This window comes from Oceanicaulis sp. (assembly GCF_965249665.1).
GTDB lineage: Bacteria > Pseudomonadota > Alphaproteobacteria > Caulobacterales > Maricaulaceae > Oceanicaulis.
This window is the reverse complement of record NZ_OZ252247.1, coordinates 349,330-462,931: the sequence shown is the minus strand read 5'-3', so window position 1 is coordinate 462,931 and position 113,602 is coordinate 349,330. Positions and strand designations below refer to the sequence as shown.

105 protein-coding genes, 1 tRNA gene and 1 other RNA gene (2 of these 107 running past the window's edge) are annotated in these 113,602 nt (G+C 62.7%); 56 read left to right on the top strand and 51 right to left on the bottom strand.

Going from position 1 to position 113,602, the window contains the following annotated elements:
- Positions 1–65, bottom strand: the start of a protein-coding gene (locus tag ACP154_RS02310) for a nucleotide-binding domain-containing protein (protein WP_421857235.1). It extends 1,459 nt beyond the left edge of the window; the window shows 65 of its 1,524 coding nt (coding positions 1–65); the start codon lies at positions 63–65; the stop codon falls past the left edge of the window.
- 182 nt (positions 66–247) lie between these two features.
- On the opposite strand from ACP154_RS02310, the gene ACP154_RS02305 reads away from it, so the two are divergent.
- The 5 genes from ACP154_RS02305 to ACP154_RS02285 are packed head-to-tail and all read left to right on the top strand — an operon-like array spanning position 248 to position 7,283.
- Positions 248–775, top strand: coding sequence for a hypothetical protein (locus ACP154_RS02305; RefSeq protein WP_421857237.1), 528 nt, complete (start codon positions 248–250; stop codon positions 773–775).
- 2 nt (positions 776–777) lie between these two features.
- Positions 778–2,313: an N-6 DNA methylase gene (locus tag ACP154_RS02300; protein WP_421857239.1), complete on the top strand. Its 1,536-nt coding sequence runs from the start codon at positions 778–780 to the stop codon at positions 2,311–2,313.
- The gene (locus ACP154_RS02295) at positions 2,303–3,583 is read left to right on the top strand and encodes a restriction endonuclease subunit S (RefSeq protein ID WP_421857241.1); all 1,281 of its coding nucleotides are present in this window, start codon (positions 2,303–2,305) and stop codon (positions 3,581–3,583) included. Before ACP154_RS02300 ends, ACP154_RS02295 begins: the two co-directional genes overlap by 11 nt.
- On the top strand, positions 3,580–6,552 hold the full coding sequence (locus ACP154_RS02290) for a type I restriction endonuclease subunit R (RefSeq protein ID WP_421857243.1): 2,973 nt from the start codon (positions 3,580–3,582) through the stop codon (positions 6,550–6,552). The genes ACP154_RS02295 and ACP154_RS02290 overlap by 4 nt, the downstream gene beginning before the upstream one ends.
- Positions 6,549–7,283, top strand: a complete 735-nt coding sequence (locus ACP154_RS02285) for a M48 family metallopeptidase (RefSeq protein WP_421857245.1) — start codon at positions 6,549–6,551, stop codon at positions 7,281–7,283. Before ACP154_RS02290 ends, ACP154_RS02285 begins: the two co-directional genes overlap by 4 nt.
- A gap of 53 nt (positions 7,284–7,336) precedes the next feature.
- On the opposite strand, the gene ACP154_RS02280 is transcribed toward ACP154_RS02285, so the two are convergent.
- A complete protein-coding gene (locus ACP154_RS02280) occupies positions 7,337–8,560 on the bottom strand; it encodes a tyrosine-type recombinase/integrase (RefSeq protein ID WP_421857247.1) in 1,224 nt (407 codons plus the stop codon).
- A gap of 124 nt (positions 8,561–8,684) precedes the next feature.
- On the opposite strand from ACP154_RS02280, the gene ACP154_RS02275 reads away from it, so the two are divergent.
- From ACP154_RS02275 to ACP154_RS02245, 7 genes are all read left to right on the top strand, one after another.
- A tRNA-Arg gene (locus tag ACP154_RS02275) sits at positions 8,685–8,755 on the top strand.
- Between the two features lie 295 nt (positions 8,756–9,050).
- Positions 9,051–9,737, top strand: coding sequence for a hypothetical protein (locus tag ACP154_RS02270; RefSeq protein WP_421857249.1), 687 nt, complete (start codon positions 9,051–9,053; stop codon positions 9,735–9,737).
- Positions 9,734–10,657 (top strand): M23 family metallopeptidase, encoded by a 924-nt coding sequence (locus tag ACP154_RS02265; protein ID WP_421857251.1) that lies wholly within the window; start codon positions 9,734–9,736, stop codon positions 10,655–10,657. Before ACP154_RS02270 ends, ACP154_RS02265 begins: the two co-directional genes overlap by 4 nt.
- 77 nt (positions 10,658–10,734) lie before the next feature.
- Positions 10,735–11,004, top strand: a complete 270-nt coding sequence (locus ACP154_RS02260) for a hypothetical protein (RefSeq protein ID WP_421857253.1) — start codon at positions 10,735–10,737, stop codon at positions 11,002–11,004.
- 387 nt (positions 11,005–11,391) lie between these two features.
- A complete protein-coding gene (locus ACP154_RS02255; protein WP_421857255.1) occupies positions 11,392–11,922 on the top strand; it encodes a hypothetical protein in 531 nt (176 codons plus the stop codon).
- A 95-nt stretch (positions 11,923–12,017) separates the two neighbouring features.
- Positions 12,018–12,941: an SDR family NAD(P)-dependent oxidoreductase gene (locus ACP154_RS02250; RefSeq protein WP_421857256.1), complete on the top strand. Its 924-nt coding sequence runs from the start codon at positions 12,018–12,020 to the stop codon at positions 12,939–12,941.
- Between the two features lie 35 nt (positions 12,942–12,976).
- On the top strand, positions 12,977–14,179 hold the full coding sequence (locus ACP154_RS02245) for an acetyl-CoA C-acyltransferase (protein ID WP_421857258.1): 1,203 nt from the start codon (positions 12,977–12,979) through the stop codon (positions 14,177–14,179).
- A gap of 109 nt (positions 14,180–14,288) precedes the next feature.
- Here ACP154_RS02245 and phoB read toward each other — a convergent pair whose 3' ends face one another.
- The 6 genes from phoB to ACP154_RS02215 all read right to left on the bottom strand — a co-directional run bounded on the left by phoB (position 14,289) and on the right by ACP154_RS02215 (position 21,563).
- On the bottom strand, positions 14,289–14,975 hold the full coding sequence (gene phoB / locus ACP154_RS02240; RefSeq protein ID WP_107711477.1) for a phosphate regulon transcriptional regulator PhoB: 687 nt from the start codon (positions 14,973–14,975) through the stop codon (positions 14,289–14,291).
- Positions 14,976–14,989: 14 nt separating this feature from the next.
- Complete coding sequence (gene phoU / locus ACP154_RS02235; RefSeq protein WP_107711476.1) at positions 14,990–15,697, bottom strand: phosphate signaling complex protein PhoU; 708 nt, start codon at positions 15,695–15,697, stop codon at positions 14,990–14,992.
- A 37-nt stretch (positions 15,698–15,734) separates the two neighbouring features.
- Positions 15,735–16,553 (bottom strand): phosphate ABC transporter ATP-binding protein PstB, encoded by an 819-nt coding sequence (pstB, locus tag ACP154_RS02230; protein WP_107711475.1) that lies wholly within the window; start codon positions 16,551–16,553, stop codon positions 15,735–15,737.
- A 13-nt stretch (positions 16,554–16,566) separates the two neighbouring features.
- A complete protein-coding gene (gene pstA, locus ACP154_RS02225) occupies positions 16,567–18,312 on the bottom strand; it encodes a phosphate ABC transporter permease PstA (RefSeq protein WP_421857261.1) in 1,746 nt (581 codons plus the stop codon).
- Positions 18,305–19,996 (bottom strand): phosphate ABC transporter permease subunit PstC, encoded by a 1,692-nt coding sequence (gene pstC, locus ACP154_RS02220; protein WP_107711473.1) that lies wholly within the window; start codon positions 19,994–19,996, stop codon positions 18,305–18,307. The genes pstA and pstC overlap by 8 nt, the downstream gene beginning before the upstream one ends.
- Before the next feature lie 136 nt (positions 19,997–20,132).
- Positions 20,133–21,563 carry a sensor histidine kinase gene (locus tag ACP154_RS02215; RefSeq protein ID WP_421857263.1) on the bottom strand — a complete coding sequence of 477 codons (1,431 nt, stop codon included), beginning with the start codon at positions 21,561–21,563 and terminating at the stop codon, positions 20,133–20,135.
- A 202-nt stretch (positions 21,564–21,765) separates the two neighbouring features.
- Between ACP154_RS02215 and ACP154_RS02210 the strand changes: the two genes are divergently transcribed.
- Genes ACP154_RS02210 through ACP154_RS02200 form a run of 3 tightly spaced genes read left to right on the top strand, consistent with a single transcriptional unit; the run spans position 21,766 to position 27,716 of the window.
- Positions 21,766–23,148, top strand: coding sequence for an efflux transporter outer membrane subunit (locus tag ACP154_RS02210; RefSeq protein WP_421857265.1), 1,383 nt, complete (start codon positions 21,766–21,768; stop codon positions 23,146–23,148).
- 47 nt (positions 23,149–23,195) lie between these two features.
- Positions 23,196–24,473 carry an efflux RND transporter periplasmic adaptor subunit gene (locus tag ACP154_RS02205; RefSeq protein WP_421857267.1) on the top strand — a complete coding sequence of 426 codons (1,278 nt, stop codon included), beginning with the start codon at positions 23,196–23,198 and terminating at the stop codon, positions 24,471–24,473.
- A 21-nt stretch (positions 24,474–24,494) separates the two neighbouring features.
- Positions 24,495–27,716, top strand: a complete 3,222-nt coding sequence (locus ACP154_RS02200) for an efflux RND transporter permease subunit (RefSeq protein WP_421857269.1) — start codon at positions 24,495–24,497, stop codon at positions 27,714–27,716.
- 29 nt (positions 27,717–27,745) lie between these two features.
- On the opposite strand, the gene ACP154_RS02195 is transcribed toward ACP154_RS02200, so the two are convergent.
- A complete protein-coding gene (locus ACP154_RS02195; RefSeq protein ID WP_421857271.1) occupies positions 27,746–27,934 on the bottom strand; it encodes a hypothetical protein in 189 nt (62 codons plus the stop codon).
- A gap of 97 nt (positions 27,935–28,031) precedes the next feature.
- Between ACP154_RS02195 and ACP154_RS02190 the strand changes: the two genes are divergently transcribed.
- On the top strand, positions 28,032–30,116 hold the full coding sequence (locus tag ACP154_RS02190) for a M13 family metallopeptidase (RefSeq protein ID WP_107711470.1): 2,085 nt from the start codon (positions 28,032–28,034) through the stop codon (positions 30,114–30,116).
- 117 nt (positions 30,117–30,233) lie between these two features.
- Positions 30,234–31,913, top strand: coding sequence for a serine hydrolase domain-containing protein (locus ACP154_RS02185; RefSeq protein WP_421857273.1), 1,680 nt, complete (start codon positions 30,234–30,236; stop codon positions 31,911–31,913).
- Between the two features lie 71 nt (positions 31,914–31,984).
- Here ACP154_RS02185 and ACP154_RS02180 read toward each other — a convergent pair whose 3' ends face one another.
- Positions 31,985–32,767, bottom strand: coding sequence for a metallophosphoesterase family protein (locus ACP154_RS02180; protein WP_421857275.1), 783 nt, complete (start codon positions 32,765–32,767; stop codon positions 31,985–31,987).
- On the bottom strand, positions 32,764–33,657 hold the full coding sequence (locus ACP154_RS02175; RefSeq protein WP_421857277.1) for a diacylglycerol/lipid kinase family protein: 894 nt from the start codon (positions 33,655–33,657) through the stop codon (positions 32,764–32,766). The genes ACP154_RS02180 and ACP154_RS02175 overlap by 4 nt, the downstream gene beginning before the upstream one ends.
- A gap of 121 nt (positions 33,658–33,778) precedes the next feature.
- Between ACP154_RS02175 and ACP154_RS02170 the strand changes: the two genes are divergently transcribed.
- Entirely contained in the window at positions 33,779–35,386 is a 1,608-nt protein-coding gene (locus ACP154_RS02170) for an alkaline phosphatase (RefSeq protein WP_421857279.1), read from the top strand.
- A 106-nt stretch (positions 35,387–35,492) separates the two neighbouring features.
- On the opposite strand, the gene ACP154_RS02165 is transcribed toward ACP154_RS02170, so the two are convergent.
- Together ACP154_RS02165 and ACP154_RS02160 are read right to left on the bottom strand one after the other, a co-directional pair.
- A complete protein-coding gene (locus ACP154_RS02165; RefSeq protein WP_421857281.1) occupies positions 35,493–37,511 on the bottom strand; it encodes a TonB-dependent receptor domain-containing protein in 2,019 nt (672 codons plus the stop codon).
- A 36-nt stretch (positions 37,512–37,547) separates the two neighbouring features.
- Positions 37,548–37,682, bottom strand: a complete 135-nt coding sequence (locus ACP154_RS02160; RefSeq protein WP_421857283.1) for a hypothetical protein — start codon at positions 37,680–37,682, stop codon at positions 37,548–37,550.
- A gap of 117 nt (positions 37,683–37,799) precedes the next feature.
- On the opposite strand from ACP154_RS02160, the gene ACP154_RS02155 reads away from it, so the two are divergent.
- Entirely contained in the window at positions 37,800–38,219 is a 420-nt protein-coding gene (locus ACP154_RS02155; RefSeq protein WP_421857285.1) for a MerR family transcriptional regulator, read from the top strand.
- Between the two features lie 227 nt (positions 38,220–38,446).
- On the opposite strand, the gene ACP154_RS02150 is transcribed toward ACP154_RS02155, so the two are convergent.
- A complete protein-coding gene (locus ACP154_RS02150; RefSeq protein WP_421857287.1) occupies positions 38,447–41,041 on the bottom strand; it encodes a bifunctional aspartate kinase/diaminopimelate decarboxylase in 2,595 nt (864 codons plus the stop codon).
- Between the two features lie 146 nt (positions 41,042–41,187).
- Here ACP154_RS02150 and ACP154_RS02145 point away from each other — a divergent pair, with 146 nt between their 5' ends.
- From ACP154_RS02145 to ACP154_RS02120, 6 genes are all read left to right on the top strand, one after another.
- Positions 41,188–42,489 (top strand): ectonucleotide pyrophosphatase/phosphodiesterase, encoded by a 1,302-nt coding sequence (locus ACP154_RS02145; RefSeq protein ID WP_421857289.1) that lies wholly within the window; start codon positions 41,188–41,190, stop codon positions 42,487–42,489.
- Positions 42,490–42,591: 102 nt separating this feature from the next.
- Complete coding sequence (locus ACP154_RS02140; protein ID WP_107711462.1) at positions 42,592–42,807, top strand: AMP nucleosidase; 216 nt, start codon at positions 42,592–42,594, stop codon at positions 42,805–42,807.
- A gap of 3 nt (positions 42,808–42,810) precedes the next feature.
- Positions 42,811–44,313, top strand: coding sequence for an AMP nucleosidase (locus ACP154_RS02135; RefSeq protein WP_421857291.1), 1,503 nt, complete (start codon positions 42,811–42,813; stop codon positions 44,311–44,313).
- Positions 44,314–44,520: 207 nt separating this feature from the next.
- Complete coding sequence (locus ACP154_RS02130) at positions 44,521–45,294, top strand: tyrosine-protein phosphatase (protein ID WP_421857293.1); 774 nt, start codon at positions 44,521–44,523, stop codon at positions 45,292–45,294.
- Complete coding sequence (gene pabB, locus ACP154_RS02125) at positions 45,291–46,619, top strand: aminodeoxychorismate synthase component I (RefSeq protein ID WP_421857295.1); 1,329 nt, start codon at positions 45,291–45,293, stop codon at positions 46,617–46,619. Before ACP154_RS02130 ends, pabB begins: the two co-directional genes overlap by 4 nt.
- On the top strand, positions 46,616–47,440 hold the full coding sequence (locus ACP154_RS02120; protein ID WP_421857297.1) for an aminotransferase class IV: 825 nt from the start codon (positions 46,616–46,618) through the stop codon (positions 47,438–47,440). Before pabB ends, ACP154_RS02120 begins: the two co-directional genes overlap by 4 nt.
- Here ACP154_RS02120 and ACP154_RS02115 read toward each other — a convergent pair.
- From ACP154_RS02115 to ACP154_RS02105, 3 genes are all read right to left on the bottom strand, one after another.
- Complete coding sequence (locus ACP154_RS02115; protein ID WP_421857299.1) at positions 47,437–47,973, bottom strand: TadE/TadG family type IV pilus assembly protein; 537 nt, start codon at positions 47,971–47,973, stop codon at positions 47,437–47,439. The two genes, ACP154_RS02120 and ACP154_RS02115, sit on opposite strands and share 4 nt — an antisense overlap.
- A 4-nt stretch (positions 47,974–47,977) precedes the next feature.
- Complete coding sequence (locus ACP154_RS02110) at positions 47,978–48,484, bottom strand: TadE/TadG family type IV pilus assembly protein (RefSeq protein ID WP_421857301.1); 507 nt, start codon at positions 48,482–48,484, stop codon at positions 47,978–47,980.
- A 97-nt stretch (positions 48,485–48,581) separates the two neighbouring features.
- Positions 48,582–49,028 (bottom strand): pilus assembly protein N-terminal domain-containing protein, encoded by a 447-nt coding sequence (locus tag ACP154_RS02105; protein WP_158267809.1) that lies wholly within the window; start codon positions 49,026–49,028, stop codon positions 48,582–48,584.
- A 341-nt stretch (positions 49,029–49,369) separates the two neighbouring features.
- Here ACP154_RS02105 and ACP154_RS02100 point away from each other — a divergent pair, with 341 nt between their 5' ends.
- The 10 genes from ACP154_RS02100 to ACP154_RS02055 all read left to right on the top strand — a co-directional run bounded on the left by ACP154_RS02100 (position 49,370) and on the right by ACP154_RS02055 (position 59,130).
- The gene (locus ACP154_RS02100; protein WP_107711455.1) at positions 49,370–49,576 is read left to right on the top strand and encodes a Flp family type IVb pilin; all 207 of its coding nucleotides are present in this window, start codon (positions 49,370–49,372) and stop codon (positions 49,574–49,576) included.
- 151 nt (positions 49,577–49,727) lie between these two features.
- Positions 49,728–50,231, top strand: a complete 504-nt coding sequence (locus ACP154_RS02095) for a prepilin peptidase (protein WP_107711454.1) — start codon at positions 49,728–49,730, stop codon at positions 50,229–50,231.
- A gap of 96 nt (positions 50,232–50,327) precedes the next feature.
- Entirely contained in the window at positions 50,328–51,131 is an 804-nt protein-coding gene (cpaB, locus tag ACP154_RS02090) for a Flp pilus assembly protein CpaB (RefSeq protein ID WP_107711453.1), read from the top strand.
- Positions 51,128–52,720: a type II and III secretion system protein family protein gene (locus ACP154_RS02085; protein ID WP_421857304.1), complete on the top strand. Its 1,593-nt coding sequence runs from the start codon at positions 51,128–51,130 to the stop codon at positions 52,718–52,720. Before cpaB ends, ACP154_RS02085 begins: the two co-directional genes overlap by 4 nt.
- A 4-nt stretch (positions 52,721–52,724) precedes the next feature.
- On the top strand, positions 52,725–53,381 hold the full coding sequence (locus tag ACP154_RS02080; protein WP_421857306.1) for a CpaD family pilus assembly protein: 657 nt from the start codon (positions 52,725–52,727) through the stop codon (positions 53,379–53,381).
- 13 nt (positions 53,382–53,394) lie between these two features.
- A complete protein-coding gene (locus ACP154_RS02075) occupies positions 53,395–55,029 on the top strand; it encodes an AAA family ATPase (protein ID WP_421857308.1) in 1,635 nt (544 codons plus the stop codon).
- A 9-nt stretch (positions 55,030–55,038) separates the two neighbouring features.
- A complete protein-coding gene (locus tag ACP154_RS02070) occupies positions 55,039–56,574 on the top strand; it encodes a CpaF family protein (protein WP_421857310.1) in 1,536 nt (511 codons plus the stop codon).
- 3 nt (positions 56,575–56,577) lie between these two features.
- On the top strand, positions 56,578–57,573 hold the full coding sequence (locus ACP154_RS02065) for a type II secretion system F family protein (RefSeq protein WP_421857312.1): 996 nt from the start codon (positions 56,578–56,580) through the stop codon (positions 57,571–57,573).
- Positions 57,574–57,582: 9 nt separating this feature from the next.
- Positions 57,583–58,563: a type II secretion system F family protein gene (locus ACP154_RS02060; RefSeq protein WP_421857314.1), complete on the top strand. Its 981-nt coding sequence runs from the start codon at positions 57,583–57,585 to the stop codon at positions 58,561–58,563.
- A 69-nt stretch (positions 58,564–58,632) separates the two neighbouring features.
- On the top strand, positions 58,633–59,130 hold the full coding sequence (locus tag ACP154_RS02055; protein ID WP_107711447.1) for a hypothetical protein: 498 nt from the start codon (positions 58,633–58,635) through the stop codon (positions 59,128–59,130).
- A 21-nt stretch (positions 59,131–59,151) separates the two neighbouring features.
- Here ACP154_RS02055 and ACP154_RS02050 read toward each other — a convergent pair whose 3' ends face one another.
- Complete coding sequence (locus ACP154_RS02050; RefSeq protein WP_421857316.1) at positions 59,152–59,985, bottom strand: tetratricopeptide repeat protein; 834 nt, start codon at positions 59,983–59,985, stop codon at positions 59,152–59,154.
- A gap of 148 nt (positions 59,986–60,133) precedes the next feature.
- Between ACP154_RS02050 and ACP154_RS02045 the strand changes: the two genes are divergently transcribed.
- From ACP154_RS02045 to ACP154_RS02035, 3 genes are all read left to right on the top strand, one after another.
- On the top strand, positions 60,134–61,504 hold the full coding sequence (locus ACP154_RS02045; RefSeq protein WP_421857318.1) for a leucyl aminopeptidase family protein: 1,371 nt from the start codon (positions 60,134–60,136) through the stop codon (positions 61,502–61,504).
- A 3-nt stretch (positions 61,505–61,507) separates the two neighbouring features.
- Positions 61,508–62,290 (top strand): C40 family peptidase, encoded by a 783-nt coding sequence (locus ACP154_RS02040; protein WP_421857320.1) that lies wholly within the window; start codon positions 61,508–61,510, stop codon positions 62,288–62,290.
- A gap of 94 nt (positions 62,291–62,384) precedes the next feature.
- Positions 62,385–63,398: a sensor domain-containing diguanylate cyclase gene (locus ACP154_RS02035; RefSeq protein ID WP_421857322.1), complete on the top strand. Its 1,014-nt coding sequence runs from the start codon at positions 62,385–62,387 to the stop codon at positions 63,396–63,398.
- Here ACP154_RS02035 and ACP154_RS02030 read toward each other — a convergent pair whose 3' ends face one another.
- The 5 genes from ACP154_RS02030 to ffs all read right to left on the bottom strand — a co-directional run bounded on the left by ACP154_RS02030 (position 63,399) and on the right by ffs (position 67,844).
- Positions 63,399–64,403, bottom strand: coding sequence for an alpha/beta hydrolase (locus ACP154_RS02030; protein WP_421857324.1), 1,005 nt, complete (start codon positions 64,401–64,403; stop codon positions 63,399–63,401). It abuts the gene before it with no gap.
- Between the two features lie 293 nt (positions 64,404–64,696).
- Entirely contained in the window at positions 64,697–65,293 is a 597-nt protein-coding gene (gene recR / locus ACP154_RS02025; RefSeq protein ID WP_421857326.1) for a recombination mediator RecR, read from the bottom strand.
- Between the two features lie 263 nt (positions 65,294–65,556).
- Positions 65,557–65,901 carry a YbaB/EbfC family nucleoid-associated protein gene (locus ACP154_RS02020; RefSeq protein ID WP_421857328.1) on the bottom strand — a complete coding sequence of 115 codons (345 nt, stop codon included), beginning with the start codon at positions 65,899–65,901 and terminating at the stop codon, positions 65,557–65,559.
- Positions 65,898–67,670, bottom strand: a complete 1,773-nt coding sequence (locus ACP154_RS02015; RefSeq protein WP_421857330.1) for a DNA polymerase III subunit gamma/tau — start codon at positions 67,668–67,670, stop codon at positions 65,898–65,900. The genes ACP154_RS02020 and ACP154_RS02015 overlap by 4 nt, the downstream gene beginning before the upstream one ends.
- Positions 67,671–67,747: 77 nt before the next feature.
- An RNA gene (gene ffs, locus ACP154_RS02010) (signal recognition particle sRNA small type) lies at positions 67,748–67,844 on the bottom strand.
- Positions 67,845–68,066: 222 nt separating this feature from the next.
- On the opposite strand from ffs, the gene ACP154_RS02005 reads away from it, so the two are divergent.
- Together ACP154_RS02005 and ACP154_RS02000 are read left to right on the top strand one after the other, a co-directional pair.
- Complete coding sequence (locus ACP154_RS02005) at positions 68,067–68,792, top strand: helix-turn-helix transcriptional regulator (RefSeq protein WP_421857332.1); 726 nt, start codon at positions 68,067–68,069, stop codon at positions 68,790–68,792.
- 214 nt (positions 68,793–69,006) lie between these two features.
- A complete protein-coding gene (locus tag ACP154_RS02000; protein WP_421857334.1) occupies positions 69,007–69,285 on the top strand; it encodes a hypothetical protein in 279 nt (92 codons plus the stop codon).
- On the opposite strand, the gene ACP154_RS01995 is transcribed toward ACP154_RS02000, so the two are convergent.
- Positions 69,282–69,491 (bottom strand): hypothetical protein, encoded by a 210-nt coding sequence (locus ACP154_RS01995; RefSeq protein WP_421857336.1) that lies wholly within the window; start codon positions 69,489–69,491, stop codon positions 69,282–69,284. The genes ACP154_RS02000 and ACP154_RS01995 overlap by 4 nt on opposite strands.
- A gap of 92 nt (positions 69,492–69,583) precedes the next feature.
- Complete coding sequence (locus tag ACP154_RS01990) at positions 69,584–70,129, bottom strand: winged helix-turn-helix domain-containing protein (protein ID WP_421857338.1); 546 nt, start codon at positions 70,127–70,129, stop codon at positions 69,584–69,586.
- An 80-nt stretch (positions 70,130–70,209) separates the two neighbouring features.
- Here ACP154_RS01990 and ACP154_RS01985 point away from each other — a divergent pair, with 80 nt between their 5' ends.
- Positions 70,210–71,304 (top strand): serine hydrolase domain-containing protein, encoded by a 1,095-nt coding sequence (locus ACP154_RS01985; protein WP_421857340.1) that lies wholly within the window; start codon positions 70,210–70,212, stop codon positions 71,302–71,304.
- Between the two features lie 64 nt (positions 71,305–71,368).
- Here the strand turns inward: ACP154_RS01985 and ACP154_RS01980 are convergent, their stop codons facing one another.
- Both ACP154_RS01980 and ACP154_RS01975 read right to left on the bottom strand, forming a co-directional pair.
- Positions 71,369–71,887, bottom strand: coding sequence for a porin family protein (locus tag ACP154_RS01980; RefSeq protein WP_158267807.1), 519 nt, complete (start codon positions 71,885–71,887; stop codon positions 71,369–71,371).
- Positions 71,888–72,123: 236 nt separating this feature from the next.
- Positions 72,124–72,684 (bottom strand): carboxymuconolactone decarboxylase family protein, encoded by a 561-nt coding sequence (locus tag ACP154_RS01975; protein WP_421857342.1) that lies wholly within the window; start codon positions 72,682–72,684, stop codon positions 72,124–72,126.
- Positions 72,685–72,869: 185 nt separating this feature from the next.
- On the opposite strand from ACP154_RS01975, the gene nudC reads away from it, so the two are divergent.
- Together nudC and ACP154_RS01965 are read left to right on the top strand one after the other, a co-directional pair.
- The gene (gene nudC, locus ACP154_RS01970) at positions 72,870–73,742 is read left to right on the top strand and encodes an NAD(+) diphosphatase (protein ID WP_107711434.1); all 873 of its coding nucleotides are present in this window, start codon (positions 72,870–72,872) and stop codon (positions 73,740–73,742) included.
- 142 nt (positions 73,743–73,884) lie between these two features.
- Complete coding sequence (locus ACP154_RS01965; protein WP_421857344.1) at positions 73,885–74,607, top strand: c-type cytochrome; 723 nt, start codon at positions 73,885–73,887, stop codon at positions 74,605–74,607.
- 185 nt (positions 74,608–74,792) lie between these two features.
- Here ACP154_RS01965 and ACP154_RS01960 read toward each other — a convergent pair whose 3' ends face one another.
- The 13 genes from ACP154_RS01960 to ACP154_RS01900 form a co-directional block, all read right to left on the bottom strand.
- On the bottom strand, positions 74,793–75,119 hold the full coding sequence (locus ACP154_RS01960; RefSeq protein ID WP_107711432.1) for a hypothetical protein: 327 nt from the start codon (positions 75,117–75,119) through the stop codon (positions 74,793–74,795).
- A 69-nt stretch (positions 75,120–75,188) separates the two neighbouring features.
- Complete coding sequence (locus ACP154_RS01955) at positions 75,189–75,992, bottom strand: AAA family ATPase (RefSeq protein ID WP_421857346.1); 804 nt, start codon at positions 75,990–75,992, stop codon at positions 75,189–75,191.
- A complete protein-coding gene (locus ACP154_RS01950) occupies positions 75,989–76,972 on the bottom strand; it encodes a flagellar biosynthesis-like protein (FlhF) (RefSeq protein WP_107711430.1) in 984 nt (327 codons plus the stop codon). Before ACP154_RS01950 ends, ACP154_RS01955 begins: the two co-directional genes overlap by 4 nt.
- A 26-nt stretch (positions 76,973–76,998) precedes the next feature.
- Positions 76,999–79,107, bottom strand: coding sequence for a flagellar biosynthesis protein FlhA (gene flhA / locus ACP154_RS01945; protein ID WP_107711429.1), 2,109 nt, complete (start codon positions 79,105–79,107; stop codon positions 76,999–77,001).
- Positions 79,108–79,250: 143 nt separating this feature from the next.
- Positions 79,251–80,615 carry a sigma-54-dependent transcriptional regulator gene (locus tag ACP154_RS01940; RefSeq protein WP_107711428.1) on the bottom strand — a complete coding sequence of 455 codons (1,365 nt, stop codon included), beginning with the start codon at positions 80,613–80,615 and terminating at the stop codon, positions 79,251–79,253.
- A 31-nt stretch (positions 80,616–80,646) separates the two neighbouring features.
- Entirely contained in the window at positions 80,647–80,952 is a 306-nt protein-coding gene (gene fliN / locus ACP154_RS01935; protein WP_421861410.1) for a flagellar motor switch protein FliN, read from the bottom strand.
- A gap of 84 nt (positions 80,953–81,036) precedes the next feature.
- Positions 81,037–81,705, bottom strand: coding sequence for a FliH/SctL family protein (locus tag ACP154_RS01930; RefSeq protein WP_107711426.1), 669 nt, complete (start codon positions 81,703–81,705; stop codon positions 81,037–81,039).
- Between the two features lie 15 nt (positions 81,706–81,720).
- A complete protein-coding gene (gene fliG, locus ACP154_RS01925; RefSeq protein ID WP_107711425.1) occupies positions 81,721–82,758 on the bottom strand; it encodes a flagellar motor switch protein FliG in 1,038 nt (345 codons plus the stop codon).
- Between the two features lies 1 nt (position 82,759).
- Complete coding sequence (gene fliF, locus ACP154_RS01920; protein ID WP_107711424.1) at positions 82,760–84,409, bottom strand: flagellar basal-body MS-ring/collar protein FliF; 1,650 nt, start codon at positions 84,407–84,409, stop codon at positions 82,760–82,762.
- Between the two features lie 184 nt (positions 84,410–84,593).
- Positions 84,594–84,866: a DUF1153 domain-containing protein gene (locus ACP154_RS01915; protein WP_022701524.1), complete on the bottom strand. Its 273-nt coding sequence runs from the start codon at positions 84,864–84,866 to the stop codon at positions 84,594–84,596.
- Positions 84,867–85,048: 182 nt separating this feature from the next.
- A complete protein-coding gene (locus tag ACP154_RS01910; protein WP_107711423.1) occupies positions 85,049–86,449 on the bottom strand; it encodes a flagellar hook-basal body complex protein in 1,401 nt (466 codons plus the stop codon).
- A gap of 102 nt (positions 86,450–86,551) precedes the next feature.
- Positions 86,552–87,286, bottom strand: coding sequence for a flagellar hook assembly protein FlgD (locus tag ACP154_RS01905; RefSeq protein ID WP_421857351.1), 735 nt, complete (start codon positions 87,284–87,286; stop codon positions 86,552–86,554).
- Between the two features lie 16 nt (positions 87,287–87,302).
- Positions 87,303–89,237 carry a flagellar hook-length control protein FliK gene (locus ACP154_RS01900; protein ID WP_421857353.1) on the bottom strand — a complete coding sequence of 645 codons (1,935 nt, stop codon included), beginning with the start codon at positions 89,235–89,237 and terminating at the stop codon, positions 87,303–87,305.
- A 446-nt stretch (positions 89,238–89,683) separates the two neighbouring features.
- Here ACP154_RS01900 and flgK point away from each other — a divergent pair, with 446 nt between their 5' ends.
- Both flgK and ACP154_RS01890 read left to right on the top strand, forming a co-directional pair.
- On the top strand, positions 89,684–91,810 hold the full coding sequence (gene flgK, locus ACP154_RS01895; RefSeq protein WP_421857355.1) for a flagellar hook-associated protein FlgK: 2,127 nt from the start codon (positions 89,684–89,686) through the stop codon (positions 91,808–91,810).
- Positions 91,811–91,829: 19 nt separating this feature from the next.
- Positions 91,830–92,741 (top strand): flagellin, encoded by a 912-nt coding sequence (locus ACP154_RS01890; RefSeq protein WP_421857357.1) that lies wholly within the window; start codon positions 91,830–91,832, stop codon positions 92,739–92,741.
- 130 nt (positions 92,742–92,871) lie between these two features.
- Here ACP154_RS01890 and proC read toward each other — a convergent pair whose 3' ends face one another.
- From proC to ACP154_RS01875, 3 genes are all read right to left on the bottom strand, one after another.
- Entirely contained in the window at positions 92,872–93,720 is an 849-nt protein-coding gene (proC, locus tag ACP154_RS01885) for a pyrroline-5-carboxylate reductase (RefSeq protein WP_421857359.1), read from the bottom strand.
- Positions 93,721–93,738: 18 nt separating this feature from the next.
- Positions 93,739–94,236, bottom strand: a complete 498-nt coding sequence (locus tag ACP154_RS01880; protein ID WP_107711418.1) for a YbjN domain-containing protein — start codon at positions 94,234–94,236, stop codon at positions 93,739–93,741.
- 115 nt (positions 94,237–94,351) lie between these two features.
- On the bottom strand, positions 94,352–94,657 hold the full coding sequence (locus ACP154_RS01875) for an accessory factor UbiK family protein (RefSeq protein WP_421857361.1): 306 nt from the start codon (positions 94,655–94,657) through the stop codon (positions 94,352–94,354).
- 128 nt (positions 94,658–94,785) lie between these two features.
- Here ACP154_RS01875 and lgt point away from each other — a divergent pair, with 128 nt between their 5' ends.
- Together lgt and ACP154_RS01865 are read left to right on the top strand one after the other, a co-directional pair.
- Entirely contained in the window at positions 94,786–95,667 is an 882-nt protein-coding gene (gene lgt, locus ACP154_RS01870) for a prolipoprotein diacylglyceryl transferase (RefSeq protein ID WP_133723863.1), read from the top strand.
- 22 nt (positions 95,668–95,689) lie between these two features.
- Positions 95,690–96,820, top strand: a complete 1,131-nt coding sequence (locus ACP154_RS01865) for a class I SAM-dependent methyltransferase (RefSeq protein WP_421857363.1) — start codon at positions 95,690–95,692, stop codon at positions 96,818–96,820.
- Here the strand turns inward: ACP154_RS01865 and ACP154_RS01860 are convergent.
- The gene (locus tag ACP154_RS01860; RefSeq protein ID WP_421857365.1) at positions 96,817–97,203 is read right to left on the bottom strand and encodes a response regulator; all 387 of its coding nucleotides are present in this window, start codon (positions 97,201–97,203) and stop codon (positions 96,817–96,819) included. The genes ACP154_RS01865 and ACP154_RS01860 overlap by 4 nt on opposite strands.
- Complete coding sequence (locus ACP154_RS01855; protein WP_421857367.1) at positions 97,184–98,356, bottom strand: sensor histidine kinase; 1,173 nt, start codon at positions 98,354–98,356, stop codon at positions 97,184–97,186. Before ACP154_RS01855 ends, ACP154_RS01860 begins: the two co-directional genes overlap by 20 nt.
- A 215-nt stretch (positions 98,357–98,571) precedes the next feature.
- Here ACP154_RS01855 and ACP154_RS01850 point away from each other — a divergent pair, with 215 nt between their 5' ends.
- The 4 genes from ACP154_RS01850 (at position 98,572) to ACP154_RS01835 (ending at position 101,425) form a co-directional block, all read left to right on the top strand.
- Positions 98,572–99,504 carry a ribose-phosphate pyrophosphokinase gene (locus tag ACP154_RS01850; RefSeq protein ID WP_107711412.1) on the top strand — a complete coding sequence of 311 codons (933 nt, stop codon included), beginning with the start codon at positions 98,572–98,574 and terminating at the stop codon, positions 99,502–99,504.
- 173 nt (positions 99,505–99,677) lie between these two features.
- Positions 99,678–100,313: a 50S ribosomal protein L25/general stress protein Ctc gene (locus tag ACP154_RS01845; protein WP_421857369.1), complete on the top strand. Its 636-nt coding sequence runs from the start codon at positions 99,678–99,680 to the stop codon at positions 100,311–100,313.
- An 84-nt stretch (positions 100,314–100,397) separates the two neighbouring features.
- On the top strand, positions 100,398–100,982 hold the full coding sequence (pth, locus tag ACP154_RS01840) for an aminoacyl-tRNA hydrolase (protein ID WP_421857371.1): 585 nt from the start codon (positions 100,398–100,400) through the stop codon (positions 100,980–100,982).
- A 182-nt stretch (positions 100,983–101,164) separates the two neighbouring features.
- On the top strand, positions 101,165–101,425 hold the full coding sequence (locus ACP154_RS01835) for a hypothetical protein (RefSeq protein ID WP_107711409.1): 261 nt from the start codon (positions 101,165–101,167) through the stop codon (positions 101,423–101,425).
- Between the two features lie 287 nt (positions 101,426–101,712).
- Here the strand turns inward: ACP154_RS01835 and ACP154_RS01830 are convergent, their stop codons facing one another.
- A complete protein-coding gene (locus tag ACP154_RS01830) occupies positions 101,713–102,717 on the bottom strand; it encodes a calcium/sodium antiporter (protein ID WP_421857373.1) in 1,005 nt (334 codons plus the stop codon).
- Positions 102,718–103,007: 290 nt separating this feature from the next.
- Here ACP154_RS01830 and ACP154_RS01825 point away from each other — a divergent pair, with 290 nt between their 5' ends.
- The 5 genes from ACP154_RS01825 (at position 103,008) to ACP154_RS01805 (ending at position 109,336) form a co-directional block, all read left to right on the top strand.
- Positions 103,008–106,355, top strand: a complete 3,348-nt coding sequence (locus ACP154_RS01825) for a PAS domain-containing protein (RefSeq protein WP_421857375.1) — start codon at positions 103,008–103,010, stop codon at positions 106,353–106,355.
- A 60-nt stretch (positions 106,356–106,415) separates the two neighbouring features.
- The gene (locus ACP154_RS01820; protein ID WP_421857377.1) at positions 106,416–106,547 is read left to right on the top strand and encodes a hypothetical protein; all 132 of its coding nucleotides are present in this window, start codon (positions 106,416–106,418) and stop codon (positions 106,545–106,547) included.
- A gap of 395 nt (positions 106,548–106,942) precedes the next feature.
- On the top strand, positions 106,943–107,245 hold the full coding sequence (locus ACP154_RS01815) for a hypothetical protein (protein WP_107711406.1): 303 nt from the start codon (positions 106,943–106,945) through the stop codon (positions 107,243–107,245).
- A 62-nt stretch (positions 107,246–107,307) separates the two neighbouring features.
- Positions 107,308–108,018 carry a response regulator gene (locus ACP154_RS01810; RefSeq protein WP_421857379.1) on the top strand — a complete coding sequence of 237 codons (711 nt, stop codon included), beginning with the start codon at positions 107,308–107,310 and terminating at the stop codon, positions 108,016–108,018.
- Positions 107,999–109,336, top strand: a complete 1,338-nt coding sequence (locus ACP154_RS01805) for an ATP-binding protein (protein WP_421857381.1) — start codon at positions 107,999–108,001, stop codon at positions 109,334–109,336. The genes ACP154_RS01810 and ACP154_RS01805 overlap by 20 nt, the downstream gene beginning before the upstream one ends.
- Positions 109,337–109,541: 205 nt before the next feature.
- On the opposite strand, the gene ACP154_RS01800 is transcribed toward ACP154_RS01805, so the two are convergent.
- The 5 genes in view from ACP154_RS01800 to rfbC are tightly spaced (at most 56 nt apart) and all read right to left on the bottom strand, a layout consistent with a single transcriptional unit that may run on beyond the window.
- On the bottom strand, positions 109,542–110,303 hold the full coding sequence (locus ACP154_RS01800) for a cephalosporin hydroxylase family protein (protein WP_421857383.1): 762 nt from the start codon (positions 110,301–110,303) through the stop codon (positions 109,542–109,544).
- Complete coding sequence (locus tag ACP154_RS01795; protein ID WP_421857385.1) at positions 110,290–111,300, bottom strand: class I SAM-dependent methyltransferase; 1,011 nt, start codon at positions 111,298–111,300, stop codon at positions 110,290–110,292. Before ACP154_RS01795 ends, ACP154_RS01800 begins: the two co-directional genes overlap by 14 nt.
- Positions 111,301–111,356: 56 nt before the next feature.
- The gene (locus ACP154_RS01790) at positions 111,357–112,202 is read right to left on the bottom strand and encodes an NAD-dependent epimerase/dehydratase family protein (protein WP_421857387.1); all 846 of its coding nucleotides are present in this window, start codon (positions 112,200–112,202) and stop codon (positions 111,357–111,359) included.
- 3 nt (positions 112,203–112,205) lie between these two features.
- Positions 112,206–113,426 (bottom strand): class I SAM-dependent methyltransferase, encoded by a 1,221-nt coding sequence (locus tag ACP154_RS01785; RefSeq protein WP_421857389.1) that lies wholly within the window; start codon positions 113,424–113,426, stop codon positions 112,206–112,208.
- A protein-coding gene (gene rfbC, locus ACP154_RS01780; protein ID WP_421857391.1) for a dTDP-4-dehydrorhamnose 3,5-epimerase crosses the window boundary here: on the bottom strand, positions 113,423–113,602 show its 3' portion. 369 nt of this gene lie beyond the right edge of the window; the window shows 180 of its 549 coding nt (coding positions 370–549); its start codon lies beyond the right edge, outside the window; the stop codon is at positions 113,423–113,425. Before rfbC ends, ACP154_RS01785 begins: the two co-directional genes overlap by 4 nt.

Below are 113,602 nucleotides of genomic sequence, written 5' to 3'. Positions count from 1 at the left end.
CGCGGCACCTGAATCTGCTCCACCAAGGCCTGAAGGAAGGCCTCTGGGTCGTACGAATGGGTCATGTGCCTTCTTTTCACGTGTGTCGATGCTACCGGGCATCGCAGCCAACGTGGGAGGCGGACCGCCTACCGTCAAGTAGGCGCCAACGAAAAACTTGTAGAGCGCTACGATGTGTATTGACTTGTTCGGGGCGTGCCGCGTAGGGTCCCGCCCATGATAAGGCGATTTGACGATCGGAGCGGCCATGCGGCTCGATGAAATAGCAATCATCCATTCGGGGCGCGCCTCGAAGGGGGGCGAGGCTGTCCTGGGAGCCGGCAATCTCTCCGACGGTCGGCTAGTAGACCTGCCGCCCATGGAGGCTGCGAGCGAACACGCGCCTGAGCTTGGCGACATCCTAATTGCGGCCAAGGGCGTGGCTCCGCGCGTGGCATGGGTTCGCGAACGCGTCCGTACAGGCGTCGGACCCAACCTCATTATCGTGCGGACGAAGCCGGAGCTTTCGGGGCCTCTGTACGCGATCCTGTCATCGCGCCGATACCTCGACTTCCTTGTAGGTCTGTCACGCGGCAGAGCGACCGTTTTCTCGCTCAGCGCCAAAGACCTAGCACAGCTGGAAATACCGGACCTATTGAACACCGCCACATACGCGCAGCTCGTGGAGCTGGCCGAAGCGGGTTACGACGCGGCGCTGGAAAGCGCCCACGTACGACGAAACCTGGCGCTCGACCTCGTTCGCCAAGACCTCCTCTCCGACATGAAAGGGCGCTGACCATGCCTGAGCTGACCCGTGAACAATTGAACGCCCACCTCTGGTCCGCCGCGGACATCCTGCGCGGCTCGATCGATAGCGCCGACTATAAGGGCTACATCTTTGGATTCTTATTCCTTAAGCGCCTGTCCGACCGCTTCGAGGAAGAAGCGCTGGAGCTGATCGCGGATGGCCTTGATGAAGACATCGCCTGGAGCGATCCGGATGAGCACCAGTTCTTCGTGCCCGAGCGCGCGCGCTGGTCTGAGCTGTTGAAGCAAGGCTCTGACATCGGTGAAGCGCTGAACAAGGCCTGCGCTGCGCTGGAGGACGCCAATCCGTCGATCGAAGGCGTGCTGGTGAACATCGACTTCAACAGCGAGTCCCGGCTCGGCGATCAGAAGAATCGCGACAACGTCCTTGCCCAGCTGATCCGCCACTTCTCGCGGCTCTCGCTGAAGAACGCGGACCTCTTAGAGCCTGACATTCTGGGTCGCGCCTACGAATACCTGATCGACAAATTCGCCGATGACGCCGGCAAGAAGGGTGGGGAGTTCTACACACCGCACACCGTGGTCCGGCTCCTGGTTGAACTGCTGGAGCCTGAGGAAGGTATGCGCATCTGCGACCCGACCTGCGGCTCCGGCGGCATGCTGGTCCAGACGGCCGAATACATTCTGGAACAGCGCGGCCTCAGACTCGGCGAGCAGGGCGTTCTGAACCTGACGCTGCACGGTCAGGAAAAGAACCTCGGCACGTGGGCGATTGCCAAAATGAACTTGTTGCTCCACAGCCTGCCGGATGTGCGGGTTGAGAAGGGCGACACGATCCGAAACCCGCAGCTCCTGGACTCCGATGGGTCGCTGATGCTCTACGACCGCGTCATCGCGAACCCACCGTTCAGTCTCGACAAGTGGGGCGCGGACGACATTCCGGGTAAGAACGGGTCCCAGGACAAGTGGCGTCGCTTCCCCTACGGCCTTCCGCCGAAAAATGCAGGGGACCTGGCTTTCGTCCAGCACATGCTGGCCACCCTCAAGTCTGATGGCCGCGCCGCCATCGTCATGCCCCACGGCGTGCTTTTCCGCGGCTCCGGTGACGGGCGCATCCGCCAAGGTCTATTGGAACATGACCTGATAGAAGGGGTGATCGGGCTTCCCGAAAACCTGTTCGCCGGGACCGGCATCCCGGCGGCGATCCTATTGCTCAATCGCGACAAGCCGGCTGAGCGAAAGGAGAAGGTCCTGTTCGTTCATGCGGCCAATGAGTACGAAGCGCGCCCCAAGAAAAACATCCTGACGCGCGACAACATTGACCGGATCGTCGCGGCGTGGACCAGCTGGTGCGACCAGGATCGGTTCTCACGAGTGGTTAAACTCGAAGAAATTAAAGAGAACGACTTCAATCTGAACATCGCTCGATATGTTGACACGCTCGAGCCTGAAGAGCCGGTCGACCTTAACGCTTCCATGGCCGCTCTGAGGCAGGCGGAGAAGGCTCGTGACTTGGCAGCCTCCAGAATGGACAGCCTTCTGAAGGAGCTTGGCTATGGAGGTTAACGGGTGGAAGCTCCGAAGCATTGGCGACTTTCTCACTGAAAGCCGGATTCCGGGGCGAGCTGGGGACGAGGCCCGCAAATTGACAGTTCGGTTATATGGAAAAGGAGTAATCGCAAAGCGTGAAACTTGGGGGAGCGCCGCGACGAAATACTACCGGCGCCGAAGCGGTCAGTTCATCTACAGCAAGCTGGATGCACTGAATGGAGCGTTCGGTATCGTCCCGGAAAGCCTGGACGGGTTCGAGTCGACGCTTGATCTGCCCGCCTTCGATTTTCGGGGCGAAGTCGATCCGGACTGGCTCCTGCAAAGCGTTTCTAGGCCAGCGTTCTATGGCCGCTTCAAATTCTCAGCGATTGGATCACGCAAGGCGAACCGGGTGCCGGTCGATGAGTTTCTTGCGTCAAAGCTGCTTGCTCCACCGGTTACTGAACAACGCGCCATTGCGCAGGCGATCAGAACCGGGATTGACGCACTTCAGGCTGCCCAGAACTCGATTACATTACTGGAACGCGCCAAGCGCGATGCGATGCGACGCCTCCTGACGCTCGGAATGAAGGGGGACGCGGCAGAGCTGACGCCGCTGAAAGAGAATTGGGTCCTGGGCCGGATCGCCGAAGGTGTGGAGGCGATCCCAAAGGACTGGCGGCTCGTCCAGTTGACCAAGTACGCGAAACTGGAAAGCGGCCACACGCCGAGCCGGAACCATCCGGAGTATTGGGAGGGAGACATTCCGTGGGTCTCGCTGGCGGACACCGATCGGTTCGACGCGCCGCGACTCCTCGATACGACTGAGACCATTGGCGACCTCGGCCTGAAACACTCGTCTGCAAGGCTGTTGCCCGAAGGCACGGTCGTGTTCTCGCGCACCGCGACAGTTGGGAAGGCCGCAATTCTTGGACGCCCAATGGCGACGAGCCAAGACTTCGCTGATTGGGTCTGCGGTTCGAAAGTGTCGCCACGCTACCTGCTTCAGGTGTTCCGTCATATGAGTCGCGAATGGAAGCGGCTCCAGGCCGGCAGCACACACCAGACGATCTACATGCCGACCTTCAAGAAGCTGCAAATCCTGCTTCCGCCCTTCGACGAGCAGGAGGCGATCGCCGATGTCGGGGAAGCGTTCGATCAGCGCATCGCCGCTGAACGCACCGCGCTGGACGACCTGCGGGCCTCAAAGGATGCGCTTGCTCAAGAGCTGCTTTCCGGTCGTGTGCGCCTCCCCGGGGCGACGATCCGGCGGCTCGCATCAACGGACCATGCAGAGGCGTCATGACCGATCCCCGCCGGAGCGAAGAGCTGAATGAAGTCGAGCTGCCAGCCGCAGCTCTGCTTGAGGACATGCTCGGCTACACGCCGCTCGACCGGGCGGCCCTCAATGGGTTGCGCGACAGCGAGGCCGAGCCAGTTCTGACTGAACGGCTGCGCGAAGCGGTGCGTCGGCTGAACCCGTGGCTCGACAGCTCCGGCGAAGCGAAAGTGATCAACGCGGTGACCCGGCTCGCCGGTGTCGACCTGACTGAACGCAACCAAGCGGCCCACGTCGCGGTCGCGTTCGGGGTAACCGCGCCGCACACCGATGAGAATGGCCGACGAAAAGACCGTACGGCTCGCCTCATCGACTTCGACAATCTGGAAAACAATACGTTCGAGTTCGCGCGGCAGGTCCGGGTCAAGGGCGCGCGCGAGACGATCATCCCGGACCTGGTCGTATACGTGAACGGCCTGCCGCTGGCCGTGATCGAGTGCAAAGCCCCGAGCTTGGCCGATCCGATTGAAGAGGCGATCACACAGTTTCGCCGCTATCAGGGTGAGGCCGAGTTCTCCAGTCTCGGTGCGCCGCGTCTCTTCGAGAACGCCCACATCCACGTGGCGCTGAGCGGCACGGCGGCGAAATACGGAACGACGAATACACCGCCGCAATACTGGGCCGAATGGAACGAACCCTATCCGCTATCGCTCGACGCGCTGAAAACCGAACTGGGCAAACTGCCCCGTCCGCAGGAATTGCTGCTGGCCAGCATGTTCCGGAAGGAGAGCCTTCTTGAGCTGATGCGGACCTTCGTTGTTTACGAGATCGATCGCGGCGTGCGGATCAAGAAGATCGCGCGCTATCAGCAGTTCATCGCAGTCGAGCGGGCCGTGAAGCGTATCCTTGGCGCTGAAAGGCCCGACCTGCGCGGTGGCGTGATCTTCCATACCCAAGGCTCGGGCAAATCGCTGACGATGGTCTTTCTGGCGAGCCGGCTGCGTCGCCTGAAAGCGGCGGAAAACCCGACGATCGTGATCGTCACAGACCGTAGCGACCTGGACGACCAGATCAGCGGCACGTTCGATCACTGCCAGTATCCGGACCCGATCCAGGCGGAAAGCGGTGAACATCTCAGGGAAGTGCTCGCCACGGGCGGCGGACCCACCGTGATGACCACGATCCACAAATTTCACACCGCGGTTCCGGACACCAAGAAGCCGATCACGACCGCTGAGAACGTCTTCGTGCTCGCTGACGAAGCGCACCGGACGCAGTACAGCAGCTTGGCGGCTCGCATGCGCGCTGGTTTGCCGAAGGCCTGCATGATCGCCTTCACCGGAACCCCGATCGACAAACGCGATCGGAGCACGCGGCAGGTCTTCGGCGACGAAATCCACCGCTATACGATCGACCAAGCTGTGAGGGACGGCGCGACCGTTCCGATCCACTACGAAATGCGCGATGCGCGATTGCGGATCGAGGGCCGCGACCTGGAGCGTGAGCTGCGAGCCGCCTTCCCGGAGCTGGACGAGGAGCAACTTCGCGAGCTGAAGAAGCAGACACCTGTTGCTGAGCTGGTAGCCGGGCTTCCGAGCCGGATTGATGACATCGCAGCTGACCTGCTGGACCACTTCGCGACCACGGTCGATCCGAACGGGTTCAAGGCTCAGCTGGTCGCCATCAGTCGCGAGGCCGCCGTGACCTACCACGAAGCGATCCAGCGACTAGGCGGACCGGAGAGCGCCGTTATCATGTCCGGGAGCCAGAATGATACCGCCAAGCTGAAGGCCCATCACACGAAGCCGCGCGAGCGCGATCAGCTTATTACGAGGTTCAAGGACCCCGCTGACCCGCTGAAGATCATCGTTGTGTGCGATATGCTGCTTACAGGCTTTGACGCGCCGATCGAGCAGGTTATGTACTTGGATGCCCCGCTGCGAGAGCATACGCTTCTCCAAGCGATCGCCCGTGTGAACCGGACTGCGACAGGTCCCTCAGGGTCGAAGACCCACGGCCTTGTCGTAGACTATTGGGGCGACAACACACGGATCGCTGAAGCCCTCGACATGTTCTCCGAGGAGGATGTCGCAGGAGTGCTGAGCACATTGGCGGATCGCATTTCGCTGATGCACAACCGACATCGGACGGCGATGCGCTATTTCGACGGCGTCGATCGCACTGATGCGGAAGCATGCATAGCCGTGCTCGCTTCCGAGGATGTGCGGGCCGCATTCGACATGGCCTTCAGACGCTTCGCAGAAGCGGTGGATATGGTGTTGCCCGACCCCGCCGCACTGGAAGAGCCATACCATTCTGACCTGGCCTGGCTCGCGGGCATTCGAGCGCAGGCGCGCGCACGGTACCGCGACGAACGGCTCAAGTACGCGCACTATGGCGCGAAGGTTCGGGAACTGGTCGAGGCCAGCCTGAAATCGGATGGGGTTGAGAAAATTCTCGCGCCCGTCTCGATTTTGTCGCCAGATTTTCAGCGCAATCTCGCGAGTCTGTCCTCGGATGAAGCGCGAGCGAGTGAAATGGAGCATGCGATCCGGCATGAAATCCATGTTCATCGCGACGAGAACCCGGCCGTCTTCTCCTCACTGTGGGAACGCCTTGAGCAGATGATCAACGACCGCCGCACCGGACGCGTAAGCGCGGCAGCGGCCCTTGATGAGCTTTCGGGCATCGCTGAAGGAGTGCGGGGTGCCGTTACGGGGTCAGGGGTTGGCTGCACGCGTCTGTCCGGTACGCCTGGCGCAATCCTCGGATTGTTCGGCGATGATGTTGAAAGCGATCAGGAGCGCTTGGCGACTGCTGTCACGAGCGAACTGGAAAAGCTTGCGGTGATCGATTGGAACGCCAAGGAAGACGTGAAGCGGCAGATGCGCCGAACGGTGAAAGGTCAGCTTCGCGAAGCCGGACTTGCCGCCCCGGCGATCGAGAAGCTGACGGCGCAGATCATGGATGTCGCCAGAGCGCGAATGACGAAATGAGCGCGTCCGAACGCATCATCGTTGGAGGTCAGGAGATCGTCCTTTCTGTTCGGCGTACAAGCCGTCGAAAGACGATCGCGCTTTCATTCGGCGCAGATGGCCTCAAGGTTCTAGCGCCAGCAGAGCTGAGTGATCGTGAGGTCCGGGCCTTCATCGATCGCAAGCGCGAATGGGTTCTCAAGAAACATGCGGGCTTTGAAGAAGTAGGCGGACTTCACCCGCCGCGAGAGTTCGTCAGCGGCGAGGCCTTCAGCTATCTCGGGCGGACATATCGCCTTCGCATCTATTCAGCGGAAGATGCATCGCAGAGAGGAGCCGCCCTGCGGGGCGGTATCTTCGAGGTTCCGGTGCGTTCGGATGAACGAGGCGCTGGTGAAGCTCTCGCGGTACGGCGTCGCCTACGGGCCTGGTACGAAAAGCGCGCGAGGGTGAAGCTCATAGAGCGAATGGGCCTATACTGTGATCGCCTCGGGCTGAAGATGCCGGCCGTACGTCTAGCGAACCAGCAGAAGCGGTGGGGCAGCTGCGACAAGGAGGGGACGCTTCGCTTCAACTGGCGGATCGTGATGGCGCCTATTGCGCTCGTGGACTACGTCGTAGCGCACGAGCTGTGCCATATCATCGAGCACAATCACTCAAGCCGTTTCTGGCGTCTGCTGGAAACGACCTATCCTGACATGAACGCCGCCCGGGAGAGGCTGCGGCGTGAAGGGCACAGGTATTATTTCTGATATTTGAGATGGTGGATGTTACTTCGAGCTATGCTGTAAAATTTAAATGTTTGTTAGCGAGCCGTGTCCACAGCGCCGCTGACCTTGCTAGCGACATCCCTGACCGTGTCCTCAGTCAGGTGAGCATAGCGCTGCGTCGTCCGGAGCTCTTTATGACCAAGGGCTGCACCTACGGCGTAGAGAGGCGCGCCTGCATTCACAGCAAAGGATGCGAAGGAATGGCGCAAGTCGTGAATCCGGACATCCTCCAGTCCGGCCCGCTTACGAATACGGTTCCAGGCTGACTTGATACATGAGGTCGGTTGAGTGGGTGTCTTCTGGCTGGGAAACACCCATCTCAATGATGGTGTGTCGCAATCTTCCAACCATTTAACGATTACAGCCTCGGCCTCAGGTGACAGCTGTCGACGCAAGGCTGTGCGCTGCTGACGTTCGCCTTTTTGATGGCCAGCCGGGACAGTCCACACGGCCTGTCCCGTTCCGAGGCCTTCGAGATCAGAGCGTCGCATCTCCAGGACCTCTCCTTTGCGCGCGCCGGTCAGCAACAAAAACTCCAGGATCGTCGCAGCGCAGCGATTGTCGTCTTCTTTGAGGGCGCGGAGCAGGCGTGATGTCTCGTCATGGGTGAGATACCGCTCCACCGCGTTCTCCGGGTATTTCTTGACGGGCTTGCAGGGATTGCCTGCACGCCACTCATTCTCAATCGCCAGATTGAACATTTTGGACAAAAGGGAGAAGGAGCGGTTTGCCGCGCCGGGCGTCTCTTTCATTTTGGCCATCATGTCGCGCACTTGCGCCACTGATACGGACGCGACCATCTCCCGAGCAAAGCGTGGCTCTAGATGGAGCCGCCATAGACGCCGGTTTTCCTCAACTGTGCGGGGTTTGTTCTTCGTGGTCGCATGTTGATCGAGATAGACATCCCAGAGGTCCATCATCCGGGGTGCGTGAATGCGATCTGACCGCTCTCGAGACGGGTCGCCTCCATCATCGACTCTTACGCGTAAGCTGCGCGCTTTTCTTCGCGCCTCCTCGACCTTCATCATCGACGCCTTGCCCAAGGCTTTGGATCGCTGGTCGCCATTCTCGTTACGATACCAGAATGCGAATGATTTCGAGCCTGCAGGCGTGACGCGGACGTATAATCCGGGGCACTCGCTATCCCAGACCTTGTAGTCCTTCCTGGTGGTGGCGAGCTTTGCGACGCTCGTATTGGTCAGCCTCTGTTTGTTCTTCATCGTCATTGATCCCAAGTCGTTCTCAAACCCTGCTTCCATGGAAGCACCGTGGAAGCAGAGCGGGTGGGGCAAACCAGCCCCTTGATGGGGTGAAGAAGAACACGCCGCCTTTCTAAAGCCAATATGGAACAATGACTTGTGGGGCGGTCCGGGGTTTGTTGGGGCGATCAGGTGGAAGTCTGACACAGACTACGAATCTGGGGGTCGGGGGTTCGAATCCTCCCCGGCGCGCCACCTTTTCTTCTTCTTCGCGTCCGCTCAACTGATCTCCGCTCATGCTTGGGGCGGACGGTCGCGTATGCGAACCCTGCGGGTTCGACGTTGGCCCGCTCAGGCGCTGTCTTCCTCGTAAAACACTTAGATGCGCTAAACTTGAGCCAATGGCTCGTTTGTTTGCTGAGCTGGGCCTGGCTCGCGCCGGTCTCTTGCGTCACCCACAAAGTGTTGAAACACACCGAAGGCGGGCTGGGTCAGAAAAAGCCGCACCACACTCAGGGTAAATCTGATATTCTGGTGTTGGGAGGCGCGTATGTCTGACGGGCGCAGTCGAGGTCTGGGAGCTGTGATGGCGGGGCTTGGTCTCGCCATTTGCGCTGTATTTGCGGCGCAGGCCCAGAGCGCTCAGCCGGCTCAATCCGCCCGTCTCGCCCAGCCCCAACAACAGGCGCCGCGGCCTGATCAGCCGGTCTCGACCGAGGTGGATTGGGAGGCTGTGCGCGCTGATGTCGCCCAAAGACGAAGCGTCGGGAGACTGACCGCGGCGCGGGCTGTCAGCGCTCCGGTGCTGCCGCGCAATTACGAGACGAGCCAGGCGGACGACACCCGAGTGCCGATTTTGACGCCAAATACGGCGGCGCTTGGGTTTGAGCGTCAGGCTGAAGTCTTACTGTTTGCGCGCGGTGATTTTTATACGCTCACCATTCAGGGCGAGGGCCTGATCATCGAGGTGTTCGGCACCCGGCTGGCCCATGCGCAGGTCGAGGATGCGAGAACCGCGCGCTTTCTGCGCGGGGTGGGGCCTGAGGGCTATCGCACGACACGCACCCGGTCAGGGCGGGAGCTGACCTTCAACCGCTATAATGTAGCCTATTCCATCACGCTCGAGTGCGACGCGCCCGAGCAGGACGCCCGCTGTGTCGAGCCGGAATATGGCGAGGGTCTGATGCAATCGCTGCAAATCATGCCCGGGACCCGGGGATGGGAGGGGGCGGGATGAACCGACGTGCGGTCGACTATGCGCTCGCCCTGCTTGTCGCGATCTGCGGCGGTGCGGTGCTGGTGTTTTGGCCGCACGCTTCAGACGCGCCAGTCCCTGACACGCCGCCTGCGCAGGATGCGCCAGCAGAACCTGCAGACGCATCAGAGGATGAGCCAGCGGTGGAGGACCCGCCGCCCGCAGAAGAGGCCGAGCCGCCAGAAGAAGAGGCTGAACCGCCCGCCGAGCCACCGGAAGAGCCTGAACCTGAGCCGGAAGGGCCGCTCGTTGATGCGGCCGGGGCCCCATTTTCTTTCATGCCGCCGGGCGTTCTGACGCCGGGCAGCGGGACGGGACAGACCGAGCAGATCAATTATGTCCCGGGCATGCGCTTTCCCATGGAGGCCGGACAGGCCTACGCCAACTCTCAAGTCTATGGGCATGGCGGTTATCTGGGCCCCGGCGGCGGCCAGTGTGCGTCAGAGAACTATTCCTATGCCTGGCGCGATAATTTCTGCGAAACACGATCATACTCAGCGCCGCTCTGTCCGTCCGGCACGGGGCATCAAGGCCAGGATATCCGCCCTGCAACCTGTCAGGATGCGGTGCACTGGGCGGTGGCCGCTGATGACGGCGTGATCACGTCTGTCGGCAGTTATTCCGTCAGGCTGATGAGCCCGGACGGCGTTCGCTACACTTATCTTCATCTGCAACGCCACAGCTTGCAGGTGGCGACCGGAGACAGCGTGAGCAAAGGCGAGCGATTGGGGTTTGTGTCGAATGAATTTGGCGGCACGCCCACTACCATTCACGTACACTTTGAGATCAAGATGGCGATCCAGACGCCCCAAGGCCTGCAGAATGTGAATGTTCCGCCCTATCTTGCGCTAGTGGACAGCTATCAGCGACTCTTGTCTGAAACAGCGGGCGATCACGGGTAAGCGCCTGACGCGTATGCTTGCTGCATCCACACGTGGAATGAGGGTCCGCACCAAGCCTCTGTGATCCGGAGGTAAACATGGCGGCGGCGCTCTCAAGTCAGGCTGAGACGGATCCGAACCCGATCGAGGGTGCGGCGTCACAGGCCGAGCCTTGGCGCGCCGTGTCTTGCAGCCCGATGGGCAACGCTTTAGACGCGCGCTCGCATGATCGGCGAAGCCCATGGGCGCATCAGCAGATGTCAGACGGGCTCATCACCGGCTATGGAGCCGGGCTGATGAAGGCGATCTCGGAGATCTTGCGGGCGCACCGTTTATGCCGCAGCGCGCGGCAGGCGAAAGCACGCTGAATGTAATCAGTGAACAGGTCAGAGAGCCGGGCCGTCGCATGACGTCTGTGACCCGCGAGATCAGTTGGGTTGCCGCCGCTTTCAGTTAAAGTGCCAGGGAAATCAATAACCTGCCGGATTCTCTGTTCGGATGGGTCAGGGGGCGGATTGCAAGTCCGAATCTAGCGCCTGCACGTAAAGGTAAAATATTTTTCTCGCTCTGGGGGCTCAATTGTCTAGGGCTTTCTCATGAAAATCAACAAGTTGGACGCAGCTCTGGGTGTAATTTTCATATGCTTCAGGAATTCTGGAAATGGTTCATTAAGAGAATTCGACGAATCTATTTATTAGATGAACTCAATATATGCATTCAGTATTGGGCATCACTTGGATAAATAGGGGGCAGACATGCCAGCTTTCGCCGAACGGACGGATTTCACCCTGCGTGACCCTGGTGCTCTGGGGGCTTTGCTCGTTTACGATTGGCGATTGCGAAAACTGCTCACGGATGACGAGGTGATCACCGAAGCGGTGGATCGTCCCGTGTCGACCGGAGTGCTGCGGCATCTGCAACGCTTGGGCTATATCAAGGCGGTGCACGGCGTCAGACCTCATGGCGGACGTATGCGGCTCTGGCCGATTGAGGAAGTGCTCAAATTGCAGATTGTTCTGGATGTGCGCCACACAACCGGCGCGCGGTTGTCCGCCTGTGTGGATGCGATCAATCTGGACCCGACCGCGATTGATTTGGCGATCGAGGACTGGGAGCGTCATGTAGGCTCCAAAGGTGATGCGCGGAGCGCTGTCAACCGAGAGTCCAAGGGCGGACATCCGCTGGCTGACCAGGCGTTTATCGCGGCTCTGGCTGCAGCTTCGGTTCAGGCCTTCATCAGCCGCAGCGGTTTTGACACCGTGTCGGAACCGGCATTTCTTTTATAGCTTAACTAGCTTGCGCGGCGCCGCAGCAATTGCTTTCCTGATCAAAACCGGTTCGCATGAGCGAAAAGACCGATTGATCAGGGAGGCATATTGCCATGAGCGATATTCGTTTTGACGGACGCGTAGCGATCGTCACGGGCGCGGGCGCGGGTCTGGGCCGTTCTCACGCTCTGGAGCTGGCGCGTCGCGGCGCCAAAGTGGTCGTCAATGATCTGGGCGGCGCGGTGGATGGCACAGGATCATCCCTCAGTGCGGCGGAAACCGTCGTTGAGGAGATCAAGGCCGCTGGCGGCGAGGCCATCGCCAATGGCGCGAACGTCACCCAGCCTGAAGACGTCGCCGCCATGGTCGACGCTGCACGCGAGACATGGGGCAAGGTCGACATCCTGGTCAACAATGCCGGAATTCTGCGTGACAAAAGCTTCTCCAAGATGTCGCTCGACGACTTTCGTGCCGTGATGGAGGTCCATCTCTGGGGGGCGGTGGTGTGCACCAAGGCGGTCTGGGATCACATGAAAGAGGCCGGGTATGGCCGAATCGTGATGACCAGCTCATCCTCCGGAATCTATGGCAATTTCGGCCAGTCCAACTATGGCGCCGCCAAGATGGGGGTTGTGGGCCTGATGAACGTTCTCCATCTGGAAGGGCGTAAGAACAACATCAAGGTCAACACCCTGTCGCCCACCGCCCATACCCGCATGACCGAAGGGCTGATCCCTGAAGAGGCCGCCAAGCTGATGACGCCGGAAAGCGTGACGGCGGGCCTTGTCGCCCTGTGCGCTGAAAACGCGCCCGACCGCACCATTCTGTGCGCCGGCGCCGGCGGGTACGCCGCCACCAAGATTTATGAAACGCCCGGCGTCTATCTGCCGCCTGAAGAGCAGACGGCGGAGAACGTCCTGGCCAATATGGACAAGATCACCTCTGATCATGGCCAGGAAGAGTATGAAGAAGGCGCGCGCCAGACCTTCAAATTCATCCAGTACGCCGCCAAGCATTTCGACCTGGCCCTGGGCTAGGACAACTCCCTTAACGCCAGCAAAGGAGCCTCACCATGCGTGAAGCGCTTATCGTCTCCACCGCCCGTACGCCGATCGGCAAGGCCTATCGCGGCGCGTTTAACGACACCCAGGCCCAGGAACTGGGCGGCCACGCCATCAAGCACGCCGTCGAACGCTCAAAAGTCGCGCCGGACGAGATCGAGGATGTGATCATCGGCGCCGCCATGCAGCAGGGCTCGACCTTCCAGAATATCGGTCGCCAGGCCGCGATCCGCGCCGGGCTGCCCACCGCCGTGTCCGGCATGAGCATGGACCGTCAGTGCGCCTCGGGCATGATGGCGATCGCCACCGCCGCCAAGCAGATCATTTCAGACGGCATGAACGTCACTGTCGGCGGCGGTCTTGAGTCCATCTCGCTCGTGCAGAACGAGCATATGAACATCCACAAGGCCTTTGATCCGTGGATCAACGAGCACCGCCCGGACCTTTACATGTCCATGCTGGAGACCGCGGAAATCGTCGCAGAGCGCTATGGCGTGTCGCGCGAAGCCCAGGACGAGTACGCCCTGCAATCGCAACAGCGTACCGCCGCCGCTCAGGCTGCGGGCAAGTTTGACGACGAGATCGTCCCGCTGACCTCCACCATGCTGGTCAAGGACAAGGCGACGGGCGAGATCTCCAAGCAAGAAGTGACGCTGGAGAAGGATGAGGGCAATCGCCCGTCCACTACGCTAGAGAACCTGCAATCGCTGAACCCGGTCTTCGCCAATGGTCAGCAGATCCAGCAAGGCAAGTTCATCACGGCGGGCAACGCCTCCCAGCTGTCAGACGGCGGTTCCGCTGCGGTTTTGATGGAAGGCAAGGAAGCCGAAAAACGCGGGCTGGAGCCGCTGGGCGCCTATCGCGGCATCGCCGTGGCGGGGCTGGACCCGGACGAGATGGGCATTGGCCCGGTCTATGCGGTGCCGAAGCTTCTGAAAGCCAATGGCCTGACCATGGACGATATCGGCCTGTGGGAGCTCAATGAAGCATTCGCCGTGCAGGTTCTGTACTGCCGTGACAAGCTGGGCATCCCGAATGAGAACCTGAACGTCAATGGCGGCGCCATCTCCATCGGTCACCCCTATGGCATGTCCGGCGCCCGCATGGTCGGCCACGCCCTGATCGAGGGCAAACGCCGCGGCGCGAAATATGTCGTCTGCACCATGTGCGTCGGCGGCGGCATGGGCGCAGCGGGCCTGTTTGAAGTGCTGTAAGGCGCTGCAACGCTCCAAAATGTTAAAGGCCGGCCTGGTGATCCAGGCCGGCCTTTTTAACGACGTCTCAGGGTCTGCAGTTCCCGGGACGCCGTATGTCAAAGTGAAGCTAGACGGCGTTCAGCGCATAGCCGGCTGACCGCACCGTGCGGATCGGGTCAAGCTCGCCGCCGATGCTGAGCGCCTTTCTCAGGCGACCAATATGCACGTCCACGGTGCGCGCCTCTACATAAACATCAGAGCCCCACACAGCGTCGAGCAGTTGTTCGCGTGAGAACACCCGGCCAGGGTGCTGCATCAGATAGTCGAGCAGTCTGAATTCGGTTGGGCCGAGATGGATTTCCGTGTCAGCTCGCACCACGCGGTGGGCCACCCGGTCGATGGTGATGTCGCCCACATTGACGGTGTCTTCGGCCAGCCCCGGCCGGATGCGGCGCAGAACGGCGCGGACCCGCGCAAACAGCTCTTTCATCAAGAAGGGTTTGACGATGTAGTCGTCCGCGCCGGTGTCGAGCCCGCGAATGCGATCCGCTTCCTCGCCGCGCGCGGTCAGCATGATGATCGGCAGGTTGCGCGTCTCATGACGGTTGCGCAGTCGGCGGCAGACCTCGATGCCCGAGATTTTCGGAAGCATCCAGTCGAGCACCACCACATCAGGTTGGCGCTCCTCAACCAGCATCATCGCCTCTTCGCCATCTGCGGCGAGGGAGACCCGGAAGCCTTCTTTTTTCAGATTGTACTGAAGCAGCTCGGACAGAGCGTCTTCGTCTTCTACGACCAGGACATGCGGTTGCATGGCGATCCCCTTCGCTAGGACGTTTCAGGACGAGGGCCGCGCGGCCGATCAGCCGTCAGCTCTTGCCCGGTAACCAGGTAATGGACTACTTCGGCGACATTGGTGGCATGGTCGCCGATACGCTCGAGATTCTTGGCGATGAACAGAAGGTGCGCACCGGGCTCGATCATCGAGCCGTCTTCACGCATGGCGGTGACGAGATCGCGGAACAGCGCATTGTAATGCTCGTCCACATCGTCATCGCGTTCCCAGACGGCCACAGCCCGGCTGGCTTCGCCGGTCGCATAGGCGTCCAGAACCTGATGCAGATGGCTTTGAACCACCCGTCCCATCCGCTCCACGGCGCTGTTGAGAGCGGTGGGTTCAGACGCGTTCAGCGTAGGCACCCGGCGGGCGATGGATTTGGCCAGATCGCCAACGCGCTCCAGGTCCGCCACGATTTTCAGCGCCGCAATACAGACGCGCAAATCCTGGGCGATGGGCTGACGCAGGGCGAGCAGGCGAATGATCTTCTTCTCGATATCGCGCTGCATCTGGTCCACTTGCGCGTCGCGCTGGCGAACTTCATCGGCCAGATCGCCGTCACGACTGGTCGCGGCGTGCAGCGCGTCCCTGACCATGCTTTCGGCCAAACCGCCCATGGCCGCCACATCGGCGGTCAATTGTTCAAGCTCTTCAGAGAAAGCTTTGACGATGTGCGGCGCGTTATGCGTCGTGTTCATTGCGATGGCCTTTCAAAGGTCCGTTGCCGCGTAAGGCTTATCCAAAACGTCCGGTGATGTAGTCCTGCGTGCGTTGGTCGAGCGGGTTTGTGAAAATTTCCTCGGTGGGCCCGTATTCGACGAGCTTTCCAAGGTGGAAGAAGGCGGTCATTTGCGACACGCGCGCGGCCTGGGCCATGGAGTGGGTGACGATGATCAGCGTGTAATTTTCTCGCAGCTCGTCGATCAGTTCTTCAATGCGCGCGGTGGCGATCGGATCGAGCGCCGAGCACGGCTCGTCCATCAAGATGACTTCGGGGTTCACCGCGATCGCGCGCGCGATCACCAGTCGCTGCTGCTGACCGCCGGACAATGACGTGCCGGGATGATGCAGGCGGTCGGAGACTTCATCCCAGAGCCCGGCCTTGATCAAGCTGGTCTCGACAATGTCGTCCAGCTCAGCCTTGGTCTCCGCCAGTCCGTGAATGCGGGCGCCATAGGCCACGTTTTCAAAGATCGACTTGGGGAAGGGGTTGGGTTTCTGAAACACCATGCCCACCCGTGCGCGCAGGACCACCGGGTCCACATTGCGACCGTTCACCTCTTCTGAATCGATGCGGATGGAGCCGGCCACGCGCGCATTGTCGATGGTGTCGTTCATCCGGTTCAGGCAACGCAGGAAGGTGGATTTGCCGCAGCCTGACGGACCGATGCAGGCGGTGACCGCCCGATCCGGGATCTCCAGCGAGACGCCTTCAAGGGCGGGCTTGTCGCCATAGCGCACGCTGACGTCTTGCGTCGCCACCTTGATCGGGAGCTGCGCTGTCAGAGGGTGATAGCGCGTCGGCTCGCCCTGGGCTTCGTAGTCGGGTTTCATCAGTGTGTTCACCTTACCAGCGTCTCTCAAAGCGGCGCCGCAAATAGATGGCGACGGCGTTGAAGCTGATCAGCAGCGTCAACAGCGCCAGAATGGCTGCGGCGGTGCGCGCTTCGAAGGCGCGCTCGGCGCTTGAAGACCAGATATAGATTTGAACCGGCATGACCGTGGCCGGTTCGGTGAAGCCCGCAGGACCCAGCGTCGGCGGGTCGGCGATAAAGGCCACCATGCCGATCATAAGCAAAGGGGCGGTTTCGCCCAAAGCTTGCGCCAGGCCGATGATCGAACCGGTGAGGATGCCTGGCAAGGCCAGCGGCAGCACGTGGTGGAACACCGCCTGGGTGCGCGATGCGCCGACGCCAAGCGCGGCTTCGCGGATGGAGGGCGGGACGGCTTTCAATGAGGCGCGTGAAGAAATGATCACCGTGGGCAGCGTCATCAGGGCCAGCACCATGCCGCCCACCAGCGGCGCAGACCGGGGCAGCCCGAACAGATTGATAAAGACCGCCAGGCCCAACAGACCGAATACGATAGAGGGAACGGCGGCGAGATTGTTGATGTTCACCTCGATGAAATCGGTCAGCCGGTTCTTGGGCGCGAATTCTTCAAGATAGATGGCCGCGCCGACCCCGATCGGCACCGCCAGGAACATGGTGATGATCATGGTCAGCACCGAGCCCGCCAGTGCGCCGGCGACGCCCGCCAGCTCTGGCTCGCGGCTGTCGGCGTTGGTGAACAAGGTGGTGTTGAACCCGTTCTCGATCAGCCCGCGCTCTTTCAGCGCGCGCGCCCAGACGATCTGACGATCGCTGATGCGCCGGGCCATGGCGGGCGTTTCAATGACCCAGAGAGACCAGGTGTCCATCATCTCAGGCGCCGCGTCTGGGCCAATCAGCCAGTCACCTTGTGCGCTGCGGCCATCGGGCTGCAACTGGGTAATGCGCAGAACCCCGCCCTGGGCGCGCAGCATCAAGGAGGCTGTTTGCGAGTTCAACTGCACCGGGCCGGCGTCCGAGCGCGCCGCCTCAAGCGCCTGAACCAGATCGCGGGCGCGCTGGGCTTCAGCTTCAAGGCTGTTGCGCGCATCTGCATCGAGCTCTTCAGCAGCCCGAGCGGCGGATCGCTCTGCCCGACGTTGCGCTTGAGCGATGGCGTCATCCTGACGCGCCCGCACAATATCCAGGAAAACGTCGAACACCGGCGCCCCGGTCTGGGACCGAAGACTGAGGCCGCCATCGCGCGCCTGTGTGACGGTTAAGGGTGCTGCGCCAGGCAGGAAGGCCTCTTCGGTGGTGAGCCCTTTGAGGTAGAGATCCGCATCGTCGGACACAGGCATGGTGAAGCGGATGGTCTCTCCAAGGACGTCAGGATTGGAGACGACCTCATTGAGCAAGCGTGCGGCGTTCACGGCGCTGTACAGGCCGAAAAGCTCACGCATTTCGCTCACGGTGCCAGCTTCGGGGAACTGGGCCCACAGGCTGTTCTGGATCAGCGTGTTGTAAGACCCCAAGCGCAGGGAGGCTTCGCTGGCGTCTCCGCGCGGGTCGGCGATCTCTGGACGAATATCGACATCCAGCACGAGCTTGTGCGCGGTGAAGGCGGGCACGGACTGGACGATCAGCGAGCCCAGCAAGACCGCCAGGAACAGCACCGCCGCGCTGATCGCCGCCAGTCCATAGAACTGGAAACGCTGTTCGGCGCGATGCCGACGGGCCAGGCGTGCCTGAACCACATCGCGTATGGACGGCGGGTTACTCATAACGTTCCCGGAAGCGTTGCACCACGCGCAGCGCGATGATGTTCAAGATCAAGGTCATGACGAACAGCACCAGTCCCAGCGCAAAGGCCGAGAGCGTTTTGGGGCTGTCAAACTCCTGGTCTCCAGTCAGCAGCATGACGATCTGCACGGTGATGGTGGTCACGGATTCCAGCGGGTTGGCCGTCAGGTTCGCGCCCTGTCCGGCGGCCATGACCACGATCATGGTTTCACCTACGGCGCGCGACACGGCGAGCAGCAGCGCGCCGACAATGCCGGGCAGGGCGGCGGGAAAAACCACGTGCCGGACGGTTTCAGACTTGGTGGCGCCCATGGCGTAGCTGCCATCGCGCAGGGCCTGGGGCACGGCGTTGATGACATCGTCAGACAGCGAGGAGACGAAGGGGATGATCATCACACCCATCACCAGGCCGGCGGACAGGGCGGACTGGGTGACCGCGTCTTCATAGCCCAGCATCAGCGCGAACTGGCGCAGGAACGGTCCCACCGTCAACAGCGCGAAGAAGCCGTAGACCACGGTGGGCACGCCGGCCAGGATCTCGAGCGCAGGCTTGGCCCAGGCGCGCATACGGGGACTGGCGTATTCCGACAGATAAATCGCGGAGAGCAATCCGATGGGCGCAGCGACCATCATTGCGATCAGGGTGATCAAGGCGGTGCCGGCGAACAGCGGTACCGCGCCGAAGGCGCCCGACTGGCCTATCTGGTCCGCGCGAATGGCGATTTGCGGGCTCCAGTGAAGGCCGAAGAGGAACTCGTGAATGCGCCAGTCAATGGAGGCGAAGAAGCGGATCGATTCAAAGAGCAGCGAGAAAACGATGCCCAATGTGGTCAGGATTGCGATGGCCGAGGTCATCATCAGTGCCAGGCTGACCACGCCTTCCACCCGGTCGCGGGCGCGGAAGTCCGCCTTGATGCGCGTGCGGGCGAAGATCAGCCCCGCCAGCGCCAGGGACAGGGCGACGCCCGCCGCGCTCCAGCGAAACAGGTCTTCCCAGGGACGGAGCGCCAATGCGGCGGCGCGCACATTCTCGGTGTTGCGGCTGGCGAGGCCTTCATTGAAGGCCAGGGCGCGGGCGTCGGCGATGAACAGTTCACGCTGTTCGCGCGGCGCGCGCCAGTATTCAAAGCCCGCGCGGGCTCGGACGCCGGGTACAGTATGCGGCGCGCGCGCCGCCACAGATGCTGCGATGAGGCTTCGGCGCGTTTCGAGTTCTGAGGCGAATGCGTTGCGCTCGGCGGTCAGCGCGCCGAGCGCCCGCAGATATCGCTCAGCATCGCCCCCCTCGCGTTCCGCCCGAAACATTTCATTTCGCGCGGACAAGGCCTCGGCTTCAATCTGGATCGTTTCTTCCAGAAGCGCCTGATAGTCTGCGTCACGGGCGATTTGCGCTTCATACTCACGGATCAGCGGCGCCGCTTCGCGCTCCAGTTCGCCCATGGCCAGCGTGTTGACCAGGTTCGCGCCGAACAGGCCATAGACTGCGAGCAGAATGAACGCGGGCAAGCCGGTCCATAAAGCGAGATAATAGCCGTAGTAATTGGGCAGGGAATGCAGCCAGGACGCACGCCCGTTCGACGCCGCGACAGCGCGACGACGACCGACCAGAAATCCAATAGCTGTCAGCACCAAAAGCGCTAGCACAGCAAAGAGAGACGATTGCATGAACCCACCGGGTAAGGCATCGGTCCGCACGACAGCGGATCAGACCCTGTTCAGACTGATTGATCCGGGAACATGGTCGGGATCGATCAATTCAATATGAAGGTATGATGACAGTTTCGTGACGCAGGCGGTCAGCCTATTGCGCCGCGCTGTCTTCCGTACGGTGAAGGTCCGGTTGCGTCGCGGTGTTGGCGCTGGTCGCCACCGGGAAAAACACCGTGAACACGGACCCGGTCTCGGGCGCGCTTTCAACGGTGAAGCCGCCACGATGGCGGTTGACGATGTGCTTGACGATGGCCAGACCCAGCCCGGTGCCCGAAGACGGCCCGCTTTTCTGTCCGTCGACGCGGAAAAAGCGTTCCGCCAGGCGCGGCAGATAACGCCGTTCAATACCGCCGCCCTGATCCTGAACGCGCACCACGCCAAAGCGGGCGTCAGGGTCCAGCGCAGGAGCGGTCAGCGTCAGTCGGCCGGATTCAGGATCGATCCGCGCGCCCAGATGCTCGGCGGCATCGCGAGAGACGCCATGATTGACGCTAATGTCCACCTGTGAGCCGTCCGGCGAATACTTGATGGCGTTCTGCACCAGGTTTTCGATCACTTCATACAATTGATCACGATCGCCGCGCACCGGCGCGCTCTCGCTGTCAGCTTCCGCAAGCTTGAGGGTGATGTTGCGCCGTGTCGCCACAGGCGCCAGGGCTTCGGCCACATCGGCGGTCAGCGCATTGAGGTCCACCTGACCGGTGGGGGGCATATGCTCGTTCATCTCAACCCGGCTGAGCGACAGCAGGTCATTGATCAGGCGTCGCATGCGCTCGGTCTGAACCGTCATGATCCCCAGGAAGCGGTCGCGCGCCTCTTCATCATCGCGAGCGGGGCCGGACAGGGTCTCGATGAAACCCGCCAGCGAGGCGAGCGGGGTGCGCAATTCATGACTGGCGTTGGCCAGAAAGTCCGCGCGCATTCGTTCCGCGCGTTTGGAGTTGGTGTCGTCAGCCAGCACGAGCATGGCGCGAAACGGCATCGGACCGGGCGCGGACAGGCGGATCGGCTCCACAAAGGCGCGCACATGGCTTTCCAGCGGCGCCAGGGTGGAATATTCGACCGTCGCTCCGCGATCGCCCCGCAGGGCTGCGCTCACCGCTTCCAGAACGCGCGGCTGTCGCAACACGGTGGACAGCAACCCCCGTTCCGCGCCCAGCCCCAGAAATGTACGGGCGGCGGGATTGGCGCGTTCGATTCGCCCGCCCGCGCCGATCAATAGAACCGGGATGGGCAAACGCTCCAGCATGGTGACGCTGGCTTCGCCCTCAAGGTCGCGCGGCGCGTTCACCGCCATAGGGCGAGGATTGGGTTCGGCCGTGGTCAGTGCGGTCAAATAGTAGATGAAACCCAAGGCGATAAAGGCCAGCGCGCCGCCCAGAAAAGCGCCGGCCGACAGCTCGCCCGCCATTGTCAGAACCAGCATGATGCTGAGTCCGATGGACGCCGTCAGGGCGATGTCACGCCGCCGCGGACGGTCACCCTTGAGGCGCTTTTGAGAGGAGGAGCGGTCATCAGCCATGCCCTTACGTAGCACGGGAATGTGACACCTCGGAAACCCTCCTTGTTTTATGGTTTCAGCCCGTCGCGACAGGGCGGACCCCGCCTAAATTTTTTGTAATTCGAGAAATTTTTAGCGATTTTCGATAATCTTTGATTGACTTTCGAGAGCGCGCTTATAGGGTGCAATTCAGGTTTTGTACTTTTTGTTCGGGGGAGGGCCCGTGTCCCTTTTGCGTATTTCACCGTTTTTTGCGCCTTTGCTGCTGGGCGCTTGCGCCAGCGTCGTCACGCCTGGCGCATCTGACCTTGTCGTTTCTCCTGAAACGTTTTCTGCCATTCCGTCACAGATGGATGCGTCCGCGTCTGACTGGGTGGCGGCGTTTGAGGATCCAGTTTTGCAGGCTTTGGTGTCTGAAGCGCTCGACGCCAACCCGACCGTCGCTGCGGCGCTCGCCAATTTTGAGGCGGCCCAAGCCGGAGCCAGGGTTTCGGGCGCGGCGCGTTTGCCGTCCCTGGACGCCTCGGGCGGGTATTCTGATCAGACGCCGGGCAGCACCGGTTGGTCGTCCGGCCTGGAAGCCAGCTGGCAGGCGGATGTCTGGGGGAGGTTGAGCGATCAGGCCCGATCCGGCGCGCTGACCGCTGACGCCGCTCGCGCAGACTGGTACGGGGCCCGGTTGTCGATCGCCGCTTCTGTGGCGCGGTCCTGGTACGCCCTGATCGGCGCCAGCCAGCAGGCCGCGCTGGCCCAGGCCGATGTCGAGACGCGCACCAATCAGCTTGAAATCGTCGAGCGTCGCTTCCAGCGCGGCGTTGTCCGCTCCTCGGACGTGCGCACCGCGCGCTCAGCGCTGGCCTCCTCTGAGGCCACGCTGGCTTCTCGACTGCGGGCGGTCTCCAACGCAGCGCGGGCGCTCGAGGTCAATCTGGGTCGGTATCCCTCCGCCCAGATCCTGCCGGCTGAAGATCTGCCGACGCTGGGCGCATTGCCCAATCCGGGGCGCCCTGAAGCCATGCTGTCCCGCCGCCCTGACGTGGTGGCGGCGCAGGCGCGTCTGGCGGCGGCGGGCTTTTCCGCTTCAGCGGCGCAAAAAGCGCTCTATCCCGGTCTGAGCCTGCGAGCCAGCCTGGGTGATGGCGGGGCGGATCTGGCCGATGCGCTCGACTTTGACGATCTGGTCCGCACCGTCGCAGGGTCTATCACCGCGCCGATCTTCCAGGGCGGCCGCCTGCGTGCGCAACGCGATCAGGCTGACGCTCAGGCCGAGCAGCTCTCCGCCCGGCTGGTAAGCACCACGCTGACGGCGCTGCGTGAAGCGGAGGACGCGATCGAGGCGGATCGCCGTCTGGATCAGCGTGTTCAGGCCCTCACCGTGGCGGCGGATGAAGCCCGTGAAGCTCTGGCGCTGGTCGAGCGTCAGTACGCCTCTGGGCTGTCGACGATTTTTGAACTGATTGACGCGCAGACGCGACAGATCTCCGCGCAATCGCAACTCATCACAGCGCGCAATGACCGGGTGGATAACCGGATCGCGCTGCATCTGGCCATAGCGGGCGATTTTCGCGCCGCCGGCGGCGTTACTGCATCCAATATCGATAACTAGGACATCATAAGACCGGCATACCGGTCAGGGGATAAAAGAGGTTGGTCATGAGCAAGTTTGTAGGTCGTTTGTTGATTTTGGGGTTGCCGGTCGCGGTGCTGGTCGCCTTCATCCTTCTGTACATCGTGTTGGCGGCGGCTGCGCCGCAGGCGGAGCGCGCGGAAGTCGTCGCGCGGCCGTCTGCGGTCTTCGTCACCGAAGCCCAGCTGAGCCCGGTGCAATTGTCGGTCACCACCCAGGGCGAGGTCACCCCGCTCACCGAGATTGACCTGACGGCGCAAGTGTCGGGCCGGATCACCTATGTAAACCCCAATTTCGTGGATGGCGGTTTCTTTGAAGCGGGCGAAGTGCTCGTTCGTCTGGAAGACGCCGATTATCGCCTGGCTGTCACCCGCGCCGAAGCCCTGGTCGCCCAGAGCCGTCAGGCGCTGGTGCGCGAAGAAGCCGAGGCCGAGCTCGCCCGCGAGGAATGGGCCTCTCTGGGTGAGGGCGAAGCCAGCGCGCTGACCTTGCGTGAACCGCAAATGGCTGAAGCCCGCGCCCAGCTGGCCTCGGCCCAGGCCACTCTGGATGAAGCCCGGCTCAATCTGAGCCGCACGCGCATCACCGCTCCGTTTGAAGGCCGTGTGCGCACGAAGTCTGCGGATCTGGGCCAGTATGTGGGCCCGGGCGCACGGCTGGGCCGCGTCTTCGCCACCAATCGGGTGCAGGTGCGTCTGCCGCTGACGAACGCGGAGCTGGCGACCCTGAACCTGCCGCTGGCGTTTCAGGCCAATGAGGCCAATCCGGGCCGTCCGGCGCATCTGAGCGCGAACGTGGCCGGTCAGCTGCGCAATTGGGAAGGTCTGCTGGTGCGCTCTGAAAGCGCCATCGACCCGCAGACCCGCACCATGAGCGCCATCATCGAAGTTGAAGACCCTTACGGGCAAGCGGCTGAATCCGCCGGCGCCCCGTTGGCCGTGGGCCTGTTCGTCACCGCCCAGATTGACGGTCGCGAACTGGACAACGCCATTGTGCTGCCGCGCAGCGCCTTGCGCGGCGCTGACCAGGTCTTCGTGGCCCAGCGGGACGGCACGCTGGCCATCCATCGCGTGACGGTGATCGACACCACCGCCGAGCGTGTTGTTGTGACGACTGGCATTGAGCCGGGCGACCGCATCGTCACCTCGCCGCTCCGCGGCGCAGCTGACGGCATGCTGGTGCGCGCGCTGGACGCCAATGGCGATCCGCTCGACCCCGAGCCGAACGCGGAAGACGAGTCCGAAGATGAACCCGCCACGGATGCGATGGTTGAACAGACCACCACCGCGTCTCGGGCCAACTAATCAGGATTGAGGAGAACGATCATGGTTCATAATCCTGAACATGACCAACACACCGGCATCCTGGCCTGGTGGGCCAAGAATTCGGTGGCCGCCAACCTTTTGATGCTGATCGCGCTGATCGGCGGCGTTGTGGGGTATTTCTCCATGCAGCGGGAGAACAATCCCGGCGCCGTCTTCCCTGGCGCGTCGATCTCGGTCGCCTGGCCGGGCGCGTCGCCCCAGGAGATTGAAGAGCAGATCATCGTGCGCATCGAGGAAGCGCTGAGTGATCTCGATGGTGTGGACGAATTGTCCGCTGTCGCTCGCGAAGGCTCAGGCTCGGTCTATGTGTCCGGTCTGCCCAGCCAGGAAGCCTCTGCCTTCATTGACGAAATCAAGCTGCGCGTGGACTCCATCAACAATCTGCCGCGCGAATCCTATCGCCCGCAGGTTTCACGCTGGCAGAACTCCGACCAGATCGCCGGCTTCGCCTTGCATGGTCAGATTGAACGCCGCGATCTGCAACGGATCGCCCGTGAAATTCGCAACGAGATTTCCTCCACCATCCCCGGCGCCTCTCTGGTCGAGATCATGGGCACGTTGGGCGAGGAGGTCGCCATCGAAGTGTCTGAGGAAGACATGCGCCGGTATGGCGTTGGCTTCGCCGAAATCGCTCAGGCGATCGCCAGCACCTCCATCAACACCTCTGCCGGCTCGGTTCGGACAGATCTCGGCGATGTGCGCATCGCCTCGCGTGAACTGGCGGACACCGCCTACGATTTTGAAAACATCATCGTGCGTCAGACCCCCGATGGCGGCGTGGTCCGCGTGGGTGATGTGGCGACCGTGATTGACGGTCTGGTGGACGCCAATCTGAACGCCACGTTCGATGGCGAGCAGATGGTGATCATCGCGATCCGCTCCACCGGCAGCTCGGACATTATCGATGTCTCCAACGCCATGAAGGAGTATCTCGAGCGTAAGAACACCGAACTGCCCTCCACCGTACAATTGTCGGTCTGGTGGGATGGTGCGGACCAGTTCAATTCGCAATTGCAGGTGATTGGCTCCTCGGCCTTGCTGGGTCTGGTGCTGGTGCTGGGCATTCTGGTGCTCTTCCTGCGACCCATCGTGGCCTTCTGGGTGACGATCGGTATTGCGACCGCTTTCGCCGGCGCCTTCCTGGTGCTGCCGATGATCGGGCTGACGCTGAACTTCCTGTCGCTGTTCGCCTTCCTGATCGTAATCGGCGTGGTGGTTGATGACGCCATTATCGTGGGTGAGAACATTCACGCCCGTGTGGAACGGGGGGAGCAGGGGCTGACCGCTGCGGTTGTGGGCGCCCAGATGGTGGCCAAACCCGTGGTGTTCGCCGTCATCACCACCATGATGGCGTTCGCGCCCTGGATGATGCTGTCCGGACCTGAGGTTCAGTTCACCCGCCAGATCTCGCTGGTGATCATCGCGGCGCTGAGCTTCTCGCTCATTGAATCGCTGCTGATCCTGCCGGCGCACCTGGCGCACATCAAACCGCAACGCACGGATGGGTTCTTCGGACCGTTCCTGAAATTCCAGGCGATGATCGCTGACAGCCTGCTGGGCTTTGCGCACGCAGTGTACGCCCCGCTTCTGGCGACCGCGATCCGCTTGCGCTACGCCACCTTGACGTTCTTCATCGGGGTGTTCGGCCTGGCGATCGCGCTGCAGATGAACGGCTATGTGAAGTCCGCCTTCATGCCGGAAATCGAAAGCGATCTGATCCGGGTCAACATTCAGCTGGCTGAAGGCACGCCCTGGTCGCGCACCGATGAAATCCGCGCACGGCTGGACGAGGCCGAGCTGGAAGTTCAGCAGGCCTATCGTGAGGAGTTCCCGGACGAGATTGACATGATCCGCTCGCGCTCCACCCTCGCCACCGATGGTGCGGTACGGGCCTGGATCAACATCGCTCCGCCGGAAAATCGTCCGGGACGGATCCCGACGGCGGATGTGGCTCAGCGTCTGCGTGATGCGCTGGGTCCGGTGCCGGACGCCGAGGAGATCCGGTTCGAAGCGACGCTGAACGATAATGGTCCGGCCATTCAGTTCGCCATCAACCACCCTGATCTGGACGTTTTGCGGTCGGCGGCGGCGGAGCTGCGCCAGCATCTGGCGACGTTTGAGACCACCTATGACATCGTCGACAATCTGCAATCCTCTGCTGACGAGCTGCGCCTGACCCTGCGTCCCGACGCCCGGGCGCTGGGCCTGACGCTGGCGGATGTGACCCGTCAGGTGGGCCAGGCGTTCTACGGCTATGAAGTCCAGCGCTTGCCGCGGGACGGCGAGGATGTGCGGGTGATGGTCCGCTATCCCCGCGAGGCTCGCAACAGCCTGGATGCGGTGAACAATCTGCGCATCCGCACCAATGACGGCCGCGAAGTGCCGCTGGCGGCTGTGGTCGACGCCGAGTTTGCGCCGGGGATCAACCAGATCCGCCGCCGCGAGCGCCAGCGCACCGTGACGGTCAGCGCCGAGCTGACCGATAATGACGCGGCGGCCAGCATCCGTGAGGAGCTGCAGGAAGAGTTCTTCCCGCAATGGGAAGAGCGCTATCCGGGCATCTCCACCGGCGCCATTGGCGAGGCGGAGGGCGAAGCCCAGTTCCTGGCCGAAGTCATTCAGTATCAGCTGATGATGCTGGTGATGATGTATGTCCTGCTGGCGGTGGCCTTTAAGTCCTACGCCCAGCCCATCATGATCATGACCGCCATCCCCATGGCCTATGCCGGGGCGGTGTTCGGTCACCTGATCCTGGGCGAGCCCTTCGCGCTGTTCTCGATGTTCGGCATCGGGGCGGCGGCCGGGATCGTGATCAACGACAACCTGGTGCTGGTGGACTTCGTGAACCGGCTGCGCGATCGCGGCGTGGGGGCCATGCAAGCCCTGGTGGATGCAGGCGTGCAGCGCTTCCGTCCGATCCTGCTGACGACGGTCACCACATTTATCGGCATCCTGCCGATGATTGCGGAACGCTCCACTGCGGCGCAGTTCCTCAAGCCGATGGTGATCTCGCTGGGCTTCGCGGTGATCTTCGCCCTGTTCCTGACCTTGCTGATGGTGCCGGCGCTCTATGCGATCGGCGCGGATATCGGCCGCTTCTTCAAAGGTCTGTGGACCGGCGAGAAGCAGCCGCGGATCGGCGACAGCTATATCGGTCATGACTCAGGCCCGGACGGGGTTGATGTCGGGCATCCCGAAGAGGGTGCGGCTCCGGCTGAGTAACCCGTCTGACGGTCGCGCGGGGCTCTGCCTCACAGGCCCCGCGCGACACTGTCTGGCTGTTCGCACGCCTGATCCTCACGAAACGGACCGACAATCCGTTTGCCGAACAGGAGACGCGTTTCGATCTGGTAGACCAGCCTTGGATTGAAACCGTTGAAGCCCGGCGCCTCGGCGCCGGGCTTTTTCATGGGCTTAGTCGCATCTTTCAGCAATTTCACTTGTCATCCACCTACTCGACCATGAGTGTGTGCCACAATTCTGACATTGTCCGGTGCGCCGGGCAGGCGTCAGCTATGACGACCAAGGGGAAACCATATGAAACAATTGCTTTTGTCATGCTCGGCGCTCGCCGTGCTCAGTCTTGCGGCGTGCGGTCCGACCGACACGTCTGCTGATTCAAACGCTGGCCAGGAGGTCGCCGCCTCGACCGAAACCGCCGCCGCGCCGGTTTATGGCACGTTTGGTTTTGACGTGGACGGCATGAACACACAGGTTCATCCCGGCGACGACTTCAATCAGTACGCCAACGGGACCTGGCTGACGGAAACCGAGATTCCAGGCGAGTTTTCTCGCTTTGGCACCTTCTCGATCCTGGCGCTGGAAGCGGAAGAACAGGTTCAGGCGATCATTGATGACGCCGCGGCTCAAGGCGGTGAAGCCGGCTCCAACAGCCAGCTGGTGGGCGATCTGTACGCCTCGTGGATGAATGCGGACGCCATCGAAGCGGCGGGCGTCGCCCCGTTGCAGCCGTATCTGGCTGAAATCGATGCGGTCGAAACGCTGGATGATGCGGCGGCCCTGTTCAACTCGATCCACCATCAATCGCCTTATGGCTTTGCGGTCTGGGCGGATCCGTCCGACCCGACCGTCAATGCGCTGCGTCTGTTCCAGGGCGGTCTGGGGCTTGGCAATCGCGACTATTATCTCGAGGACACCGAGCGCTTCCAGCAATATCGCGACGCCTATCGCACCTACATCATCCGCCTGCATGAACTGGCCGGTCTTGAAAACGGGGAAGCCAACGCCGACGCCATTCTGGCGCTGGAAACCCGCATCGCCGAGGCGCACTGGACCCGCGAAGACAGCCGCGATGTGACCCTGACCTACAATGTCATGACCATGGACGAGCTGGACGCGCTGGCGCCGTCCTTCAACTTCTCTGAAGGCGCGCAATCGCTGGGTCTGGACGTTGAAAACCTGATCGTGGTGCAGCCCACCGCCATTGAGCAGACCTCCGCGATCTTCGCCGAGACCGATATCGACACCATCAAGGCGTGGATGACCTTCCATTTCATCTCCGACCGCGCCTCCTGGCTGCCGTCCGCGTTTGATCAGGCGAGTTTTGAGTTCTTCGGCCAGACCCTGCGCGGTCAGACCGAACAGCGTCCGCGCGATCGCCGGGGCGTGAACCTTGTGGGCGGCGCGCTGGGCCATGCCGTGGGCCAGATCTATGTGGAGCGTCACTTCCCGCCGAGCTCGAAAACCCAGATGGAAGACCTGGTCAACCGTTTGACGGTGGCCTTCCGCGGTCGCCTCGAGCAACTGGAATGGATGGATGACGAGACGCGCGAACAGGCGCTGACCAAGCTGTCCACCTTTGAGCCGCGCATTGGCTATCCGGAAATCTGGGACACCTATGACGGCCTGGAAATCTCCGCCGATGACTATTTCGGCAATCGGGTGAGCATGGCCGAACGCGGCTGGGCGGAGCAGCTGGAAGATCTGGCCAATCCTGTTGATCCGCGCGAGTGGAGCTGGCCGCCGCAAATCGTCAACGCCAGCTACAGCCCGCTGCAAAACCAGATCACCTTCCCCGCCGGCATTCTGCAGGCGCCGTTCTTTGACCCCAACGCCGACCCGGCGCTGAACTTTGGCGGCATTGGCGGCGTGATCGGCCACGAAATCGGTCACGGCTTTGACGATAACGGCCGCCGGTATGACTCTGAAGGCCGTCTGCGCGACTGGTGGACCGAAGAGACCAATAGCCGCTTTGAAGAGCGCTCCTCCGTGCTCGCCGAGCAGTATGACGGCTTCTGCCCCATCGACGGCATGTGCGTGTCCGGCCGGTTGAGCATGGGCGAAAACATCGGCGATCTGGGCGGCCTGCAAATGGCTTACACCGCCTGGCGTCAATATGTGGACGAAGTCTATGGCGGCGAAGCGCCGGTGATCGACGGTCTGACCGGCGACCAGCGCTTCTTCCTGGGCTGGGCGCAAGTCTGGCGGAACCTCTACACCGATGACGCCCTGCGCGCTCAGCTGGTGCAAGGTCCGCACAGCCCGCCGCGCTACCGCATCAATGGCGTCGTGCGCAATCTGGACGCCTGGTACGACGCGTTCGGCGTCACCGAAGAGCACGAGCTCTATCTGCCGCCGGAACAACGCGTGCGCATCTGGTGATCGCACATCGTGCATCTTTATGACTGACGACCCCGGGTGGTTCGCCGCCCGGGGTTCTTTTTGCCCCAGATCGGGCAGGGCGAGCCTGGAGCACGCCCTGAGAGAAGGAAGAGACGAATGCCCAATATGTTCCGTGCCGGACTCTCCGCCGTCGCCCTTATGGGGGCGGGCTTCAATGCAGGTTTCGCCCAAGCGCCGGACTGGGCCGACCAGGCCGACGCTTTGATTGACGCGCACTGGACGGCGCAAACGACGGGCGTTTCGGTTCTGGTGCGTCAAGACGGCGAGATCGTCTATGCGCGCGGGGCCGGATTGGCCAATCTGGAAACGGGCGAGGCCGTGACCCCGGACACTGTATTTCGTCTGGCCTCCATCACCAAACAGTTCACCGCTGCGGTGATCTTGCAGCTGGTGGATGAAGGCGCACTGTCTCTTGACGACACGATCGGCGACCTGTTTGAGGGCTTTGACGAGCCGGGCGCCAGCGCGACGGTGCGCCAGCTGCTCAATCACACCTCCGGCATCCAGTCCTACACCAGCATTCCCGGCTGGATGGTCGAAGCCAACACCAACAGGGCCTATACGACCGATGCGCTGATCGCCGAATTCTCCGGCCTTCCGTCTCCGAACGCTCCGGGCGAGACCTATGCCTATAACAATTCAGGCTATGTTCTGCTGGGCGCCATCATCGAGATGAAGACCGGCCAAGCCTGGCACGAAGCCATCAAGGCGCGCATCGCGGATCCGCTGGGCCTGGAAACCCTGCGCTATGGCGAGGATAGCGCGAGCGCGGCAAGCATGGCCACCGGCTACACGGTCAATGACGCGGGTGCGGTCGAACCCTCGACCTCCATCCATATGAGCGTGCCGCACGCCGCAGGGGGGCTGGTCGCAAACACGCAAGACCTGACGCTTTGGCTGGACGCGCTTCATGGCGGAGAGATCGTTTCACCGGCGCTGTATCAGCAAATGACGACGCCAACCGAGATGGCGGACGGCACGGCTATTCCTTACGGCTTCGGCCTGTCTCTGGATGATGTGCGCGGTCGATCCGCCATCGGTCATAGCGGCGGGATTTTCGGGTTCAACACGGACAGCGTCTATGTGCCGGACGACGCTGTGTTCGTCACCGTGCTGGTCAATTCAGATCAGCCGCCGCTCGATGCGGGCGTCTTGATGCGGCGTCTGGCCAGCTATGCGCTGAACGATCCCTATCCGCTGTTTGAAACCGTCGAGATCGATCTGGCGAGCCTTGAAGATCTTTACGGGGTTTATGCGATCGAAGGCACAGAGGATACGCGCCAGTTCTTCGCCCGTGACGGTCAGCTTTACACGCTGCGTTCTGGCGGCAGCGCCAGCGAAGTCTTTCATGCGGGCGACAACCGGTTTTTCTATGGTCCGAACAGTCTGACCTGGTTCGAGATCGTCTCATCAGCTGATGGGACGTCTCAGATGAACATGCACCAGCAAGGCGCCAGTGAGGCGGAACCCGCGCTCTGGTCCGGTCCTGTGCCGGAAGAGCCGGAGGTCATCGCGCTTCCCGCCAGCACGCTTGAAGCCTATGTGGGCGCATACGCGCTGGGGGCTGCGGTGCTCGAGATCCGGTTCGCCGGGACCGGCGCCTTGGAAGCCCAGCTCACAGGTCAGGGTCCAATCGCCATCAACGCCATCAGCGAAACCGTGTTTCTTGTGTCCGGTGTCGATGCGCGCCTGATCTTCTCCTCCGGGGCGCCGGCGCCGTCTGTGACGCTGCAGCAGAGCGGTCAGGAAATCCTGGCGGAGCGTGTCACCGATTAAGCGTCTGACGCGCCTTGAACGCACTGGGCCCCGGGCGCGTCGCGTCCGGGGCTTTGTGTTCCGATGACGCTCTAGCTGTGCAACGCCTGGGTTTTGACCGGGGCGAAGCGGTTTTCGCCATCCTGCGCCGCGTAGACGGTGAGGCTGAGCCCTTCAAGCGTGTTGTCAAAGAGGTTGAAGCTGGGCGGTTCGCCGCGTGTGCGGTGAGACAGCGCCGTGCCGGCGCCGACAAACCAGCACGCCTTGCCGTCCGGGCGGCGCTGGGGCAGGGCGAACACCTGGTGCAGATGCCCGGTCACCACCAGGTCCACGCCGGACTGAACGAACACCTCGGCCGCCTCACGCCCGCCATGGGTCTTGGCCCGGCCGGTCAAACCGCCCGGCGCCACCAGCGGATGATGGGCGGCGACCACTTTGAGACCGTGAAAGTCTGACAGCGACTGAGCGATCTTCGCGGCGTGCTTGGGATTGGCCCGGCCCAGCGACCAGTCGAACTGGGCCTGAAGCCCCCGCGCGGTGAGAAAGGATTCCACCGCCGCTTTTGCGGAGCGCCAGCTGGGCGTGACGCCCTGGCCAAGCCGCTTTTCAAACCGCGCCCAGGGCGCGGCGACACGGGCGGCGAGATTGAGATAGGGCGTGTCATGATTGCCTGGCGCGGCGATGACAGGCGCATCAATGGCGCTGAAGAAATCTCGGGCGGCGTCAAATTCCCGTCGGCGGCCATACTGGGTGAAATCACCTGAGGCGATCACCGCGTCGGGCTTCAGCGCCGACAGGCTGTCCAGCAGCGCCTCGGGCAGTCCGGGGGATTCAGCCCCGAAATGCAGGTCAGAAATCTGGGCCAGTCGGGTCATGCGTCAGCCTCCGGAGCGGCGAACAGGGCGGCGTTGGGTCTGAGTGTGATGCGCAGCGGTGTTTTCAGGGTCAAGGTTTCGCCATCCAGCATCACGGTCACCTTGGAGGGTCCATCCAGCACGGCGCATTCATAGGAGCGTTGGGGCGCGAGCTCGCCCAAATTCAGCATCTCGCTCAAAAATGCGGTCAGGGCGCCCAGGGCGTCGGACACGTCATCGGTATGGGTGAAAATGTGCTCGAGCACCTCCTCGCCCGGCCGCGCGCCATGGATCATCGTCACCGCGCCGCCGGGAATGGTCATCAACGCATTGGCGCGGCTCAGCTTGCGCACTTCGTCATCATCCAGCGTCAGGCGCAGGCGGGTCTTCAGGAACGCACGAAGCGCCTGGCGCAGGCGGGAGAGGGCGCGCAGCGGCTGACGGCCGTCTGCGTCAGGCCGCAGGGCTTCGCGCGCTTGCCCCACGCGCACGGGGAAACCCGCCATCAAGGCGCAAAAAAACAGATTCCCCTCCACCTCGCCGGCATGCAGCGGCTCGATGGGGTAATCAGGCGCTTCTCTCAGAATGGTCTCGATGGAGCGGTCGCCATAAAGCCGTTTGGGCAGAAGATTGGCTGTTCCGAGCGGCAGGGCGATCACCGGGGTTTTGCACTGGGTGCGCACCAGCTCGTTAAGCACCGCCGCGGCTGTGCCGTCCCCGCCCGCCACGGCGATATAGTCAGACTCTGCCGTGCAGGCTTGATGGATGCACGCCTCAAAGCCGTCTTCGCAGTCATGTACGATCACCTTGGCCCAGTCGGCGGAACGCGTGACCGCTTCCAGAACTTTGTCCTTGCCCAGTTCACGCGTGGTTCCGGAATGGGCGTTCAGCACAAGCGACAAGGATTTCAAACGTCTGCACTCCTTCGAGAGAGCTCACCCTGGGCTATGGGCGCGGGGAAGTCAGGCGAGATGCTTTGATCCGTCACAATCTCGCGTTAAACCAACGCGCAAGTTAGATGAGGGATCCATCATGATCATCCGCGCCGCTCTTTTCTCTGCCAGCGCCCTGACGCTCGCCGCCTGCCAGACCGTGACCGTCCAATCTGATATCGACTGGTCGGGCCGCGATGATGCGGCGCCTGAGGCCGTCGCGGCGCCGGCCGAATTTGACGGTCCGGGCGCGGACTGGCGCACATTGGCCCAGTCTGAAATCCTGGACCGGTTGAACCGTCCCCGCCGGGAAGGCCAGGCTCGCAATGTGATCGTGTTCATCGCCGACGGGATGAGCCCGGCGACTATCACCGCCACGCGCATTCTGGACGGCCAGAACCGCGGCGAGACCGGCGAGGAAAACTATCTGCCGTTTGAACGCTGGGGCCATACGGCGCTGATCAAGACCTATTCTGAAAACGCCCAGGTGCCTGACAGTGCGGCCACAGCCACCGCGATCCACACGGGCGTGAAAACCCATTCGGGCGCGATCTCGGTCTATGCGCGCGACACCCTTGAGCCCTGCCAGGGCGGCCCGGTTCCGCAAACCCTCGTCGAGATGGCGGAAGCGCGCGGCCTGTCCACCGGCATCGTCTCTTCTGCGCGCCTGACCCACGCCACGCCCGCCACCGCCTATGCCCATATCACCAGCCGGAACTGGGAGAGCGATGCGAGCCTGCCCGCCGATGCCGTGGCGGCGGGCTGCACCGATATCGCCGCGCAGCTGATCGGGACGCGCGAAGCTGCGGCCTATGGCGATGGTCTGGAGGTCGCCTTGGGCGGCGGACGGGCGGCTTTCGTCACCGCGGATCAGGGCGGCCAGCGTCAGGATCGCGATCTGACCGCCGCCTGGTCTGATCTGGGGGGTGTGTATGTGGAGGATGCTGACAGCTTCCGGGCGCTGGACGCGCAGGATGACGCGCCGGTTCTGGGCCTCTTCACCCGCTCTCACCTCAGCTATGAGCTCGATCGCGATCCGGCGGAAGAACCCTCCCTGGCCGAGTTGACCGCATTCGCCATTGAGCGCCTGTCACAGGATGAAGACGGCTATTACCTGATGGTGGAAGCGGGCCGTGTGGACCATGCCCATCACGGCACCAACGCCGCCCGCGCCCTCAATGACGCGCTGGCCTTCGCCGAGGCGGTGGAGACCGCTGAAGGCCTGGTGGATCTTGACGACACCCTGATCCTCGTCACCTCTGACCATGGCCATGTGTTCACCATTGCGGGCTATCCGCGCCGGGGCAATCCGATCCTGGGTCTGGTGCATCCGCCGGCTCCGAACCTGACCGATGCGCCCACCCCGCCGCTGCCCGCACAGGACGGACGGCCCTACACCACGCTGGGCTATCATAACGGGGCGGTCCTGCGTCCGCGCGGGGCTGATGCGGAACCGCTGACGCAAGAGCAGGTGCTCGATCCCGATTATCGTCAGGAAGTGGCGATCCCCATGGGCTCAGAAACCCATTCCGGTGATGACGTGATCGCCTTCGCCGTCGGCCCCTGGGCGCACCTGGTGGACGGCACGATGGAGCAACACACCCTCCATCACGTCATCACCCATGCGTATGGCTGGAGCGCCACCGCCGCCATGATCGAGGCGGATGACGACGCCGATGAAGACGAGGGTGAGGATGATGACGACTAGGTCGCTTCAGTCCTGACACGAAAAGCCCCGGTCGATGTGACCGGGGCTTTTTTGTTGGGGTTTATCGGCTTGATCGCTTGTCAGACGGCAGCGTGGGACAGTCCCATCACCCTCCAAAACGAAACCGGACGCCGCCATTGATGATGAACCCGTCCGTGTTCTGCCAGATGTCCGTCGTCCACTGTCCATCAAGCGCACGTGTGGGTCTCAGGATGGAATCCTGATCGCTTTGACGCACATCGAGCAGGTTTTCGAAATTGATGAACAGGCTTGTGGAGCCGAGTACGATTTCGCCTAGCAGCCCCAGATGCCAGTATGGCTCGCTTTCGCTGCGGTAGGGGTTGTCATAGAGGGCTTGCTCGCCAGTGTAATAGGCCTCGAAGCCGACGCGCCCCTGCCCATGACGCTCCCACATGGCGACAAAGCCCGCCGAGTGCTCCGGGGTGAGCGGCAGCTCGCGGCGTCCCGGCGCTTCCGGATTTGGCTCGCTAGCGTCGAGATAGAGGTAGCTGCCCGTGACTTTGAAGTCGCGCCAGTAATAGCGCATCAGCAGTTCGCCGCCCCGGATTCGGGTCTCGCCGTCGGTGTTGATCAGACGGACGGCGTCCAGAGGTCCGCCCGGCGTCGTTGCGAACGGAGCGAGACGTGTAACCCCGTCAACGTCCGAGGCGAACACGGTCACTCCGGTTTCGAAGCCTCCGGCGCGATAGCCCACATCGAGCGAGGTGGTCGTTGCGGTTTCAGCCTCAATCCCCGTCAGGGGCTTCAGTCTCGACAGTCCCGCCGCTTCTATCGCTTCGACAAAGGGCGTCGGCGCAAAGAAGCCCTGACCCCATGAGCCGCGAACGGTCCAGTTGTTCGGCTTGTACAGCACCGAGACGCGCGGGCTGGTCTGCATCCCGTATTCGCTGTGATCGTCGATGCGAGCGCTCACCGACGCTGAGAGCACGTCGCTGAAATCATGGTCAATCTGACCGAACACGCCCGGCGTCTCGAAGCTGTAATTGAAAGCCGGGAAGGTCTCGGAGTCGTATCCGTCGGCCTGATAAGCCAGACCGAGAATCCAGTCCGTCCGTTCACGCGCACCCGACAGCGAGGCTTCCAGCAAGAGCGTGTCGTGGGTGTCGATTTCTACGACATCGCCAAAGCGGTGCTCATGATCCTGCACCATGCCTGCGGCGCGAAGATTGAGGTCGAGGGCGTCCATGAGCGGGCGCGTCGCCGTCAGCCCAAGGTCCAGTCGGGTCGTGTCCTGGTTCTGCGGGAAAGGGTCGCCGCTTGGAACCGTGAAGCCGTCGCGGGTCCCGCCATCGCGTTGCTCGGTCATGAACCCAAGCGTCAGATAGGCCGTGGAGCCGTCCGCCCCCTCATAGTGCAGGCGAGGCCGCGCCGAGTATCGTTCATATCCCGGCATGTCGATCCAGCCGTCATCATCGAAGTCCACGAGGCTCTGACGGTGTGCGCCGGTGGTGAGGGAGGCGGCGAGCTGGTCGTTCAACGGTGTCGAGGCGAAACTGGTCAGGTCCTGGCCGTCACGGCTGGTCGTGTTGAACAGGACTTCGGCATAGGGCGCATCGCTCGGTGTTCGGGACACAAGATTGATCACGCCGCCGAGCGCCGAAGCGCCATAGAGCGAAGACGCTGACCCTTTGATGACCTCGACCTGAGCCAGATCAGTCGGCGGAATCTGCAGCAGCCCGATGGACGCGGCCTGCCCGCCGTAAAGCGGCAGTCCGTCGGAAAGCAGCTGGGTATAGCGCCCATAAAGGCCTTGCATCCGTATGTTGCCTGCGCCGAGCGCCGGAGAGGTCACCTGCACCCGCACGCCGCCGGTCTCGTTGACGAGAACGGCGATGTTGCCGGGCCGCATGATCGCCTTTTCCTCGATCTCTTCGCGATTGATCACTTCAACCCGAACCGGCTGATCTTCAACGCCTCGTCCAGTCCGCGTGGCGCGAACGATAATCACGTCATCGCCATGTCCGTGGTCATGAGCGTGGTCTTCATCATGTTGGTGATCATGTTCGTCATGCGCGTTGTGCTGCGGGTCCAGCGCGAAAGCGGTCTGAAAGCTGCTGACAAGGATTGTAGAAGACAACAGGGCGAAGAGGCGGGTCTTGGTCATGGATCTCATACGGTTGGGAAGGAAGACAAGACGGCGTCAGACAGACGCGTCGCGAGTTGGAGGAAGGATTTCGCCGTCCTCGCGCATTTCATGGATGGCCTGGCGGATGGTCTGCACGACGGACCACAAGAACAGGCTCGCCATCAGTTCTGCGGCGGCGATCACCGCCACATTTGGGTTGCTCGGCGCAATAGGAGCCGGACATCGCTGATCCCTTTCCGCTTGCCTTGGGCAGGTCTGAGGGACACATACGATCTACAGTGACTATAGATACAAGAGTGAAGCTGCATGACGCGCACATACGCCATTGGTGAGCTTTCGCGACGCACAGGCGTCAAGGTGACGACGATCCGGTATTATGAGCAGAACGGCTTGCTGGCAGCGCCTGAGCGCGCCGAGAGCGGTCATCGGCGCTACGACGCCGCCGCCCTGGAAAGGCTGGGCTTCATACGACAGTCGCGGCTTTTGGGATTTGATCTGTCAGCCATTCGGGAATTGCTCGAGCTCTCCTCCGACCCGGATCGTCCTTGCCAAGCTGTGGATGAGATCGCGCGTCGACATGCCGCCGGGATTGAGGACCGGATTCGTCAATTGTCTGCTCTCAAATCCGAACTCGATCGTGTCATTGACGGGTGCGGCCACAGGCGAGTCGGCGACTGCCATGTCTTGCAATCCATCGCCGACCGGACGGCGGCCACAACAGATTAAGGCCTTTCAGGACATGTTCTCAACGCGTCTTGTGCTGGCCTGAAACACAGCCACATGCTTCATGAGATTCGAGCTGACGTGGTCTTTAAATGAAACGCCCCGGTCGATGTGACCGGGGCTTTTTTCATGTCCACTTTCCCGGCGCAGGCCGGGATCCAGAGATCATAGCACGCCAAATCTGCGGCTCTGGGGCCCGGCCTGCGCCGGGGAAGAGGGGTTTGGCCCCCCTAAATCACCACCTCGTCCGCTGGCTCTCGCAAATTGTAGCGGCTGGCCATGACCGCGCCATAGGCGCCGGCTTCGGCGATGGCGATGACATCGCCTTCTTGCGTTTCCGGCATCAGCCGGTCGGCGCCCAGAAGGTCTGCGCTTTCGCAGATCGGGCCGACGATAGACGCGAGGCCGGCGCCCTCTTGGTCATAGCGGCTGAGGTTCACGATCTCATGGCGGGCGCCATAGAGCGCGGGGCGGATCAGCGAGTTCATGCCGGTCCCAAGCCCGATAAAGCGGGTGCCGAAGGCGTGCTTGACCTGGGTGACGCCGGACAGGAGCACGCCGGCTTCGGCCACCGGATAGCGGCCCGGCTCCATCCAGATTTCATAATCGGGCAGGGCCTGTTTGAGCGTGGCGAGCTCGGCGTCCACTTCTGAGAGGTCGAGCGCAGGCGCTTCGGCGCTTTCAGGCACGCCCAGGCCCCCGCCCACATTGAGGATGCGGATGTCGGAGAAGCCTTCGGCGGCGCGGGCCAGAATGGCGCCGATTTCGCGCCAGTGATTGGCTTCCACCACGCCCGAGCCCGCATGGGCGTGAAGCCCGATGACGCTCGCGCCCGCCTTGGCGGCGGCGTCGCGGGCGGCGTCGAGCTGATCAAGCGGAATGCCGAATTTCGCTTTCGGGCCGGCGGTCTGCACATGCTGGTGGTGACCACGCGGACGGTCGGGATTGATGCGCAGGATGATCTCCGCGCCCTTGAACATGTCCGGCCATTCGGTCAGCGGATGCAGGCCGTCAATGGTGAGGTTGGTCCCAAGCGCGATCGCAGCAGCGTATTCATGGCGCGCGGCGAAATTGGGCGTGAACAGGACTTTCTTCGGGTCGAGGCCGGGGAAGGTGTCCTTCAGGCGCATCAGCTCGCCCGGCGACACGCATTCAAAGCCGAGGCCCGCCGCGAAAATGGTTTTCAGCACCTCGGGATGCGGGTTGGCCTTCATGGCGTAAAAGGCGCGATTGACGCTCTTGATGTTCGCCACCGCGCTGGCGCGGGCCTTGACCGTCTCAAGGTCATAGACATACCGCCCGCCGGTTTGCGGGGTCAGGCTGATCAGCTGGTCACGCTTGGTCACCCACCACGGATCAGGGCGCCGGGGGGTGGCGCTGCCGGTCTCATTCAGCTCCGCCCAGCTCGGCCCGAAGACAGGACCGGAGGGAGCGGGCGCGATCAGCTCTTCATGCAGGCGCGCGGCGAGGGCGCGGCCTTCACTTTCATCCACGACGACCGTGAAATTGAGATCATTGGCGGCCTGGCTGACCAGCCGGATGGGCTTGTCCTGAAACATCTCAAGCGCCGGGGCGAGCTTGTGCAGAATGCGCCGCACGCCATACCCCACAAGCGAGACTGCCGCGCCGTCCTCGATGATTTTCACCCGGCAGAACGGCTCAAGCCGGGCGCGCAGGGCGTCGAGCCGCGCCTGATCGAGTGAGGGGTCGGGATCGAGGCTGACGGTGATGTTGGTTTCAGAGGTCGAGACCAGATCCACCGACACGCCGCACGCTTTAAAACAGGCGAAGACATCGGCGAGGAAGCCCGCCTGCCGCCACATGCCGGCGCCCTCCATGGTGACTATGCGCACGCCGGTCTTCACCGACACGGCTTTGAGTTGCGGCGCGTCATCGCCGGGCTCGGACGTGATCAAGGTCCCGGCCAGTTCAGGCCGCAAGGTGGAGCGCACTTCGACCGGGACGCTCGCGCGCCGAGCCGGACCGATGCAGCGCGGATGCAGCACCTTGCCGCCCATGGTGGCGATTTCCTGCGCCTCGTCATAAGAGAGCGCCTGCAACAGCCGCGCGCCCTCGGTCAGGCGCGGATCCGCGCTGAACAGGCCTGGCACATCGGTCCAGATCTCGAGCTTCTTCGCTTCGAGCTTGTTGGCGAAATACGCCGCCGAGGTGTCTGACCCGCCCCGGCCGAGCAACACCGTCTCGCCATGGCGATTGCGGGCGATAAAGCCCTGGGTCAGCACAAGGTCCGCGTTTGCCAGGCGCGCCTGAAGCGCCGGATCGAGGCCCTCGATGACGGAATTGGACAGATAGCCATTGGCGTCCCGGGCGTCAGACGAAGCCGTCAGCGCATCACGCGCATCAAGAGAGACCGGGCTCAGCCCTTCCTGACGCAGGCGCTCCATGCCGAGCGCGCTCGCCATTTGTTCACCCAGGGCCAGCAATTCCGCGCGCACGCGCGGGCTGGCTTCACGCACCAGGGCAATGCCGGCGGCCAGCCGGTCCAGTGTCTCAAAATGGGGCGCCAGCAGGCGTGTCCCGTCCAGCGCGGCGGCTTCGGCAAAATCGAGATGGGTCGCCTTGATGGCCGCGATCTCGGCGCTGACATCCCCCAGAAGCGCCTGATCCGGCAGGGCTTCGAGACGATTGGAGACGCCGGACAGGGCCGAATGGACGATCAGCACCTTGCCGTCCGGTGCATCCTGTTTGATCCGGGCCTTCGCAAGCTTTGCGATCACGGCCCAGTTTTCCGGCTTGGCCACAGAGGTGCCGCCGAACTTCAACACAGTCCAGATACGGGAGGCAGGCAGGGATTGATCAGTCATCGGATCGTCCAGAATTACAACGCAAGGGTCCACATAGCCCGCCATGCTGCAGTGCGAAAGTTTTCATTCGCGGTGTTCTCTTTACCCCGGTCCAGGCATGGCGTAGGGCAAGCGTGAAATTTCCAGGTATCGCATGGGGATGCGTCATGTTTCGGTCATTTGTCTATACGATTGCCGCCTGCAGCACGCTGGTGCTCGCCAGCTGCGCCAGCGTCTCTGACACAACCTCCGCTCCAGAGCTGGCGGCGACCGCGCAGCCTGAGCGCGTGCTGCTGATCGGGCTCGATGGCATGCGTGCGGATTTCCTGGATCTCTATGACGCGCCCACCCTGGAGGCGCTGGCGGCCCGCGGCGTGGAGGCCGAGCGCATGATCCCGGTCATGCCGTCCAAGACCTTTGTGAATTTCTATTCCATCGCCACCGGGCTTTACCCTGAAAATCACGGCATCACCGACAACGCGCCCTATGATCGCGAGGCGCGCACGGGGTTTGTAAATCCCATGGCCGCCCAGGATCCGTTCTGGTGGCAGGGCGAGCCGATCTGGACCACCGCTGAACGCGAGGGGCTGACCAGCGCCATCATGTTCTGGCTGGGCTCGGAAGTGGCGCATGACGGCCTGCGTCCCTCGATCTGGATGCCCTATCAGCATGACAAGCCCTATCAGGAACGCGTGGACGAAGTGCTGGCCTGGTATGACGCGCGCGCTGCAGACCAGCCTCGTCTGGCGGCGGTCTATTTTGACCACGTGGACAGCGTCGCCCATCGCCACGGGCCTGAGACCGCGGCGGTCGCCGAAGCCGTGGCGGAGGTGGACGGATATGTGGGCCAGCTGGTCGAGGGCTTGCGTGCTCGCGGGCTTCTGGAGACCACCAATATCATCATCGTCTCTGATCATGGCATGGCCCAGCTCTCTGAGGATCGCATCGTGGCAGTGGATGACTGGATCGATTTTGATCGCGTGTACTCGCCGCATATGGAAGGACGCTGGGGCGCGGGGGCGCAGCCCTATATCTTCCTGTTCTCTGAAGACGGAGATCAGGCCGCGATCGATGAGGCGTATGACGCAATCAACGCTTCGGGCAATGACCATGTGGTCGCCTACAAGGCCGGCGAGATGCCCGATCATTACCGTCTCGACCATCCCACGCGCGGCCCGGACCTTCTGGTGGTGGCCGAGGCCGGCTGGAGCCTGGTGGCGCCAAGCCTTGAGCAATCGCCGCGGCGCATCCTTCCGGGCAATCACGGCTATGACGCTCTGGACCCGGTCATGGGCGCGACTTTTGTCGCCGCCGGCCCCCGCTTTGACGGGGTGGGCGAAGTGTCGGCGTTCGAGAACGTCAACATCTATCTGATGATCGCTTGCGCGCTGGGGCTGGACCCTGCTGAGACTGACGGCGATCCTGCTGAGGTGGCGCGCGTGACCGGCGGGCGCTGCCCCGCGCAGTAAGTCGCACGCTCGGGGTGGTCATCCCGGCTTGGAAGCGCGCGGAGATAGCGGTACGACTTAAGAACCGCGCGTCGAGCGCACCTGAGTTTCAAGGAGGCCGTCATGGCAGACGAACCGCATCGCATCACTTTCCTGGCCAAGACGTTTTCGGCGGCGGCTCTCGAGTTTCATCGCGGCCGCATGGCCGAGCGCGGCTATCGCATGGAAGGCCGGATCGAACCCACCGCGTTTCAGATGATTGACGAAGACGGCAAGACCGAGCCGGTGTTTGACGGCGAGCCGCTGTTCACGGTGACCTTCGTCAAGCGCGAGGACTAGGCCTTGGGCGATACCGACATCGTGTCCCACGAGGCTGTCGAGAAGACCTTCAAACGCGCCGCCACCGCCACCGAGGCGGTGGATCGGCTGTGCGTGATGTTTGAAGCGTCGGTGAAAGCGCTGCGTGAAGAGCTGAAAATCTATCTCGAGGGCGGCCCGCCGCCGTCCGAAGCGGATCGCTTCGCGGGCGCCTTCGCCTATCCGGCGCTGCGCATCATCTACCAGCCTGACGGCGCCGTGCCGCCGATCAGTCGCGCTTTCGGCAAGTTTTCCGAAGCGGGCGTCTACGAGCAGACGATCACGCATCCCGAACAGTTCCGGCGCTATCTGGTCGAGCAGATCGAGTTGTTGTCCGACATGTATCCGGTGAAGATCGAGACCGGCCTGTCGGTGCAGGAGATTCCCTTCTCCTACGTGCTCGACGGCGCAGATGATCTGGATATGGATGCGGCGTCGCCGGCCGAGCTGGTGCGCCATTTCCCCTACGCCGATCTGGCGGGGATTGACGATGCGCTGCCCAATGGCGAGCGGCCCTCCATCGCCGGACGGCCTCGCCCGCTCAGCCTGTTTGACGCGGTGCGCACCGACTATTCGTTGCAGCGCATCCGCCATTACACCGGCACGCCCTATGAGGATGTGCAGCCCTTCATCCTGTTCACCAACTATCACCGCTATGTGGATGCGTTCGTGGATTGGGCGGTCGAGCAGGTCAAGGACGAGAACACCGAGTATGATTCTCTGTCCGCGGCGGGCTTTGTCCATGTGGACGCCAGCACCGAAGACCCGATCGGCGAGGTCAGCGCCGCGCCCTGGCGCCGGTTCCAGATGCCAGCCTATCATTTGAAGACCAAGGATGGCCGCGGGATCACCCTGGTGAATATCGGGGTGGGGCCGTCCAACGCCAAGAACATCACCGACCATCTGGCGGTGCTGCGCCCTGAATGCTGGATGATGATCGGCCATTGCGGCGGTCTGCGTCATTCCCAGCGTCTGGGTGATTACGTGCTGGCGCACGCCTATCTGCGCTATGATAGCGTGCTGGACCGCGAATTGCCGGTGGAGATCCCGATCCCGCCCATCGCGGAAATCCAGCTCGCCCTGCAAGAGGCTGTGGAGACGGTCAGCGGCGATGATGCGGGCGAGCTCAAGCGCCGTCTGCGCACCGGCACGGTGGTGACATACGCCGACCGGAACTGGGAGCTGCGCTATACGCAAGAGGCGCGGCGCATCAACCAGTCGCGCTCCATTGCGGTAGACATGGAAAGCGCCACCATCGCGGCCAACGGCTTCCGCCTGCGCGTGCCTTACGGGACGCTGTTGTGCGTGTCGGACAAGCCGCTTCATGGCGAACTGAAACTGCCTGGCGCGGCGAACCGCTTTTACGCCAAATCAGTCTCTGAACACCTGGCGGCGGGCATTGAGGCGGTGGAGATCCTCAAGCGGCAGGGCGCGGACGCCCTGCATTCGCGCAAGCTCAGAAGCTTTGACGAGCCGCCCTTCCGCTAGGCGGCGCGATCTGGGTCCTGTTTGAGGGGCGGCCGGTTCAACCGGTCGCCGCAGCCCCTTTATCGCAATGCGTACCTCTAACACGGCAATTCGCTCCGGATTGTACTTAGGATGAGGAATGCATTGCGCTATGTTGGTTCATCTCGCCCCGGGGGCCGGCCGCGCCGCCTCCTTGATCGCAGCCTTGTCTGGATCTAGTTCGACACCATGACTGATCGCGTTTTACCTCTCGCCGGCGTTTACAATTTTCGCCATTTCGGCGCATACCCGCTCAACGGCGGGGGACAGGTGCGTGACCGCCTGTATCGGTCAGGCCAGTTTTCCCGCGTGACCGACGAGGATGTGCAAACCCTGGACGGGCTCAACATCAAGGTCGTAGCCGATTTGCGCCGACCGCGCGAACGCGAGGCCGAGCCTTCGCATTGGGATGAATCCGGCCCGATCACTGTGCTCAGCTCAGACCATGCCGGTCATGCCGAGCCGCCGCATCTGGCGTTTTTGCGCGAAAGCGATCTGACCCTCGATAATATCCGCGGCTTCATGCAAAAAACCTATGAGCGCCTGCCGTTTGATCCGGGCAACAAGGCGGTGTTCAAGGCCGGGTTTGAAGCGCTGGCGCAATCGGATCCCGAAGACGGGTTTGTCGTCCATTGCGCGGCGGGCAAGGACCGCACCGGCATATTCTGCGCGTTCTTGCTGCTCGAGCTGGGCGTCGACGCCGATGCGGTGCGCGAAGACTATCTGATGACCAATACAGCTGTGGACTATGACGAGCTGGCGCCGCGGTTCGCCAAGCGCATCCGCGACGGCATGGGCCGCGATGTGGGTGACCGCGAGATCCGCGCCTTTCTGGGGGTTGAGGAGTCCTATCTCGACACCGCAATGGCCGCCGTGGGCGATGTGCCGGGGTATCTGCGTGGCGAGCTGGGCCTGAGTGACGCCGTGATCGCGCAATTGCACGAGCGGCTGAAAACCTCGTGAGCGCGGCGCCGGACCGGGCGCAGACACTGGACTGGATCGAGCCGGTTCAGGCGCTCAAGGCTTTTGACGCCGAACCTTACACCCTCTTGCTGCAAGGCGGCGGCGCCCAGCCCTGGGGGCGCAAAAGCTACCTGTGCGCCTATCCTGATTTCATCATTGAAGACGACGACCCTGTCAGAGGGTTTGACCGCCTCAAGACGGGCTATCGCGCTTTGGCGGGGTCTGTGGGCGAGGACTTTTCCGGCGGCTATGCGGGATTGTTCGCTTATGATCTGGGCCAGGCGTTTGAAGACTTGCCTGTCTGCCCCCCGGCGCCGGGCGCCCCCCCGGTCGTGGCCATGGGCTGGTATGAGGCGGTGCTGGAATTTGATCACGGGGCGCGCACCCTGCGGGCGCTGGGCGCCGCACCTGCGGCGGCTCTGCTAATCGAAACGCTCAAGACAGCTCCGGCGGACAGTCAGCCCTCCATCGGTGAAGGGCGCCTGTCTCAGGACTGGCCGGACGCGCGCTATCTCGAAGCCGTCGAGACAGCGCGCGACTATATTCGTGCGGGCGATATCTTTCAGGTCAATCTGTCTCACGCCTTCACCGGTCATATGTCTGGCGACCAGGCGCCTCTGGCGGTGTTTGAGCGTCTGATCACGGACAGCCCTTCCGCCTTCTCGGCCTATTTTCGGCTGAGTGCGGATCAGGTTGTCATCACCAATTCGCCCGAGCGCTTTGTTAGGGCGTCCGCCAGCGGTGAGATCGAGACCCGGCCTATCAAGGGCACACGGCCGCGTCGGGCGGACGCCGATCAGGATCGGGCCGAAGCGGATGCGCTGGCCGCGTCGCTCAAGGACCGGGCGGAAAACCTGATGATTGTGGATCTGATGCGCAATGATCTGGCGCGGGTCTGTCTGCCCGGCAGCGTCAAGACCCCGGACCTGTTCAGCGTGGAAAGCTATGCCAATGTCCATCATCTGGTCTCCACGGTTCGGGGGCGGTTGCGCCCTGACCTCAACGTGTTTGATCTGATCGCGGCGACATTTCCGCCCGGCTCCATCACAGGGGCGCCGAAAGTGCGCGCCATGCAGATCATCGCCGAGCTCGAACAGCAAAGCCGGGGGCCGTATTGCGGCGCACTGGGCTGGTTGGGCGCAGACGGGGCGTGTGACTTCAACGTGATGATCCGCACCGCAAGCCTTCGAAAGGCGGCGCAAGGCTGGGATGTCCAGGTGCGTTCAGGCGGCGCGATCACCATTGATTCCGTCCCGGAGGACGAGCTGTCGGAAACCCGTGACAAGGCCGCTGCGCTCAAGGCGGCGATTGAGGGGCGCAGATGACAAAGGTCTGGCTGAACGGTGAAATTCTGGACGCGGACGCCGCCCGGATCGATCCGGCGGACCGGGGTTTTCTTCTGGGCGACGGCGCATTTGAGACCCTGCGCTTTGAGGCGGGCGCAGTGCGGCGCTGGCCGCGTCATCGCGCGCGCCTTGAGAGCGCCTTGAAGCAGATCGAGACCGCCTGCCCGGACTTTGCCGGGCTGGAAGCGGCGGTGACAGAGCTGTGTGAGGCGAATGCGCTTGAACGCGCCAGGGTGCGCCTGACCGTGTCTCGCGGCGCATCAGGCGGAGGCCTCGCGCCGCCTGCGGGCGTTGCGCCGACTGTGCTGATCACCGCTGACGCACTGCCAGACGCGCCGCAAGCTCTGAGCGCCACGCTTATTGAAAGCGCCAGGCGCGATGCGCGTAACATCTCCAGCCGGTTCAAGCTGACCCATTACGCTGACATGCTGATGGCGCGTCGCGATGCGCTGCGTCAGGGCGCGGATATGGCGCTCGTTCTGTCAGCCGAGGGGCATCTGTCCAGCGCAGACAGCGCCAATCTGTTCTGGGTGACGGCGGGACGTGTGTTCACGCCCGACCTGTCCTGTGGCTGTCTGCCCGGTACGAGCCGGGCCGCGCTGATTGCAGCGTTGGAGGCTGAGGGAGAGCGTGTGACAGAGGGGCGATTTGCACCAGACGCCCTGATGCAGGCCGAGGCGGCGTTCGTCACCAACGCTGTTTGGGGCGTCGTGCCGCTGTCGCGCGTCGCGGGTCACGCCTTGGCGCTCGCGGACGCCACGCTGCGCCGGATGAAAGCGCTGTGTGAGGTTGCGCCTTAGCCGCGACGCACCCAGGGCCCGCGCCGAGGCCGCAGATAGGCTGTGTCTGACAGGGTGATCGGCGTTTTCGTCAATTCGCCCAGATTGGTGGAGAAGCGATAATGCGCTTCCACCATGATGATTGAGTTCATGGGCGCCAGAAGACCATCGGGCAGTTCGGGCAGGCTGTCGGTGTCGAGCGGCGTCATGCCGTCGCCTTCGCTCCAGTCCACGAAGATCTCCTGATCGGCGTCCATCCGGATCGAGGTGATGCGCAGGCTCAACGGGCCGGTGTCAAACGGGTTCAGAATGGCGTCGCCTGCGGCGTAGATGTCGAGCAGGTCCGCATCCGTGATGAAATCGTCCTGGGTGACGAGGTCGGCCACTGAATTGGCGACCTGGGAGACCTTGCGGTCCGCAGTCAATCCCAGGGTCAGCTGCACCGAGCCCAGATACAGCGCGATCATGAACGGCGCGAGCAGGGCGAACTCCACCGCCGAGACGCCGCGCTGGTCGCGCCGAAAGCTCAGCAAGGACTGAATGACCTGTCGCATGGGGCTACTCGAAGGGTTCATTGCGGAACACGGCCGTTGCCGTAATCAGGCGTTTGTTGTCGCCCATATTGGACATGCCCGAGATCACGCCGGGCGCCAGCAATTGCCAGTCATAAAACACGCGCACCACCACCACATCGCCGCCGCCGCCGGGATTGAAGGTGAACGCACTGTCGTCAATCTCGCCGTCCCCGTTCAGGGGCGAGCCGGTGGAGCTTGAAGAAAAGGACTCAAAGGTGCGCACATCCACCTTGATGCGGCTGCAATCGGCCACCGAGCTGATGCGTTCGCAGATCGAGCCGCGAAAATCCGCCACAGTCTGGTTTGATTGCTGAAGCTGGCCTGTCCGAATGCTGCGCGCCGCTTCGTTGACACCGTTCTCGATGATGGTGGAGCCCAGAAAGAACAGGGCGACTTCCAGCGTGGCGAAAATCAACAGGAAAAACGGCGCTGCAATCAACGCGAACTCGACCGCCGCCGCGCCCCGGCGCGCACGGATGAACCGGCTCAAATGAGTTTTGATCCTCGCCTTCAGCGGCATGACCCATCCCTCTTATCGAAGACGGGAGTATGCGGCGGAGCGCTTAATGCCCGATGAAACGGTACAGTTAATTTTCGGCGGTTCCCGCGCCGTCGCGGATGGCGTTGCGCTGGATGTTCATGTCGTTGAACCAGCTCTGGTCGTCACCGATCTGTGGCAGGGCCTGACAGGTCGGTGCGCAAACATAAGTTTCGGGCCGGCCAGAATTGCGGAAAACCTGAACGGTCCCGCTGTCAGGCTGCGCCACCACAAGGTCAGAGGTATAAAGAACGCGGCCCGCATCATCGAGCACGATGAGGTTGGTGCGGCCGAACACCTTGCCGGTCACAAACAAGGTGCGCGAGTCATAGAGCGTGGCGTCGGCGATCCCGGGATTGCCCACAATCACCCCAGCCGCATCACCGGGCAGCCGGATCAGTCCCGCCTGGTCGGCGGAGACGACAAATTCCCGCGCCTGAGCAGACCCCAGACCCAGAACCAGACAGACAGCGATGGCGAAAGCGCGAAAACCCATAACAGGCCTCTCTCTATAGAGCTGGGTTGAGTATGGGGTCGGGCCGTGAAGGAAACCTAAACGCTGCGTCTGCATCCGGCGCTTGAAGCAAGCCCGTGCGCAGGCTTAAGGAGAGACCGTCTTAGCAGGTTGTTTATTGGTGTTGATGATTTGAATGCTGTGGAATCTTGAATTTACTTTTTATTAGTTATAGCTGCGGCTTTTGATTTTTACCAAAAATAAAGCATGGATTTTTACTCGCTTTAAATCGTCTTCGGGTTTTACTCCACATGCATTCAGGACGGGGCGGGAACAAGGCTGCGCTCCTGGGGCCACAGAAAAATATCTATGGAGTGGATGGGATGAACAACCTGGTTTCGCGTTTTCTGAAAGATGAGTCTGGCGCCACCGCGATCGAATACGGCCTGATCGCTGCGCTGATCGCCGTAGTGATCATCACGGCCGTGACGACCCTCGGCACTAACCTCAGCACCACCTTCACCAATGTGGGCACGCAGCTCTCGACCGCAAACGGCGGCGCGGCTGGCGGCGGTGAAGGCGAAAGCTAAGCGTCGCGGCGCTGATCACAGCAACGCATGTGAAAAGCCGTCCCGAAAGGGGCGGCTTTTCTGCATTTGAAATCGGATGAAGCGCGTTTGAGAAGCCTTAAGCATAAGCGGATAGGGTCTTGGCCTCTCTTGCTGTGTCCGGGTTTGGCTCATGATTTCCAATATCGCCCTGTTGGGTTTCGCCTTTTTGATGCTTTGCGCTGTCTGGTATGACGTGCGCAGCTTCACCATTCCCAATTGGGTGCCGGGCGTCCTCATCGCCGGCTGGGTCGTCGCCGCGCCTTTTCTGGGCCTGGGCTGGATGGACGCCGGTTTGTCGTTTCTGACGGGCCTGGGCGTCTTGCTGCTGGGCATGGCGCTCTGGGCGCCGGGCTGGGTCGGCGGGGGCGATGTGAAGCTGCTCGCGGCGGGCGCGCTCTGGTTCGGTTGGCCGGACGGGGTGGCCTTTGTCCTGATCGCCGTGGCGGCGGGCGGGGTGCTGGCGGTGATCCTGGTGATCGCGCGTCAGATCGTGAACATGCTGCCGATTTCCTCTGATGTTCTGGGCGCGACTGCGCTCGCTCAGGGCGCGCCGGTGCCGTATGCGGTCGCGATTGCTGCGGGCGCCTTGCTGGTGCTGCCCCAGGCCCAGATGTTTTCGGTCTATACGGGTTAGTTAACGCGCTGATCACCCAGCATTAACGCGGCCTTGAGAATTATCGGCTCTGATACCTGCTGACGCCTTGTGCGCAAAAGGGTTTTGGGGTCCGACATGAACGCTGTTCGCTTGATCGTGCTTGCTGTCGCTGCGCTTGCGGCTGTCTTTGCCGCCGTCTTCGTGCGCGGCGCCATGCAGCCCGCCGCCGCGCCCGCGCCTGTCATCGTGGAGCAGGCGGCTGAGCCCGAAGTCGTGCAAGTGCTTGTGGCGGCCCGTGACATCAGCCCCTCCATGCGCGTCAGCGCATCTGACTTTCGCTGGACGGACTGGCCCGTCGAAGCGGTGATGCCCGCCTTCCTCAATCGCAATGACAATCCCGACGCGCTTGAAGCGCTGAACGGCTCGATCGCTCGCGCCGCTTTTGTGGACGGCGAGCCGATCCTGCCGGGCAAGCTGGTGCAGCCGGGCGAGGCGGGTTTCATGGCCGCCGTCATTGATCCGGGCATGCGCGCCGTCGCCGTGCCGATCTCAGCTGAATCCGGCGCGGGCGGTTTCATCCTGCCCAATGACCGGGTGGACGTGCTCGTCACCACTTCCGCCCGGGATGCGGGCTATCTCTCCGAAGTGCTGGTCGAGAATGTCCGCGTGCTTGCGATTGACCAGACCTATGTGGAAGACGGTGAAACCGTCGTGCTGGGCTCGACCGCCACCTTGGAGCTGACCCCGGACCAGACCCGCGCCGTGGCGCTGGGCGTGGCGGAGGGCGATATCGTGCTGGCTTTGCGTTCGGTTGCAGACCGTGAGGGCGGGCCCCGCCTGCCGGACGGATCGTCCAATGGTCAGACCCATAATGGCCGGGAAGTGCGCATCATCCGATATGGCGCAGAACAGCGCGTCGCCCTGGGAGGGACGCCATGATGAGATCCATCTCCAAGGCTGTTTGCGCCGCCGCTGTGCTTGCGGCGGCTTGTGCGTTTCCGGCGCAGGCCCAGTTGTCGGGCGGCCGAACAGAAGCCAACAATACCTTGCAGGTTCACATCCGCGAGCCAGGCGCAGGCCCGGCGTCGGAAAGCCTGCAATTGCCGCTGGGGCAGGCCGCCGTCATTCATCTGCCTGAAGACGCCGCCGATGTGGTCATCGCCAATGACGCGGTCGCGAGCGCTGTGGTGCGCACCACACGGCGCGCCTTCGTTCTGGGTCAGGATGTGGGCCGCACCAATATCTTCTTCTTTGACGCCGATGGCGGACTGATCCTGGATCTCAATGTCCGGGTCGAGCGCGACATCGCCGCGCTGCAGGACGCGCTGGATCGCTTTGTTCCCGAAGGCCGGGTGCTGGCGGAAAGCATGAACAACAATATCGTGCTGTCCGGGCAAGTCCCGTCCGCCTCCGCCGCTGACACCGCCTTGCAAGTGGCGCAGCGCTGGGTGGAAAACCCCGATCAGGTCGTCTCTTTCCTGACTGTCGAAGGGCGTGACCAGGTCACCTTGCAGGTGCGCATTGTCGAAATGGAGCGCACTCTGGTGCGCCAGCTGGGTGTCAATCTGAGCGGCGAACAGGCGTTTGGCGAGTTCACGCCGAACATTCGCACCGCCGCCACCAATGATCGCGGCGACCCGTTGTTTGACCAGAACGGCGCGCCCATTTTCGAAGTCTATCAGCCCGGACGCTTCCAGAATTCCTCGTCCTGGGGCACCTCGAACGCCTTTGGCGTTGCGGGCGCGGCGCTCGGCGGTCTTGCGGGCACCATCGGCACCCGCAATTTGGTGGATGGCGTGCTGCAAAGCTCCATCTCCGCCACGTTGAACGCGCTGGAGCGTGTGGGGCTGGTGCGGACACTGGCCGAACCCAACATCACCGCCATTTCCGGCGAGCCGGCGCAATTCCTGGCGGGCGGGGAATTCCCAGTGCCGGTCGGACGGGATCGCGACGGCAATGTCACCATTGAGTTCAAGCCGTTCGGCGTCGGGCTGGGCTTCACCCCTGTCGTTTTGTCCGAAGGCCGGATTTCGCTGCGGGTCTCGACAGAAGTGTCCGAGCTGTCCAATGAAGGCGCGATTTCCCTGACATCGACCGTGATCACGGACGGTGACGGCAATGTCACGGGCTCAGTGCCAGGCGTGACCATTCCGGCCCTGTCGGTGAACCGCGCCGAGACCACGGTAGAGCTGCCTTCAGGCGGCTCCATGGTGATCGCCGGCCTGATCCGTGAAGAGACGCGCCAGGCCATGGACAGCGTTCCGGGCATCGAGCGCATGCCGGTGCTGGGGTCTCTCTTCCGGTCTCGTGATTTCGCCAACAATGAAACCGAGCTTGTGGTCGTGGTCACGCCGTATCTGGTGGACCCGGTCAATCCCAATGATCTGGAAAGCCCGGCGGAAGGGTTCGCCGTGTCCTCGCTGGCCGCCGGCGCCTTTCTGGGGCGTCTGAACCGGGTTTACGCCGCGCCGGGCGCGCAGGTGGAAAACCGCGGCTGGTCAGGCCCGGTCGGATTTGTGCTGGAGTAGCGTGATGAATCTTGTCTTCAAAAGCCTGATGGTCGCTGGCGCTCTGGTTGTCGCCGGGTGCGCCAGCACTTCTGAACCGCGTCCGCGCGCCACGGCTGCAGCGGAAACCGTCCGCGTCAGCATGGATGTCAGCGCCATCGATAACGGGCTGACCTGGAACCAGATCGATGTGATCGAGGCCGTCGCCACCGAGTACAAGGCGCGCGGCCATGGTCCGCTGGTGATCTCCTATCCGCAAAACGCCGGCAATGCCGACGCCGCGATCGGAGCCATCGCTGAAGCGCGCACGCGGCTGTACGCGGCCGGTCTCGACTGGCGTCAGATTGCCGGCGGCGCGTATGAAGCAGGCGGCCGGGTCAGCGCACCGGTGATCTTCTCCTTCACCCGGTATCAGGCGATCGCACCTGAGTGCTCGACCGAATGGAACGATATGGCGCGGGCGCGCCCCGGCGAGACCTGGCCGCGCTTTGGCTGCGCCACCGCCAACAATCTCGCCAGCATGGTCGCCGATCCGCGCGATCTGGTGGCGCCGCGCACAATGGATGCGCCTGATTCCGCGCGGCGTCAGGGCGTGCTCGACAATTACCGGCAGGGCCGGTCCACCGCCAGTGAGCGCTCCGACCGCGAAAGCGGCGCCATCAGCTCCAGCGTCGGCAATTGATTAGGGTATGGCTATGAACCGCACCGCTGACGCCTTTGAAGATGAAGCGTTCGACGTCGCCGACGAATTTGTCGCCGAGGACGCCTACACGCCGCTTGAGCCATTGAACGCTGCGCCGGAAGACCCGTTCTATGGTGCGGAAAGCATTGAACGTCGGATGCTGGGTGAAGACGAGGGCTTTGGCGACGTGAACACGGCGGCGCAGCCTGCGGCCGATCCTGGCGCGCGCCCGTTCGGCGCCCGTCTGGCCGACGCCAATCAGCATGCCGGTTATGATGATGAGTTTGACGGGTATGAGCCGGCGGCGCCTTTGCGCCCGGCCCGGGCCCCGGCGGGTGACCCCAGGCCGGACCCGTTCGGCGATGCGGACTCCCTGCCGCTCACCTCGCCCCTCGCATCGGACGGCATGTCAGGTGAGATTTCGGCTGTGTCCGGCCCTGATGAGTCTCTGATCAATCAGCCGGTCCCGCGCATTGCGATCCATGCCTTCTGCGAAAGCCCGGAAACCGGGCGTCTGATCCATCACGCCGCAGATGACCGCCGCATGGCGCGCACGCATGTGACGGTGGAGCTGGGCGGTTTGTCCGCCGCCATTGAACGCTTTCATGACGAGAGCACGCCCGAGCTGCTGATCCTTGAGACCGGGATGCGCGGCCGCGAATTGTTCCAGCAGCTTGAGGATCTGGCCGCGGTCTGTGACGGCGACACAAAGGTGATCATTATCGGCGCCGCCAATGACATCACGCTCTATCGTGAGCTGATCAAGCGCGGAGTGAGCGAATATCTCGTCCTGCCAATGACGCCGCTGCACCTGATCTCGACGATTTCCGGCCTGTTCCTGGACCCCGAAGCGCCGTTCGCCGGCCGCTCCATCGCCTTTATCGGCGCCAAGGGCGGGGTGGGCTCCTCCACCATCGCCCACAATGTCGCCTGGCAGATGACTGAAGGCTTGCGGTCGGATGCGGTGCTGGTCGATCTGGATCTGTCTTTTGGCACGGCCGGCCTCGATTTTAATCAGGACCCGGCCCAGACCATCGCCATGGCGCTTGAAGAGCCCGACCGTCTCGACGATGCGCTGCTGGATCGCCTGCTGGTGCGCTGCACGGAACGGCTCAGCCTGTTTTCGGCGCCCGCAACGCTGGAGCGGGACTGGGATTTCGGCTCCGAAGCGTTTGAGACCGTGCTCGACAAGGTGCGTCGTCAGGCGCCGTTTGTGGCGCTGGATCTGCCCCATGCCTGGAGCCCCTGGGTGCGCCAGACCCTTTTGAGCGCGGATCAGGTAGTGGTGACGGTGACGCCTGATCTCGCCAGCTTGCGCAACGCCAAGAACCTGTTTGATCTGGTGCATAACGCCCGCCCCAATGACGAGCCGCCCAAAGTGGTGGTGAACATGGCGGGCTGTCCGAAAAAGCCCGACATCCCGCTCAAGGATTTCTCAGACGCGTTGGGCGCGGCGCCGGTGCTGGTGCTGCCGTTTGAGCCTGCCCTGTTTGGCAAGGCCGCCAATAACGGCCAGATGATCCCTGAAGTGGATCCCAAATCAAAAGCGGCGGATGGGTTCTCTCATCTCGCGGCGCAACTGACCGGCCGGGCGCCGTCCGCACCGCGGCGCAAATCCCTGTTCGGTTCGCTTCTGGGAAAAGGCTAACGCGCGATCATGTTTGGTAAGCGCCCTCCTGGTTCGCAAACCCCGCCGCGGCAATTTGGCGGCGGCGCGCCGCGCCCGTCCCAGGGCGGCGCTAGCGGGGTTGCGACCCAGGCGCGCCCGCCTGCGCCCAAGCCGGCCCCCGCAAAACCGGCGCCCGCCGCCTCTGCAGCGCAGCCTGCGCCCGTTGCCGCGGCGGCGCCGAAGCCCAAACCGGCCGCGGCGCTGAAACCCAAAGCGCCCAATCAGGCCGCCACGATCGGCGCAGAGCGCTCAGCGGAATACTACGCGGTCAAGACCACCATTTTTAACGCCCTGATCGACACCATCGATCTGGGCCAGCTGGCGCGACTGGACAACGAGACCGCGCGCGACGAGATCCGCGACATCGTCACCGAGATCATCTCGATCAAGAACGTGGCCATGTCCATCGCCGAGCAGGAGCAATTGCTTCAGGACATCTGTAATGATGTGCTGGGGTATGGACCGCTCGAGCCCTTGCTGGCGCGCGACGATATCGCCGACATCATGGTCAATGGCGCGGGCGATGTGTTCATCGAAGTGAAGGGCAAGGTCCAGAAGACCAATATCCGCTTCCGCGATAACGGCCAGCTGATGAATATCTGTCAGCGGATCGTGTCCCAGGTTGGTCGCCGGGTGGATGAAAGCTCGCCCATTTGTGACGCGCGTCTGGCGGATGGCAGCCGGGTGAACGTGATCGCGCCGCCGCTGGCGCTGGACGGCCCGACGCTGACGATCCGGAAATTCAAGAAAGACAAACTCAAGCTCCAGAACCTGGTGGAGTTCGGTTCGATCTCGCCTGAAGGGGCGCGTATCCTTGAAATCATCGGCGCCTGCCGCGCCAATGTGCTGATCTCGGGGGGCACGGGTTCGGGTAAAACGACGCTGCTCAATTGCCTGACCGGCTTTATCGGCGAAGACGAGCGCATCATCACCTGTGAAGACGCCGCCGAGCTGCAGCTGCAGCAGCCCCATGTGGTGCGCCTTGAGACCCGCCCGCCCAACCTTGAAGGGCAGGGCCAGGTCACCATGCGGGATCTGGTGAAGAACTGTCTGCGGATGCGGCCTGAACGGATCATCGTGGGCGAGGTGCGCGGTTCGGAAGCGTTTGACCTGTTGCAGGCCATGAACACCGGTCATGACGGCTCCATGGGCACGCTGCACGCCAACTCGCCGCGCGAGGCGCTGAGCCGGATTGAATCCATGATCACCATGGGCGGCTATAACCTGCCCGCAAAAACCATCCGCGAGATGATCTCCGGCTCGATCGATGTGATCATCCAGGCTGCGCGCCTGCGCGACGGCTCGCGCAAGATCACCCATGTGACCGAAGTGCTGGGCATGGAAGGCGATGTGATCATCACCCAGGATCTGTTCCTGTACGAGATCACGGGTGAGGACGAGAACGGCGACATCACCGGCCGCCATGTCTCCACAGGCATCGCCCGTCCGAATTTCTGGGAGCGCGCGCGCTATTTCGGCCTCGACGCCCAGCTGGCCGCCGCCCTCGACGCTTCGGAGGCCTGATCCATGTCCCCCGATCTCGCCCTTTATGTCGCTGCCGGCTGCGCTTTTATCGCCGTGGCCGGTGTGGGCTTTGCGTTTGTGGGCTCCGGCGAGGAGAAAAACCGCAAGATGCGCCTGGAAGGTGCGGTTGGCGGGCCATTGCAGGCGGGGCGTCGCCGGGTTTCGGCGGTGGACAGCGCCAACCAGAAACGCCGTCAGATCCAGGAAGGGCTCAAGGAGCTCGAAGAGCGCCAGAAGGCCGAACGCAAACAATCGCTGACCCTGCGCGCGCGCCTGGACCAGGCGGGCTTGCTGAAAACCGGGCCGCTGCAGTTCTGGATCTTTTCCGCCATTCTGGGCTTCTTCGCAGCGTTTGGCGTCATCATTGCGGGCCTGAACCCGCTGATCGCCCTGGCCGCCGCCATCATCGCAGGGCTGGGCCTGCCGCGTTGGGTGCTGGGGGTGATGCGCAATGCGCGGCAGAAAAAGTTCACCGAGAATTTCGCCGATGCGCTCGACATCATCGTGCGCGGCGTCAAATCCGGCCTGCCGCTCAATGAGACGCTGAAGATCATCGCCCAGGAAGGCGAGGCCCCGGTGAAGCAGGAATTCCAGCTTCTGGTCGAAGGCCTGTCTGTCGGGGTGGATGTGGAAGAAGGCATGCGCCGGATGTATCGCCGCATGCCCTTGCCCGAGCTGTCGTTTTTTACGACCGTGCTGGCCATTCAGCAAAAGGCGGGCGGCAATCTCGCCGAGGCGCTCAATAACCTCTCCATGGTTTTGCGCGCTCGCAAGATGATGCGCGAGAAAGTCGGCGCGCTGTCGTCTGAAGCCAAGGCTTCCGCGTGGATCATCGGCTCCTTGCCGCCGGGCGTGGGGGTGATGGTGTCGATCATGTCGCCCGATTACATGACGCCGCTTCTGACCACGCCGACCGGGCATTTCTTGCTGCTGGGCGGGGGCGTGTGGATGCTCACGGGGATCTTGGTCATGCGCGGCATGATCAATTTCAAAATGTAGGGGGGCGGCATGAGTGATTTCATCAACTGGATCGTCACCCCGGCCAATCTGTTCGCGGTCATCACCGCGGGGCTTGTGTTCGCGACGATCTGGACGCTGTCCGCGCCTGCCTTCGGTCGCAATGACCTTAACAAACGGATGAAGGCGGTCGCCAATCGGCGCGACGAGCTCCGCCGCAAGGCGCGCGAAGAGCTAGAGAAATCCGCCGCCGAGAAAAAAGGCGGCCTGCGCGGCAAGGATACGCGCTCTCTCTATCGCAAGGTGGTGGAGAAGCTCAATCTCGCTACCTTGCTGGAAGACGCCAATCTGAAGACCAAGCTGGTTCAGGCCGGCTATCGGGGGCAGGGGCCGGTCTACGCCTTCTATTTCGCCCGCTTCGCCGTCCCGCCGGTATTGGGTCTGATCGGGTTCTTCTATCTGTGGGTGGTCAATGATTTCGGCCTGCCCCTGATGCAGCGCCTGACGATTGTGATGGGGCTGGCGGTGCTGGGCTATTATGCGCCGGGCATCTACCTGTCCAACCAGGCCGCCAAGCGCCGCGATTCGATCATGCAGGCCTTTCCCGACTCGCTGGATCTGTTGTTGATCTGCGTTGAGGCCGGCATGTCCATTGAAGCGGCGTTGCAGAAGGTCGCGGCCGAAATTGGCGCCAACTCGATGGAGCTCGCCGAAGAATTGTCCCTGACCAACGCCGAGCTGGCCTATTTGCAGGACCGGCGCATGGCGTTTGAAAATCTGGGCAAGCGCACCAATCACGCCGGGGTGAAGGCGGTGGCGACCGCCCTGATCCAGGCGGAGCGGTACGGCACGCCGCTGGGGCAGGCGCTGCGGGTTATGGCCAAGGAAAACCGCGACATGCGCATGAGCAATGCGGAAAAGAAAGCGGCGGCCCTGCCGGCCAAGCTGACCGTGCCTATGATCCTGTTTTTCCTTCCGGTTCTGTTTGTTGTGATCATCGGCCCCGCCGCGATCAGTTTCCAAAACATGTAAGCCCCGCTAGGGTAAGGCTCGCGCTTTGATCTATGACGAAGCGTCGCGTTCAGAGGGAGCCGTCAAGGCATGTTTGGTGGTGAAAAGGCTGTGGCCAAGCGTCGGGAGGCGATCCGGATCGCCGACCAGGCGGCGGAGCACGCCCTGGATGCGCTGGCGGAAGGCGATCTCAATCGCGCGCGCGAGGAATTGGCGGCGGTCCCCCGCAAGCTCAAATTCGCCGATGGCGGCTGGAAGCCGGCGCTGGCGTCCGCTGTGGTGGACCTCGCCAGCGGCAAGCGCCGGTCCGGCAACGCCAAGCTTCTGGACGTCTGCGCGGGCCTTGATGAAACCTCGCTGACCAAGGACGACAAGGGGTATCTGCGCCTCTATGCGCTCTACCGCGCCATTGAAGCGTCCAAGGATGGACGGGCGCCGGTGGAGCTCAGGGCTGAAGCGGAGAATTTCCGCTTTGACCAGATCATGGTCAGCCAGTCGCTGAAGACCCGGTTCCCGCTGAAAAAAGTCGAAGACGTGCAGACCGCCCCGCCGCCCATGGCGCCCCCGCCTGATGTGGACGACGTCTGACCCGTCTCTAAGCCAATCAGGCTAACCGCCCAGTGCTTCAGAGCCCCGCAGCTGGTCCCAGCTGCGCGGGCTGCTCATCAGGGCGCGGATATATTCAAGATTGGCGTCCGCCATTTCCGGCGTGGAATCGATCAGGGCGATTTCTCGCGCCTCGTCGAAGCGGCCTTGCAGGGCCAGCGCCATGGCGAGATTCTGGCGCACCTCAGGGCCCGCCGTGACGGTTTGCATCGCCTGACGCAGCACCGTTTCGGCGCGTTCAGGTTCACCGCCCAGCAAGTATGACAGCGCCAGATTGTTCATGATCGCAGGCTCGCCCGGGGCGATCCCCAACGCTTCCATGAAGCGCGCCCGCGCCTGCTCTGGGCGTCCGCTTTGGTCGAGGGCGACGCCCAGCGTGTTGATCAGACGCCAGTCCGGCTCGCCTGAATTGAGCGCTCGCATCAGGTATTCCACGGCCTGCGCCCCGCGTCCGTCCGCGGTCAGCGCCATGCCATAGGCGCTCAAAAGCTCGTGATCGGCGGGATACAGCGCCAGCGCCTGGCGCGCGACTTCCGCCGCGCGCTGGCTGGATCCCAGCTGGCGCAACACGTCTGACAATTTATAGGCGGCTTCACGGTCACCGGGATTGAGCTCATACGCCTCGGCCCAGAACGCCGCCTGGGTCAAAAGGTCCTGGTTCTCGATCGCGTCACGCTCGGCGGCGGTGGCGGGGGCGATGGAGCGTCCCTGCAGGGTTTCGCTCAGCTCGGCTTCCTGTTCGGTGGGTTGCAGCTCGGCATGGGTGGCGCAGCCCGTCAGGGCGACCAGACTGGCGGTGATCCACAGCGCAGCGATTGCAGGAGACAGGCGGGCCATGCTCTACCTTTTTGACGTCAGGCTATATGCATCCAAATGTAGAGATTCAGAGTGCCCGTGAGCCGGTCAAGAAGTCGTTAACGTTTCCACCGTGTTCATCTTTGGCGCAGGACGCCTGCAAGACCTAAGTGTGATTGAAAGAGTGAGCATGACCGACCTTTTCGCTTCGCCTTCAGATTTCGCCCGCACCGCGCGCCTGGTCACAGCCTCAGGCCTTGAGGCCGAGCTGTCTCGATTGAGCGACTCAAGCGCCGCCCATGCGCGCGCCAGCGGGTTTGAAGCCGGGCCGGGGCAGGTAGTGATGCTGCCGGGCGAGGCGGGGCTCGATGCGCTGGTCGGCGCGGGCTCTGGCCAATCGCCTTTTGACGCGGCGGGCGCCGCGCTGAGCCTGCCTGAAGGCGACTGGGCCTATGACGGCCTGCCCCAGGGCTGGGACGCCACTCAGACCGCCATCGCCTTTGCGCTCGGCGGCTATCAGTTCACTCGCTACAAATCCCCCAAGCGCGCTCCGGCGCGGCTGGTGACCGCGCAAGATTGCGATGTGGCCGAAGCCGAACGCGTCGCCAAAGGGGTGATGCTGACGCGCGACCTGATCAACACGCCGGCGGGCGACATGCTGCCCTCGCATCTGGAAGCGGAAGCGCGCAAGCTGGCTGACGCCCATGGCGCCTCGGTCAGCGTGATCACAGGCGACGCCCTGCTGGAACAGAACTATCCCATGATCCATGCGGTGGGCCGCGCCGCGGCGGATGCGCCCCGCCTGATTGAGTTTGAATGGGGCGATGAAAACCATCCGCGCCTGGCGCTGGTGGGCAAGGGGGTCTGTTTTGATTCCGGCGGTCTCGACATCAAGCCCGCCGACGGCATGCTCTTGATGAAAAAGGATATGGGCGGCTCCGCCACCGTGCTGGGCCTCGCCTCCATGATCATGGACTCCAATTTGCCGGTGCGCCTGCACGTGCTGATCCCGGCGGTGGAAAACGCCATTGCGGGCAATGCGTTCCGCCCCGGCGACATCCTGACCAGCCGCAAGGGCCTGACCGTCGAGGTGGGCAATACCGATGCGGAAGGGCGTCTGGTGCTGGCGGACGCCATCACCAAGGCGTGCGAATCCGATCCTGAGCTCCTGATCGACATGGCGACGCTGACCGGGGCGGCGCGGGTGGCCATGGGGCCGGATGTGGCGCCGTTCTACACCGATGTGGACGCCCTGGCCGAAGGCGTCTCACAGGCGGGCGCATCCGTCGACGACCCGGTCTGGCGCCTGCCCTTGTGGAACCGTTATGACGAATGGCTCGACAGTCCGATCGCCGATCTCAGCTCCACCGGCTCGGGCCGGTTTGCGGGTTCGATCACGGCGGGGCTGTTCCTGCGCCGGTTCGGATCAGACGCGAAAGAATGGGCGCATTTTGACATTTTCGGCTGGACGCCGGCGGCCCGCCCAGGCCGTCCGCAGGGCGGTGAGATGCTCGCGGGCCGGGCGGTCTACACCTACCTCAAAACCCGGTTCGGAGCCTGATCCATGAGCGCCGCCTCCACGGTCTATCAGGTCACAGCCGGGGTCTCCGCCTTGCGGCGCACGCCGCAAGATGACGGCCCGATGGACACCCAGCTGCTCGCGGGCGAAGCCTTTGACGTGGTGGAAGAGGCGAACGGTTGGGGCCGGGGCGTGGCCTCGCTTGACGGCTATGAAGGCTGGGTGGACATGGCGACGCTGTCCGCCCCCGCCCTGATCCCGACCCACACCGTGAAAGCGCTGCGCACCTATGTCTATTCAGAACCCGACCTGAAAAGCGCGCCGGTCTGCCTGATCTCGATGAACGCCAAGATCGTCGGCGCACGCCGCGACGGGCGGTTCATCGAAGCCCAGCGCATGGGCTGGGTGTTTGACGGGCATTTGCGCGCGGTGGGGGATGAGGTCGAGCCCGACTGGGTCGCCGTCGCCGAGCGGTTTGTGCACACGCCTTATCTGTGGGGGGGCAAGGAAAGCCTGGGGCTGGATTGTTCGGGGCTGATCCAGACCGCCATGGAAGCAGCCGGGCGCTTCATCCCGCGCGATTCCGGACCGCAGGAAGCCTGGGCGAAAGCGCATGGCGCAGCGGTGGCGCTGACCGAGGATTTCAGCGGCCTCAAGCGCGGCGATCTGGTGTTCTGGCCGGGGCATGTGGGTGTGATGACGGACCCCGAAACCTTGCTGCACGCCAATGGTCACCACATGATGACCGTGGCTGAGAACCTGTCCCGCGCCGCGCGCCGGATCGCCTTCAATCACGCGCCCCTGAGCGGGATATATCGCCTGGGCTAGGGCTTCGTTTATCCTGTTGATTAAAGCTTGATCAAATCGCGTCTGTCATAGTCCAGCAGTGTCTTCCAGGACTGTATGGATGTAGGAGACGTCTTTGTTCGGCGAAGTGAAACTGGGTGATGAACCGGGGCGTCTTGCGGCGTTGCACCGCTATCAGGTTCTGGATACGGGTCCGGAACGTCCGTTTGAGACCATCGTCTCCCTGATCGAGGACCTTCTGGAGACGCCGATCAGCGCGGTGACTTTGCTGGACGCTGACCGGCAATGGTTCAAGGCGCGTCGGGGGGTGAGCGTGTGTGAAAGCGCGCGGGACACCGCGTTTTGCAACTACGCCATTCAGCAGACCGAGCCGCTGATTGTGCCGGACGCCTCTGCGGATCCGCGCTTTGCCGATAATCCGCTGGTGACAGGCGAGCCGCACATCAAGGCCTATGCGGGCGTGCCGCTGGTGTCCCCTGACGGCTATCAGATCGGCACGCTGTGCGCGATCGACACCAAGCCGCGCGATTTCGCCGACCATGAAATCAGGCTGCTCACCAAATTCGCCAAGCTGGTGGTGGATGAACTTGAACTGCGCCTTCAGGCCGGCACGGACTCCCTGACCGGGGTGATGTCGCGCCGCTACTGGATGATGACGGTCGAAGAAGAGATCCAGCGTGCGGCCCGCAACGCCAACCTTCTGTCGATCGCCTTGTTTGATATCGATAAATTCAAGCGCATCAACGACACCTATGGTCACGCCTTTGGCGATCTGGTGATCCAGACCGTAGTCAACACCTGTCTGGAGCATGTCCGGGCCGGCTCCAAGCTTGGCCGTTTGGGCGGCGAGGAATTCGTGCTCTTGTTCACCGAATGCGCGCTTGATCAGGCTGTGGTCGCCGCCGAACGCTGCCGCCGCGCCATCGAAGCCATCCGCCTGACTGCGCCCAATGGCGACGAGGTCCGGGTCAGCGCCAGTTTCGGCGTCGCGCCGCTATTCTCGTACTCGCTGTCGCCAGACGATCTGATCGAACTGGCGGATCGGGCGCTTTATCGGGCCAAGGAGGGCGGTCGCAACCGGCTGGAAGTGGGCCAGGTGGCCGCCAATATCTATCCTGACAGCGCCTGATCAAACGAGCGCTTTGGCCAGATAGGGCAGGCTGACATCCATGCGGTAATCAATGCCGGAATGGGTGTCGGGGAATTCCTCATAGCGGTGCTTCACGCCCAGCGCTTCAAGCCGCCGGTGCAGGCGACGCGCGCCATAAACTAGGTCGTACTGGTCGATATCGCCGCAATCAATAAACAGCGCTTTCAGAGAGTTGAGCCCGGCATGATGGGTCTCCACCAGGGTCAGCGGATCCCAGGCCAGCCAGTTTGACCACAAATCCTCAAGGCGCTCGCAGGTGTCGAGCGTGACCGGCAAGCGCACGCCGAAGGGCTGGCCGGGGTCCGGATCATAGGTCGCGGCCATGGCGAAGGTCATCAGGGCGTGAATATCATCGCCCTTGGGCTTTTCGCTGGTTTCAAGCTGGGCGATGAACGCCTCGACCGAGCCATGCCTGGCGATGGCGCGCAAAGCGGCGGGAAAGTCGCGCGCATAGCACAGCTCAAACGCCATATCGCCGGAATGACACGCCGCCGCCGCCCAAAAATCAGTGTGCTTGAGGGCATGAACGATCGCGCCATACCCGCCCGAGCTCTTGCCGAAGACGCCGCGCTTGCCTGTTCCGCCGCATTGAAACTGCGCCTCGACCGCGGGCACGAACTCGCTGATCAGGATATCCTCCCACGGGCCCATGACCGATGAGTTGATATACTGGTTGCCCCCGAGCCGGGTGAAGCAATCGGGCATGGCCACCACGACCGGCGGCAGCGTTCCGTCCCCGATCAGCCGGTCGAGGCGCTCAGGCAGGTTCTCGCCGAAATTCTTCCACGCGGAATGGCTCAGCCCCGACCCGGTATAGCCCGCCAGATCCACCAGCAGCGGCAGGCCGGCCCCGTCATGGCCGTGCGGCGTATAGACATCAATGACCCGCTCGGTCGGGTCGCCCAGAAAATTGCCGTCCAGCAGTTTTGACTGAACGGTGATGCGGGTCAGGGTTCCGGCAGGGTGGTCGGTGCGACGGGTCATGAGGGCTCCTTGGCTGGAGCGCCATGACAGGCGGATTGGCCGCCAAGATCAAGGGGGAGTTCAGGCTCTCATATTGATGAATTCCCGCGCAAGCGCTGCGAAGACCCGGGACCTCCCTCCGCCTAAAGCGTCTCGTCCTGAGAGAGGCCCCGGCTCTGCGCTGCGCTCGGCCGGGGTTTCAGTCCACAAAACTTCTCTTCCCCGGCGAAGGCCGGGGCCCAGAGACCGTAGGACGCTGCGCATCCAGCTCTGGGTCCCCGCATGCGCGGGGAAAGAGAGTGAAGCTGAAGACCCTAGGCCGGACGGCGCGACCGGAACGCTGCCGTCAGCGTGCCGTCGTCGAGATAATCAAGCTCGCCGCCCACGGGCACGCCGCGCGCCAGAGAGGTGATGTCCACGCTGGCTTCCGCCAGCTTGTCAGCGAGGAAGTGGGCGGTGGTCTGGCCATCCACGGTGGCGTTGAGCGCCAGGATGATCTCTTTCACCTCCTCACGGCCCGCCCGCTCGATCAGCCCCGCCACACTGAGGTCTTCCGGCCCCACGCCATCCAGCGCGGAAAGCACCCCGCCCAGCACATGATAGCGGCCCTTGAACGCCCCTGCGCGCTCCAGCGCCCACAGATCGCCCACGGTCTCCACCACGCAGATGACGCTGTCATCGCGGCGCGGGTCGCTGCACACCGCGCAGGGATCTGTGACATCAAGATTGCCGCAGATCGAGCAGGCGCTGATCTTGTCCGCCGCCTCGGCCAGAGCGTCCGCCAGCGGCATCATCAATTGCTCGCGCTTTTGCAACAAGGACAGCGAGGCGCGCCGCGCCGAGCGCGGCCCCAGACCGGGCAGCTTGGAGAGGAGCTGGATCAGACGCTCGATTTCAGGACCAGCGGACATGACGGCCTCAACGCAGGGAATCACGGGGGTGAGGGTAGGGCGGTGGGGAAGGCGCACCAAGTGAAAGCTCTAGCGCTCTCACTGTCATTCACCCGCTTATCCATAGGATGACAGGGTGTGAGGTATTCTCACTTCTCTTCCCCGGCCCCCAATCGAGTTGAGGATAAACTCCAGCCGGGGCCCAGAGATCATCGAGCGCTGCGTGTCCGGCTCTGGATCCCGGCCTTCGCCGGGAAAGAGGCGGAGGGGATAGCTGTCTTAACCTAAAACGGTCCCGGCTTGGTCCCGAACGGCAGGTCGATCCCCGGCGGCAGGCCCAGCCCTTTTGTGGCGTCGCTCATGGCGTCGGCTTGGGCTTTGTCGGCCTTGCGCTTGGCGTCGTTATGGGCGGCCTTGATCAGGTCTTCGAGGATGGCGGGGTCGTCGGGATCGATGACGGATTTGTCGATCTCAAGCCCGCGCATTTCGCCCTTGGCGGTGAGGGTAAGTTTCACCAGACCCGCGCCGGCCTCGCCGGTGACTTCCAGCGCCTCCAGGCGCTCTTGCGCCTCGGCCATCTTGGCCTGCATTTCCTGGGCTTTCTTCATCAGCCCGCCAAGGTCTTTCATCGCGAGTTCTCCTGCCGCGCTGTGTCTTGATCGTCATCCTCAGATGTGGGGAGGGACGGCGCCTCGTCAACAGTGAGGATCTCCGCGCCCGGAAACAAGGTCAGCGCCTTGATCATGGCCGGGTCGCGCCGGATGGCGTCCATGCGCTCTTCATGTTCGCGCGCGCGCCGCTCCGCGATGGTTTCGCCGCCCTTGGTTTTGGGTTTTGAATCCACCAGCCAGCGTTCGCCGGTCTGCTCTTGCAAGAAGGCGGCGATGCGTCCGCCCAGATTGCTGGGGGCGTTTTCGGTGGGCTCAAAGACAATGGCGCCGGGCTTCATCGACACGGGCCGGAAGCAGCGCTCCACATCAAGCTTGAGCCCGATATCGCGCGCGGCGTCGATCATCACCATCAGCGCGTCGAGATCTTTGGGACCGACAGGCTCGGGCTCCGGCTCAGGCGGCGGGGTGTGAGCGGCGTGCGGTCCGGACGGCGCCTCGCCCCCCGGACCGGTCTTAGGGTTTGCGCCACCGCCTGACGGGGGAATCCCGGCCAGAAGGCGCGCGGCGTCTTCAGGGCTTGGCAGGCTCGCCGCCGCCATCAGACGGATCACCGCCATTTCCGCCGCAGACACCGGATCGGGCGCGTTGCGCACATCCTCCAGCCCGGTCAGCGTGGTTTTCCAAAGCCGTCCCAGAGAGGCGAGGGAGTGGGCGTCGGCGAGTTTCGCCAGCCGGTCCACGGTTTCCTGCGCCTCGCCCAGATCGGCGTCCTTGCCCGCCGCCTTGATGCGGCTGACCGCGTGCAGATGATCGAGTAGATCGCGCATCAGAACTTGCGGGTCCGCGCCTGAATCATACTGGTGGCGCAGCTCGTCGAGCGCGTCCTTGGCGCGGTTTTCAAGCGCGGCCTCCAGAAGGTCCAGCACGCGCGAGCGATCGGCGAGGCCGAGCATGTCACGGATCTGCTGGGCGGTGACGCTCTCGCCGGCATTAGCCTGGACAATCGCCTGATCGAGCAGGGACAGCGCATCGCGCACCGAGCCTTCGGCGGCGCGGGCGATGGCGGAGAGGCCGTCCCGCTCAATGCTGGCGTCCTCTTTCTCGCAGATGCGCGCCAGATGATCGGTCAGAGCCTCGCGATCCACCCGCTTGAGGTCAAAGCGCTGGCAGCGCGACAGCACCGTCACCGGCACTTTGCGGATTTCAGTGGTGGCGAAGATGAACTTCACATGCTCGGGCGGTTCCTCGAGCGTTTTCAGAAGCGCGTTAAAGGCCGAGGTGGACAGCATGTGCACCTCGTCAATGATGTAGACCTTGTAGCGCGCGCTGACGGGCGCATAGCGCACGCCGTCGAGAATTTCGCGAATATCAGAGATGCCGGTGCGGGACGCGGCGTCCATCTCCATCACATCCACATGAGCCGAGCGCGCAATGGCGTCGCAATGCCGGCCTGGCGGGGTGAGCGTGATGGAAGGCTGATGGACGCTGTCGGTGTCATAGTTCAGCGCCCGCGCGATCAGGCGCGCCGTGGTGGTTTTGCCCACCCCGCGCACGCCCGTCATCATATAGGCGTGGGCGATACGGCCCGAGGTGAACGCATTGGTCAGCGTTCGCACCATCGGCTCCTGGCCGATCAGATCGTCAAAGGTCTGGGGGCGATATTTGCGCGCCAGCACCTGATAGCCGGGGTCATCCTGGGGCGGTTCAGGCTCAAGTCCGGGCAAAGCCGGGCCGTCATAGGCCTCTGTCGGTTCTGACTCAGGCGCGTCGGAAGTGGGATCATCCATCACAGGAGAAAGTCCTTCGCGCGGGGCCGCGCGCCCAGGGTTTGGGGGCTGCGGAAGATAAACTGACGCGGAAGACGGCGGAAGACCGGACGGCGACCCGAACCGAAACTCGTTACGGCTGCTTCCTTCCGGACCTGACCGGGTTGGCGAGGGGCTCGTCCGCCGCCGGCCTTCCTGTGAGCAATATCGCGATTGAGGCGGGCAAACGCAAGACGCGCGGGCAGATGTCCACAGCTCGCCGGCGCGACCCTGTCAGAGTGCTCAGCCGAACCCGGTCTTTTGGTCAGGCGGGAGGGGATGCGCAACAGACCGGGCTGCAGAAGCGCGTGGGCGATCTGCGCCCTTGCCATCTTTACGTGCGTTCTATCATCATAACCTTGTGAACGGGGTGTGATGATGGCGGTGACGCTCTTGGATTTCATGGCGCTCAGCGCTGAGGCGACAAGCATCGACGCGCTCTGTCACCTGTTTGAGCAGTATGCCGAAACGCTGGGGGTTGAAGCGATTGGTTACCAGATTCTGCCCAGCCCGTTTGAAGCGTCTGACGCCGACAATCAGTTCGAGTACAATACGTTTCCTGATCTGATGAAGGACGCGTATCAGGCCGAGCGTCTGTTCGAGCACGATCCGGTGACCAGCCGGGCGGCGATGGCGCTGCATCCCCAGTTCTGGTTTGAAGTGGAGCAGACCACGCCCAGCACGCGTTTCAGTCAGCGCATTTTTGATCTGTTGCGTGAAAGCGGGTTCGTTGATGGTCTGACCACGCCCGTTTTCGGGCCTGCGGGTCTGGCCGCCTATGTGGCGTGTGGCCGGTATAGTGCGCCCTTTGATCTGTCGGCGATGGATTGCCGATGCCTTCAGCATGCCTGTAACGAGCTTTACGCCCGGACACTGACGCTGCAAAAACGCCAGGCGCTGACGCCGCCGCATTTATCCGAACGAGAGGTCGAGGTGCTGCACTGGCTGGCGCGCGGCAAAAGCAATGCGGTGATCGCCGACATTCTGGGCATTTCGCCTCACACCGTGGATACGGTGATGCGACGCGCTTTCGGCAAATTGGGGGCTTCAAACCGGATCGCTGCTGTGCTTAAATCTCTAAGAGCCGGTTTGATAACGCTTTAACCGCTTTCCCCTCACTTGCCTTGCGTCTTTGAGGCGAAAATGTGCGCCCATTAGGGCCGCTTCGCCCCTATTGGTCCCTGAATTACGGGACATGACCTCCAGTCAGATTTAACTATACCCGCGCCTCCAGCGAAGTCTCGCCAGCGGTCTGCATCGGAGTGTGTGTTTGGAAGATCATGAGTTCATCCAATTTGTGTTTGAGCAATTCAAGCAGATGAAATTGGAAGGCCAAAATCCTGATCTGGCGCATCTCTTGCCGGCTGTCAGCGCGCAAAAAGCGTCTGACTGGGACAGCATCGCCCTGAAGCTGGCGATCTGGCGCTGGTCCAGGGTCCGCGCACAAGGCGAGGCCGAGCGTGAGATGAGCCTGTCTGATCGTCTGGTCTATTCCGCCTTCCGCGATGCTGTGAAACTCAGTGGACGCGAAGACCTGGTCGCGCAGATGGATCTCGAGAACGATTTCTACGCGGAGCTGATCAGCTCGGCCGCCTAGACGCGGTCCGAGCTGCGCTCCAGCGCCTCGCGCAAGAACGCGGCGTGCTGATCGAGCACAGCGATCAGGCTGACATCGCCGCCTTGCGCCACCAGCCGATCAATCCAGATATCGACGACGCGCGCCTGACTGTCGAGCCAATCGGTGACGGACGGTGCGTTCGGGATCCGGTGGGCGTTTGAAAATTCCAGAACGGCGCTGGTCATGGCGACTCTCCTATTTGCGAACCATTCTCATTCTTAAGAGTGTCGCCGGGCTTGTCCAGCCCTGAGCTTCGCCAGGGCGATCATGTCGCAGGTCAGGGCGTCTCGCCTTGGGGAAAGAATTCGACATCGCCGTGCTGAACGTTTTCGATCTCGAACTCTTGCTCAAGCACAGGGTCAGGCCGCATCACACTCAACGCAATGACAGCTCCGGTCAGGCCCGCGGCCAGCGCCATCAAGACGCTGCGGTGTCGCATGATCCGGGCCGCCAGCTGCTGGGTGCGGCGAGCTGCTGACCAGCGGGGAGCCTCGGGTCCGATCGGACGCGGCGCCTGGGTCAGCTGATAGCCGATGCGTGGCACGGTCTTGATCAGCGTCTTGTCACCCAGCCCGCGCCGCAGGCGCGAGACCGCCTGGGTCAGGGCTTCGTCGCTGCCATCTTCATCCCAGACCAGAGCGAGAAGATCAGAGCGACTGATCGTATCTCCGGGCTGTTGGGCCAGCACGCTCAGAAGACCCGCCAGCCGCGGCTCCAGCCTGAGGCTGACCCCATCGCGCATGAGGGTGTTCTCATCCAGATCACAGACCGCAGCGCCCAGCTGAAACCGGCGTAGAGGAGCAAGAGCGTTGGGCGTCGACATGTTTCGGTCAGGTTTTCGTCAGGTCTGTGAAAGGCGCGCAAGAGTAAGCCAGCCCTGTTCTATCTCAAGGAAAGCCTCTGATGATTAAAAATCTTATCCTGTCGCTCACGGCCCTGGCGGGCTTGCCTGCGGTCGCGGTTGGCGCTGACCTCGGCACGGACGTCCAAACCCGTCCGCACGCCCAGTTTGAGTCTGTTCAAGCCCGTCTGCAGACGCAATTCGAAGCGCTGGTGGAGGACGGCTTCACCGGGGCTGTGATCGTCGCCTTTCAAGGTGAAATCATCTGGAGCGAGGCGGCCGGTCTCGCCGACCCGGCTCAGGGCCGCCCGATTGATCTTCACACCCAGTTCGATATCGCCTCGATCACCAAAACGCTGACCGGGATGGTCGCCGCTGACCTGATTGAACAGGGCGTGCTGGCGCCCGACACACGCTTCGGGGATGTGTTTGAGGATGCGCCAGCGCCTTTTGACGGCCTCACCGTGCATCAGCTGCTCACCCATAGCGCGGGGCTTGTGGATGGGGTGGGCGATGACGCCGAAGCAATTGACGCCGAGACCCAACGCGCCCGCCTCTATCAGACCGAACTGCGCTTTGAACCTGGTGAGGGCTATGACTATTCCAATCTGGGCTATTCCCTCGTGGCGCAAATGCTCGAAGCGCTGACCGGCCAGGATTACGAGGCTTTGCTGAGCTCATATCTGGCGCGGGCGGAGCTGACCGCCACCGGATATGCAGAAGCCGCAGACCGCGATCAGATGATCATTTTCGAGGATGGCCAGGCCCTGGACGACGCATCCTGGGGCGGGCATCCGCCCGGCTGGAACCTGATCGGCAATGGCGGCCTGGCGTCCAGCGCGCACGAGCTGATGGCCTGGCGTCTGGCCTACGCGGCGGGCGAGCTGACCACGGCTGGCGCCGTCGCGCGCGCCCATCAGCCGTATCAGGCTGAGGATGAGGCGGGCCGCTCCTATTATGGCTATGGGCTGGTGGTCGAGGATCACGCCGAGCGCGGGCGGATCTACTGGCATAATGGCGGCTCACGCCGGTTCAATGCTCATTGGCGCAGTTATGCCGATGAAGGGCTGACGCTGGTCGCACTCTCCAATCAGTGGGAGGTGACGGCGGATCGGGTGGAACAGCGCCTGAGCGCCGCCTGGTTTGAAGCGCGCTAGGCGGCATGCAAAACGGGCGCGGCCAACTGGCCGCGCCCGTTCAGGTGTCGACAGTGCGGATCGCTTAGAAGCGGCGCACATAGCCGATGGAGAAGGCGTCGGCGTCGCCGTCGCCATCATACTCATAACGGGTGTAGTCCAGACGCACGGCGTTAGGACCAGACACCGTCCATTCCAGACCGCCGCCGAACGCAAACGCGTCCGAGCTGTCATCAAAGCTGGCGTTTGCAAGTGAGGCGTCAAATTCGTGATAGGCATAGCCGGCGCGGCCATAGACAGAGACCTGCTCGGCCAGCGGATATTGCGCCTTGGCGAAGATGCCGAGGCCATAGTCAAGGCCGACTTCAGCCGGAACGCCGCCGAAGGAATAGTCTTCGTCTTCCAGGCCGACCAGCAGTTCACCTTCGACACCGAAATACTCGGTAATGTCGTAGCCGCCGCGGACATTGATCACGTCCAGCTCGACGTCAGAGGCGTCGAAATAGGTGTAGCCCGCGCCCAGATGCCATTGGGAGTCTTGCGCGGATGCGCCGCCAGCGATCAGCAGGGCGGCGGCGGTGGAGAGGAGGATCGTCTTTTGCATGGTTTTTGTCTTTCTGTGACGCTTTTGATCGTGGTTCGTAGCCCAGCCCGCGCCTATAGCTGCGCCTCGTACGCCGGTCTTACAAGAGGTGAGATGAGGGTGAAAATGCGTGGAAATACGCAGTGTTGCACTTAGGCGACGCACTGTGACGAAGCGGTGGCGAAGCATGGCGAGGCCGTGACGAAACCCCGTCAGAATTCCGTCACGGCTCAACCGTGTTAACGTTTCGGCAAGGCTCAGGCGGCGGCCGACTTGGTCCAGGTTTGCGGCTTGAACGCGTCATCGACCGGCGTTTCGGCGATGTGGTTGGCGTAGTTGGAAATGGTTTTCAGCGCGGTGGCGGTGATGACGTCGAAAATGTTCGCCTTGGTGAAGCCGGCGTCCAGGAAGGCCTTGATGTCGGCCTCGCTGGCGTAGCCGCGCTTTTGCACCAGTGTGCGGGCGAACTGCGCCAGCGCGTCCAGACGCGCATCCGGCAAGGGTGCGCCAGAGCGCAGGGCGTCAAGGGTCGCCGCATCGACGCCAGCGCCGCCCGCCAGGGTGGAGTGCGCCGCCATGCAGTAATGGCAGGTGTTTTCATAAGACACGGTCAGCAGCACGATCTGGCGCTCGGCCGGGCTCAGGCTGGTCTTGTCCACAATGCCGGCGAGGGTCAGATAGGCTTCGGCTGCGGCCGGGCTTTCCGCCAGCGTGCCCAGAAGGTTTGGCACAAAACCGAAGGCGCCTTTGGCGGTGTTCAGAACCGGACGGGCGGCTTCGGGGGCGTTGGTTTCATCATAGAGGGTAAAGTCGGTCATGGAGCTCTCCATCAGGGGGGGCAGCGTCGCTTCAGGCGGCGCGGGTCGGTGTGACGCCCCCCAAATGGGAGAGGGCCGGGGTGGACGAAAGCCTCTGACCGATCAACACGACTTCACGCAATTGCGAGAGAGAATTGGCCTGTTTGGGCTGGCGGAGCGCAGTTGATGCGCGCTAGAAACCCGCCATGACACTGACCTTTACGGACGCCGCGCTCGATCACGCGGGATTGCTTCGGTCCAATCCGGACTGGATCGACAGTCAGCTTGCCGACCGCAAGGCGCAGGCTGTTTTATTCGCCGGCGGCGATCTCGCTCAGAATGATGAGGGCGGGCCGCTGATCATGCGCGCGAAATACGCGGCGCGTTTGCCGCTGAAACCGCCCGGATTGATCTTTATCGGCGTGCTCGACGGTCAGCCCTGGTTCGCCGCCTCGCTGGAACGCGGCGTGGCGGGCAAAGGTCCCGACTTTCGCCATAGCGCCGCGAATGCGACGCCTGAAATGGCCAGCATTCTGGGGCGCGCGCGCTCGCTGTTGATGTGGCATGCCGAGCATTTGTTCTGTTCCAATTGCGGCGCGAGCACGGACCTGGCGGATGCGGGGTCCAAGCGGGTTTGTCCCAGCTGCGGGACCGAACACTTTCCGCGGGTCAATCCCAGCGTCATCATGCTGGTGCATGCAGGTGATCAGTGCGTGCTGGGTCGACAGCCGAACTGGCCTGAAGGTCTGTATTCCACCCTGGCGGGGTTCATGGAGCCTGGCGAGACCATTGAAGCGGCGTGCGTGCGCGAAGTCGCGGAAGAGGTCCATCTCAAGGTGACGTCTGTGGAGTATGTGGCCAGCCAGCCCTGGCCCTTCCCGTCCCAGCTGATGATCGGGCTGATGGCGGAGGCGGAGCCGGGAACGCTTGTGCCTGATGATGATCTGGAGGATGCGCGCTGGTTCACCCGCGATGATGTGCGCGCGCTTTTCAATGCTGAAACAGGCCGAATGATGCCGCCGCACTTCTCAATTGCGCGCATGCTGATAGAAAGATGGCTCACAGCCGACTCGGTCTGAGAAGTGCGACGCCCTGTCGCGCTTGTCAAAATGAGCTGGGCAATACCTTTCGAAGCGGTGTGAACTGGTTGCCTCTTTCGACGGAGCATGCCAAACACCGCGCACACTCCATTTGTCTCAATAGGGATCGGTGAGGACGCTCATGGGCTCTCTTTTCTTCAATAAACTGGCTGCTGCTCTCCTGGCGGTCGCCCTTGTCATTCTGGGGCTGACCACGCTGAGCGACAGCTTGTTCAACGCCGAACTGCCAGAAGAGTTCGGCTATCCGGTGGATCTCGCCGCCCTCGAGGGCGCCAGCGGGCCCGCCGAGGAAGAAGTGGAAGGTCCGGTTGATTTCGGCGTTCTGCTCGCCAGCGCGGACATCTCCGCGGGGGAACGCGTGGCGCGTCGCTGCGCCAGCTGTCACTCTTTCGACTCAGGCATGGCCGACGGCACCGGCCCCCATATGTGGGGCGTGATGGGTCGTGAGGTCGCAGCCGTGGATGGCTTCAACTATTCCGGCGCCATGGAAGAATATGGCGAGACGGTCAGCGCCTGGATGTACGAGAACATGTACAACTTCCTGGAAAGCCCGCGCCGCTACATTCCGGGAACGGCGATGAGCTTCGCCGGTCTGCGCGACCAGGAAGATCGCATCAATCTGATCGCCTATATGCGTGAGCAGGGTAGCTCGGATCTGGCGCTGCCGGAGCCGCTCGCCACTCCGACCGACGAGGCTGGCATGGGCGAGGGCGAAACGGCTGCTGACGCTGAGATGGTCGATACCCTGGATGAGGCGGAAGCCTCCATCGAGGAGATGGACGATGTCGACATTGAAGTCGACGCGCCTGCTGAGCCGCAGCCGGAAGGCGACGCAGAGCTGTAAGCGACTGCGCATAAAGCATCCTTGAAAAGGGCGCGTCCGGTTGGACGCGCCCTTTTTGTTGCTGCGTAAAGCTCAAAAGAGGGATGAACATTCAGGCGCGCCACACGGGGCCTGCGCCCCGGCGGCGCAGTGCGTCTGGACAGTATGAGCCAGCGGTGGGTTTCGGATGCAGGCGCGCGGCGGCCCTAGCCGCCATAGCGTTTCTTGACGCCGAACAGGATGGCGATGGCCCCGAAATACAAGAAGGGGCGCAGCGCGGCGGACAGGGCGTGCATGTCCATCCGGGCGAAGGCGAGGTCCAAGGCGAAATTGGCCGGCATGTCTCCCGCGCTCATATACTCCAGCGAGAAACGCAACAGCACATCGATCGCATAGGCGATCAGGGCCGCGCCGGTCAGCTGTCCCCAGCGTCGCATGGCCAGGGCCGCCACAATCCCCGCCATGAGGATGAAGGACAGATCAAAGAATGTGAAACCCGCCCATAACAGGCTCCAGGCGTCATTGCCCGCCATGCGCTCCCCCTTCGCCAGCCTCTGATTGAGGCATGTGTAGTCTACGACGCCCCCCAGGGCGCAGACAGCTTACTTGACGGCGACGCCATGCTCCAGCGCCCTGACGAGCTTGGCGATGTCAGAGGCGGCGTCAGACGCCGGATAGCGCGATTCCAGCATTACCTGGGCGCGAATCGCCTGGGGCACATGCGGATCGCGGCGCACAATGCCCGCCAGCGGCGGCCGGAACCCCAGAAAGCTCTCACAGGTCTTGGCGAAACCTAGATAGGCGTTTTGAGCGGCGGCGGGGTCGGGGGCGTTGTTGACCACCACGAACGGGCAGGCGCCTTCATCGCGCATGCGCAGGGTTTTCACGAAGGCATAGGCGTCCGTGAGCGAGGTTGGCTCGTCATTGATGACGATCAGCACGTCATCGGCTGCGGCGGCGAGGCGAATGGTGGAGCGTTCGGCCCCGGCGGCGAGATCGATCAAGGTGCGGTCATAGGCCATGGAGGCCGCTGTCACTCCGGCCGCCAGCCGGTTGACGTTTTCGAGGTCGAGCCCGGCGAGCGCCGCAGAACCTGATGGGCCGGCGATCAGATCAAAACTGCCTTCACCAACGCAATTCACTGCTTCCGCCAGGCTCAGATCACCGGCCACCACAGAGGCCAGATCACTGGCGGCGCTGACGCCCAATTGTACATCCACATTGGCCATGCCCAGATCCGCGTCCACCAGCAGGCTGCGTTGCCCGCGGCGGGCGAAGGCGTGCGCCATGGCGATAGCGAGGGTGGTCTTGCCCACCCCGCCCTTGCCGGACGCAATGGCGAGCAACGGTCCGGCCTGTCGCGGCGCGCTGAGCGCCAGGCTGGCGTCTGTGGCGAAATTGGTCATGCCGGGAGCTCCTCTCCGGGGTCTTCCAATAGCAATCTGGACAGGCGCAGCGCGGTAGCGGGCGCCAGGCCGTCGCCAATATAGGGCGAGGCGGAAATCTGGGCGTAGGCCAGCCCCGCCTCTCCAAACGCCAGCAAGGCGCCCAGTCGGCGCGCAATGTCGAGCTTGGTGGCGATCACGCGGCCGGCGCCGATCGAGCTGAACAGGGCGGCGGCGTCTTCGGCGTCGCCCGGCGTCATGCCCGCATCCAGCACGGCGACGATCTCCCCGTCGGCCGCGTCCGCGAGCGCCGCCAGATCATCAAGCTGGTCAAGATCAAACGGGTTCAGCCCCGCCACATCAATCAGCACAGGGCCGGCGGCGCTTGATTCCAGCAAGGACCGTAATTCACGCGGCCCGGTCACGCCTTCAAACGGCAGATCGAGCGCGTCGGCATAGGCGGTCATCTGTTCGGCGGAGCCGGCGCGGCTGTCAGCGCTGATCAGCATGGGCGCATGGCCTTGGGTGACAGCGCGTGCGGCGAGTTTGGCGAGGGCGGAGGACTTGCCCGACCCCGGCGGTCCCGCCAGAAGCACCGGACGCCCCGGATCAGGTTCCAGCGGATGCACGCCATAGCGCTGATCCAGAGCCCGGGCGAGGGTGGCTGTGGCTTCCCCGTCCTCAAGCGCCATGGCGCTGTCCATCAGCGCTTCGGAGGCGCGTTCGGGCGGCAGGTGCCAGCCCAGCGCGCGGGCGATCTTCGTCAGGCCTTCATCGGTTTCGCCCCGCGCCTGGGTGCGCGCCTGATCGCGGCGCGCCAAAGCGGTTTCCGGCGTCTCGCCCTTGGCGTGAACCGCGCCGCGTTCAGCGGCCGCGCGCACTTCCACCCCGCCCTCGGGGGCGTCTGCGGTGGAGATGATCACCGCATCCGGGCCCAGCTCATGGCGCACTTGCTCCATGACGGTGCTCAGGGTCTGTCCTGTGAAAGTGCGCAGGCGCATCGCGCCATTTCTCCTTTAGTCAGCGACTAGATCTGGCCAACGGTCTTGAGCCGGGCGCTGGGGTGAATTTCATTCTGGCTCATCACCACCGTCTGGGGGCGGAAGCGTTCGGTCAGCGAGCGCACATAGGGGCGCACATGGGGGCTGGTCAGCATAACCGGCACATCACCGCTCATGCCGGCGCGATCAAAGGCGGCGCGCACCACTTCGACAAACTCCCGCAGCTTGCTGGGCGCGAGGGCGAGCTGACGGCGTTCGCCCTCTCCGATCAGCGCCTCGGCGAAGGCCTGCTCCCATTGCGGGCTCAGCGACAGGACCGGCAGATTGCCGTCCGGGCCGCGATTGGCGTAGCAGATCTGGCGCGCCAGACGGCTGCGCACATGCTCGGTGATGGCGTCGAGATTATTGGTCGCGCCTGACGCTTCGGCCACGCCTTCGACGATGGCGGCGAGGTCGCGTATCGAGACGCGCTCTTTCAGAAGGTTTTGCAAGACCCGTTGAATGCCCGCGCGGGTGACCTGGCCCGGGGTGACCTCGTCCAGCAGTTTCTTGTGCTGGGGCGACAGCGCGTCGAGCAGGTTTTCAGTCTCCGCATAGCTCAGGAGTTCTGACATGTTGTCCCGCAGAATCTCGGTCAGATGGGTGACCAGAACGGCGGCGGGGTCCACCAGCGTGTAGCCGCGGAAGGTGGCTTCCTCGCGATTGGCTTCGTCGATCCAGGTGGCGGGCAAGCCGAAGGCGGGCTCCTTGACATGGGTTCCGGGCAGGTCGACCTGGGCGCCGGACGGGTTCATGGCGAGGATCTGGTTGATCTTCAGTTCGCCGACCCCGGCCTCCATCTCCTTGACGCGCAGCACATACTGTTCGCCGGGCATCTGCATGTTGTCGACAATGCGGACGCTGGGCAGCACGAAGCCGCTATCTTGGGCCAGATTGCGACGCAGCGCCTTGATCTGATCGGTCAGGCGGCGGCCTTCCACATCATTGATCAGCGGCAGCAAGGCGTAGCCGAGCTCGATTTTCAGCTCGTCGATATGCAGCGTGTCCTCGATCGGGGCGTCTTGCGGATCGGGCGCTTCGGCGGCTTCCTGGGCGACCGCTTCGGCGGCTTCGGTCACCACCGCTTTTTCGCGTTTCTGCGCGCTGATCCAGGCCAGTCCGCCTGACCCCGCCGCCATCAGCGCAAACGGGATCAGCGGCATGCCGGGCAGCAAGCCGATGGCGAGCGAGGTGCCTGACACCATGCCCATGGCGGCGGGATTGGCTGAAAGCTGACCGAACACGGCTTCTTCCGCTGCGCCGTCCACACCGGCCTTGGAGACCAGAAGACCGGCGGCCAGCGACACGATCAGCGCCGGAATTTGGGAGACCAGACCGTCGCCGATGGTCAGCGAGGAGAAGGTGCTCGCCGCCGAGCCGAAATCCATGCCCGACTGGGCGACGCCGATGATCATGCCGCCGATCAGGTTGATCGAGGTGATCAGAATGCCGGCCATGGCGTCGCCGCGCACGAACTTGCTGGCGCCGTCCATGGCCCCGAAGAAGTTTGATTGTTCTTCAAGTTCCTTACGGCGCTTGCGCGCCTCGTCTTCATTGATCAGGCCCGAGGACAGATCGGCGTCGATCGCCATCTGCTTGCCGGGCATGGCGTCCAGGGTGAAGCGGGCGGCGACTTCCGCGATCCGGCCCGACCCCTTGGTGATGACGACGAAGTTCACGATCACCAGGATGATGAAGACGATGATGCCGATGACGAAGTTGCCCTGCATCACAAAGCCGCCAAAGGCCTCGATAATGTCGCCCGCCGCCCCGGTGCCGTTCTGACCCTCAGACAGGATCAGGCGCGTCGATGCCACGTTCAGCCCCAGCCGTAGCATCGTGGCGACCAGCAAGATGGCCGGGAAGGCGGTGAACTCCAGCGGGGATTTGATGAAGAGCGCCGTCATCAGGATGAGCACGGAAAAGCTCATCGACACTGCCAGCATCACGTCCAGCAGGGCTTTCGGAAGCGGCAGGATCAGCATGACCAGAAGGCCCAGAACCCCAAGGCCCATGGCGATATCGCCCCGCGCCAGCCGTTTGGCGATCTGGCCGAAATCGAAACCGGTTTGGGATGAGGCGTTGGCGTCAGCCATGGATCAGGCCCGTTCTGGCAAAGGTGAAGCGAGGCGCGATTCTGCGCTCGCCATTAGTCTGAGTGCCCGGATTCTCGACCGCTCAAAAGAGCGTCGCGCGTCGTCCTCACGCGCTGATGAGCGGACGAGAGCCCAGGCGGACATCATCCCGCGAACCGGGATTCGCCGGGTGCGGGGACATCCTCGCCCTGTTCGCCATAGAGCTTGAGCTTGTTGCGCAGGGTGCGGATGGAAATCCCCAGAATGTTTGCGGCGTGGGTGCGGTTGCCCAGACAATGATCAAGCGTGTCGAGGATGAGGTCTTTCTCCACTTCCGCCACGGTCTTGCCCACCAGATTGATCGCCTCGTCAGCGGCCTGGGCCGCCTGACGCGCCACGGATGATCCGGCGGCGCTGGCGGGCAGGGGCGAGCCGTCGGGCAGGCGAATGGCTTCAGGCTCGATCTGCGCGCCGCTGGCCAGCAGAACCGCACGGTGCATGGCGTTTTCAAGCTCTCGCACATTGCCGTTCCAGGCGCGGGCGACGACCTGGGTCTTCGCGGCGTCTGACAGCGGGCGATAGTCGACGCCATTGGCCTTGGCGTATTTCTTCAAGAAGTGATCGGCCAGCGCCAGCGTGTCTTCAGGACGGTCGCGCAGCGGCGGAATGGCGAGGTTCACCACATTCAGGCGAAACAGCAGGTCTTCCCGGAAGCTGCCGTCGCGCACCGCTTCGCGCAGATCGCGGTTGGAGGTGGCCAGCACCCGGATATTGACCTTCACGGGCTTTGAGCCGCCGACCCGGTCGATCTCGCGCTCTTGCAGGGCGCGCAGCAGCTTGGCCTGCAGGCGCACATCCATTTCGCTGATCTCGTCGAGCAGCAGCGTGCCGCCATCGGCTTCTTCAAACTTGCCGATCCGCCGGGCCAGGGCGCCGGTAAAGGCGCCTTTCTCATGGCCAAAGAGTTCGGATTCCAGAAGGTTTTCAGGGATCGCGGCGCAGTTCACCGAGACGAAGGCTTTGGAGGCGCGTTTGGATTTCTTGTGGACATAGCGGGCCATGACCTCTTTACCCACGCCGCTTTCGCCGGTGATCAGAACCGAGGCGTCGGACGGGCCGATCTGATCGGCCAGACGCACCACGTCCAGCATCAGCGGGTCACGGGCGATCAGGGTGCGGTCATCGTCAGACACCGCTTCCAGAACCGCTGCGATCAACTCGGGATCAGGCGGCAGATGGATGAATTCCTTGGCCCCGGCCTTGATGGCGCCGGCGGCCGCTTCAGGACGCACATTCACGCCGCACGCGATGACCGGAACAATGATGCGCTCCGCCTCGTTGGCGGCGATCAGGCTGCCGACATCGAGATTGACGTCGACCATCAGGATGTCGGCGCCCTTGCCGGCGCGCAGATAACCGGTGGCCTGCTCGATAGTGTCCACATGGGCGACCTTGGCGCCGCGGTCCATGGCGATTTTCGTGGCGGCGGACAACTGGCCGCCCAGGCTTCCAACGATCAGAACGCGCATCGTTCGTTTCCTTTCCTATGGGCGGCCGGGGTCAGCCGGTGTCCCCGTCCTTGATGATTTCAGTCATGGTCACGCCCAGCCGGTCGTCCACGACGACGACCTCGCCACGCGCCACCAGGCGTGAGTTCACATAGATATCGATGGCTTCGCCGACCTTACGATCAAGCTCCAGCACCGAGCCCGAGGTCAGGCGCAGCAGCGAGTTCACATCCACATGCGCCTTGCCCAGCACAGCGGAAATGTTCACCGGCACGTCAAAGACCGGCGCCAGGTCCACCGCCGTGCGCACTTCCTCGTCGATCAGCGACTGGGCGGCGCCTGCGGTCGGTTCGCCCATGGGCGTCGGGTCGGGGTCCACGCCGGCCGGATCGTCAGACAGATCGGGAAGGTTCAGATCGTCATCACTCATGGCTTAGCTCCTTCAGGCCTGGGCTTGACCGCCCAGGGCGGCCTGATCGGGGGTGGCGTCCGCATCGGCCTCAAGGGGCTGGGCGAGCCAGTTTTTCACGGCTTGCTCGATGCGGGCTTCAATGTCTTGGGTGGTGCGTTCAATGGCGCCCGAGCGCCATTCCAGCACGCAGTCCGTGCGCGCGATGTCGGCGTCGGCGCGCACGATCAGCGCGCCTTCCATGCCGCGCTGGGCGGCTTCGCCTTCCATCACTTCGGCCAGCGCGTCCGACAGGCTCGGGTTGACCCGGACGGCGATGCGCGGCTCGCCCCGCAAATCAGACAGGGCTTCGGTGATGCAGGCTTTCAGCGTGTCTTCGCCATACTGCTCCAGCGCCGCGCCGGCGATGATGCGAGCCGCCGCCAGCGCCAGGCGCGCCGCGTCTTCGCGCATGGCTTCTGATTCCGCCTGCATGCGGCCAAGCAGCGCGCTGACCTGATGCACGACCTGGCCGGCGGCCTCGGCGGCGGCTTCCTGGGCTTCAATCTCGGCGACCTGACGGGCGGCTTCGGCGGCCTGTTCGGCCACCATCTGCATTTCCTCTTCGGTATAGACGCGCTTGAACGTGTCGCCTTCTCGCAGAATGCGGCCGTCCGGAGCGAATTCCCGGTCAAAGTCGAATTTTCTGAAGCCGTCCGTCACGCCGCTTCGGCCTCCCTAGTAAATGAGTTCATCTTCGCCGCCGCCTTCTGACAGCAGGATTTCGCCCTTGGCGGCGAGGTCTTTGGCCTGGTTGACCATGTTTTGCTGCGCGCCATCCACATCCTTCAGGCGCACCGGACCCATGGAAGCCATGTCCTCGCGCAGGATTTTCGCGGCGCGCTCGGACATGTTGGAGAAGAACAGGTCGCGCAGCGTGTCCGACGCGCCCTTGAGCGCCAGGCCCAGCTGGTCTTTCGGTACGCCGCGCAGCAGGGTCTGCACGCCTTGGGGGTCGAGCTTGCCCAGGTCCTCGAACACGAACATCAGCGAGCGGATTTTCTCGGCGGAGTCGCGATTGCGCTCTTCCAGCGACGCCAGGAAGCGGTTTTCGGTCTGGCGATCGAAATTGTTGAAGATGTCCGCCATCAGCTCATGGCTGTCCTGCTTGGACGTGCGCGCCAGATTGCTCATGAATTCAGAGCGCAGGGTCTCCTCGATCTTTTCGACGATCTCGCGCTGCACCGGCTCCATGCGCAGCATCCGGGTCACAACTTCCATGGCGAAGTCTTCAGGCAGGGCGGCCAGCACGCGCGAAGCGTGGTCGGGGCGCACCTTGGAGAGCACCACGGAAACGGTCTGCGGGTATTCGTTCTTGAGATAGTTCGCTAGAACCACCTCGTTCACATTGGCGAGCTTGTCCCACATGGTCCGGCCGGCGGGACCGCGCAGCTCTTCCATGATCTGGTCGACCTTGTCCTCGGGCAGGAAGGAGGACAGAAGGCGCTGCGCCTGATCCACAGACCCCGTGATCGAGCCGGTCGAGGACATGGAGCCGACAAACTCCATGATCAGTTTTTCGACGGCGCCGGAGGTCACATTGCCCAGATTGACCATGGCCTGGGAGACGACGCGGATTTCCTCGTCATCCATCATCTCCCACAGCTGGCGCTGTTCATCGCCCAGAGCGAGCAAGATCACCGCCGCCTTTTCGGCGCCGGTCATATTTTTGGGGTCGTCGACTTTACGACCGCGAGGGGCTGGAGCGTCAGACATCTCAACCCTCTCCGTCGTGCATCCAGGTGCGCAGGATGCTCATGGATTCATCCGGGTGCTGCTCCACAAGGGCGGCCACTTTGCGCACCGAGGATTTCTTCACCTGGCCTTCGATCTGGGCGACGTCGATATGGTCATCCGAGCTGGGCTCTTCCGGCAACATCACGCCTCCTTCAGGATTGCCGAGCAGGGCCTGCACATTGTCCGGCATCCCCGCACCGCCTGGCCCCGCCAGGGCGGCGGTCCGTCCACCAGAGACATTGCCGATCGCGCCCTGCACCAGCGGACGCGCCACCAGCAAGATCACCAGCAGGGCGGTGATGAACAGCACCACGATCTCGGCGATGCGCATGAAGTCCAGGCTGCCCAGGCTGAAGCCTTCAGGGGCGGGCGTGCCCAGCGACAGGTCGGGACGGTTAAAGCGCATGGAGGTGACTTGCAGGATCTGGTCGCCATCCGTCAGCGTGGTGTCGACGGGAAAGCCCACGGCGGCGGCGACCAGATTGCGGATCTGGGTCAGCTCGGCTTCACTGCGGGGCTCAAAGGTCAAAACGCCGTCCTCGCCCACAGTGGCGACTTCATCCACGACCACCGATACCGCCAGGCGCTCAAGATCGCCCGCCTGAATGATGGAGACGGTTTCTTCCTGGGTGTTTTGATAATTGCGTTCTGTGATCGAGCTTTGGCTGTTGGCCATCAGGGGCGTTTCGCCCTCTGCGCCCGCTTCGCCATCCGGGGTGTTCTCGCTGACCGAGACGCCGCCGGAGGTGACAGGCTCGGAGCGGCTTTGCTCTTCGGCGCGGCGGCTGACTTCGACCTGTCCGTTGGGATCAAACTCCAGCCGGGTGCGGGTCTGGCTCTGGCGGTTCAGTTCGGCGGTCACGGCCACGCGTACGCCGCCTGAGCCCACCACGCCTTCAACGAGATCGCGGATTTTCTGCTGCAGGTCGCGCTCGATCGCGCTCTGACGGTCATCGAGCATGGCGCCGATCAGGTCGCCCTCTGCGTCACTGGGCGCGGCCAGGAGCCGGCCCTGATCATCGGCCAGAGTGATGCGGTTGACCTGAAGTCCCGGTACGGCGGTGGCCACGAGATTGCGGATCGTGGCGATCTGGGAGCTGGACATTTCCCCCCGCACGGAGACCACCACAGAAGCGGAGGGCTGTTGCTCGTCGCGGGAGAACAGGCGGCGTTCGGGCAGCACCAAATGCACGCGCGCGCCGGTGACGGAGTTGAGCGTGTTGATGGAGCGCGCCAGCTCGCCCTCCAGAGCGCGCTTGGCGTTGACGTTCTGCACAAAGCTGGTGGTGCCCAGCGCATCGGTCTCGTCAAAGATCTCATAACCGACCGAGCCAAAGCTCAGCGCGCCGCCAGAGGCGACCCGCATGCGCGCCTCGTCGACCTGATTGGTGTTGACGTACACGGCCGAGCCGCCCTCTTGCAGCTCATAGGAAATGCCGGCCTGGTCCAGGCGCTCGCTCACCGCGGCGGCGTCTGACGGCGCCAGCCCCGAGAACAACAGCGCCTGACCATTGGAATTCATGCTCATGGTGAAAAACACCAGAGCCGCCGCCGCGCCGGCCGTGAGGCCGAACATGGCGATCAATCGGCCAACACCGAATCGGGAAAGCTGTTCCAGTAACGCGTTCACGCCGGGCCGCCCTTGCTCGTTTCCGAATCAGAAAACGCCGCTCCCTGAAGCGGCTAGGCAAGTTTTTCCCACTATCCGCGTAAACGGGGTATTAACGCGTTGAATCAAAAAACACGATCAGCGCGGCGAGCCAAGGCTCGCCGCGCTGGATTCAGGCCAGAAAAGAGAGAGGGGGGCGTACCGCCTATTGGCGGTAATGCTGTATGCGCGTCGTGCGCAATCCGGCCAGTCCATGCCGATCAATGGAGCGCTGCCAGGAGAGAAATTCCTCCACGGTCAGCCGATATCTGTCACAGGCTTCATCCAGGCTTAGAAGTCCGCCGCGAACCGCTGCGACCACTTCCGCTTTTCGGCGAATAACCCACCGCTTGGTGTCCGGGCTCGGCAAATCGGCCACGGTTAGCGGGCTGCCATCTGGACCGATGACATAGTTTTCCTTCTTCGCTCGACGTTCCATCCGACCCATCCTTGTTAGAAGGCACGTCTTACGCGCGCCCTTAGTGAGGAGGGTTATACGGGAGGGCCTCTTAAGGTGAGCCTAAAGCTCAAGGTAAAAGTACGGTAAATCAATTGTTTAGAAAAAATTCACCCCAGCGCCGAAGCGCCGGGGTGTCAGTCGGCCGGTGGGACGGCGGTGGTTTAACGCTTCATCTGGATCGCTTCGGCGAGCATTTCGTCCGCCGTGGTGATGATCCGGGAGCTGGCTGAATAGGCCCGCTGGGTGATGATGAGGTTCGAGAATTCGGTGGCGATATCCACGTTGGAGTTTTCCACCGTTTGTGCGGCGATGGTGCCCGATGCGCCCGATCCGGGCGCGTTCAGGGTGAAGGCGCCGGAGTCTTCGGTGATCTGGAAGCTCGCGCCGCCGACCGACGCCAGGCCGTTGGCGTTGAACACGGTGGCGACCGGCATCTGGTAAACCTGGCGGACCACACCGTTGGTGAAGCGGGCGGACAGGAAGCCGTCCTCGCTCACTTCCACCCCGGCGAAGGCGCCGAAGATCGCGCCGTCCACCACGGTGGAGTCAAGGTTTGACGGCGAGTTGAACTGGGTGATGCCGCCCGGCGCCCCTGCCGTGCCCAGATCGAGCGCCAGGGTTTGCGCGCCCACACCGGTGGTCGTTGACCAACGAATGGCGCCCGCACCGACAGGACCGGCCGTGTCAGAGCTTTCAAACGCGATCGAGGTCGGCAGGGTGGTCGGCGCGCCTGACAGGATTTCGCCATTGGTGTCAAACGCCACAATGCCGGTGGCGATCTGACCATCGACCAGCGGTGCGCCCGTGGTCACGTCCGCAGCCGGCTGCACGTGCAATTCCACATGCCATTGGTTGGCGTTGGTGGCGTGCTTGAGGAAGGACATGGTGACCGAGCGCACACCGCCCTGGGTGTCATAGATCTGAATGGTGCGTTCAAAGTCCGGCGTCACATTGCCCGACGCCATATTGGTGGCGCTGGCGCCCGCCGCATAGGTCGCCGCAGCTGCAGACGGCGTGGTGCTGGCCTGCAGGTTGGCGTTGATGCGGACATTGGAGGTGGCGTTGGCGGTGCCGCCGATATTGGACAGGTTCACCGCTTCCAGCTGATCAAGATTGGACGGGTTCTGATTCACCGTGCCATCCGCCTGAACCGGCCAGGCGTAGAGGTACTGGCCCGCATCATTGCGCAGATAGCCCGCAGAATCCGTCTGAAAGCCGCCGGACCGGGTGAATAGCACCGCGTCAGAACCGGTGCCGGAATTGTTCGGGCTCGGACGTACGACAAAAAAGCCGTCGCCGTCGATCGCCATGTCGGTCGCCGAGACGCCCGGCGTCAGAAGGCCGGAGGAATTGACGTCCAGACGCGAGTTCGAGCTGACGCCCGAGGAGGCGTATCGGCTCGCGCCGCCGCCGCCGATCTTGTAGTTCGGCGTGAAGATCGTATCGACGCGCTTGTAGCCGATCGTGTTCACGTTCGCGATATTATCCGAGATCGCCGCCAAGGCTGAAGAGTTGGCGATCAGTCCGGACGCGCCGGCGGCCATGGCCGAGTTGATACTCATATCGTGCTTCCCATCGTTTGTGCCCGGGCTCGCGGTCCTTCTGGTCAGGAGCCTCGATTTTGTTGCGGAGCGGTTCGGGCTCCGGGTGTCCCCGTTTCGGGGTTATGCAGCGACCTGAGACCCGGTTTGGGTCGCAGAGCCTGAAGCGGTGTCAGTGGCGGGTTGGCCCCTGGATTCGCGGACGCTGGTCACCAAGGTGGCCGGCAGGACGAGCGCGCCGTCAGAGAAGCTGACCTGCGCCTGGCCGCCGCTCATCTCCACGCCGGTCACCCGGTGTGTGACGCGTACGGCGTAATCCAGGATGACGTCGTCAGCATCCTTGGCCACGACCTCGAGCTGGTAGACGCCAGGAGGCAGGGTGTTGCCCGCTTGATCCTTGCCGTCCCAGACCACCTCATGAACGCCTTCAGAGGTGTCGCCATCCAGACGACGCACCTGCTTGCCGGTTTCATCGGTGATGAGCAGCTCCACGCTCTGTGCTTCCTGCGGCAGGCCGTATTCCCATTTCGCCTCGCCATTTTCGAGCAAGGAGTAGGTGGTGTTCACCGTGGCGTCCTTGCCAATGAATTGAAGCGCGGTCAGCTGGGCGTCGGTCTGTTGCAGCGCCAACAGGGCTTCCAGCGATTCATTGGAGGCGATCTGTTGCTCCACCGAGGAGAACTGCACCAGCTGCTGGACGAATTGCTCGGACTCCATCGGGTTCAACGGATCCTGGTTCTTCAGCTGCTCGGTCAGCAGGGTCAGAAAGGTGTCGAAATTGTCCGCCAGCCCTGCAGTGGCCAGTTTGGACTGGCTCTGCTGTTGCTGGGTTTGGGCGGCGGCGGATACGTCTGTCATGAGTTCGCTCTTCTTCTCAGGCGATCAGGTTGACGCCAGCGCGCTGGCTGACGGCGAAGCCGTAGAGCGCGTCAGCCAAAGGCGCGCCGGGCAAGTCAGTTTCGACCTGCGCGGTGAACCGGTTGCGGGCGGCGAAGTCGTTGGCGGCAGCGCCCGCGTCATCGTCGAATTGGGTGAAAGCGCCGCCATCCTCACTGAGCGAGAAGGACAAGCCGTCCTCGTCCAGCTCCAGACCGGCCTCGGTGAGCGCTTTTTCAAGGTCGCGGGCCGAGCGCTGCAGTTCGGACAGCGTGTCAGCGCGTTCCGCGCTCAACACGGCTGAGACCTTGTTATTGGGCCCAAGCTCCAGACGCACCTCGACGCGGCCCAGTTCGGGCGGGTCCAGACGAATGTCAAACACCCGTGCGCCGTCATTGAACTTGCGCGCGATCTGAGCAGCCAGCGTATGGGTGGTGGTGGGCGCGAACCGGGCGGCGGTGTGCGCGTGGATCTGCCCCGGACGCTGCGCCTCGGTGCGCGCATCCTGGCGCGCCAGACCCATGTCCAGATCCGGATCGATCGCATCCGCGCTCGTGTCCATGGGCGCCTCGCTCGACAGCGCCGTATCCTGAAGCAGGAAGGTCAGCGGGTCTGTATAGGCGGTCACCGCTGGAGCGGGCGTGGCAGTAGGCTTGGCGGCGGGCGCGGCCGGTTCGGCGCCGGTTGCTCCGGCGCTGGTTGCGGTGGCGCTCTGGCTTGCGCTGGCGGATGTCTTGGCCGCTGACGGCGCGGGATTGTCAGACTGACGCGCTTTATTCTGGGCGCCGGGGGCGCGATCTGAGTCCGCCCGCTGCGTTTGAGCCGCACGATCGGCTTGTGCGGCCTGAGCCTGAGCCTGGGCTTGGATCTGGGCCTGCCCTTGAGTCTGGGCGGCAGCGTCAGACGCGGAAGCGGCTGATGGCGCAGGCGCGGCGGCGTCAGCTTTCACGGCGTCGGACGCGGGCGCTGCGACGTTCTGTGGAGTTTTGTCGCTCTGGCTTTTGGGGGCGGCGTCAGTCTGCGCCGCGACGCCCGCGCCTGCGTCTTTGGATGCGGCGGCGGTGGCGGCGTCAGAGCGTGTCTCGGTCTTTGCGGTTTCGGCTGTGCGGGCCTGCGCTGCCGCGTCGGCCTCGGCGTCAGCGTCAGCCTCGCCCGCAGGTGCAGAGGCCGCAGCGTTTATGACCGGCGTGCTGTCGTCATCGGCGACGCCTGCCGCGCCAGTGGGGGTGGCGCGGCCATCAGCCGGTTGAGCGCTTTTGCCGGACGGCGTCGCGGCGTCAGGGCCGGAGGCGGCCCCGGTCGGCTGTGCTTTCTCGCCTGAAACGGGTTTGCTGACGTCCGCGCGCGCCAACTCAGCGCCATCTTCCGCGCTTGCTGAGGGCGAGGCGCTGGCGGCCGCCGCCGGGCTGGCGGGGTCAGCTTGTGTCGGCTTGGCGGATTGAGCCATGTCAGCCGCTGAAGACTTGGCGTCGGCTGCCGGCTTCATCGCCGCATCCGGCGCGTCTTGTGACTCTTGCGCTGCGCCCGCCTGCGTCGTCACACCCGTGTCGGCGCTCTCGCCGTCCTGAGGCGCCGAGGCGTTGGCGGCCTGGAGTTCATTGAGGTTGACCACGATGGCTGCGGTCTCGCCTTCCGGCGCCTGAGGAGTTTCGGTCGTGGTCTCGGCCTGAGCGTCCCGCGCGTCATTGGCGGCGTTGCGTTGAGATGTCTTGGCCTCAGAGTTCTCAGTGCGCGCCTGATCGTCCTGCGCCTTGTCACGCGCGGCTGCGGCGTTGCGTTCAGCTCTGTCAGATGAGGCCGGTGCGGAGGTCGGCTTGCGATCCTGGGGCTCAGGCAGGGCGAACGCCTGCGCGCCCGTCTCCGACACGCGGGGGGCGCGTGGGGCGGACGGGGCTAACGGCGCCGGGGCCGGAGGCAAGCGGTCGAGCGGCATGAGCGTAAGGCTCCGCAATCATCAAGCTGATGCGCCGCGTTTTGCTGCGTCTGAGGTGTCGAGCCTTTTGCCCGACTTGGCGTCATCAGGTCTTTCAAGGGGCGTGCCAAGTCAGCCATCCGTAAAAGGCAAGTTATATCAATGAATAAACCTGTTGTTAGGGTTTGCAGGCGGCGCCGGTCGGCAGATTCTCCCCGCTCCTGGATGACGGATTTGCCGAGCGTGCCGGGCTCTTTGTACTTGGCCCGGGGTTTGCGCTGTCTGACAGGGTCAGTATCAGAGCGCTTCCGGGCGACACGCCACGCAGAACTTAAAAAGCAACTTAAATACAATTGCTTATTTAGTTTTTGGCGCAGGCTTCAAAGCTCGGACTTCAGGCGCTGACTGGGAAATTTCTGCCGCTCAATGGGTAAAAACGCCCGCGCGAGCGAATGTTGGAGGCGCACATGGCGCTCAATTCTGTGATCGGCAACGCCCTGTCCGGGCTGCAGGCGTCTCAGCTCGGCTTGCGCACGGCGTCCAACAATGTCGCGAACGTCAATACGCCCGGCTATGCGCGCACCGAGCTGGCCATCACCTCACGCAATGTGGCCGGTCAGGGCATGGGCGTTCAGGTGCGTGGCGTCGAGCGCATCACCGATGAGTATTTGCTGGCGGCCTCGGTGCGCGCCCAGTCTGACTACTCCGCCGCCATGGCGCGGAACGGCGCGCTGGACCGATTGCAGGCCCAGTTTGGCGGCACCGATGACGAGACGTCGCTCTTTGGCCGGTTGAACGCGGCGTTCAGCTCGCTCAGCGCTGCAGCGGCGGACAGTGCGGAAACCGTGTCCCGTCTCAGCGCCGCCTCTGAACTGCAGAGCTTTTTTGATGAGGCCGAGCGTTTGTCAGTCGAAATGCGCACCTTGCGCAATGAGGCGGACACCCGGATCGGCGCCGGGGTCGGGCGGATCAACGAGATCCTCAAGGAGATGCAGGACCTCAACACCCAGGCGCAAACGCTGAGCGCCAATGCCTCTGACACCAGCGGCGCTGCGAACCGCCAGGTTGAATTGCTGGACGAATTGTCGAGCCTGATTGATGTGCGCACTCAGCGCCAGGCTGATGGCCGCGTCTTTGTCTCCACCGCTGACGGTGTGTCGCTTCTCGACAATTCGCGGCTCAATCTGGAGTACACGCCCGCAGGCACCGGCAGCTATGGGCTCGATTTCGGCGAGATCACGGCTGTGGTCTCTGCATCCGGCGCTCGGGTCAGCCTGACCCACAACATCACCTCGGGTGAAATCCGCGGCCTGATTGATCTGCGCGATCAGGATCTGCCGCAGCTCGCGGCGGCCCTGGGCGAGTTCACCGCCGGTGCGGCGGACGCGCTGAACGCGGCGCATAATGACGCCACCGCTTATCCGCCGCCCAATACCTTGACCGGGCGCGACACCAGTCTTGTGGGCGGGGATGTGCTGCAAGGCTCCGGCGCGGCGACTTTGGCGATCGTCAATAATGACGGCACGCTGGTCCAGCAGGTGGCCATTACGGTCACCGGCGCCGGTTTCACCGTGGACGGCAACGCCGCGAACTCGATCACGGATCTGGTCACTGAGCTGAACACGGCGCTGGGCGCCAACGGCACGGCGAGCTTTACCAATGGCCGGTTGAGCATTGACGCGGCAAACCCCAACCATGGCGTGGCGACCGTGCAGGACGAGACCACCCCGTCCTTCATCGGCGGGCGCGGGTTTGCGCATTTCTTTGGCCTCAATGACATCGTGGACTCAGATCGCCCGGCTTTCTTTGAGACGGGGCTGACGGCGACCAGCGCTCATGGTCTGGCGCCGGGCGGGGTGATGAGCTTTAAGGTGCTCGGTCCCAATGGCGCGCGCACCGCTGATATCGACGTTACTGTCGCCGGCGCGAGCATTCAGGACCAGCTGAACGCCTTGAATGCAGCCGGGACGGGGCTGGGCGCCTATGGCGCGTTTGGCATGGACGCGAACGGTGAGATCAGTTTCACGCCGAGCGCCGGCTTTGAGCAGTATGATGTGGTGGTCACCGGCGACACCAGCATTCGCACCGGCACCGGCAAATCCTTCACCAGCATTTTCGGTCTCTCTGAAAACGCGCGAATGAGCCGGTCTGAAGGATTTGAAGTGCGGCCTTCCATCCGGTCGGACTCCATGTTGCTCGCCATGGCCAAGCTTGATGTGACCGGCGCGTCGGCGCCAGGCGATCTGGTGGTCAGCGCGGGCGATAATCGCGGCGGTCAGGCGCTGGCCTCAGCCGGGCAGGTCAAACGCACCTTTGATGATGCAGGCGATATGCGCGGCGGACAGTCCACCCTGGTCGAATATGGCTCTCGGGTTGCGGGCAAGGTCGGGTCGGTCGCCGCCGCCGCCGAGCGTCAGGAAACCGCCGCCGCAGCGGTGAAGGAAGCCGCCGATATCAAGCGCTCGGACGTGGAAGGGGTGAGTCTGGATGAAGAGCTCGCCCGGATGATTCAATTCCAGCAATCGTACAACGCCGCAGCGCGCCTTCTGCAGGCCGCGCGCGAGATGTCCGATACCTTGCTGCGTATCGTTTAAGTCGGGACGGGAGCTTAGAATGAGAATTTCCACCCAGGCCGCATCCCAGGCGGCGCTTATGGACCTGATGCGCGCCCAGCGCGAAGCCTATGACGCGCGCGACCAGCTCGCCAGCGGCAAGAAGGCGCCGGACCTCAAGGGCTACGCCAACACCGCCGAGACGATCATTTCAGCGCGCGCCGCCCAGCAGCGCAGCGAATCTTTCGCCAGCGCCAACAGCCGGATCATGAACCGGCTGGAGGTCCAGGATCTGGCGTATCAGGAATTGTCACAAGCGGCGACGGATCTGCGTACGACGCTGACCACCAATGACGGCTCCTTCATAATGGACAAGGTGCAAGAGGTCTTCGATCAGGCCTCGGCTGCACTCAATATGCGCTTTAACGGCTCTTACGTCTTTGGTGGCGTGCGCACGGACGCCTTGCCCTTCACCGCGGACACCATCGCCGACCTGCAGGCGGCGGCGCCGGACGTTTCGGCCATGTTTGACAACGCCGCGCGGCGCCAGACCACGATGATCGAAGAAACGATCACCGTTGACATAAATTCGACCGCGTCTGAAGTCGGCACGGACCTGATGGCCTCCATCGAGCGGATCGCTGATTTCAACGCCGGGCCTGACGGTCCGTTCAACGGCCAGATCACCGAAAACCAGCAAGCGTTCTTGGAAACCGAGCTGGCCAACATCATCGCCGCTTTTGACACGATCAACGTGGCGATGGCGGAAAACGGCTCACGCCAGAAACAGGTCGAAAACGCCATCACCGGCCATGAAAAACGCGCCGATTATCTCACCATCATGGTGGCGGGGATCGAGGATGCGGACATGGCCGAGGCCGCGACCCGTTTCCAGCAGGCGCAAACCGCCGTGCAGGTGTCCGCGCAGACCTTCTCAACCCTGAGCCAGATCAGCCTGTTGAATTATCTCTAGAGCCTTTTCAGCGAAAGTGGGCGCCGGTTTCGCGGTTCGAAAAGGCGCTCGGTAAAGACGGAGCCTTTTCAGCGAAAGTGGGGACCGGTTTCGCGGTTCGAAAAGGCGACCAGTAGAGGCTAGCCCAGGCCTAATCGCCGGCGCTCTGGCTGCCCATTTTGCGGCCCCGGCGTTCGGCGGCGGAGACTGCATTGCGCACAAGCCCGGGCAAACCGCCGCCATTCATCAAGGCGTCAAGGCCAGCCTGGGTGGCGCCGCCGGGACTGGTCACAGCGCGGCGCAGCTCATCGGGTTCGCCGACGCCCGCTTTCATCAAGGCGCCCGCGCCCGCGACCGTCTGCTTGGCGAGGGTGAGGGCGAGCGCACGCGGCAGGCCTTCCGCTTCCGCCGCTGCGGCCAGCGCTTCGGTGAACAAGAACACATAGGCGGGGCCGGATCCCGAGACCGCCGTCACCGCATCCATCAGCCGTTCATCAGAAATCCACTCCACCAACCCGGCGGGTTTGAGAAGTCTGTCCACGCGTTTCTGATACGCCTTGGTGTCCGCGATGGGATTGGCGACGCAGACGCTGACGCCCTCGCCGATGGCGGCGGCCGTATTGGGCATGGCGCGCACGACCGGACGGTCGGGCAAGGCGTTCGAGATGGTGCGCAGCGGCACGCCTGCGGCGATCGAGATCACCAGCGCGTCCAGCGGCAGGTCGTCATTGAGAGCGCTGAGCACCGGGCGGACCTGATCGGGCTTGATCGCCACCACCAGCGTGTCGAGCGTCCGCGCCAGCTCGGGCGTCAGGGCGTCCGCCTGCGCCACGCCGTGTTGCTCGATCAGCGCTTGCGCTCCGACGCCTGGCCGGGGATCAATCAGGATGATCTCATCGGGGCTGAGGCCGCCGCGCGCTTTGCGAAGCCAGCCCTGCGCCAGAGCGGACCCCATACGGCCCGCGCCCAGCAGACCGATACGGCCTTGTGTCTCTGACATGTGTGCGTTCGGGTCCTTTTAGGCCTCTCCGGCCGTGTCGAACATGGCGGCGGCCACGGCTTCGAGCGGAGTCTTACCGCTCCACAGAAGATAGTGGAACGCCGGATACAGCCTTTCCCCCGCTTCTTTCGCCGCTTCGATCAGCGTGGCCCCTTGTGCGACGGAGACGTTTTCCGCTTCCGGCAGGGTCAGCGCATGGCGAAAGACGACGGAGCCGTCTTCGTGCCAGATTTCAAAATGCCCGATCCACAAGCGTTCGTTCAGACGCGCCACCAGCTCGCAGACATCCTTGTAGCGGCTGTCCGGCGCCTTGAGGTCGAGCGCGGAAAAGACGTGGATCACATCCAGATCCGGTCGATAGGCGAACCAGACCTGATGATCGCGCCAGGATCCCGGCACCGCCATGTGCAGCTCCAGATCGTCGCGCTCATAGGCGTACTGCGCCGTCAGAACGGCTTGTTCAATGCTTTCCAGCGGATCCATCGCGATGATGGTTTCCTGGGTGGTGAGATCCATGATGGTCCTCTAGCCCCTCGCTGCACCCGGCGACTCAGTGTGTCGCCCATGTGGAACGGTATGCGCCCCGATCCCCGGGGTGCAAGCGCTCAGCGTCAGGGAAATTGTAAATGGTTTATTCAGCGGATTTTTTTGCTGTGGATGTCTTGGCGGCCGGCTTCGCCCGGCTCGGCTTCTTCGCCGATTGGGCCTCAAGCTCCGTCAGACGGGCCTCCAGCGATTCAAGCCGGGCGGCGCTGGCGTCCGCTTCGGCCCGCAGAGCTTCAAACTCGTCGCGGCTGACAAGATCAAGTTCGGACGCCATGCGTTCGGCCTGGGCGCGGAACACCGCACGCGCTTCATCGCCTGCGGCTTGTGCTGCGCTGAATGCGTCGGTCATCAGATCGGCCAGATCTGCGAACATTGGGTTGCGGGACTGCATGACATCACCGTGTGCTCTGCTATGAAGACCCATATAGGCGTCCGCGGCCCCGCTAGGCAATGCGGAGTCGCGCCGTCTAACAGTTAACAATCGGTCTTTGCGGCCGAATTATTTTTCTGGAGCCTTTCATGATAGGCGCATGCCCCGCCAGCTTTGATCTGATCGACCCGGTATTGTTCTCGATTCCCGAAATCGCCGGCCTCGGTCCATTTCCCATCCGCTGGTATGCGCTCGCCTATATCGCCGGGCTGTTTATCGGCTTGTACTGGGTGTTGCGGCTGGTGTCTCAGGGACAGCTCTGGGGGCTGACGCCCAAAACCCAGACCGCGCCCTATAGCCGCGCCTTTGTGGATGATCTGGTGCTGTGGATCATGATCGGCATCATTGGCGGCGGCCGGCTGGGCTATGTGCTCTTTTACAACACCTCGATGATCTGGGAGGAGCCGATCCGGGTGGTCACCGGCATTACCGATGGCGGGATGAGCTTTCATGGCGGGCTTCTGGGCGTCACGCTGGCCATGGTGTTGACGGCCCGCGCCTATAAAGCGCCCTTGCTGCGGGTGTCGGACGCCGTGGCGGCGGCGACGCCAATCGGTTTGTTCTTTGGACGGCTGGCCAATTTCATCAATGGCGAACTGTATGGCCGTCCGGCGCCGGACCTGCCCTGGGCCATGCGCTTCTCCCCCGACCCGACCTGCCAGCTGCGCCATCCCAGCCAGCTTTATGAAGCGGCGCTTGAGGGCGTGGTGCTGTTCGTCATCCTGACGGTGCTGATCTACCGGTTCAGGGCGCTCAGCCGCCCGGGGCTGCTCACCGGCGCCTTCCTGGCGGGGTATGGCGTGTTTCGCGCCTTCGTCGAGGTGTTCCGTGAGCCGGACCCGCAAATGCCTGAGGCGCTGCAAGGCTATGTGACCATGGGTATGGTGCTCTGTATTCCCATGATCGCCGTCGGCGCCTATCTGATCTGGCGGGCGCGTCAGACCCCGGCTGTGGGCGCCCGCAAAGCCTGACCCGATACGAGGACGCCGTGTCATGAGCGATGATGAGTTTCGCCCCGCGCAGATGATCAAGGCGCGGCTGCAGGACCGCTTGCGCAGCGAAGGCGCGCTGTCCGTCGCCGCCTTCATGGCGGAAGCGCTGTTTCATCCCATGGCGGGGTTTTACGCCACGAAAGACCCGCTGGGCGCGGCGAACGATTTCATCACTGCGCCCGAGATCAGCCAGATGTTCGGCGAATTGCTGGGCCTGTGGGCGGCGGAATGCTGGATGCAGATGGGCGCGCCGTCACGGGTCGAGCTAATCGAGCTGGGGCCGGGCACGGGCCGGATGATGAGCGACATGCTGCGCGCGGGCCGCGCCGCGCCGGGCTTTCTGGACGCGGTCCACGTGACCTTGATCGAGGCGTCTCCCGCTTTGAAAATGGTGCAGGGTCAGACGCTGGCGAATGCACAGGTTCCGATCCATTGGGCGAAGGATTTCGAGGCAGCCTCCTCGGGGCCCGCTATTGTGATCGGCAACGAGTTTCTCGACTGCCTGCCGATCCGTCAGGCCGTGCGTCACCAGGGCCAGTGGCGCGAACGGGTGGTGACGCTCCATCCCGAAGACGAGGACCGATTCGGCTTCGGGCTCGGACCCGTGCTGAGCGAGGCGGATATCGGCTATATCGCCCCCGCCTTGCGCACGGCGGAGGAGGGCGCGTTAGTGGAGCTGCGCCCGGGCGACCAGCAGCAGATGGAGCAATTGGCGGGCCGCTTCAACCATGATCCAGGCTACGCCCTGTTTGTGGATTACGGCTCGTCACAACCGGAGACCGGCGACACGCTGCAAGCCATCCGTGCCCATCAAAAAGTCGATCCGCTTGAGAACCCCGGCACGGCGGATTTGACGGCCTGGGTGGATTTTGACCGGTTGTTGCGGCTCGGCCTCGATGCGGGCCTAGAAGCCTACGGCCCCATGACCCAGGGCGATTTCCTGACCGAGCTGGGGATCGAGCAACGCGCGGCGGTTCTGGCGAAATCCGTGGACGCGGCGGGCCAGGCCCGGCTCAAGCGCCAGATGCATCGCCTCCTCTCGCCAGAGGATATGGGGACGCTGTTCAAGCTGGCGGCGTTCAGCGCACACGGTTTGCCGCCCGCGCCGGGGATCGCGCCGTTCAGCCGTTAATCCTCAGACAGATGCGTCTCGATGATGCGGGCGATGACGCGCTCGTATTCCTCAAGATCTGAGGGTTTGACGAAATAGCCGTCGGCGCCCGCGTCAAGCGCGATGCGGATCTCATCTTTGAGGTTGGAGGTGGACAGGCTAATGCAGGGGACGCCGATCATCTTCTGACAGGCTTTGACGAGTTTGATGAAGTCTGTGCCGGACATGCCGGGCAGGCGACTGTCGACAAGGCAGAAATCAGGTTTTTCGTCATGGCTGCGGATATAGGTCAAGGCGTCTTCGGCGCGTTCAAAGACCTGAAGATCGCCAAACCCCTGCGCCGTCAACGCATCCGTGATCAAGGTCGCATCAATCTGGCTGTCTTCAATGATCAGGCTGGTCATCTGGTAGCTCCTCAATCCGGGGGAAGGTGAGAATAAACCGCGCCCCCTTGTCATAGTCGGGGTCGACCATGATCGCACCGTCATGAGCTTCCATGATCCGCGCGCAAAAGGCCAGCCCGACGCCGGATCCGGGCACGTCGCTGCGATAGCGCTGCATCATCTTGAACACGCCTTCGGCTTGACTGGCGGGAATGCCGGGGCCGTTGTCGGCGAAACGGACCACGTGACCGTTCGCGATTTCCTGACTGTCGACAGTCAGGACGATTTTGGGCGTGTCGGCGTATTTGACGGCGTTATCGACCAGATTGCGAAACAGGTGCGCCAGCAAGGTCTCATCACCCTGCACGATCGGTTCGCCTGCGACGTTCAGCGTGATCGGCGCGTTGGGATAGTACTCATAAAGCAAGGTTTCGAGCAGGGGTTTGAGCGCAGTGGTGTTTGAAACCGCCTTGGTCTCCACCAGGTCTGAATAGCTTAACAGCGTGTCGATCAGTATCAGCATATCGCGGGATTTCGATTTCATATCATGCAGATACCCTCTGGCCTTGAGGCTTGCAGTATCGCCGAGCTCGCGCTGAGCGAGGTCGGCCAGCAGTGAAATCTGCCGCGCGGGCGCCTTGAGATCGTGTGACGCCCCCGCAGCGAAATCGCGCAGCGTTCCGTTTGAGCGCTCCAGCTCGGAAGTGCGCCGTTGCACCTGACGTTCCAGCGAATTGGTCAGTTGTGTGAGCTGACGTTCGGCGCCCGTGCGCAGCTTCACCTCGTCTTGCAGGTTTTTATTGCTCTCAGCGAGTTGAGCGCTGCTGGGCATGGCCAGCGCTTTGGGCAGGAGCGGCCATAGGACGACAGCCGTGGCGACCGAAACCCCCGCGGTAGCGAGCTTGAGCCCGCCTTCGATGAAATAGGCCGGCGTCCAGACCGTGTAGATCGAGAACAAATGCGTCACGCCGCAGAAAATGATGAAAAGAATGAACAGATAGGCGACCGGTCGGAACAGGATGTCAGGCCGTTTCACCGAGATCCACCAGATCACGACGGGTATGGACAAATAAGAGAGGCCGATCAGCACATCCGCCAGAACGTGCATGATCAGGATGTCCAGGCGCCACAGATAACACATTCCATGCGGCATAAATCCGTGAAGCGATTGCATGAAGTCCTCAAAATATCAGTGCGTTTGAACTCAACAGCTTGAGCTAGTCGCCTTAAGACAATCTTCCAGTAACAGGCGAGTGATGCGCCTGACAGGGGAAATTCGTCCGTTCACGCCCTGATAATCATGAGGGCAAGCCCGGCGCCCCGCCGCTTTGCCACGGGCGCGTATCCTGCTATGAGCGCCGCGACCCAGAACACCGGAGAGGGCAGATCATGAAACTGATGTGCGGCAACGCCAACCGACCCTTGGCCAAGGCCATCGCCGATTATCTTGACGCCCCCCTGTCGGACGTGGAGATCGAGCGCTTTGCGGACGGCGAATTGTTCGTGCGCATTGACGAGAACATGCGCGGTCAGGATGTCTTCATCATCCAGCCCACCTCCGAGCCGGCCAATGACCATCTGATGGAGCTGTTGATCTGCATGGACGCCCTGGCGCGCGCCAGCGCCAACCGGATCACCGCCGTCATCCCCTATTTCGGCTATGCCCGACAGGACCGCAAAACCGGCGGCCGCACGCCGATCACCGCCAAGCTGGTGGCCAATCTGGTCGCCGAAGCCGGCGCGCACCGGGTTCTGACCATTGATCTGCACGCCGGTCAGATCCAGGGCTTTTTCGATATTCCCACCGACAATCTTTTCGCCACCCCGGTGATCGAGGACGATATCCGCCAGCATTACGATGTAGAGGATTTGCTGATCGTGTCGCCCGATGTGGGCGGGGTGGTGCGCGCGCGCTCGCTGGCCGGGCGCCTGGGCGCTGACATCGCCATCGTGGACAAACGCCGCCCCAAGGCGGGTGAGTCCGAAGTGATGAACATTATCGGCGATGTCGAAGGTCGCCGCTGCATCATCTTTGACGACATCATCGATTCGGGCGGCACGCTGTGCAATGCGGCTGCGGCGCTGAAGGACAAGGGCGCCAAGGAAGTCTCCGCCTACATCACCCATGGCGTTTTGTCGGGCAAGGCGGTCGAGCGCATCTCCAACTCTGTTCTCAAGGAGCTGGTGGTGACGGATTCCATCGACGTGACCGCCAAGGTCAAAGCGGGCAAGAATATCCGCTCGCTGTCCGTGGCGCCGCTTCTGGGCGAGGCGATCCGGCGGATCGCCAATGACGAGTCGGTCTCCAAGCTCTTCGACTAGCCTTTCCGCCTCGCGCCGCGGCGAAGAGTCAGCGGATCGCTTGCGCTCATCGCAAGCATCCGCTATACGCCGCGGCTCGAAAGTTCTTACTCAGTCACTGATGGCTGAACGAAGCGCGCGCCGCCAAAACCGGCGGCGCTTGCGTTTAAACCGATTTCGTATGGGACCGGATCATGAGCGATATTGTTCTCTCCGTCGAAGTGCGCGAGCGCACAGGTACTGGCGGCTCGCGTGAGACCCGCCGCAACGGCTATGTGCCGGGCGTTCTTTATGGCGGTGACAAAGGTCCCGTCGCGATCGCGCTGAAAAACAACGAAGTGATCAAGGCGATCAATTCAGGGTCCTTCCTGGCCTCGATGATCACCATCGATCACAAGGGTGAAAAGCAGACCGTGCTGACGCGCGACGTGCAATTCCACCCGGTGCGCGACGAGCCGGTGCACATTGACTTCCAGCGTGTGGACGAAACCACCGTCATCACCGTTGAAGTGGCGGCTCAGTTCCACAATGAAGAGAAGTCTCCGGGCCTGAAGCGCGGCGGCATCCTTAATGTTGTGCGTCACGCGATTGAAGTGAACGTGCCGGCGGGCTCCATCCCCGATCAGATCGATGTGGACCTGACCGGGTATGACATCGGCGATTCCATTCACATCTCGGCTGTGACCCTGCCCGAAGGCGTGAAGCCGGCGATCACCGATCGTGACTTCACCATCGCCACCATCCAGAACTCGCGCGCTGCTCGTGACACCGACGAAGCTGACGCTGAAGGCGAAGAGACCGAGACCGAGGCCGAGGGCGACGAGGAGTAATCCTCTTCCCTTCGCCGGAAACGGACGTAAAAGGCGGCTGGCGGACTTTAGTCCCGGCCGCCTTTTTCATTTGTGGAGCGCGCCATGCATTTGATCGTGGGCCTGGGCAATCCGGGCGGCCAATACGCCGGCAACCGTCACAATGTCGGGTTCATGGCGCTGGACGCCATCGCCGAGGATTGGCGGCTCGGGCCGTGGAAGAAACGCTTTCAGGGGCAAACCGCCGAAGGGGTGGTGGAGACCGCCAAAGGGCCGCGCAAGGTGCTGCTGCTCAAGCCTGAGACCTATTACAACGAGGCCGGGCGCGCGGTGGCCGAGGCGGCGCGGTTCTACAAGATCGCGCCTGAGAACATTCTCGTCTTTCATGACGAGCTGGATCTGGCGCCGGGCAAGTTCCGCCTCAAGACCGGCGGCGGTCATGCGGGCAATAACGGCCTGCGCTCCACCAAGGCGCATATTCAGGGCGAGTTCAAACGCGGGCGCATCGGCATCGGCCATCCCGGCGACAAGGCCCAGGTGACCCATTGGGTGCTGGGTAATTTCTCCAAGGCTGAAGAGGTGTGGCTGGGGCCGTTGCTGGACGCCATTGCGCGCGCCTTCCCGTTGATCGTGGAAGACAATGACGACGCCTTCCAGACCAAAGTGACCCATCTGGCGCCCGCGCCCTAGCGACCGGATCATCACAATTTTGCCTGCTTGCGGACGGGAATACGCCTTCAAAAACACGCCAGAATATCACGCTTTTGGCCATCTGCGGCCATAAGCGCCCATCACTCTCGACCCTGCCAGACGACGGCGGCGACCCTCAGACGCCCCGTCAGAGTCTGGCCTTAGAGTAAGGAGAGAGACTGATGAAACGCCAAGTTCTGATTTCAACGATCGCCGCTGCTGCCTTCGCGGGGACCGCATTCGCCGAAGCCCCGATGTTTGACACGGTTGATGTGGACGGCGACGGCCTCGTCACCCTGTCTGAAGCCCAGGCTGTCGCGCCTGAGCTGACCGAAGATGCGTTCACAGCATTTGACGTGAACGCCGATGGCGGCCTGGATGAAGGCGAGTTTGAAGCCTGGGTGGCCACTCTGCCGGCGGACGATCACGGCGACCACCAGTAAACACCTCGCTTCACACCCTCGCACGTTCCCCAGCGTGCACGGCCGGGGCCGGTTGCCATTGCAACCGGCCCTGTGTCGTTTGGACGGTGTGGCGACGTCAGATGAACGCGTTGTCAGGCTTGCGGCGAGGCGGCCTTAATAACGCCTTGAGCTTTCCTTCTTGCAGCCCTTAAGGCGTCACAGCGCACGATGAGAGTGACAGGGCTCCTCCCCGAGCACCCGCCGCAAGGCGGACGAACCTTCCCATCTGGCCGGCTGCTTCGTGCAGCCGGTCGTTTTTTACGAGCCTAGATGGGAAGGCTGGGGGGATTCAGGAGCAGCAGGACCGCAAGATAACCGATATACGCCAGCGTCAAGGCCATGCCGGACACGCGCCCGATGGGGCGGCGCAGAACAGCGTAGGCCAGGATGGCCAGCGCCGCGGCCGTCATTACCCAGAAATCAAGCTGGAAGAATTCCGCCTCCACAGGGGCGGGCGCGCCCGTCACGGCGCCGGCTGCAATCCCGGTGATGCCGCCGACGGCGCAGATATTGAAGATGTTGGAGCCGACCACATTGCCGATCGCCATGCCGCCCTGTTTGCGCATGGCGGCGATGAAGGCGGTGGCCAGTTCCGGCAAGGAGGTGCCGAACGCCAGAATGGTCAGGCCGATCACCGCATCGGAGACATTGAACAATTCGGCGATGCCGACGCCGCCGTCCACGATCAGTTTCGCCCCCACAGGCAGCATGACCAGACCGCCTAGCAGGAACAGCGCCACCATCGGAGCCTTTTGCGGCAGTCCTTCCATCTGATCAATGTCAGTCAGTTCCGCGATCATCGGGTCGTCGCGATGGGCTTTCGCGGTCAGGGCCAGAAATCCGATATAGCCGATAATGCCGGCGGACAGGATGGCGCCATCGATCAGACCCAGCCCGCCATCCCAGCACAGGGCGATGAACAGGGCGGTGAAGGCGAGGGCGATCAGGGCGTTGCGCTTCACCCCGGGCGCGGTCGAGGCGATGGGCGCCAGGATCGCTGGGAGTCCCAGCACCAACAAGACGTTGGCGATATTGGAGCCGACGATATTGCCAATGGCGAGGCCGGGCGCGCCTTCCACAGCCGCGGCGGCGCTGACCATCATTTCAGGAGCGCTGGTGCCGAAAGCGACGATGGTCAGACCCACCAGAAGCGGCGGCACGCCCATCTTGCTGGCGAGCGACGTTGCGCCGCGCACCAGGATGTCGCCGCCCGTCAAAAGGACGACGATGCCGCCAAGCACCATCAGGCTGAACAGGACAATATCAGGCATGGAAAAATCCGGCGCGGGCGGGATCGGCTCCCGCCGGCGGCCTTAATCCAGGCGCTTGTTGTCGATCAGGTTGAGGATCGCAAAGATGCCGAAAGCGAGGCCAAGGGCGACAAGAGCTGCCATGAAACCGGTCCTTCTGATGAGTCGGGTTTGCGCGTTGCGCAGGGTCATCCGCGCATATAGCGCGCCGCAGCGGTGAGAGGAAGACTTCTCGCTCGAAGTTCACCAGTCATTGACACCGGCCAGCCATGATCGCTTGTATGGATATAACCCAAGCGGGGACTGCGTTCATGGCTGACGACATCACATCTGACACCAAGAGCCGTCGTCTTCTGGAAGCTATATCCGAAGTTCAGGCGATCTATATTGGCGGCGATGAGGACGCGCACGCCTTTTTCCAGCGCTTGCTGGATATTCTGCTGGACATCACGGACTCCGAATACGGCTTTGTCGGCGAGGTCGTCGGGACGGGCGACGGCGTCCGCCCCTGGTTGCGAACCTGGGCGACCACAGACATCAGCTGGGACGAGAATTCCAGGGCGCTCTACGGCGCTGCGGGGGTTATGGAGTTCACCAGCACTGACCTCCTGTTCGGCTCGATTTTAAAAGACCGCGAGGCTGTCATCGCCAACGCCGGGCCGGGTGAGTCCCTCAAGCTCCGGCTGCCGGACGGCCACCCGCCCATGACCTCTTTTCTCGGCCTGCCCATGATGAGCGGTGACGAGTTGCTGGGCGTGGCCGGCGTCGCCAATCGGGACGGCGGATATGACGGAGACTTTCCGGACTTTCTCAAAACCCTGACCAACACCATGGGGGCGTTCATCAAGGCGCGCCGCTTCGAGGACGCCGCCCGTCGCGCCCAGCAAAGGCTCGAGCATTCAGAGACCCGATATGCGCTGGCCATCCGGGGGACAGGCGCGGGGGTCTGGGAATGGAATGCGGACGATCAGAGCCAGTACTGGTGGCCCCGGCTGAAATCGATTCTCGGCTTTCCTCCCAGCTATGAGCCGCCGACATCGAAGCTCGGCGCGGATTTCGTTCACCCGGAGGATTTGTCGCGATACCGCCAAACACTCCATCGCCATATGATCAGCGGCGAACCCTTCCAGATTCAGGTCCGCCTGCGACGCGCAGATGGCGCCTGGATCACCGTCAATTGTCACGGCCAGCCGGAGCGGGACGGGGACGGGGCGCTTCGGCGCATGGTCGGCACCATGGTCGATGTCAGCGATCTGGCGGATGCACAGGACACCGCGCTCAAGGCCCGGTTGACTGCCGAGGTGGCGATCTCCAGCGCCAATATGGGCCGCTGGTGGTATTCCGTTGATGAGGAAGCGATCCATCTGGACGCCCGCTTTGCAATGCTGCTCGGACGCCCTGAACTGGATGGCAAGCCCTTTTCCATGTCTGAAATGTTGTCACTGACGGTGCCCGAGGATCGCGACAGATTGGTGTCCGCCATCGCCTCGGCGCTTGAGGCTGCTGGCGGACGACTGAGCGTGTCCCATCGCATTGTCCGCGCGGACGGCGAATTGGTGTGGCTGCAAGTGGATGGCGCCGTCATTGAGCGGGACAAGCATGGCAGGCCGCGGGAATTGACGGGAATCGCCGCCGATCACACCCCCTTGCGCAAGGCGGAAGACGAAGCCAATGAATTGCGCCGGCTTTACGAGCTGGCGATCACGAGGTCTGATCAGGCGGTTTTCGACATAGATTTCAAGGCGGACCAGGTTTTCGCCTCGCCCGGCTATTACGAGATGCTGGGCAACCCGCAACCCACCGGTGTGCGGCGTATGACCGATTTCCTTGAAGCGGTGCATCCCGATGATCTGTCCAACGTGCAGCGCGTGATGCGGGAGCCGGATCTGGAGGGGAGCGGAGTTGGCCCCCACAAGCAGCATCTCGTATTCCGATTGCGCCGGGCCGACGGCGGCTATCTGTGGATTGAAGGCGCCGGTGAAATGATCTGCGACAGCGCGGGGCGCCCTGAACGCATGTCCGGCACCTTGCGCGACATTACCGACCGTCGGCGGTTCGAGCAGCGTGCGCGTGAGGCCGGGATGCGGGCGCAGATGGCGCTGCGCGTGGCGGGGCTCGGCGTCTGGGAGCTGGATGTGCTCCAGAACACGGTGCGCGTGGATGAGACATTGGCGTTCATCCTGGGGGCGCCTGCGCTTGTCGAGGGGCTGAGGGACCCTGAAGAGCTGTTCAGTCTGGCGCATCCCGAGGATGTGGAGCGGGCTCAAAGGCTCTTTTCGACCTTGCTGGCTGAGGCCGCAGACCAGCTGGTCATGGAGCACCGTGTGATCACCCCGTCAGGCGCTGTGGTGTGGATCAAGGTGCATGTCCGGGTTACGGGTCGCGGTGAAGACGGAGCCCCCTCGCGTATTGTCGGCATTGTCGAGGATCTCTCTCAGCAAAAGGCGGCGGAGGACACGCTGAAAAGCGCCCTGGCGCGCGCCGAGGCGGCGAGCGACGCCAAATCCCTGTTTCTCGCCAATATGAGCCATGAAATCCGAACGCCCCTGAACGGGGTTTTGGGGATCGCGCAATTACTGGCGCTGACCGATCTGAGCGAGCGGCAAAAAGAGTTCGTGCAAACCATCCGCTCGTCGGGCCGGGCGTTGCTTTCGATCATCGAGGACATTCTGGACCTGTCCAAGATCGAGGCCGGCAAGCTCAATCTGGTCAAACGTCCGAGCCGATTGTCGGACATTATTTCTGAAACCTGTCAGGCGCACACGCCAGAAGCGGCGCGCAAAGCTCTGGCCTTGACCCTGAATCTCGCGCCGGAGCTGTCCGGCCTCGCGATGATTGACGCCAATCGCGTGCGGCAGGTGCTCAGCAATCTGCTGAGCAATGCCGTGAAATTCACAGAGGCCGGCTCAGTGCATGTGGACGCCGTGCGGTTTGAAGACGAGATTTTGCGCGTAGAGGTGCGAGACACCGGCCCGGGGCTGAGCGAGGCCGTACAAAGCCGGGTTTTTGGTCGTTTCGAGCAAGCCGACATGTCCCATAGTCGCAGCCATGAAGGATCGGGGCTGGGGCTCGCCATCGCGCGCGAGCTGGTCGAGCTGATGGACGGGCGGATCGGCGTGAACTCCCGTGTGGGCGAGGGCGCGTGCTTCTGGTTTGAGATGCCGGCCCCCTCCGCCAGTGCGGATGACGCACCGGTCGAGATGATGGCGTCTGACCGTTTGATCACGCCTGAAGGCGCTGACGATGACACGCATATGCGTGTGCTGGTGGTGGACGACCAGCCGGTCAATCTTGATGTGACGGCCGAAATGGTGCGCCAGGGCGGCTGCCACCCTGTCGTCGCCGCCAGCGGACGCGAAGCGCTTGATCTGTTGCAAGCGGAACGGTTCGACGCCGTGCTGATGGATTTGCACATGCCCGGCATGGGCGGAGAAGAGGCCATCCGGCGGATTCGTTCCGGCGAGGCGGGCGAATCCGGGGTGCCGGTCTATGTGGTCAGCGCAGACGCCACCGCTGAGACCCTCACCCGTGTCGGGGCGCTGGATGTGGATGGATATTTCACAAAGCCTGTGGAGATGCAGGCGCTGGTCGAGGCGCTGAACGGCTTGAAAGGCCGTTCTCTCACTCACGCGCCCAAGCTGGCCGATTCATCGCCCTGAACTTGAGATGTGGTGGTTTCACACTATGTGAAAATCATCACGGATCATTAAGGAGATGATATGACTGAGAGTCTTGAAAAGAACGAAGCGCGTCAAGCCGTACGCAAGGGTTGGCAAGAAAAAGTCTTATACGCATCTTTGGCCGGATCTGTTCTCGTTTTGGCGATTGCGGCGATAATCGTCATCACGTAATTTATTTATTCAGGTTTCCGGCCTGAGTTGTAACTCCCGGTGATGTCGCGGCGGCCGTCACCGCCTGTCCCGACGCGTATCCGGACGACGAGCCTCGGGCGAGGCGATGGCGGTATGATAGCCATACTTTATTGAGCTTGCTGAATGCAGCTTCAGGTCGGTGATTGCCTGATTGTGACGTGTGTGCGCTTTGTAGCGCCACTCAGTTAGTCCTAGTTACGGCATTGGGCGCCAGACCGACCGGGCGCTGGCTCGCATCCCCAGCATTGAATGGGCCCCCGCAACCGGGGCGTTAAAGCAATCTTAATTAAAGCTGCGCCCGGGCCATAAGCAATGCTAAGGTCATTTTGCGTCGCCCGTGGGGAGGCGACGCTCCGGTTTTGAGGGAGGCCGATATGGGGCTGATCTTCGCGCGCGCGACCAATGCGACATTCACGATTTTTCTGTCATTCGTCCTGTCCTACATCATGCTGATCGCCATGGGCGTCACATGGCCGGAAGGGCTCGACTGGCTGGTGCAGCGCGCCAAGGAAGTGGAGGCGATGATCGTGCGCCCCGGCATCCCCGTCCGCTACAAGGTCTGGCTGGATCTGCTGATCGAGGAAGGCGCGATCCTCTTGCTGTTCTTCACCATGGTGGCGCGCATTCTGGTGGCGATCGTGGGCACTGCGATGAGCTCTCCGTTCAAGAAGCATTAGCGGGCGTTTCAGACGCAGAAACGCAACTGGTCAATCCCGCCGGATTTGGGCAGTCTCGCCCTATGACGGATCTGCGCCCCGCCCATATTCTGGTCGTTGATGATGATGATCGCATTCGTGATCTTCTGACCAAGTTCCTGCGCGCGCGCGGATTGCGCGTCACGGCGGCGCCGGATGGGGCGAAAGCTCTGTCTTTGCTGGCGCAGATGCGCTTTGACCTGATCATTCTGGACGTGATGATGCCCGGCGCAGACGGGTTTGAAGTCACCGAAACTGTCCGCCGCAGCGACGCCACGCCGATCTTGCTGCTGACTGCGCGCGGCGAGCCGGAAGACCGTATCAAGGGGCTGAGCCTGGGGGCGGATGATTATCTGGCCAAACCGTTCGAGCCTGAAGAGCTGGTGTTGCGCGTGCAGGCGATCCTGCGTCGCGCCCTGCCGCAGACGCGTGGCCCCTCGGCGGTGGCGTTTGGCCCGTGGCGGTTCGAAATCGAGGCCGGGCAGCTGAGCCAGAACGGCGCCTCGGTGCGCTTGACCGGCGGGGAGACGGCCCTGCTGGCGGCGCTGGCCAGGTCCAATGGCGAGGCGGTGTCGCGCCAGGCGCTGTCTGAACAGGCCGCCAATGGCGCTGGCGAGCGGGCGGTGGATGTGCAGATCACCCGGCTGCGGCGCAAGATCGAGACCGATCCCAAATCCCCGCTCTATATCCAGACTGTCCGCGGCTCGGGCTACAAGCTGGTCGCGGACCCGGTCTATGACGGCGCTGAAGGCTAGGCCGGTGCGCTTTTCCCTCAAACCCTATCTGCCCAAAGGGCTGTTTGAGCGCTCGCTCTTGATCATCGTGCTGCCCGTCGCGCTCATGCAAGGGGCGGTGACCTGGGCGTTTTTCGAGCAGCACTGGCAGACGACCACCGCGCGCCTGAGTGAAAGCGTCGCCGGGGAAGTGGCGCTGGTGGTCCGGCTTTATGAGCGCGACGGCCCCGAACAGTTTGACGCGCTGGCCAATCTCGCCTTCGCCACCACCGATCTCAGCGTCGAGTATCGCGAGGGCGACACCCTGCCCACCACGCGCCGCACGGCGTTTTTCCGGGCGCTGGACCGCACGCTTCGAAGCGCGCTGGGGGCGGAGCTGGATCACGCCTTCTGGTTCGACACCACGCGCTACCCTTCTTATGTCGACATAAGGGTGCAGGTGGAGGGCGGGGTGCTGCGCTTCATCGCCGTGCGTGACCGGGTGTTCGCCACCACCGGTCATATCTTCCTGATCTGGCTGTTTCTCGCCACCGGGCTCTTGCTGACCGTCGCCATCCTGTTCATTCGCAATCAGGTCAAGCCGATCCGCCAGCTCGCCGAAGCCGCCGAAGCGTTCGGCCGAGGCCAGGATGTGGAGCGGTTCAAGCCCGCCGGCGCCCGCGAAGTGCGGCGCGCCAGCGCGGCGTTCCTGGACATGCGCGCGCGTCTGAAACGTCATATCGAGCAGCGCACGCAATTGCTGGCGGGCGTCAGTCATGATCTGCGCACCCCGCTGACGCGCCTGCGCCTGCAGCTCGCCTTGATGCCGCAAAGCGAGGAGCGCGACGCCGCGCGTCGGGACCTTGCCGACATGGAGGCCGCGCTTGAGGAATATCTCGCCTTCGCGCGCGGACAGGCCGGGGAGGAGGCGGATACGCTCGACCTCACCGCCCTGTGCGAAACCCTGGCCGACGATGCGGCGCGCGAGGGCGTGGATCTGGAGCTCGAGCTGGAGGACGGGCTGACGGCCCCGGCGCGAGAAAGCGCGCTCAAGCGCGCCCTCTCCAATCTGGTGTCGAACGCCGCCGCCCATGCCCGGACCGTGCGCCTGAGCGCCCGCCGCAATGGCGCGCGGATCGAAATCCTGATTGATGATGACGGCCCCGGCATTCCCGGCGATCAGCGCGAGGAGGCGTTCAAACCGTTCTCGCGCCTCGATGAAAGCCGCAACGCCAACCGCAAGGGCGTGGGCCTCGGCCTCGCCATCGCCCGCGACACCCTGCGCGCCCATGGCGGAGACCTGCGCCTTGAGGACTCGCCCTTGGGCGGTCTGCGCGCCCGGGTGAGCCTGCCGGCCTAGACGCGCGATTGTCTCCCTCTGTCCGTCAGCACGAGAAGGGATGCGCGGCGCCCGCATCCTTACAACACCTCATCCGGCCCCGTCTTCAGCGTCCGGCCCCTGTCTGTGGCCTTAAAGATAAATCCGTCCCGAAGCAGCCGGATCTGGTGCTATATATTGCGCTTATACATTAATAAGGGCTGATTAATGTATATAAAGTGAGTTGTTACTTCTTCCGTTGCAAATAGCCACCCGTGGCCACGCTGATCTGAAGTTTGTGATCCATTTCTTTATTGATCTCAAATTTATCATTATGCTTCAGCCAGGCATCAACAGCGGTTTTCGGGTTGTCGCCGGCCCCCCAAGGCCGCCCGAACAGTAACGGCTCTTCAAGCGCGTCGATCACTGTATCAAAGACGATGCAATAGCTGCCGACTGAAACGAGGGGAGCATACGCCTCCAGTTCCTTCAGCACATGATCATGGCCGTGATGGCTATCGAGGCACACCAGAACGGTCTTCGCGTCTCCCACAGCCTGGCGCACCGATGCGATCACATCAGCATCCACCGAAGATCCCTCAATCATCGTAATACGATCCTTGAAAGGATGGTGATCAATGGCCTTCCGGGTATGAGGACGGATATCAATATCGACACCGATCACGCGACGCCGGCTGGATAGGGGGTCACCGGAGCTTTCTGTCTCGCTGAGGTCGAGCAGCGCCAACAAGGACGCCGACAAGCTCAACGACCCGCCGCGAGCAATACCGGTCTCCACAATCACATCCGGGCGCACCTGCCAGACAATTTCCTGCAGCGCCATGATGTCTTGCGGGTACTGGATAATCGGGACGCCTAACCAGCAGAAATTATATGAATATTGGGCCGCAATCGAGGCTTCCAGAAAAGCCTGTGCTGCTGACCCCAGATGGGAGTCCTGCGACATCGCCTGAAGGCGTTTGCTGACTTCGGTCTCATACTGATCCACTGAACATGCCTCTCAACTTATACTGATCGCCTACAAGGCTTTGAATTTCATCGAGATAATTCGCATTCATGACGGTAATCTCGGTCCCCGCAGGCAGATCCGCCAACCCGACCTCAGGGCTCATGACCTCAAGGCCTGTTAACGCCAGAAAGCGCCCCTGCTTGGCAGGATTGATATCAATGACCCGATGGACGGGACAGCCTGCGCGCTGGCACATCAGGGCGTATATGACGCCTTTTGAGGCTCCGCCCCAGATCACGCGCTGAGCCCCCTTCGTCGTTCTTACTTCTTGCTGCACGCCCTGCATGAAGTCTTTCGGAAATCGCACTGCCATGTCGGGCTGGCAGGTCGGGTTGCGGAGGGTGGAGAGATCGCAGACCACACGGAGATATTGCCCATCAAATCCACGATCACAGTACAAGACGCGACCGAACATGTTGTGAAAGTCATGCATCCTGAAATAGTTGACGTGCTCGTAAAAGATGTCGAACCAGGCGCGCGCCTCACAAATCCAGTCAAAACAGGGAACTTCGATATAAATAAGCGTCCCCGGATCAGCCTTCGCAGCGATTGCCTGTAAGAACCCGACAGGATCCTGCACATGCTCCAGCACATGTCTGAGCACGATATGACTGCCCGCGAGAGGCTCCTGTCCGGTGTACAAAGCGCTGACGATGTCGCGGTCATCGCCAATATAGGCGGGATCATAGCCGCGAACACGTTCCCCGCGCGCCCGAAGCACATCCAGGAAGCGCCCCATCCCGCAACCGATCTCAACATAGGCGGGCCCGCGCATCTCTTTCAGGATCAGATCAGCGACGTCATTGAGATGGGCTTCAAAACGCGGGCTAAAGCCTTGATCATTCTCGTAATCCTGATCATAGACCACACGATCTGGATCAAAGGCTGCATTATAGACCAGCCCAGTCTGCTGGCATTCGACCAGATGGATGTCTCCGGTTAGACTGTTCAAAGCGGCATGCCGGGTATCGAACATCTTGTTCTGTAAGGCTGGATACGCTTCAAAGCGAATGAGAGATCGGAGGGTTGAGCTCACAACCGGTTCTCCTGGGCTGCTTGAGAGGCGCTCCAGGGTTCACCCACAAGGCAGGCGGGATCGCCAGGACGGTCGGGCCGAGCCCCGAAACGCAACAAGTCCTCTCGACCATACTCCGCCGCAATCCGTCGCGCGAAATCGGCCACTGTGACAGGTTCACCTGAGCAGATATTGGCGGCGCCTGTCGTTTTTGACAACGCAAAGCGGGACAGCTGTTCCCCGACGTCTTCGATACGCATGTAGTCGCGAATTTGACGCCCGGAAGTCAGGTCAACAGCTTCTCCTGCTGCAAGACGCGCATGCAAATACGGCGTCAGCCTGCGCGGGTCTTCCTGGCCACCATAAATGTGAAACAGCCGGGCCCAGGCGAACTCTGCGCCCATACGGTCATAAGTGGCGCGGAGCGTCTGGTAGACGCTCGCCTTTGCACAGGCGTAAACCGAAACAGGCGCGAGCGGGGTGTGTCGGGTCAGATACCCATAAGAGGCATCATATTCCAGGCAGGTTCCGACACCGACAAAGCGTTTGACGCCCATCTTGAGAGCTTCATGGGCAAACCTGAGCGTTCCGGACACACACAGAAGATTATCTGCGGCATGCAGATAGTCTTCAGCATCCACATACCAGGCCAGATGAAGAACGAGGTCGACCCCGTCCAGGGCCGCGCGGAGCGCGCTCTCCGAAGCCGTGAAAAAATCGGGGAAGACAACAGGCTCATCAACGCAACCGATCGCCTGAGAGGGGTCGCGGACCACACATCTCAGGACATGCCCCGAACCCGACAATGAGGGCAGAAGCGCGCGACCTACATATCCGGAGGCGCCTGTGATCAGAATGCGCACGGCTCAGTTCTCCGCAATGTCAGATGTGATGAATTGCGTACCATAGCGTTTCAAATGCGTCAGCTGGCGTTCTATCTCATCAGCAATATTCCATGGGAAGATCACCAGATAATCAGGCGGATTCTGATCAAGCGCTTCAGGCGGTCGGATGGGAATATGGCTTCCCGGCAAGAGCTTACCCTGTTTGGACGGCGCGGCGTCACAAACAAAAGGCATCAAGTCCGGCTTGACCCCGGCATAGTTGAGCAAGGTGTTGCCCTTGGCTGCTGCACCATAACCTGCAACGCGACGCCCTTCATTGTGCGCCTTTAGCAGAAACCGGAGGAAGGCATTCTTGCGCGAGTCAGTCTGACTCTGGAACTGCGCATACCCTTCAGCGCGATCGAGACCTGCGGCGCGTTCCTCAGCGAGCCCGGCCCGGACCGCCTCGGTCTGAATATGGGTCGCGCCCTCAAGGCAGCCCCAAACTCTCAAACTGCCGCCATGGGTAGGCAAGCGCTCTACATCAAAAAGCCGTAACCCGCATGCCTTGAATATTCGGTCTACGGCCAACAGGGACAGGTATGAATAATGCTCATGATAGATCGTATCAAACTGACAGTCCCGGATGAGATTCAGAAGATGCGGAAATTCCAGGCTGATCACGCCTTCAGGCGTTAGCAAGTGTGCCAGCCCTTGCGTAAAATCAATAATATCAGGAACATGGGCGTAGACATTATTGGCCAAGACCAGGTCTGCCCGACGATGCTCGACCAGTTTACGAGCCAACTGGACGCCAAAGAACGCTTCAACCACCTCGATGTCGGCTGCGCGGGCGGCAGCGGCTGTGCTGGCCGTCGGCTCCACTCCCAGACAAGGCACGCCAGCCTGCTTCATATACTGCAGCAGGTAACCGTCGTTCGAACCGATTTCGATCACATACGACTCGGCTGACAGACCAAACCGCTCTATTGCGGTTTCACAATAACGACGCGCATGAGCCAGCCAGGACGTGGAGGTCGACGAGAAGTATGCGTAATCCGCTGCGAACAGACGCTCACGTTCGGTGAAATCCTCTGTTTGCACGAGCCAACAGTTTTCACACACCCCCACCCGGAGTGGGAAAGTCAGCTCAGCTGAGTTGGCCGCTTCCGCATTGATATAGGCGTTTGACGGCGGCGCATGCCCCAGATCAACCAGCGTGAGGGATACGGGGGACGCGCAATGACGGCATGAAAAGGTCATAACTCAACAGGTTGAATAGATGAGAGAGAGGGAAGGGCGCGATCCTTATGCGATACCTCACCCACAGGCAGCGGCCAAGCGATATCCAGATCCGGATCATCATGACGGACCCCGCCTTCGACCTGAGGCGTATAAGCGCTGGAATGAAGATAGATTAATCGGGCGTCATCGGTGAG

Excerpts from the sequence above, each read along its gene's own strand:
- ACP154_RS02185 (WP_421857273.1), top strand. The coding sequence starts at position 30,234 with ATGCCCAATATGTTCCGTGCCGGACTCTCCGCCGTCGCCCTTATGGGG.
- flgK (WP_421857355.1), top strand. The coding sequence starts at position 89,684 with ATGGCGCTCAATTCTGTGATCGGCAACGCCCTGTCCGGGCTGCAGGCG.
- pstA (WP_421857261.1), bottom strand. The coding sequence starts at position 18,312 with ATGAGTAACCCGCCGTCCATACGCGATGTGGTTCAGGCACGCCTGGCC.
- ACP154_RS02285 (WP_421857245.1), top strand. The coding sequence starts at position 6,549 with ATGAGCGCGTCCGAACGCATCATCGTTGGAGGTCAGGAGATCGTCCTT.
- ACP154_RS01950 (WP_107711430.1), bottom strand. The coding sequence starts at position 76,972 with ATGCGCCTGCGCACTTTCACAGGACAGACCCTGAGCACCGTCATGGAG.
- ACP154_RS02050 (WP_421857316.1), bottom strand. The coding sequence starts at position 59,985 with ATGGCCCGCCTGTCTCCTGCAATCGCTGCGCTGTGGATCACCGCCAGT.
- ACP154_RS02245 (WP_421857258.1), top strand. The coding sequence starts at position 12,977 with ATGCGTGAAGCGCTTATCGTCTCCACCGCCCGTACGCCGATCGGCAAG.
- ACP154_RS02045 (WP_421857318.1), top strand. The coding sequence starts at position 60,134 with ATGACCGACCTTTTCGCTTCGCCTTCAGATTTCGCCCGCACCGCGCGC.
- ACP154_RS02030 (WP_421857324.1), bottom strand. The coding sequence starts at position 64,403 with ATGACCCGTCGCACCGACCACCCTGCCGGAACCCTGACCCGCATCACC.
- ACP154_RS02255 (WP_421857255.1), top strand. The coding sequence starts at position 11,392 with ATGCCAGCTTTCGCCGAACGGACGGATTTCACCCTGCGTGACCCTGGT.
- ACP154_RS02295 (WP_421857241.1), top strand. The coding sequence starts at position 2,303 with ATGGAGGTTAACGGGTGGAAGCTCCGAAGCATTGGCGACTTTCTCACT.
- ACP154_RS01915 (WP_022701524.1), bottom strand. The coding sequence starts at position 84,866 with ATGGAACGTCGAGCGAAGAAGGAAAACTATGTCATCGGTCCAGATGGC.
- ACP154_RS01940 (WP_107711428.1), bottom strand. The coding sequence starts at position 80,615 with ATGCGCGTTCTGATCGTTGGAAGCCTGGGCGGCCAGTTGTCCGCCGCC.
- ACP154_RS02300 (WP_421857239.1), top strand. The coding sequence starts at position 778 with ATGCCTGAGCTGACCCGTGAACAATTGAACGCCCACCTCTGGTCCGCC.
- ACP154_RS02150 (WP_421857287.1), bottom strand. The coding sequence starts at position 41,041 with ATGACTGATCAATCCCTGCCTGCCTCCCGTATCTGGACTGTGTTGAAG.
- ACP154_RS02000 (WP_421857334.1), top strand. The coding sequence starts at position 69,007 with ATGAAATTGGAAGGCCAAAATCCTGATCTGGCGCATCTCTTGCCGGCT.
- ACP154_RS02015 (WP_421857330.1), bottom strand. The coding sequence starts at position 67,670 with ATGGATGATCCCACTTCCGACGCGCCTGAGTCAGAACCGACAGAGGCC.
- ACP154_RS01815 (WP_107711406.1), top strand. The coding sequence starts at position 106,943 with ATGGGGCTGATCTTCGCGCGCGCGACCAATGCGACATTCACGATTTTT.
- ACP154_RS01995 (WP_421857336.1), bottom strand. The coding sequence starts at position 69,491 with ATGACCAGCGCCGTTCTGGAATTTTCAAACGCCCACCGGATCCCGAAC.
- ACP154_RS01865 (WP_421857363.1), top strand. The coding sequence starts at position 95,690 with ATGAGCGATGATGAGTTTCGCCCCGCGCAGATGATCAAGGCGCGGCTG.
- ACP154_RS02260 (WP_421857253.1), top strand. The coding sequence starts at position 10,735 with ATGGCGGCGGCGCTCTCAAGTCAGGCTGAGACGGATCCGAACCCGATC.
- ACP154_RS01830 (WP_421857373.1), bottom strand. The coding sequence starts at position 102,717 with ATGCCTGATATTGTCCTGTTCAGCCTGATGGTGCTTGGCGGCATCGTC.
- ACP154_RS01985 (WP_421857340.1), top strand. The coding sequence starts at position 70,210 with ATGATTAAAAATCTTATCCTGTCGCTCACGGCCCTGGCGGGCTTGCCT.
- pstC (WP_107711473.1), bottom strand. The coding sequence starts at position 19,996 with ATGCAATCGTCTCTCTTTGCTGTGCTAGCGCTTTTGGTGCTGACAGCT.
- ACP154_RS02190 (WP_107711470.1), top strand. The coding sequence starts at position 28,032 with ATGAAACAATTGCTTTTGTCATGCTCGGCGCTCGCCGTGCTCAGTCTT.
- recR (WP_421857326.1), bottom strand. The coding sequence starts at position 65,293 with ATGTCCGCTGGTCCTGAAATCGAGCGTCTGATCCAGCTCCTCTCCAAG.
- ACP154_RS02100 (WP_107711455.1), top strand. The coding sequence starts at position 49,370 with ATGAACAACCTGGTTTCGCGTTTTCTGAAAGATGAGTCTGGCGCCACC.
- ACP154_RS01980 (WP_158267807.1), bottom strand. The coding sequence starts at position 71,887 with ATGCAAAAGACGATCCTCCTCTCCACCGCCGCCGCCCTGCTGATCGCT.
- ACP154_RS02305 (WP_421857237.1), top strand. The coding sequence starts at position 248 with ATGCGGCTCGATGAAATAGCAATCATCCATTCGGGGCGCGCCTCGAAG.
- pstB (WP_107711475.1), bottom strand. The coding sequence starts at position 16,553 with ATGAAACCCGACTACGAAGCCCAGGGCGAGCCGACGCGCTATCACCCT.
- phoU (WP_107711476.1), bottom strand. The coding sequence starts at position 15,697 with ATGAACACGACGCATAACGCGCCGCACATCGTCAAAGCTTTCTCTGAA.
- ACP154_RS01965 (WP_421857344.1), top strand. The coding sequence starts at position 73,885 with ATGGGCTCTCTTTTCTTCAATAAACTGGCTGCTGCTCTCCTGGCGGTC.
- ACP154_RS02060 (WP_421857314.1), top strand. The coding sequence starts at position 57,583 with ATGAGTGATTTCATCAACTGGATCGTCACCCCGGCCAATCTGTTCGCG.
- ACP154_RS01880 (WP_107711418.1), bottom strand. The coding sequence starts at position 94,236 with ATGGATCTCACCACCCAGGAAACCATCATCGCGATGGATCCGCTGGAA.
- pth (WP_421857371.1), top strand. The coding sequence starts at position 100,398 with ATGCATTTGATCGTGGGCCTGGGCAATCCGGGCGGCCAATACGCCGGC.
- ACP154_RS02055 (WP_107711447.1), top strand. The coding sequence starts at position 58,633 with ATGTTTGGTGGTGAAAAGGCTGTGGCCAAGCGTCGGGAGGCGATCCGG.
- ACP154_RS02130 (WP_421857293.1), top strand. The coding sequence starts at position 44,521 with ATGACTGATCGCGTTTTACCTCTCGCCGGCGTTTACAATTTTCGCCAT.
- ACP154_RS01990 (WP_421857338.1), bottom strand. The coding sequence starts at position 70,129 with ATGTCGACGCCCAACGCTCTTGCTCCTCTACGCCGGTTTCAGCTGGGC.
- ACP154_RS02265 (WP_421857251.1), top strand. The coding sequence starts at position 9,734 with ATGAACCGACGTGCGGTCGACTATGCGCTCGCCCTGCTTGTCGCGATC.
- ACP154_RS01960 (WP_107711432.1), bottom strand. The coding sequence starts at position 75,119 with ATGGCGGGCAATGACGCCTGGAGCCTGTTATGGGCGGGTTTCACATTC.
- ACP154_RS01910 (WP_107711423.1), bottom strand. The coding sequence starts at position 86,449 with ATGAGTATCAACTCGGCCATGGCCGCCGGCGCGTCCGGACTGATCGCC.
- cpaB (WP_107711453.1), top strand. The coding sequence starts at position 50,328 with ATGAACGCTGTTCGCTTGATCGTGCTTGCTGTCGCTGCGCTTGCGGCT.
- ACP154_RS02115 (WP_421857299.1), bottom strand. The coding sequence starts at position 47,973 with ATGCGACAGGTCATTCAGTCCTTGCTGAGCTTTCGGCGCGACCAGCGC.
- phoB (WP_107711477.1), bottom strand. The coding sequence starts at position 14,975 with ATGCAACCGCATGTCCTGGTCGTAGAAGACGAAGACGCTCTGTCCGAG.
- ACP154_RS02155 (WP_421857285.1), top strand. The coding sequence starts at position 37,800 with ATGACGCGCACATACGCCATTGGTGAGCTTTCGCGACGCACAGGCGTC.
- ACP154_RS02085 (WP_421857304.1), top strand. The coding sequence starts at position 51,128 with ATGATGAGATCCATCTCCAAGGCTGTTTGCGCCGCCGCTGTGCTTGCG.
- fliN (WP_421861410.1), bottom strand. The coding sequence starts at position 80,952 with ATGGGCGAACCGACCGCAGGCGCCGCCCAGTCGCTGATCGACGAGGAA.
- nudC (WP_107711434.1), top strand. The coding sequence starts at position 72,870 with ATGACACTGACCTTTACGGACGCCGCGCTCGATCACGCGGGATTGCTT.
- ACP154_RS02165 (WP_421857281.1), bottom strand. The coding sequence starts at position 37,511 with ATGACCAAGACCCGCCTCTTCGCCCTGTTGTCTTCTACAATCCTTGTC.
- ACP154_RS01905 (WP_421857351.1), bottom strand. The coding sequence starts at position 87,286 with ATGACAGACGTATCCGCCGCCGCCCAAACCCAGCAACAGCAGAGCCAG.
- ACP154_RS02205 (WP_421857267.1), top strand. The coding sequence starts at position 23,196 with ATGAGCAAGTTTGTAGGTCGTTTGTTGATTTTGGGGTTGCCGGTCGCG.
- ACP154_RS01850 (WP_107711412.1), top strand. The coding sequence starts at position 98,572 with ATGAAACTGATGTGCGGCAACGCCAACCGACCCTTGGCCAAGGCCATC.
- ACP154_RS02170 (WP_421857279.1), top strand. The coding sequence starts at position 33,779 with ATGATCATCCGCGCCGCTCTTTTCTCTGCCAGCGCCCTGACGCTCGCC.
- ACP154_RS01845 (WP_421857369.1), top strand. The coding sequence starts at position 99,678 with ATGAGCGATATTGTTCTCTCCGTCGAAGTGCGCGAGCGCACAGGTACT.
- ACP154_RS02065 (WP_421857312.1), top strand. The coding sequence starts at position 56,578 with ATGTCCCCCGATCTCGCCCTTTATGTCGCTGCCGGCTGCGCTTTTATC.
- ACP154_RS02075 (WP_421857308.1), top strand. The coding sequence starts at position 53,395 with ATGAACCGCACCGCTGACGCCTTTGAAGATGAAGCGTTCGACGTCGCC.
- ACP154_RS02290 (WP_421857243.1), top strand. The coding sequence starts at position 3,580 with ATGACCGATCCCCGCCGGAGCGAAGAGCTGAATGAAGTCGAGCTGCCA.
- ACP154_RS02145 (WP_421857289.1), top strand. The coding sequence starts at position 41,188 with ATGTTTCGGTCATTTGTCTATACGATTGCCGCCTGCAGCACGCTGGTG.
- ACP154_RS01955 (WP_421857346.1), bottom strand. The coding sequence starts at position 75,992 with ATGACCAATTTCGCCACAGACGCCAGCCTGGCGCTCAGCGCGCCGCGA.
- ACP154_RS01890 (WP_421857357.1), top strand. The coding sequence starts at position 91,830 with ATGAGAATTTCCACCCAGGCCGCATCCCAGGCGGCGCTTATGGACCTG.
- ACP154_RS02140 (WP_107711462.1), top strand. The coding sequence starts at position 42,592 with ATGGCAGACGAACCGCATCGCATCACTTTCCTGGCCAAGACGTTTTCG.
- ACP154_RS01900 (WP_421857353.1), bottom strand. The coding sequence starts at position 89,237 with ATGCCGCTCGACCGCTTGCCTCCGGCCCCGGCGCCGTTAGCCCCGTCC.
- ACP154_RS02215 (WP_421857263.1), bottom strand. The coding sequence starts at position 21,563 with ATGGCTGATGACCGCTCCTCCTCTCAAAAGCGCCTCAAGGGTGACCGT.
- lgt (WP_133723863.1), top strand. The coding sequence starts at position 94,786 with ATGATAGGCGCATGCCCCGCCAGCTTTGATCTGATCGACCCGGTATTG.
- ACP154_RS02105 (WP_158267809.1), bottom strand. The coding sequence starts at position 49,028 with ATGGGTTTTCGCGCTTTCGCCATCGCTGTCTGTCTGGTTCTGGGTCTG.
- ACP154_RS01795 (WP_421857385.1), bottom strand. The coding sequence starts at position 111,300 with ATGTTCGATACCCGGCATGCCGCTTTGAACAGTCTAACCGGAGACATC.
- ACP154_RS02200 (WP_421857269.1), top strand. The coding sequence starts at position 24,495 with ATGGTTCATAATCCTGAACATGACCAACACACCGGCATCCTGGCCTGG.
- ACP154_RS01855 (WP_421857367.1), bottom strand. The coding sequence starts at position 98,356 with ATGCAATCGCTTCACGGATTTATGCCGCATGGAATGTGTTATCTGTGG.
- ACP154_RS01785 (WP_421857389.1), bottom strand. The coding sequence starts at position 113,426 with ATGACCTTTTCATGCCGTCATTGCGCGTCCCCCGTATCCCTCACGCTG.
- ACP154_RS02280 (WP_421857247.1), bottom strand. The coding sequence starts at position 8,560 with ATGGAAGCAGGGTTTGAGAACGACTTGGGATCAATGACGATGAAGAAC.
- ACP154_RS02040 (WP_421857320.1), top strand. The coding sequence starts at position 61,508 with ATGAGCGCCGCCTCCACGGTCTATCAGGTCACAGCCGGGGTCTCCGCC.
- ACP154_RS01820 (WP_421857377.1), top strand. The coding sequence starts at position 106,416 with ATGACTGAGAGTCTTGAAAAGAACGAAGCGCGTCAAGCCGTACGCAAG.
- ACP154_RS02250 (WP_421857256.1), top strand. The coding sequence starts at position 12,018 with ATGAGCGATATTCGTTTTGACGGACGCGTAGCGATCGTCACGGGCGCG.
- ACP154_RS01860 (WP_421857365.1), bottom strand. The coding sequence starts at position 97,203 with ATGACCAGCCTGATCATTGAAGACAGCCAGATTGATGCGACCTTGATC.
- flhA (WP_107711429.1), bottom strand. The coding sequence starts at position 79,107 with ATGGCTGACGCCAACGCCTCATCCCAAACCGGTTTCGATTTCGGCCAG.
- ACP154_RS01835 (WP_107711409.1), top strand. The coding sequence starts at position 101,165 with ATGAAACGCCAAGTTCTGATTTCAACGATCGCCGCTGCTGCCTTCGCG.
- ACP154_RS02180 (WP_421857275.1), bottom strand. The coding sequence starts at position 32,767 with ATGACCCGACTGGCCCAGATTTCTGACCTGCATTTCGGGGCTGAATCC.
- ACP154_RS02005 (WP_421857332.1), top strand. The coding sequence starts at position 68,067 with ATGGCGGTGACGCTCTTGGATTTCATGGCGCTCAGCGCTGAGGCGACA.
- ACP154_RS02020 (WP_421857328.1), bottom strand. The coding sequence starts at position 65,901 with ATGAAAGACCTTGGCGGGCTGATGAAGAAAGCCCAGGAAATGCAGGCC.
- ACP154_RS02120 (WP_421857297.1), top strand. The coding sequence starts at position 46,616 with ATGACAAAGGTCTGGCTGAACGGTGAAATTCTGGACGCGGACGCCGCC.
- proC (WP_421857359.1), bottom strand. The coding sequence starts at position 93,720 with ATGTCAGAGACACAAGGCCGTATCGGTCTGCTGGGCGCGGGCCGTATG.
- ACP154_RS01975 (WP_421857342.1), bottom strand. The coding sequence starts at position 72,684 with ATGACCGACTTTACCCTCTATGATGAAACCAACGCCCCCGAAGCCGCC.
- ACP154_RS02070 (WP_421857310.1), top strand. The coding sequence starts at position 55,039 with ATGTTTGGTAAGCGCCCTCCTGGTTCGCAAACCCCGCCGCGGCAATTT.
- ACP154_RS02270 (WP_421857249.1), top strand. The coding sequence starts at position 9,051 with ATGTCTGACGGGCGCAGTCGAGGTCTGGGAGCTGTGATGGCGGGGCTT.
- fliG (WP_107711425.1), bottom strand. The coding sequence starts at position 82,758 with ATGTCTGACGCTCCAGCCCCTCGCGGTCGTAAAGTCGACGACCCCAAA.
- ACP154_RS01825 (WP_421857375.1), top strand. The coding sequence starts at position 103,008 with ATGGCTGACGACATCACATCTGACACCAAGAGCCGTCGTCTTCTGGAA.
- ACP154_RS01810 (WP_421857379.1), top strand. The coding sequence starts at position 107,308 with ATGACGGATCTGCGCCCCGCCCATATTCTGGTCGTTGATGATGATGAT.
- ACP154_RS02095 (WP_107711454.1), top strand. The coding sequence starts at position 49,728 with ATGATTTCCAATATCGCCCTGTTGGGTTTCGCCTTTTTGATGCTTTGC.
- ACP154_RS02080 (WP_421857306.1), top strand. The coding sequence starts at position 52,725 with ATGAATCTTGTCTTCAAAAGCCTGATGGTCGCTGGCGCTCTGGTTGTC.
- ACP154_RS01805 (WP_421857381.1), top strand. The coding sequence starts at position 107,999 with ATGACGGCGCTGAAGGCTAGGCCGGTGCGCTTTTCCCTCAAACCCTAT.
- ACP154_RS01875 (WP_421857361.1), bottom strand. The coding sequence starts at position 94,657 with ATGCAGTCCCGCAACCCAATGTTCGCAGATCTGGCCGATCTGATGACC.